The following is a 114,930-nucleotide window of genomic DNA, read 5'->3' as shown; positions in this document are numbered from 1 at the left end:
GTCGGTTCAGGCAGGACTCACAGCCTTGCTGAATTGGCGCGGTTTGCATCCGGCAGAGACATTTGAAGTCCCACCTCACACTTTTTCAAGTCCAAATGAGGTCTTCAAAGTCAACTTTTCTGCGGACTTCGGGACGGTAATCAACGGCCAGCGGTGTGCAGTTCATCTCTGGAACACGAAGAAGCCGCCCCTTTCGGAGCACCTCACCGTCGCCACATTGTCCACTTTCAAGCAGAACTACTCAGAGTTGGATCACCTTGTGGTTTTGTCACTCCTCGACAGCCAAATCATCTGGTCAGCCGATGACGCCAAATATGTATCGGTAGGGCGCGATCTCTCACTTCGGATCGAGAACGCAATCCTGGGTGTCGAGGAAGAACTGCGGGCACCTGCTAGTGAAAAGCGGTTTCCGCCAGTTCCCCCACATCCGCTCGCGTGAGTTCTAACTTTTACCTGGGCTGAAATGGCGGATGGCTGGTATCAGGTTGCAACCAAGGGCAGCCATCGCCAATATAAGCATCGCAACAAGGCCGGCCGCGTCACCGTGGCCGGCAAACCATCTGACGATGTCGCGCCCGGCACCTTGAACAGCATTTTGAAACAGGCCGGTCTGAAGGAGCGATGAGATGCGCTATGCAGTGGTGATCGAAAAGGCTGGAAGCAACTATTCCGCCTATGTCCCCGACCTGCCGGGCTGCATCGCCACCGGCGCCACCGTCGAGGAAGTCGAAATCGAAATCCGCGACGCTATCCGCTTTCACATCGAGGCCTGCGGGAAGACGGGTTGCCCGTCCCCAAGCCGGTCAGCCGTGCAGAGTATGTGGACGCGTGAGCTGCAGAAACGTCCAACGCCTAGGGGTAACCCTTTTGATGGCTGATAAGACAGGTTGGAAACGCCTCTCCGACATGACGGACGAGCAGGCGGAAGCCAATGCGCTGTCCGATCCTGAAAACCCGCCGCTCGATGCGAGGGCGCTGGCGGCAATGAAGCGTATGCCGCGCGTTGCGGTCATCCGCCGGGCGCTGCGGCTGACGCAGCAGGAATTTTCCGCCCGCTATCACATCCCGCTCGGCACGCTGCGCGACTGGGAACAGGGGCGTTCCGAGCCCGACCAGACCAGCCGCGCTTTTCTGCGCGTCATTGCGATGGAGCCGGAGGCGACGGCCAGAGCGCTGGCGGAGCAAAAGGTGGCGTGACCGTTTGTGACGACTGCCCACGGATTGGGCAGTCACCCCGCGCGGCGTGCCCCACCCGCCTTCGCAGCCGTCTTCCCCCCACGCGGCGCCTTCGCCGGCGCCTCCTTCGGCTGCCGTGCTTCCATTTCCAGGCGCGCCTGCCTCAGGCGCTCAGTCTTGGCCTCGCGGCGCGCGGCTTCCGCGTCGATGATCGCGCGGGCGGTGCGGTCGGTGATGTCCGCCTTGGTGGCGGCGTTCGGCCGGGTGGGCCGGAAGAGGGTGTCCTTGGTGATGGCTTGGGTCATGTGGTTCGTCCTTTTCGATGCCTGAAAAGCAAAAAGGCCGGGCGTTGCCCGACCTTTCCTCTCATCTCAAAGACCCGTGCCAGTACATCCGTGGTCACGGATCGAGATGGATACGCTTTACGCGGCGCGCAGGTTGTCCGCGGCATTCTTGCCCGAGCGGCTGTCCCTGACGACGTCGAAGCTCAGCTTCTGGCCTTCCACGATGGTGCCAAGGCCGGCACGCTCGACGGCGGAGACGTGGACGAAGACGTCCGTTCCGCCATCATCCGGCTGGATGAAGCCAAAGCCCTTGGTGGAGTTGAAGAACTTTACGGTTCCGGTGTTCATGACGATTTCCTTTCAATCGGTCACGGCGTTTATTCACCGCGCCTTAAGCACGGCAAACGGTTCAGATCGATTTTGAAGGAAGTTCGTCGAGACGCCGGAAGGCGACAGCAGAGCTTAGCAAGCAAGATCGATAGGACTTAGATAAGCGCTTTCGGTTTTAAAACAAGGCGCTGATTGAAAAATATTCGCCGTGCGGCGCGCTTGCGCCCCGCCGGTCGCTGCTCGTCGGGGAACAGCCCCTCCCCCTCTCCGTCGTGTGCCACGTTTGGCTTGGCGCAGGCGTTCTGGCCAGCTGAGCGCCCCCGAGCTTTCCGTGTCCGGGCGGCGCGCCGCGCCGCTCAGCCGCTGATGTGCCCGCGCGGCATGCCGTACATCAGCCGGTCGAAGCCGTCGTGGCTGACATGCACCAGCGTGCGGTGGTCGCCGCCCTCGAAGTAGACGTCGCCGCTCACCTCCAGCCCCTGGTCGACGACGCAGGGCAGGTGGTAGGGCGCGCCGAAGATCGGCACCGCGCCCTCCTCGCAGTCGGGGAACAGGGCGGCCGCCTCCTCCTCGGAGGCAAGCTCCACTTTCTCGCCGACGATCTCGCGCACCTTCTTCAGGTCGACCCGGCGCGAGGCGGGAAGGACGGCGAGAATGTAGCTGCTGTCCCATTTCAGCACCACGCCCTTGGCGAGCGCGGTGTTCGGCACGTGGCTTACCCGCGCCGTCATCTCGGAATTGCTGGTCTTGTTGTGCTTGGCGATATCGTAGGGAACGTGGTTGTCCTTCAGATATTCCTGCATTGTCATCGCGATACCCATGACCTCATCCTTTCCCGGTCACATCGCCGCGCAAGCACGGCGGAAGCGGCCGACGGGAATCGCAGGCAAAGGCGGCATGTGCCGTCCTTTGCGAGACCAGCGCCACGTCAGTCCGCCTGCTGGTCGGTGGAAGGGAAAGGATACACCCGGCAGACGTCCGCGACAAGGAAAGCGGTGGGGGTGCGAGGCAGCGCTCTCGCACCGGGCGGGGCGGGGCTATCGATGGGGTTCCGAGCCTTGATGGTACCCCCACCCCTAACCCCTCCCCTCAAGGGGGAGGGGGACGACGAGGCCGCACTCGACCAGCCTCCCTCCCCCCTTCGGCAAGCTCAGGATGGAGAGGGATTGAGGGTGGGGGTCCCGGCGAAGCCGGCAAAGACAACCTATATGCAATAGCCCTGCCGGATGGGCGGGGAGAGAGAGGGGCTTACCGCCCCTCCTCCACATGATCGGCCCAGCTCTTCACGTCCGTCTCGCCGTTGAGGAAGGGCTGGACCGTGGCGACGATTTCGGGGCCGAAGAAGATGTCGTAATGCGTGCGGTTGGGGATGATGGCCAGCCGGTTCTGCGACATGTTCTCGCGCATCCAGCCGGCATCCCTCAAGCCGCCGCCCAGAAGCTGGTAGAACGCGACGATGTGCTCGGGGCGGTACATGTCGCTGTCGCCGAAGACCAGCATCACCGGCATTTTCAGCGTCTTCACGTCCTCGGCCCAGTTGTAGGGCTTGCGCATGAGCGCGCCCATATTGTCGAGCAGCTTCGGGAACTCCGAGACGTCGGGCGCCACCGCCGCGTAGGACTGGTACATCGGCGTATCCTTCATCATCTCGGCCATCCCGGCGCCCACCTGAGCCTGCTGCGGCAGCATCTCGGGATAGAAGCCGTCCTGGGCGAAGCCGGCCGAGACCAGCGCCAGCCGGCGCACCATCTCAGGGTGCTGGACGGCAAGGCGGAAGCCGGCGCCGCCGCCGAAGGAATAGCCCAGGACGTCGACCTTTTCGTAGCCGAGCTCCTCGATCACCACGGCCAGGTCGTCGCCGATGTCGATCAGGTCGATCTCGCGGTCGCCGAGCCGGGTGCGGCCGTGGCCGTGCAGGTCGACGGCGATGACCTCGCGGCCGGCGGCGAGCGCCGGCAGAACGGGGCCGAACATGTCGAGCGTTCCAAGCCCGCCATGGAGCAGCAGGAGCGGCTCGCCCTTCCCGTGGACTTCGTAATAGTAGTTGACGCCGTTGGCCTCGACATGGCCGCTCCTGGCGGGCTCCGGCTTGATGGCTTGTCTTTCCATGGTGGTCTTTCCCTCCTCGGCGGGTGCAATGGCGGGCACGGCGGCGAAGGCCGCGGTGGCGATCGTGATGGCGATGAGCGTGTTCCTGATCACTTCGGTCTCCCTCTTCCTCCGGCGTCCGCCGGCTTCAATGCACCGAGGACGAAGGAGGGAGAGGGTTTCCGACATGGGTGGGGGGAAACGGCTATAGGGAGGAGGAGAAAGCGCCCCTTCGCGCCCCCCTCTGTCCTGCCGGACATCTCCCCCGCGAGGGGGGAGATTGGCCGTCGTGGACGGTTTCGCCAATCGCCGATGTTGCAGGAAAAGCGCCGGATCAAGCGGCCGGCCGATCTCCCCCCTTGCGGGGGAGATGTCCGTCAGGACAGAGGGGGCGCGCGACGGAGTGCCAGCGCGATCCCCGACCAAATTCACCTTGCAAGCACCTGCCCTACGGACAGGGATTGCCCGTCTTCTGGTGCAGGGCATCGACTGCCGCCTGCATCTCCTCCGTCCAGGCGACGTCGGCCGAGGCTACCGCCTCCTTGAGCTGCGCCATGGTGGTGGCGCCGATGATGTTGGCGGTCAGGAAGGGCCTGGAAGCGACGAAGGCGTTGGCGAAGGTGGCCGGCGTCAGGCCGAAGGAGCGGGCGAGTTCGTTATAGGCGAGGAAGGTTTTGGCCGCCCCCGGCTTCTCGTAGCGCTGCAGCCGGTCGAAGAGCTCTTTGCGCGAGCCCTTGGGCAGCGCGCCGTGGTCGTATTTGCCGGTCAGGTACCCCTGCGCGAGCGGCGAATAGGCAAGCAGGCTCACGTCCTCGCGCGCGCATGCCTCGGCGAGGTTCACCTCGAAGGTGCGGTTGACGAGGTTGTAGGCGTTCTGCAGCGAGGCGATGCGCGGGCCCACGCCCTTCTCCGCCCCGGCGATGAAGCGCATGAGGCCCCACGAGCTCTCGTTAGACAGGCCGAGATGACGGATCTTGCCGGCTTTTACCAGGTCGTCGAAGACGGCCAGCGTCTCTTCGATCGGCGTCTCGTCGGCATGGCGCTCGGCCGTCCCCGTCACCCGCGTGGGGTTGGAGCCCCAGGGGATCGACCGGTCCGGCCAGTGGATCTGGTAGAGGTCGATGTACTCCGTCTTCAGCCTCTCCAGCGATTTATCGATGGCGTCCATGATGTCGGCGCGCACCAGCTTCGAGGACCGTCCGCCGCGGAACCACGGGTTCGCCGTGCGGCCCACCACCTTGGAGGCCAGCACGATCCTGTCGCGGTTGCCGCGCGCCTTCATCCAGGTGCCGATGATGCGCTCCGTCGCCCCTTGCGTCTCCGCCTTGGGCGGAATGGGGTAGAGCTCGGCCGTGTCGAGGAAGTTCACGCCCTTCTCGAAGGCGTAGTCCATCTGGGCGTGGCCCTCGGCCTCCGTGTTCTGCTCGCCCCAGGTCATGGTGCCGAGACAGATTTTCGAGACGAGGAGATCGGTGCGGCCAAGGCGGCGCTTTTCCATGGGGTTTCTCCGGTGGTTAAAGGCGGGCGGACGCCCGGGGGAGAACGCCATTATAAGCGAGCAAACGTGCCGCGCCAACGCCCGGTGGTCGCCCGACCCATCAATCGAACAGCATGCTGGCACAACAGAAATTGACTTGTTTGCTTGCCGGAAACCGATAAAAGCGGGCGAATTGCGCCCCTTTTTTTGCCGCGGCACGAACGGCGGCAGCCATCCACGGGAAAGTCCGGGTCATGTCTGTGCTGGCTTCCGGCGCGGGAGCGCCGACGGTCAATTCCTGGCCTGCCGAGGCGCGCGCCACGCTGGCGCTCGCCTGGCCGATGGTCATGACCAACCTTGCCCAGACTGCCATGAACGTCACCGACGTCATGATGATGGGACGCTTGTCGCCGGCCGCGCTCGCCGCCGGCACGCTCGGCCATAATCTTTATTTCCTGCCGGTGATCTTCGGCATCGGCCTTTTGGCCGCCACCTCGCCGATGATGGCGAGCGCACTCGGGCGCAAGCAGCGTTCGCTGCGCGAGGTGCGGCGCACGGCGCGCCAGGGCCTGTGGATGGCGATCGCCGTCTCGCTGCCGGTCTGGCTCTTCCTCTGGCAGTGCGAGGCGATCCTGCTTGCCATGGGCCAGGATCCGAACCTTGCCGCGCTGGCAGCAAGCTACATGCGCGCGCTGCAATGGGCGGTGCTTCCCTTCTTCGGCTATATCGTGCTGCGCTCGTTCATCTCGGCGCTCGAGCGGCCGGGCTGGGCGCTCGTGGTGGCCTTCCTCGCCGTCGGCTTCAACGTCCTGGCCAACTGGTGCCTGATGTTCGGCAACCTGGGGTTTCCCGCCCTCGGCATCGTCGGCGCCGGCATCGCCACGACGCTTTCGAGCCTCCTGTTGTTTTGCGGCCTCGTCGCGGTTGTCTCGCTCGACCGCAATTTCCGCCGCTACCGGCTCTTCGGCCGCTTCTGGCGGCCGGACTGGCCGCGCTTCATGGGGCTTTTGAAGCTCGGCCTGCCGATCGCCGCCATCCTCACCTTCGAGGTGTCGATCTTCAACGCCGCGGCCTTCCTGATGGGCCTCATCGACGCCGTGTCGCTGGCCGCCCACGCCATCGCGATACAAATCGCCTCGGTCAGCTTCATGGTGCCGCTGGGGCTCAACCAGGCGGTGACGGTGCGCGTCGGCCGCGCCTTCGGCGCGCGCAATGCACATGCCGTCACCCGCGCCGGCTGGACGGCCTTCGTGATGGGGGTGAGCTTCATGGCGGCGATGGCGCTTCTCATGCTTCTGGCACCGCGGCTGCTGATCGCCGGGTTCCTCGACCTTCAGGCACCGGAGAACCAGCCGGTCATCGCCATGGCGGTCACCTTCTTAGGCCTTGCCGCGCTGTTCCAGATCGCCGACGGGGCGCAGGCGGTGGCGAGCGGCATGCTGCGCGGGCTGCACGATACCACGGTGCCGATGGTCTATGCGGCCGTCGGCTATTGGGGTATCGGCCTGCCGTTCGGCATCGCCCTCGCCTTCCCGTTCGGCTATCAGGGCGTCGGCATCTGGCTGGGGCTGTTCACCGGGCTTGCGGTCGTCTCGGTGCTGCTTCTTTCGCGCTGGCTGGGCCGCGCCAAGCTCATGCCTTTTTACGCCTGAAGCGGCCGCGCTTGGCGTCATCGATCAGCATGTTGGCCACCTGCATGCGGATGATGGCGCGGGCGCGCAGGTGCTCGGGAACGCGGTCGGGATGGTTGCGGAAGGCGAAGTCGCGGCGCAGCCGGTCGAGCTCCTTCGGCTTTGCCCGTTTGCCGAGGTCGAGCTCGCGGGCGATGTCGTCGGGATCGACGGAGGGCTCCGGCTCCACGGCTTTGGCTTCCGGCTTTGCCGGTCCACGATCGGCAAACGTCCGGTAGGCCGCCTCGATCATGTCCTCCGAAAACCTGATCCGGCCGGAATGCAGTTCCTCGGCGACCGAGAGATGGTCCACCGAGACGAGATGGGCGCGGTCCGGCTCGCGGCCGTGCTCGGCCAGAAGCTCGTCCAGCATAGTCGCGAAGTCGCGCGGCGCGCGCGGTGCCATGAGACCTCCATCCCCGCCCGTTGAGGTACCGATCCAAGAATTGAGGCTAAGCCGCTGGTGTTAAAAAAGGTCTTCCGGCCGCACATGTATTTTAGCTTTTGGAAGACCGCTCGCTCCTTTCGCATGCCGGCCGGTTCAAACCCCGGCCGCGCGTGCTATGGTCGAGGAGCCGACGGATGAAACATGACCCGGAGCAGCATCCATGAAGCCACTTCCCCTTGCCGCGGCCATGGCCTCTTTCTGGCTAGTGTCGGGCCCTCCCCCGGCCGCCGCAGCCGATCCCGCCTATCTGGACGACCGGTCGAGCCCGGAAGCGCTGGTCCGCTCGCTCTATAACGCCATCAACCGCAAGGAATATGCGCGCGCCTACGCCTATTTCTCGACGCCGCCGGCCGCGACGCTGGAGGACTACGCCGCCGGCTACGCGGATACCGAGAGCGTGGAGGTGGTGGCCGGCCTTGCGAGCCAAGAAGGCGCCGCCGGCAGCGTCTACTACGCCCTGCCCGTCGCCATCCTGGCGCAGGATGGCAGCGGAGAGGACCAGGTGTTCGCCGGCTGCTACACGATGAGGCTCGCCGACCCGCTGGTGCAGACGACGCCCTTCACGCCGCTTCACATCGAGGAAGCGCATCTTTCGCCCGCCGACGGCCCGCCGCGCGATGCCTTGCCGACCGCTTGCGGCGACGCTCCGCCGCAAGAGGAAGGCAATATCCTGTTCGAACAGGCCAAGAAAATCTTCGCCACGCTCTATGGCGATGAGTGCCGGACGGGTGCCGACGCGCCATCAGCGCCGCAGCACCACGTGATCCCCTACAACTACGCCTACGAGGAAGAGGACACGCCGCCGCACGAGGCGCATATGTTCCGCTTCTTTTGCAACGTCGGCGCCTACAACGAGACCCACGCCTATCTGATGACCGACGGGCGCGGGCAGCTTCTGCCGCTGCGCTTCGCCACGCCGGAGCTCGACATACGATATGAGAACGACGACATGGAGGGGGCCGTGGAGGAGATGCGGATTATCGGCTATACGTCCGACGATCTGCTGGTGAACTCGGAATTCGACCCGGACACGCTGGAGATCACCTCCAGCGCCAAGTGGCGCGGTCTGGGCGACGCCTCCGCCTCGGGCACCTGGCTCTTCCGCTCCGGCGTCTTCACGCTGGTGAAATACGAGGCCGACGCCTCCTATGACGGCGAGGTCAATCCGGAACTGCTGGTCGACTACTACAGCACACCGTAAGGGGCGTAGAGGCTGTCGAGATCAGATTGGTTCGCCTCTTCCGCGCGTCATCCCGGAAGCCGTAGCCCGCAGGGCGGAGGTTGTCCGGGATGACGCGCGGTGGATGACCCGGGTTGAATTCATCCCGCTCTAACCTCAATTCACCCCCCTCTAGCGCCTGACCGACAGCATCCAGTTGAGCGTCTCGCGCCAGTCGGTCATGCGGATGGGCGTGCCGTGGGAGCCGGTCTCGAAACGCACGAAGCGGAGGGGATAGCCGGGTGCCGCGGAGCTGATGGCGCGATAGAAGGTCTCCTGCCTTTCGACGGGGAAAACCGTGTCGCGGCTGCCGTGGGCGATGAAAAGGGGCACGCGGCGGCGGAAGGCTTCCGACCCCATGAAATGGTCGTCCCACATGGAGCCCAAAAGCAGAAGGCCGCCCAGCCGCGGCGCCAGCGCCGGGTCGCGGGCAAGCCGCCAGCACAGCGCCCCTCCCATGGAGCCGCAGGCGAGGAAGACCGGCGCTTCTGGCGAGCGCGCGGCGTAGTGGGAGACGAGCGCGGCCACCTCCGCCGCGCCCTTGTCGCCGAAATCGGACACGTCCGGCGAAAGATAGAGCCCGCCGTTGCGGCCCATCAGGTTCTTTATGCGGTTGAAATTGCCGCCGAAGGTGAAGTCGTTCACCCCCTGGTGCCGGTTGCCGCCCTGGCCGTGCAGATAGACGGTGATGATGCGCGGACGGGCGGGACGGCCAACGGCGAAATGGCGCACGGAGCCGGCCTTCGTATCGGCGGCGAGGTCCTGCTGCAGACGGCGGATGTCGGTGCTGACGTAGCGGCCCTTGACCTGCCGCTCCGGCACGGCGTCGCGCTGGTTGATGTCGCGGAGCTCGCGGTAGTCGATTACGCGGTAGGCGCCGTTGTCGCGGGTCTCGAGGGTTTGGGGGTAAGTGAAGAGCCGGTCCTTGAAGGGGGCGAGTTGGAGGGCCGCGGCGGGGGCGGCGAAGAGGATGGAGATGAGGCAGAGGAGGGTTGGGAGGAGATGGCGGCGCAAGCGGCCCGCACCCTCTTCCGCCCCAGAGCAATCGAATATGGGTTCTGAGTCCTTGATGGCACCCCCACCCCTCACCCCTCCCCTCAAGGGGGAGGGGGATTCTGAGGCGTCGGCGCCCCCCTCCCCCTTGAGGGGAGGGATTGAGGGTGGGGGTTCCGGCGAAGCCGGCAAAAATGACTTATATGCGATAGCCCTGCCTTCTGCCCTGAGCCTTGTCGAAGGGTAGAGGGGGATGCGAAGGGATGCCGTTCGCGATAACGCCACTACCGCCCCTCGAGCACGCCGCCGGCGGCCTGCAGCGCCTCCGGCGTATCCACGTCGAGGCTCGCCGCGGCGCCGAGTTCAACGTCGATCACCTCCAGCGGCGCGCTTTCGATGATGTGGCGTGCGCCGGTGTCGCCTGCCAGCCGCTCGACCTCGGCAAATAGAACACGCGGCAGGATCACGGGATTGCCGCGTTTTCCACCGTGGGTGGCGCGCACGATCGCCCGGCCGCCGGCTGCAACGAAGGCTTCGATCAGGCGGTCGAAATCGGCGGTGGTCACCTCCGGCATGTCCGCCAGCGCCACCAGCGCGCCGGCGGCGGATGGGGGAAGCGCGCGGATGCCGACCTTCAGCGAGCTGGCGAGCCCGGTGGCGAAATCCTCGTTCTTCACCTGCCTGAGGTCGAGGCCGGAAAGCGCCTGCGAGACCGCTTCGGCCTCGTGGCCCAAGACGGCGACCGCGCCGGCCGCCCTGCTCTCCGCCACGCGCTCCGCGGCGCGGCGCACCAGCGTCTTTCCCGCGAAATCGGCAAGGAGCTTGTTCTCCGCGCCCATCCGGCGCGACTGGCCGGCGGCCAGAAGCACTGCCCACACCTTGGCAGGCGCCGGCTTCACGGCCACCTCGCGCGGCTGTGGGCGGGTGGGGATTTCCATGAGAAGCCCGCCAACGCCCATGCTGGCGATCTCCTCCGGGCTCACCTGAAGTCCCGCCACGAGGCGATCGAGCACCCAGTCGAAACCGTTGAGCTTGGGACTGCGGGCGCAGCCCGGCGCGCCGAGAACCGGCTTGCCGTCGAGCGTGCCGACGACGAGCAGGTTGCCGGGATCGACCGGCATGCCGACGCGCGAGACCGTGCCGCCGACGCGGCGGATGGCGGCGGGAATGACGTCGTCCTCGTCGCAGACGGCGGAGGCGCCGAAGACGAGGATCATGTCGTTATCCGGAACTTGCGCGCGGATGGCGGCGGCGACGCGCTCCTCCTCGTGCGGCGGCCGGTCCTCGCCGGTCAGCCGGCTTGCCGAGCGGGCAAGGCGGGCCTCGGTGATGCGGGCGGTCTTGTCGAGCACGCTCGGCTTGACGCCCGGCAGGACGCTCTGCACGAGGCCGACGCGGCGCGGCGCGAAGGGTTTTACGGAAAAGGCCTCGCGCGCCGCGCAAGCCGTCTCGGCCTGCGCCACCAGGTTTTCCGGCACGGCGAAGGGGATGATCTTCACCGTCGCCACCATCTGCCCCGCCTCGACCGTGGCGAAGGGCTCCAGCGTGGCGATGGTTATGGCCGGGTCTATGCCGTTGATGGCGTCGATGACCGCCCTTTCGACCAGAAAGACACCCGCCTCGGACGCATGCAGGTTCACCCGCCCGGTGGCGGGCGGGCGGGCTTCCACGTGGGCGGCATGAAGGGCGGCGGCGATGCGGTGGGCAGCGGCATCCTCGTCGAGGTCGTCCGCATCGAGCACGGCGGCGATCACCTCGCGCACGCCCGCCTCCTGCAGCATGCGGATGTCGTCGGCCGTCAGCCGATGCGCCTTGCGCAGGCGCTTGTCGCCGGCAGCCGTGGCGTGGGCGAGAATGGCGCCCTCCGCCTTTTCGATTGCTACGGGACCGAACCTCACGCCGCCTCGCCTTTCCGCGCTTCGAGCCCGCGCGAGCGCAGGGCCTCGATGATTTCCGCCAGCACCGCGACGGCGATCTCCGGCGGGCTCGCCGCACCGATGGCGAGGCCGATGGGCGCGTGGATGCGCTCGATCGCGGAGGACGGGACACCCGCCGCCGTTAGCCGCTCGACGCGCCTTGCGTGGGTCTTGCGGCTGCCGAGCGCGCCGATATAGAAGCAGCCGGCATCGAGCGCGGCCGTCAACGCCGGATCGTCGATCTTCGGATCGTGGGTGAGTGCGGCGAGCGCGCAATAGGCGTCGAGCGGGCTCCTTGCCAGCGCCTCCTCCGGCCATTCGGCGTCGAGCCGAACGCCGGAAAAGCGTTCCGGCGAAGCGAAGGCCGTGCGCGGGTCGATGATGTGGACGTCGAAGCCGGCCATCCGCGCCATCGGCGCCAGCGCCTGGCTGATGTGGACGGCGCCGACCATGACGAGCCGCGGCGGCGGCAGGTGCACGTTGAGGAAGACCGTGCGGCCGTCGACCTCAACCGTGCCGGACTTGCCGGAGCGGAACGCCTTCTCCACCGCCTCGCCCAGCGGCCCGGCAACGGGATCGCCCTCGACCACCACCCGGTCGCGCCCGTCGTCGAGGTTGGTGAGAAGGAGAGCCGCGCGGCGTTCGCGCCGGCATCGATTGAGCTTTTTCAGGGCATAGGGGTCCATGGCTCAGCCCAGCCGCTCGACATAGACCTTGATGCGGCCGCCGCAGGAGAGGCCGACCTGCCAGGCCGTCTCGTCGGCGACGCCGAACTCCAGCATGCGCGGCTTGCCGTCGGAAAGAACGTCGGCGGCTTCCGCCACCACGGCACCCTCGACGCAGCCGCCGGAGACGGAGCCCTCGAAATGCCCCTCCCCGTCGATGATCAAATGGCTGCCCACGGGCCGCGGGGCCGAACCCCAGGTCTCGACGACGGTGGCGATGGCCACGTCGCGGCCCTCCTTCATCCAGTCCTCGGCGGTCATCAGCGGGTCGAGCGGCTCGCCGCTTTGCGTCTGATCGAGCATCTTTCGCCTCCTGTGAGTGCGGTTGAGAGACCGGGCTGGAAGCAGTGGGAAGGACCGCTCGCCGACATCTCCACACGAAATCCCCGCATATCCTAAACCCATTCCAATATGGTCACGCAGGCAGGCGGTTGCCAAGACCCTCGACCGTCATAGCTCCCATGCGCCCGCGCGGCGGCGGGGCGGAGAGCGCCCGGCACAGGTCCTCCAGCGCTTCCAGCGTATGGACCGGGCGGAACTCGTCGACGTGCGGCAGCATGGCCCTGACGCCGCGCGCCCGGGCCTCGAAGCCCTCGAAGCGCAGGAGCGGATTGAGCCAGATGAGGCGGCGGCAGGATTTGTGCAACCGCTCCATCTCGTGGGAGAGCGTCTCGATATCGTCGCGCTCCAGCCCGTCGGTGATCAGGAGCACCGTCGCCCCCTGCCCGAGCACGCGGCGCGACCACAGACGGTTGAAGGTGAGAAGCGCCTCGCCGATGCGCGTGCCGCCGGACCAGTCGGGCACAGCATTCGCGCATTCGGCCAGCGCCTCGTCGGGGTCGCGGTGACGCAATTGGCGTGTCAGGTTCGTGAGCCTCGTGCCGAAGACGAAGGAGTGCACGCGTCGGCGCTTTTCCGTCAGCGCGTGCAGGAAATGCAGGAAGACGCGCGTGTACTGGCTCATGGAGCCGGAGATGTCGGCAAGGACGACGAGCGGCGGATGCACCCGGCGCGGGCTGCGGAAGCGCGGCAGGATGAGGTCGCCGCCGGTGCGCAAGCCGAAGCGCATCATGGCGCGCGGGTCGATCCGCCCGCCGCGCGGGTCGGGACGGAGGCGGCGGGTGGCGACGAGGTCGTGCGGCATGACGAGTGCGGCCATCGCCTGCCGCGCTGCCGAAAGCTCCTCGGTCGTCATCTGCGCGAAATCCTTGTGGCGCAGCACCTCGTTGGCCGACAGCGAGAGGCGCGCGTCAAGTTCGATCTCCTCGTTGCGCGCGAGCGGGTCGCGGCGCTCGTTGCGGAAGGCTTCGCCGGCACGGGTCTCGCCGGCGCGCGGCTTCTCTTTCTCGGCCCGGTCCGGGGCGACCGGCGAGAACATGGCCAGCATCTTCTCGATCAATTCGCGCGAGCGCCAGAACAGGCGGAAGGCCTCGTCGAAGACGGCGTGGTCCTCGTGCCGCTTCACGAGGACGGCGTGCAGCGTCCAGTAGAAGTCCTCGCGCGTGCCGATGCCGGCCGCCAGCACGGCCTCGATGGCATCGGTGACGGCGCCGGGCCCGACGCGCAGGCCCGCCTTGCGCAGGGCGCGGGCGAAAAAGACGATGTTGTCGGCGAGCCGCCCTTCCGGGTCGGCGCTTTTTCGGCGTTGCTTGCTGCCGGCGGCCATGGCCTCAGTCCGCAGCTTCCAGCTCGGCCTTGACCTCGCTCAGGATCTTCGCGCCCTCGCCCTCCTGCAGCCGGGCGATGTCGTCCTGGTATTTCAGGAGCACGCCCAGCGTATCGGATACGGTCTCGGGGTCGAGCGCGACCTTGTCGAGCTCGGTCAGGGCGCTCACCCAGTCGATGGACTCGGCCACGCCCGGCACCTTGAAAAGGTCGATCTCGCGCAGCTTCTGCACGTAGTGGACCACCTCCTCGGAAAGGCGGCGGTTGGCCTCGGGCACCTTGCGGTGGACGATTTCAAGCTCGCGCTCGGCATCGGGATAGTCCACCCAGTGATAGAGGCAGCGGCGCTTCAGCGCGTCGTGGATCTCGCGCGTGCGGTTTGTGGTGATGATGACGATGGGCGGCTCGTCGGCGCGGATGGTGCCGAGCTCGGGCACGCTTACCTGGTAGTCGGAGAGGATTTCGAGAAGGAAGGCCTCGAAGGCCTCGTCCGTGCGGTCGAGCTCGTCGATGAGGAAGACGGGGGCCGCGCCGATGCCGCCGGAGAGCGCCTCCAGGACGGGGCGGCGGATCAGGTATTTCTCGGAGAAGACGTTGTGCTCCATGATGTCGCGGTCGGCCGTGCCCGTCGCCTCCTCCATGCGGATCTCGATCATCTGGGCGGCGTAGTTCCACTCGTAGACGGCCGAGGACACGTCGAGCCCCTCGTAGCACTGGAGCCGGATGAGGCGGCGGCCGAGGGAGGCGGCCAGCACCTTGGCGATCTCCGTCTTGCCGACGCCCGCCTCGCCCTCCAGGAACAAGGGCCGCTTCATCTTCAGGGCAAGGAAGAGCACGGTGGCGAGCGCCCGGTCGGCCACGTAGTCGGCATCGGCCAGAAGGTCGAGCGTCTCGTCGATCGACTGCGGGAGGGCACGCGGGGTGAGTGCGGACATTGTTTCTCCGGAAGCTTAGAGAACGCGGTAGCCGCGGTCGTGGTAAAGCAGCGGGCGCAGGTTAGCGCCCACGCGCAGGCCTGTCACCTTGCCGAAATAAATACGGTGGGTGGCAAGTTCCTTGGTGTCGATCACCTGGCAGTCGAAAACGGCCATGGCGCCGATTAGCGCCGGCGCCCCCGTCGACAGCGTCTCCCACTCGGCAAGGGCGAAACGCTCGTCGGGCGGCAGGCGGGTGAGACCGGAGAAGGCGTCCGACAGTTCCTGATGATCGACGGCCAGCGTGTTGAGCGCGAAGACGCCGTTCTCCAAGAAGAGATCGTTGTTGACGTTCTCGCGGTTGAGGCAAACGAGCACGATGGGCGGGTTGTCGGAGACGGAACAGGCGGCGATGACGGTGACACCGCGGCGCCCGGCGGGTCCGTCGGTGGTGACGACGTGCACGGCGCCGGCGAAGCGGGCCATCGCGTCACGATAATGCTGCGGTGCTATGTCGTTGGTCTTCAGCACGAAAATTCCCCGTCGCCTCGGTTTACAGATAGGTTGCGGCCAGGCGCATACAAGCGGCCGGCGGGCCGCCTCAATAGCGTGTTGCGCCCGGCCCCGCCACCATTTACCAGTGGCGGAACTTCAGAACCATGCGTGTCAATTGAGGATTTTCGGCCTGTACCCCTTGCGTCCAATCGTGCTTGCCCTTCAACTTTCCGCCCTGGCGGCGGTGGGCCCGGCGCATGCGCAGGAGGTGATCGTCGGCCTTGCGGCGCCACTGAGCGGCAATTTCGCCACGCTGGGCACGCAATGGGCGGAAGGCGCGCGGACGGCGGCCGGGGGCGACGCGGGGGCGCGGCTGGTCGAGGCGGACGATGCCTGCACCGAGGAAGGCGGGGCCGCGGCGGCCCACGCGCTGGTGGAGGCGGGCGCGGCGATCGTCATCGGCTTTCTGTGCACGCCGGCCGTCGAGGCAGCCATGCCGATCCTGAAGGAAGCAGGCGTTCCGGTCGTCACCCCGGTGCGCACGGGCGGCCTGACCGACCAGAAGGCGCGCACGGACTGGCCGGTCTACCGGCTCGGCCCCCGCTCCGACGACGAGCGCGAGGCGGTGGCCGACATCCTGATCCGGCGCTGGCGCAACGAATTCTTCGCCATCGTGGACGACGGGACGATCTACGGGCGGGAGCTTGCGGAGAACCTGAGGGCGGCCGCCGGACTGGCGGAGTTGGAGCCGGTCTTCATGGACACGTTCAGGCCTCAGCTCGACAACCAGATCGGCCTTGTCGGCCGGCTGCGGCGGGCGGGCGCGACCCATGTCTTCGTCGGCGGCGACCGCAGCGACGTCGCCATAATGGCGCGCGATGCCGGGGAACTCGGCTATGAGGTGACCCTGGCGGGTGGAGAGGCGCTCAGAGCCGAGGACGGCCCGGTGCCGCTTGCCGCCGGCGTGCTGATGGTCGGGCTGCCTGAGTGGCATGACGTCGCCGCCCCGCAGATACTTCAGGCGCTGCGGGAGGCGGGCGTGAAGCCGGAGGGCTATGTGCTGCCTGGCTATGCGGCCGTCCAGCTTGCCACGGGTGCCGTGCGCGTCGCGGCCGAGGACGGCAGGCCGGTCGAGGAGATTTTGAACGATTTCGCCTTCGATACGGCGATCGGGATCGTCCGCTTCGACGAAAAAGGCGATCTCGCGCGCAACATCTACCGGCTTTTCCGCTACGACGGCGAGGAATTCGTGGAGGTCGAATAGATGTTCCGGACCGGCGCCAGGAACCTCATCACCGATGTCGCGGGCATCAAGGTCGGCAACAGCCAGGATGCGCGGCTGAAATCCGGCGTGACCGTGGTGCTGTGCGAGGAGCCGGCGACGGCGGGCGTCAAGGTGCTGGGCGGCGCGCCGGGCACGCGCGAGACGGACCTCCTGGCGCCGCAGAACCTCATCGAAAGTGTGGATGCGGTGGTGCTTTCCGGCGGCTCGGCCTTCGGGCTCGATGCCGCCTCCGGCGCGCAGGGCGCGCTGCGCGAGATGGGCAGGGGCTTCGAAGTGGGAGGCTTCCGCGTGCCCATCGTGCCGGCGGCGATCCTGTTCGACCTCGCCAATGGCGGCGACAAGGACTGGGGCCGCTTCCCGCCCTATCGCGAACTCGGCTACGAGGCGACGCAGGCAGCCGCGGCCGACTTCGCGCTCGGCTCGCACGGCGCCGGCACCGGGGCCACCACGGCGGGGCTGAAAGGCGGGCTCGGCTCGGCCTCGTGCATCCTGCCGAACGGCGTCACCATCGGCGCGCTGGTGGCCGTCAATGCCGTCGGCTCCACGACGATCGGCGACACGGCACATTTCTGGGCGGCGCCCTTCGAGATCGGTGCCGAGTTCGGCGGCCTCGGCCTCCCCTCGCCGCTTCCCGGCAACGCGCACGATGTCGCCACCAAGCTCGGCGGAGCAAGGCCCGGCGGCAACACCACCATCGGCGTGATCGCCACCGACGCGAAACTCACCAAGGCCGCCGCGCACCGGCTGGCGATCGCCGCCCACGACGGCTTCGCCCGCGCCATATGGCCGGCGCATACGCCGCTCGACGGCGACCTCGTCTTCGCGCTGGCGACGGGGCGCGGCGGTGTGGAACCGGATGTCGCCGCGAGCATCGAGCTATATGCCGCCGCCGCAGCCACCATGGCCCGCGCCATCGCCCGCGGGGTCTTCGCGGCGGAAAAGGCGGAAGGCGACGTGATGCCGGTGTGGTCGGAGCGGTGAGGCTGCCTTCCTTTGTAAAATCAAGATGGTCGGCGCCCCTTCGCGCCCCCCTCTGTCCTGCCGGACATCTCCCCCACACGGGGGGAGATCGGCTCTTCATCGATGTTTCGCCTCTCCTGCAGCGTTGAAGATTGGCGAACGCGGCGATGACAGCCAATCTCCCCCCGTGTGGGGGAGATGTCCGGCAGGACAGAGGGGGGCGCGAAGGGGCTCGGCGGTGAATCGTAACTGTAAAACTAGGATGGAATCTTTAGTTCGGCTTCGCCGACCTTAGGACTCCTCAAGAGGTAACGGAAAGGCGCCCTCGCCCATGGCGGCGGAAAAGGGTATAAGCCGCAGTGCGAAAACGAGAGGGGCTTCTTCCATGCCGACCTTGCGCCTGTTCGCGGCCCTTGCCGCGCTCCTGCTAGCGTTGCCCGCCGCGCGCGCCGGCGATACGGCGGCGGTGGAGATCCTCGGTTTCAGTGCCGACGGCGGCATCTTCGCCTTCGAGGAATACGGCATCCAGGACGGCTCCGGATTTCCCTATGCCAACCGCTTCTACATCGACACGGCAAGCGACAGCTTCCTGCCCGGCACGCCGGTCCGCGTGCGCATCGACGACGAGGAGGCGGCGCTGGAAACGGCCAGGCAGGAAGCCAAAGATCAAGGCCAGGCGGTGATTTCCGACGCCGAACTCACCCCCGGCTTTACCGCCGGCTGGAACGCGGTGACGGAGCTTTCGGCCGACCCGCACCGCATGATGGTGAACCCGCGCCCCGTCGTGCCGCCGATCGACGAGGCGCTGGAATTCCGCCTGGAGGAACTGCACCTTCCACAGCCCGAAAACTGCGAGGACCTGGGCATGATCATGGGCTTCCGCCTCCTGCGGATCGGCACCGCGCCGGGCGGTGAGACCGCGACCGTGCACGAGGACGAGACCATCCCGTCGAGCCGCCGCTGCCCGCTCGGCTACCGGCTGACGGGCATCCAGACCTATCATCCACAGGGCGGGCCGGCGGTCTTCGCCGTCCTGATCGCCGTCCGCGGCTTCGGCTTCGAGGGACCGGACCACCGCTTCATCGCGATCACGGGACAGCTTTAGGCGTGCAGCACGGTCCTTTCACGCCCGTTTCGGCGGCATATTCCACGAGCCGTTCGAAAGCCGCGCTGCCGCCCATAGGCGCAACAGTGCTCGGCACGGTGCTTTGGAGCCTGATAATGGGCGCAAGCGCTCTCGCCGGGATCGCGCACTGGGCCGATCATTCGCGGGTCGCCATGATCACCCTCACCTTCACCCTTGGTGCCGCGCTCGCCTTCCCGGCCGCCCTCTACCCGGCCTGTCAGGTGGCGCGGCGCTTCGAGACCAGCCGCCGCTTCGCCTGTTTCTTCCTGGCGCTGAGCGTTATGACCGTCGGCCTCACGGCGCTGGTCTTCGCATTCCAATACGTGGTTTCCGTTACCGCCTGGCATGAGGGGGTAGGTCTCCACGACCTTGCCGATTGGCTCCTTTTTACCACGGCGACCGCACTCTACGAGTTTGCCGTGCTCGGCCTGAGGCTCTATTTTCCTTACGGGCTGTTTGCCCTTTTTGCCTTCGGCCTGTGGTTTGCCGCCCGGTTGCGTTGACACCCTCCGCTCGTCTGCTACACCCTGGATGGCTTCCCTTCGAAGAACAGGCAAACGCATGATCCCGCGCTATTCGCGGCCCGATATGGCCGCCATCTGGTCGCCCGAGACGAAATTCCGCATCTGGTTCGAGATCGAGGCGCACGCGGCCGACGCCATGGCCGAACTCGGCATCGTGCCGAAGGAAGCGGCCAGGACCATCTGGGAGAAGGCGGGCAACGCCACCTTCGACATCGAGCGCATCGACGAGATCGAGCGTGAGACGAAGCACGACGTCATCGCCTTCCTGACGCATCTGGCCGAGATCGTCGGGCCGGAGGCGCGCTTCGTGCACCAGGGCATGACCTCGTCGGACGTGCTCGACACCTGCTTCAACGTGCAGCTTGCGCGGGCGAGCGACATCCTGCTTGCCGATCTTAACGCCCTGCTCGCGGCGCTCAAGAAGCGTGCATACGAGCACAAGGACACCGTCACGATCGGCCGCAGCCACGGCATCCATGCCGAGCCCACCACCTTCGGGCTGAAGCTGGCGCAGGCCTATGCCGAGTTCTCCCGCTGCCGCGAGCGGCTGGTGAATGCGCGAGAGGAGATCGCCACCTGCGCCATTTCCGGCGCCATCGGCACCTTCGCCAATATCGATCCCCGCGTGGAGGCCCATGTGGCCGAGAGGATGGGGCTGAAGGTGGAGCCGGTCTCCACCCAGGTGATCCCGCGCGACCGGCATGCGATGTATTTCGCCACGCTGGCCGTCATCGCCTCCTCCATCGAGCGGCTGGCGATCGAGGTGCGGCACCTGCAGCGCACCGAGGTGCTGGAGGCGGAGGAATATTTCTCGCCGGGGCAGAAAGGCTCGTCGGCCATGCCGCACAAGCGCAACCCGGTGCTTTCGGAAAACCTCACCGGGCTTGCCCGCATGGTGCGCGCCTATGCGGCCCCCGCCATGGAGAACGTGGCGCTCTGGCACGAACGCGACATCTCGCATTCGTCGGTGGAGCGCATGATCGGGCCGGATGCGACGGTGACGCTGGATTTCGCGCTGGCGCGGCTGACGGGGATGATGGAGAAGCTGGTCGTCTACCCGGAAGCGATGGAGAGGAACCTCAACCGTTTCCGCGGCCTCGTGCACTCGCAGCGCGTGCTTCTGGCGCTCACCCAGGCCGGCGTCTCCCGCGAGGACGCCTATCGGCTGGTGCAGCGCAACGCCATGAAGGTGTGGGAAGAAGGGGCGGATTTTCTGGAGGAGCTGCTTGGCGACACGGATGTGCGGGCGGCGCTTTCAAAGGACGAGATCCGCGAGAAATTCGACCTCGGGTATCACACCAAGCACGTGGATACGATTTTCAAAAGGGTGTTTGGGGAGGGCTGATTCTTCCGCAAGCTTTCCGGGTAGCTCGGCGCCCTTTCGCGCCCCCCTCTGTCCTGCCGGACATCTCCCCCACGAGGGGGGAGATCAGCTATCACCTCCGCCTTCGCCAATCGACGAGGTTGCAGAGGCGCCGAAGCAGGCGGCCGGCGCAATCTCCCCCCTTGTGGTCAGCTCGAAGGCACCACGCGCACGACCGTCCCCCACGGGTCCTCGAGCGTGCGTTCCTCCTCGGCATCGGCCACCCGCATCGCCACCCATGCAAGGCCCGCGCGCTTGGGATCGCGCCGTTTCGCACCGGGGCTGTGCCAGTTATTGGCGCCGATGTGGTGGTGGTAGCCGCCCGAGGCGAGGAAGACGGCGCCCGGGCGGTAGCGGGCCATGGTGTCGAGGCCCAACGCTTCGTGCCACCAGCGCTCGGCCTCCGCCGGCTCGCCGACGCGCAGGTGCACATGGCCGACGACGGCGCCCTCGGGGGCGCCTTGCCAGGCATCGTCGGCGCCCGGCGTCGCAAGAAGGCTTTTGAAATCGAGCGGCAGGGTCTTCATGGCGACCTGGCTGCCGTCCCACTGCCAGCTTTCGCGTGGGCGGTCGGCATAGATCTCGATGCCGTTTCCTTCCGGGTCGCTCAGATAGATCGCCTCGCTCACCAGATGGTCGGAGGCGCCTTCGAGCGGGGTCTGCCGTTCGATGGCGCGGCGCGCCCAGCGGGCAAGGTCGGCGCGGGCGGGCAAGAGGAAGGCGGTGTGGAAGAGGCCCGCTTCGCGCGGGTCGTCCGGTGCGGCGGCGGCATCCTCCTCGATCGTCAAGAGCGGCCTTTCGCCGGCGCCAAGCACGATCGTTCCATTGCGCCGCGATTGTTCAACGAGGCCTACGGTGTCGCGGTAGAAGGCGGCCAGCTTGTCCGCGTCGCGTGCCTTGAGACCGATTTCCGCGACGCTTACCGGCGTGGTGACGGAGAAGGGAAGGTCTTTCATTTCAAACTCCTGGCGCTGCATGCTGAAACACCGCATCATGCAGCCCGATAGGAGCCGGCCGTCATCGCCGCCGGTTCGTGAGGATAATCGGTGTCGTTCGGCTATTTGATACCGCGCCGCTATATGCACAAGCGCTGAACAGCGAACACCGTGTTCACCGATTTCGACCCAAGCAGTTGCGCCTGTCCGTGAGGCTGGCTACATGCGGCGCCATGAAAGCCAAGGACGCCGACATCCTGATCATCCCCGGATACACCAATTCCGGCCCCGACCACTGGCAGAGCCGCTGGCAGGCGCGGCTGTCGACAGCCCGCCGCGTCGAGCAGGCGGAGTGGAGGAAGCCGGTGTGCGAGGACTGGGTGGCGAGGCTGGCCGAGGCAGTGAACGAGGCGGAGCAGCCGGTGGTTCTGGTCGGCCATTCGCTGGGCGTGGCGACGGCGGTGCAGGCTATCCCCCACTTCCGCAAGCCGGTGGCGGGCGCCTTCTTCGTGGCGCCGCCGGAAGTGACGAACCCGAATATCAGGCCCAGGCACCTGATGACCTTCGGGCCCTACCCGCGCGATCCCCTGCCCTTTCCCGCAATCGTGGTGGCCAGCCGCAACGACCATTTCGGCAGCTTCGAGGCCGCCGAGGATATCGCGGCGGCCTGGGGAGCGCAGCTTCTGGACGCCGGCAATGCGGGGCATATCAACGCCGAAGCGGGTTTCGGCCCCTGGCCCGAAGGCTCGCTCACCTTCGCGCGGTTCCTGTCGCGGCTTTAGTCCCCCCGCTAGGGAAGCTTAGCCGATGCTCTCCCTCGCCGCGGCGATGAGGTTGTCCGCCCCCTTCGCCAGATAGACCCCTTCGTTGCCGAGGGCGAAAAGGCGGTAGCCCATGCCATGGTAGCGTCCGACGAGGGCCGGATCGACCACGTAGATGGCCGCGTGCTTGCCGGCCGCCCGCGTCTTTTCGGCGATCGTTGCGACCGCCTCCATCATGCCCTCGTGGGAGGGATCGACCGTCTTTCCCTCGGTCCAGGCGATGGAGAAATCCGAGGGGCCGAGGAAGATGCCGTCGATGCCGTCGACGGCCAGCATATCGTCGATAAGGGAAAGGGCGGCGCGCGTTTCCACCATGGCAAAGGCGATCGTGCGGCGGTCGGCCCCGGCCAGCCAACTGGCGGCATCCGGCTCGCCGCACCGCTGCATGGCGATGGTCGGCCCCCAGGAGCGCTCGCCGCGCGGCGGGTATTTCATCGCCGCGGCGAAGCGACGCGCGTCCTCGAGCGAGTTCACCATCGGCGCGATGACGGCTTCGGCCCCGAAATCGAGAGCGCGGCTTGCCATATCGAAGCGCCCGACCGGCACGCGGACGATGGCGTGGCGGCCGTGAAAGGCCAGAGGCACGATGCCGCGCAGCACGCTGTCCTCATGATGGCCGCCGTGCTGCATGTCGAGCGTGACGGCGTCGAAGCCGAGGCAGGCGACGGCCTCGACCGTCAGCGCATCGGGGATCGACGACCAGGCCGTAAGGATCCCCTCCCCGGCATCGAGCCGGTCTGCCAGCGTTGCTGAGCGCATGGGAGCGGCCTATGCGTTCTTGACCTGATCGATCGCCTCATTGAGGAGCTCGCTCATGGTGCGGCGGATCTGATGGTCCGACTGCTGCACGCCGGCGGCGTCGAAATCGCGCCGGACCTTTCGGAAGACGTCTTCCTCGCCGGCTTCCTCGACGTCTGCCTTGATCACCTCGATCGCGTAGGCATCGGCCTCGGCGCCGGTCTTGCCCAGCTTCTCCGCCGCCCACAGGCCGAGCAGCTTGTTGCGGCGCGACATGGCCCTGAACTTCATCTCTTCGTCATGGACGAATTTGCGCTCGAACGTCTCTTCGCGGTCTTTCATGCTGCTCATGCTCTATTTATCCTCCGGCATCGCCCGTGCCGCCATGGCGGCTTTCGGCTGCTAGAATAGCAGGTCGGCACGGACAAACCAGAAGCTTGGTGGCGGGTCAATAGAGCCGTTGATGGCGCTAAATGGCGATTGAGATAGCGGCGCGTTTGCGCTAGACCGCATAAAGCCGTTAAGGCGCACCTCTTTTCGAGCCGGCCATGTGACCAACACCCTGAAAAACCGGCAAATAGCCCAGGAAAAGCCATGAACCGTCGCCGCCGCATCTATGAAGGCAAGGCCAAGATTCTCTATGAAGGGCCGGAGCCCGGTACGCTGATCCAGTTCTTCAAGGACGACGCCACCGCCTTCAACAAGAAAAAGCACGAGATCGTCGACGGCAAGGGCGTGCTCAACAACCGCATCTCGGAGTATATCTTCGAGCATCTGAACCGGATCGGCATCCCCACCCACTTCATCCGCCGGCTCAACATGCGCGAGCAGCTGATCAAGGAAGTGGAGATCATTCCGCTCGAGATCGTGGTGCGCAATATCGCCGCAGGGCAGCTCGCCAAGCGGCTCGGCATCGAGGAAGGCACGGTGCTGCCGCGCTCCATCATCGAGTTCTATTACAAGGCCGATGCGCTGGACGACCCGATGGTCTCCGAAGAGCACATCACCGCCTTCGGCTGGGCGAGCCCGCAGGAGATCGACGACATCATGGCGCTGGCCATCCGCGTCAACGATTTCCTGTCCGGTCTTTTCCTCGGCGTCGGCATCCAGCTCGTCGATTTCAAGATCGAATGCGGGCGGCTGTTCGAGGGCGACATGATGCGCATCGTCGTGGCCGACGAGATATCGCCCGACAACTGCCGCCTGTGGGATACCGCCACGCAGGACAAGATGGACAAGGACCGCTTCCGCCGCGACATGGGCGGGCTTGTCGAAGCCTACCAGGAGGTGGCGCGCCGGCTCGGCATCATGAACGAGAACGAGCCCTCAAAGCCGAGCGGGCCGGTGCTCGTGTCCTCCAAGGATGGCGAGACGCGCCACTGAGGGCGCGTCCGGCACGGAGAGAAGCGAAGTGATCAAGGCACGAATCATCGTCACCCTGAAGAACGGCGTGCTCGACCCGCAGGGCAAGGCCATCGAAGGCGCACTCGGGGGCCTCGGCTTCTCCGGTGTCGGCTCGGTGCGGCAGGGGAAAGTGTTCGACGTCGAATTGCAGGACAGCGACCGCGCGAAAGCAGAAGCCGCGCTGAAGGAAATGTGCGAGCGTCTTCTGGCGAACACGGTGATTGAAGACTATAGTATTGCCATTACTTGAAGTTGTGGCAGAGGGGTCGAGGCAATGACGGAGACGGCAAGCACGTTCATGTATGAGCTCCTCAAGAAGATGCAGGAGCGCTTCGACAAAGTGGATTTCACGCTGCACGAGGTGAAGTCGGAGATGAACAGTATGCGTGGCACGATGGTTGCCATGCAGGGCGACATCCACAACATATACGGCGTCCTCGCCCGCCAAGACGACCGGCTCGACCGCATTGAGCGGCGCCTCGACCTTCGCGAAATGGCCGAACCACCACAGAAACCTTACGATCCGAACGCATGAAATCAGCCGTCATCCAGCTTCCCGGCCTCAATCGCGACCGCGATATGATCGCCGCGCTCACCAAGATTTCCGGCAAGGCGCCGGTCACCGTCTGGCAGACCGAGACGGAACTGCCCGATGTCGACCTCATCGTCATTCCCGGCGGTTTCTCCTATGGCGATTACCTGCGTTGCGGGGCGATCGGCGCGCGCATGCCGGTGATGAAGGCGGTGGCGGAGAAGGCGGCGAAGGGCGTGATGGTGATGGGCGTGTGCAACGGCTTCCAGATCCTTCTGGAAGCCGGGTTGCTCCCCGGCGCTCTGATGCGCAACGCGTCGCTGAAATTCGTCTGCCGCGAGGTGAAGCTGGAGGTGGCGAATGCCAACACGGCGTTCACGCGCGGCTATGCGCCGGGTGAAATCATCCGCTGCCCCGTCGCCCATCACGACGGCAACTATTTCGCCGATCCCGGCACGCTCTCCCGCATCGAGGGCGAGGGACAGGTGGTCTTCCGCTACGCCGAGGGCACCAATCCCAACGGCTCCGTCAACGACATCGCCGGCATCATCGGTGAAGGCGGCAACGTGCTGGGCATGATGCCGCATCCTGAAAACCTGATCGAGGCCGCCCATGGCGGTTCCGATGGGCGGGCGCTCTTCGAAGGCCTTTTGGGAAAAGCCGCGTGAGCCGGACGCAAAGGGGCTTGGCTGCCGGCGCGTTGCTGCTCGCCGCCCTTCTGGCCGGCTGCCAGAGCGAGCCGATGGGCGGGCCGCTGGCGCTGCAAATCGAGGCGCATGAGCCGGTTGCGGCGCTCCAGCGGATCAACGAGGCGGGCGTGAGATGCTGGGTCCGCTCGTCGGATGCAGCCTTCCAGGACTTGCATCTCGTGCCCGAGCTCGACACGAGCGTCGGGCGTCCGCGCCTTCTTCTGCTCAGGAGGGGCAAGGCCGAAGGCCTGCCGGTGCTGGTGATCGAAGCCGCGGGCTCGCCCGTCACTCTGACGACCTACGGGCCACTCGCCAGCACGCGCACCGGCGGGCGGGTGAACGCGGACATCAAGCGCTGGTCGAGCGGAACGCCGAGCTGCCGTGGGTAGAACCCGTCGCGTTCAGGCGGGCTTGGCTGAATGCACCAAAAAACGATCAGTCCCAGAAAGGCCTGATCCCTTCCCGGACTGCATCGGCGCGGGAGATGCCGATGTCCTTGAGTTGCTCGTCGGACAGTTCGAGCAGAGCGTGCCGGCTGCGACGCTTTTCCATCATGCTCTCCAGCCGTTCGGCTATCGCCACCAGGAGGCGGGCGAGGCGTTTGGCGGCGAGCCCGAAGGACAAGCCCGAGCGCGAACGATGGCGTATTGTACCAATTGTATCCATCTTTCTACTGCCTTTTTCACACCGCAGCCCCATAATTGGGGAGAAAACGGCCCTTCCATCGCCCTTCCCCGTATTAATTGACTCATTTTCGATGGCAATATAGAGAATTGTCATGATGACAAATTGGCTTCCCAACCTCTCCAGCGGCACCGGGCCGCTCTATCTGCGGCTCGCCGACCAGATCGAAAGCGACATCGAGCGCGGTGTCCTGGCGAAAGGCGCAAAGCTGCCGCCTCAGCGCAACCTCGCCTTCGACTTGCGGGTAACGATCGGCACGGTGAGCCGCGCCTACGCGCTCGCGCGCGAGCGCGGGCTGGTCAGCGGCGAGGTCGGGCGCGGCACCTACATTCTGGACCACGGGCGCGGCATGCCTCAGGCCGGGCCGGCGCTGGCGTCGAGCGGGATGGAGGGGACGCGCGAGATGGAGGCGCCGGCCGGAAAGCTGCATTTCGATGCCACGGCCGCACCGGACGTGGGACAGGGCGAAACCATTGCCGCGTTGTCGGCCAGGATCAACCGCGACCACCCCCACGAGGCAGCAAGCTATACGCGGCGCTTTCCCGACCGCTGGGCGCAAGCCGGCAGCCGCTGGCTCGCCAGGGGTTCGTTCCGGCCGGAGCCGCATTGCATCGTGCCGACGCTGGGGGCGCACGCCGCCGCCGTCGCCATCATCTCGGCGGTCACCGCGCCGGGCGATCACATCGCCTTCGAGCACCTCACCTATTCGCAGGTGGCGCGCAGCGCCAGCCTCGTCGGCCGGCGCATTGCGCTCATCCGGTCCGACGAACAGGGCATCGTTCCGGAGGATTTCGAGCGGGTGTGCGCGCAGCGGCACCCAAAGATGGTGTTTTCGATGTCGGCGGTGCAGAACCCGACGGTCGCGACGATGCCGGAGGCGCGGCGCATCGCCGTTGCCGAGATCGCCCGCAGGTACAATGTGTGGCTGATCGAGGACAATCTCTACGGCGCCCTTACCGACGACCCGTCCCCCTTGCTCGTCGAACTGGCTCCCGAGCGCACCTTCCATGTGGGCGGCCTTTCGAAGTCGGTCGCCGCCGGCGTGCGCGGCGGCTGGGTCGCCTGCCCGCCGAACTACGAGCGCCGCATCCAGGTGGCGCACCGGATGCTGACGGGCGGCCTGCCGTTCATGCTGGCCGAGCTCTCGGCCCAGCTCGTTCTTTCGGGCGAGGCCGACGCGATCCGGGCGCGCTGCGTTAAGGAGAACAATGCGCGGCTTGCGCTGACGCACGATGCGCTTGCCGGCTTCGACCTCAGATCCTGCCCGAACATTCCGTTCGTCTGGCTGGAATTGCCGGAACCGTGGCTGTCCGCCACGTTCAAGAACGCGGCGTCGGAGGAAGGCGTGCTGATCGACGATGCGGACGAGTTCAAGGCGGGGCGGTCGGACCAGGTGTTCCACCATGTCCGCCTCGGCATATCGGCCCCGCGCGGACGCGAGGAAGCGGCCCGTGGCCTTGCCATCGTCCGCCGGCTTCTGGAGCATGGCGGCGCCGGATATGACAGCTACGACTGAGGAGCGGCCGGCTGCCCACGGATTTTTCAGCCTCTCCCGCGGTTTTTTCGTCAAAGAGCGGTGAAACGCGGCGCAAGGTGCGCTATGAGCCGCCTGTAGCCTCCCGCAATCGATAGCCGCAGATGACCATTCCCAACGCGATTCCCATCACCGACGAACTCGTGGCCGCGCACGGGCTGAAGCGTGAAGAATACCAGCGCATCATCGCGCTCATCGGCCGCGAGCCGACCTTCACCGAGCTCGGCATCTTCTCGGCCATGTGGAACGAGCACTGCTCCTACAAGAGCTCGAAGAAGTGGCTGCGCACGCTGCCGACCTCGGGGCCACGGGTCATCCAGGGGCCTGGCGAGAATGCCGGCGTGGTGGACATCGGCGACGGGCAGGTGGTCGTCTTCAAGATGGAGAGCCACAACCACCCCTCCTACATCGAGCCCTACCAGGGCGCGGCGACGGGCGTCGGCGGCATCCTGCGCGACGTCTTCACCATGGGCGCCAGGCCCATCGCCGCCATGAACGCGCTGCGCTTCGGCGCGCCGGACCATCCGAAGACGCGGCATCTGGTGGCCGGCGTGGTGGCCGGCATCGGCGGCTACGGCAATGCCTTCGGCGTGCCGACGGTTGGCGGCGAGGTAAATTTCGACCCGCGCTACAACGGTAACATCCTGGTCAACGCGTTTGCCGCCGGCATCGCCCGCACTGACGCCATCTTCTATTCGAAGGCGGAAGGCGTCGGCTTGCCGGTCGTCTATCTCGGCGCCAAGACGGGGCGCGACGGCGTCGGCGGGGCGACGATGGCCTCGGCCGAGTTCGACGCCGACATAGACGAGAAGCGCCCGACCGTGCAGGTGGGCGATCCGTTCACCGAGAAATGCCTGCTGGAGGCCTGCCTGGAGCTGATGGCGACGGGCGCCGTCATCGCCATTCAGGACATGGGAGCGGCGGGGCTCACCTGTTCGGCCGTCGAGATGGGCGCCAAGGGCGACCTTGGCATCGTGCTCGAGCTCGACAAGGTGCCGGTGCGCGAGGAGCGCATGTCGGCCTACGAGATGATGCTGTCGGAAAGCCAGGAGCGCATGCTCATGGTGCTGCGGCCGGAGAAGGAGCCGGAAGCCGAGGCGATCTTCCGCAAATGGGGGCTCGATTTCGCTATCGTCGGGCATACCACCGACGACAAGCGCTTCCGCATCCTTCACCAGGGTGAGGAGGTGGCGAACCTGCCCATCAAGGAGCTGGGCGACGAGGCGCCGGAATACGACCGGCCCTGGGTGGCGCCCAAGGCGCCCTCTCCCCTCGACCCCGCCGGCGTGCCGCAGGCCGACATCGCCGAGACGCTCCTGGAGCTGATCGGCTCGCCCGATCTTTCCTCCCGGCGCTGGGTGTGGGAGCAGTACGATACGCTGATCCAGGGCAACTCGCTGCAGCTTCCCGGCGGCGATGCCGGCGTGGTGCGCGTCGAGGATCACCCGACGAAGGCACTCGCCTTTTCTTCCGACGTCACGCCGCGCTACTGCGAGGCCGACCCTTATCAAGGCGGCAAGCAAGCGGTGGCCGAATGCTGGCGCAACCTGACGGCGACGGGCGCGGAGCCGCTGGCGGCGACGGACAACCTCAACTTCGGCAATCCGGAGCGGCCGGAGACCATGGGCACCTTCGTGCGCGCCGTCGAGGGCGTGGGCGAAGCTTGCCGGGCACTCGGCTTCCCGATCGTCTCCGGCAACGTCTCGCTCTACAACGAGACGCTGGGTGAAGCGATCCCGCCGACGCCCACCATCGCCGGTGTCGGCCTCATCCCGGATTGGTCGAAGATGGCGCGCATCGCCTTTGCGGGGGAAGGCGAGACGATCCTTCTCGCCGGCGCGCCGGAAGGCTGGGGCACACATCTGGGTCAATCGGTTTACCTGCGCGACATCCATGGCCGCGCCGACGGCCCGCCGCCGCCGGTGGACCTGGCGCACGAGAAGCGCGTCGGCGACTTCGTGCGCGGCCTCATTCGATCTGGCAAGGCCACGTCCGCACATGATTGCTCCGACGGCGGGCTCGCCGTGGCGTTGGCGGAAATGGCGATGGCCTCCGGCATCGGTGCGTGGATCGAAGTGCCTCCGGGCGCCGATCCGGCCGCCTCCTTCTTCGGCGAGGATCAGGGGCGCTATGTGCTGACCGTTGCGGCTTCGCCGCAGGAAATCGACGCGCTTCTGGCCGAGGCGCAAAAGGCCGGGGTTCCGCTCGCCCGCCTCGGCACGACAGGCGGCGGCGAACTGCAGCTCGGCCAGGCGCGCGCGCTGCCCGTGGCGGCAATCAAGAAAGCCCATGAAGGCTGGTTCCCCGCCTTCATGGAAGGAGAGAATTTGCTATAGCAAGGCTCGCCAGCCCGATGTTGTTGCATCGAAGAATTCACAGCCTCCTCGCCCGGCGAACGGTCGACGTCGAGGCCACAGTCATCATCTGGTGGGGAATCGTCCCCTGGGGAGCCACCCTCGGCGACGCGGTTATAGAGGCTGCGGGCAGACCATGACGGGAGCGGATTTCCGCTTTATGAGGCCGATCCAAATGTGGCAGAATTGCTTGCCGTTTTGGGATGGTGAGATTTGGGAGTAACTCCATGGCAATGAACGCCGGCGACATCGAGCGCCTCATCAAGGAAGCCATTCCCGATGCGAAGGTCACCATCCGCGACCTTGCCGGCGATGGCGACCATTACGCCGCCGAGGTGGTGGCCGAGAGTTTTCGTGGCAAAAGCCGCGTGCAGCAGCACCAGATGGTCTATGATGCGTTGAAGGGCAATATGGGCGGCACCCTTCACGCGCTGGCGCTGCAGACGAGCGTGCCTGAATAGGCGGAGCGCTGCATAGGTCCGTCTCGTTCGAATTCCGCAGCGGGTGGGTAGGAAACGTTTAGACCAGTTCTTCGTTTCATGGAATCGATGAACTGGTCTAACTCGTTGTTTTGTCTCAGTTCCGGATGGAAAGCCGGTTTCCACTTTTCCTGGAATTGCTGTAGCCACCGTCGATGCTGACGAGCGGCCCAACGTCGCGGGCCGCTCGTGGAAACAGCATTACGCGGTTTGTAGACGCATGCCTCGAATGCGAAGCCACAGCAGCGCCGCCAGGGTGGTCACCACCATGCCGGCTGAGTAAGCGATCAAGGGCCAAGCGGTGTCGCCGTTCAGCGCGACCACAAAGCAGGTGCCGACAACACCGACAATGAGGCTCTGGATGCAGAAATGCAGGGCGACGGCGGTACCGGCGATATCCCCAAACTCCTGCAACGCGCCGTTGGCCGATACAGAGATCGTGAATACGATTCCCACCGCCATCAGCCACATCGGCAGGATGAACGACCAGAACGATGGCGGCAGGGAGAGTTGGCCCAGCAGCAGCACACAGGCGCCCAGCATCAGAAGTGCCATGCCGCGGACAGCGCTTCCGGCAGTTCCCCACCGCTCCATAAAGAGCCTTGCGAAACGTGCCGTGGCGATCATGACGAAGGCGACGGTCGCGAATGCCGAGCTAAAACCGATCTCGGAGAATCCGGCACCGTCGATCAAGACACGTGGTGCCGTTGAGAAGAACACAAAGAACGTGCCCATAGCCGCCCCAAAGCCCAGTGTGTAAGTCCAGAAGGCAAGGCTCTTCAACACCGGACCGAACGACGCTCTACGCGGCGCTTCTTTGACCGGCCGCGTTTCATGCCATGCGGGCAACGCGCAGACGAGCAACACCACGGCAGGGACGCCCAGAGCGATAAAGATGAAGCGCCATCCGAGGGAACCGGCAATGAGCGCACCGGCAATGGGGCCGAGCGCCGGCACGAAGGCCAGCATCGCGTTCATGAGGCTGTAGATGACGGCGCTTTCCTGCCTTTCCGCGTAAACATCGCGTATGGTCGCAAAGAGCGCCACCAGCATTGCCGACGCGCCTACCGCCTGCACCAGCCGGAGCGTCACGAAAAGATACGCCGAGGATGTGGCTGCCAGGGCAAACGATGCCGCTGCGAAAAGCACTGCGCCGCCGATCAGCACCGGGCGACGGCCAAGCCGATCGGAGAGCGGGCCGAAGACGATCTGCCCGACGCCGAGCATGATCATGTAGAGGGTGAGGGTCAATTGGACCACCGCCGGCGTCGTCTGGAGGATTTCCGGCATTGCAGGAACGACCGGCAGATAGATGTCCATGCCGAGCGAGGCGAGAATGTTGAAGGGGGCCAGAAGCATCAAAGCCACTGGCAGGCTGTAGGTCCACAGCCGTGGATTCTGAGTAGGCATGACGAAGCATCCGCTCAAATGAGTGACATTTGGCGGCGGTCTGCACTGCCATGATTTGAAAGCGGAACCGGGCAGACTGCCGCAACAACAAGGCAAGCGTTGTTGCGGCCTATCGGTCTGACTGCTTCGGTTCCATGGGGTCGAGCCTGAATGATGTGGTCGATAAACGGTAGGGCCGTCCTTTACCAAGTACGACCTGACCTGGCAATCGCCGGCTCTGGACGTGGCGATCGGCGGCATCAACGAACTTCTGCAACAGGCCGAGAAGGGAAATACCGCCAGCGAACTTCATCACTCGCCGTGGTCAAATCCGCCCCCTCCGCATTGCACCGCGCCGGATCGTGCAATAGATAATGGTCAGCACAGCTTACGAATGCCGGCCTTGCCGGCAACGAAAGGACAGGCGATGAGCGGTATCAACGAATTCATCGACAACGAGGTGAAGGCGAACGACGTCGTTGTCTTCATGAAGGGCACGCCCGGCTTTCCCCAGTGCGGCTTTTCGGGCCAGGTCGTGCAGATCCTCGACTATCTCGGCGTCGACTATAAGGGCATCAACGTGCTCACCTCGGATAATCTGCGCCAGGGCATCAAGGAATTCTCCAACTGGCCGACCATTCCGCAGCTCTATGTGAAGGGCGAGTTCGTCGGCGGGTGCGATATCATCCGCGAGATGTTCCAGGCCGGCGAGTTGCAATCGTTCTTCGCCGAAAAGGGCGTGAGCGCGCGCGGCGCCGCTTAGGGAAACGTAAAACCGGCCCTCCCCCGGCATGGCGTGAAAACGCCTTCCGGGGCCGGGTCGGCATTTGAACGTCGTTACGGCGCGTCGGCCGCAGGGCCGACGCGTCTTTTTGCCGTCATCCGATCCCGGCGCCTTGGGCACCGGTATCGAGCATTCTTGTCGAAACGAGCGCGCCTTCCTCCATGCGCGCCGCCGCCGGAGCAGGAACCATGGACGAATCCGCCGCACGGGAAGAGCCGGTCCGATCGCGCGTGACGATCGGCAAGGCCGAGTTCATCGCGCTCGCAGCCGCGCTCATGGCAATGAATGCGATGGCGATCGACATCATGTTGCCGGCACTGCAGCAGATCGGCGGCGCTCTCGGGGTTGCAGACGAAAACAGCCGGCAGTTCGTCATCACCGCCTACGTCGTCGGCTTTGGCGGCGCACAGCTCTTCTACGGGCCGATCTCCGACCGTTTCGGGCGGCGCGGCCCGCTGCTCACGGGGCTCGTCATCTACATGTGCGCCGCCCTTGCCGCCGCCTTTGCGCCGAGCTTCGCCGCACTCCTGGCGCTGCGCGTTCTCCAGGGCATCGGCGCCGCCGCCACGCGCGTCATCGCCGTTTCGGCCATCCGCGACATCTTCGGCGGGCGGCAGATGGCGGAAGTTTTATCCATGGTCATGATGGTCTTCATGGTCATCCCCGTGATGGCGCCCAGCCTCGGCCAACTCATCATGATCTTCGGCAACTGGCCGGAGATATTCCTGCTCATGGCGGGGCTTGCCTTTGTCGTGGCGCTGTGGGCCTGGCTGCGCCTGCCGGAGACCCTGCCTCAGACCATGCGGCGCGCGCTTTCGCTGCGCTCGGTGGTGCAAGGCTTCGGCTACGTCCTCACCGACCGCATCGCGTTCTGCTATATGCTCGCCGCGACGGCGATCTTCGGGGCGCTGTTCGGCTTCATCAACTCCGCGCAGCAGATCTATGTCGACATCTACGGGCTCGGAACCTGGTTTCCACTGCTCTTTGCCGTCGGCGCGGGCTTGATGGCGCTGTCATCCTTCACCAATTCGCGCTTCGTCGGCCGTCTCGGCATGCGGCGGCTGTCGCACGGCGCGCTTGTGACCTTCGTCGCCGTCAACGCGCTGTGGCTGACGCTGTCGCTGATGGGGCCGATATCCTTCCCGCTCTTCTTCGTCCTCTTCTCGGCCTCCATGTTCATGTTCGGCTGGATCGGGCCCAACTTCAACTCCATCGCCATGGAGCCGCTGGGGCACGTTGCGGGCACAGCGGCCGCCGTGCTCGGCTTCGTCACCACGCTAGGCGGCGGGCTCCTGGGCGCCATGATCGGCCAAGCCTTCGACGGCACGCTGACGCCGCTCGCCGGCGGTTATTTCGTCGTCTCCGTCGTTGCCTTGATACTGGTGCTCATCGGCGAGCGCGGCCGGCTGTTCCGAACGGTCAATCCGCCGGTTTAGCGGCATTCAGAGAGGCGAAGTCGAACAGCTTGCGGTCCAAGAGGTGCGAGGGGCGCGCGTTGGCGAGCGCGCGGATGATGGTGTCCTTGCGGCCGGGCATGCGCTTCTCGATGTCGGCAAGCATGCTCTTCATGGCGTCGCGCTGCAGCCCTTCCTGGCTGCCGCACAGATCGCACGGGATGATGGGGAAGCGCATGGCTTGCGCGAATTTTTCGAGATCGGCCTCGGCGCAGAAGCTCAACGGACGCAACACCATGACGTCGCCCTCGTCGTTGAGGAGCTTGGGCGGCATGGCGGCAAGCCGCCCGCCATGGAACAGGTTCATGAAGAACGTCTCGAGGATGTCCTCGCGGTGATGGCCGAGGACCAGGGCCGAGCACCCCTCCTCCCGCGCGATGCGGTAGAGATGGCCGCGGCGCAGGCGCGAGCATAAGGAGCAATAGGTGCGGCTTTCGGGGATCTTGTCCGTCACCACCGAATAGGTGTCCTGGTACTCGATACGGTGGGGAACGCCGAGGCAGGTGAGATAGTCCGGCAGGACGTGCTTCGGGAAATTCGGCTGGCCCTGGTCGAGGTTGCAGGCGAGAAGCTCGACCGGCAGGAGGCCGCGCCATTTGAGGTCGAGCAGCACGGTCAACAGACCGTAGGAATCCTTGCCGCCGGACAGCGCCACCAGCCAGCGCGCGCCGGGGGCGGCCATCGAGAACGCCTCGATCGCCTCGCGCGTCTGGCGCAGGAGGCGCTTCCTCAACTTGTTGAACTCCACCGAGGATGGCGCGTCCGCAAAGAGCGGATGGCTTGCCACGTCGGCCGGCGCTTCCAGGTCGGGCTGTTGATGGACTGTCATCATGCCCCCTGCATAGCCTTAGAGCCGCAAAAGAAAAAGGCCGCACGTGGTGGCGGCCTTTCCCGAAGCGGTGTCGGCCAGTGGTGCGATCCTGACAGATGGTGCCCATCTGTCAGGACAAATCGCCCCACCAGGCCAATAGCTTGTGGGCTGATTTTTCCAAACAGATGGATACCATCTGTTTGGGTCAGGCCACTAGGTCAGCGCGAGTAGAACTCGATGACCAGGTTCGGCTCCATGTGGACGGCGTAGGGCACGTCGGCAAGCGCCGGAATACGGATGTACTTGGCGACCATCTTGTTGTGGTCGGCCTCGACATAATCCGGCACGTCGCGCTCGGCGAGCTGAACCGACTCCAGCACGAGGACGAGCTGCTTCGACTTCTCGCGCACCTCGATCACGTCGCCCGGCTTGCAGCGGTAGGACGGGATGTTGACGCGGCGGCCGTTCACATTGACGTGGCCGTGGTTGACGAACTGGCGCGCGGCGAAGATGGTCGGCACGAACTTGGCGCGGTAGACGACGGCGTCGAGGCGCGATTCCAGAAGGCCGATCAGGTTCTCCGTCGTCTCGCCCTTGCGGCGGTTCGCCTCGTCGTAGATGCGGCGGAACTGCTTTTCGGAGATGTCGCCGTAGTGGCCCTTGAGCTTCTGCTTGGCGCGCAGCTGCTGACCGAAATCGGACAATTTGCCCTTGCGGCGCTGGCCGTGCTCGCCGGGGCCGTATTCGCGGCGGTTGACCGGCGACTTGGGCCGTCCCCAGACGTTCTCGCCAAGACGACGATCGAGTTTGTACTTTGCGGAGTGGCGTTTGCTCATCGCATTCCCTTTTCAAACAACACACCCGGCACCTCATGCACCGAGCGAAGGAAACGCGCCCTCCTCTGGCCTCCGTTTTCGAGGCCTGACAGGAAAACCGCCGCACGCTTGTGGCGATTTCCACGGGACACGTTAAAAAGCGCGGCGGCGAGTGAACGCCATCGCGCTGGCGTGGGAGATAGGGGAGATCGGCAGGAAAGTCAACGGTTTTGGGTAGGTGACGGGATTGGAAAGAGCAAATGTCCGACCCTCGCGCGCGTGATGTTTATCAGGCGGCGCACAGCACACGCGCCGTAACGAGCGTTACGATGTGCCATCCGGCGTCTCGTCCGATCGCACGGGGTGAACGGCAGGAGATCTTCCAACACATGTTGCGGTAACGCGTCGTTTGGGATCGTTGTGACAATTGATTTTTACTTTCATACACCAATAAATACTGTGACATCCACCGAAATCATCGGTGAAACGACTGTATTATATTGAATATAATGAGATATTATGATGAATGATACTTATCATACCACTGACCCTGACATCCAATTGCACGAACCCATCCTGGACCGCCCGCTGCCGCTGACGAAACAGGGGCTGCAGGGAATGGTGGACTATCTCACCAGTGGTTATTCGAAAGACCGCGGAGATCTGTCCACGACCCGCGGGGACGCTGAAGAAAGAAAAGCCACCGGTTATGTCGACGGCTTTCCTCGCGAGGAAAGAGAGTTCACCTATCGCCTGTATGGTTTTTCCGAGGAAAGAGCAAAGCTCGTCGAGACCGCCCTCCAGGCATGGGAGGATGTAGCCGACATCAGGTTCACAAGAATTCCTGACGATGTGGTAAGCGACAGACCTCCCAATATAACCTTCAGGGGCGATGGAGAATCTCGTGAGGATGGTGCGGGGGCAGCTGCCGGTTTTGCCTGGGGGGCTGCCAAGATCCATACCCCCGACAATTCCGCTGACCGCGATCTGGCGCTGCGAACTCTGACGATGACGGACGACGAGCTTATCGCAGCGGGTTTTCCCGAGGAAGCGATACCGGAGGTGCGGATGATGACCGAAGAAAAGATTCTTAAAGTCGCCAAGGCCAGTGACTTGACAACGATTATGCACGAGATCGGCCATGTGTTGGGATTGGGCCACCCTGGAAACTACAACGGGGGAGCGGAAGCAGAACACGGAAAGTTATTTGAGAAAGAATCCTCGCAACTGTCGATCATGTCGTACCATCACAACAGACAAGAGGATTTGTCTCAACTCGTTCCAGTTACACCGCAAATGGCGGATATTCAGGCTATGCAATATCTCTACGGAGCTGCGGAAACCCGGATCGGCAATACCACATACGGGTTTAACATTTCCGAAGACGACTTCCCCAATACCAATGAGATATATGACCTAACCAGGTTCGGCAAGCTAATCAGCTTTACTATATACGATTCAGGCGGTACCGACACGCTCGATGTCTCCGGATTCAACGAAGACCAGACCATCGACCTTCGGAGCGGAGCTTTCTCGAGTGTCGGCGGCAAGAACGACAACATCGGGATCTATATCGATACCGTCATCGAGCACGCCAAAGCAGGTGGCGGCGACGATATCCTTATTGGAAACGAAGCCGATAATTGGCTCTATGGCAATCATGGATCCGACAAGCTCTACGGTCTCGGCGGCAACGATATACTTTTGGGAGACGACCCTTCCATACCCTGGGTCGGCGGCAAAGACATCCTCGAGGGCGGGGATGGCGATGATCTCCTCTTGGGGATGGCCGGGGACGACGAATTGAACGGCGGTAACGGCGCCGACACGCTATATGGCTACACCGGCGACGATGTTTTGACAGGCGGTGCAGGCAAGGACATCTTCCTCTTCGAAATGTATGACAATGTCCTTGCGACGGGCGATGATGCTGCGATGGACATTGGAATAGGCAATGACACTATTACCGACTTTGAACAAGGATTTGACAAGCTTGTCTTCTACGGAAATGCAGTACCGTCCAGCATGGATGATGTTGATATAGACTACGGAAGAATGGATGGAGTGCATATCAACTATCAGGACAACTGTATCCTCCTGGAAGGATTTCATGGAAGGCTCGACAGCAGCAGTTTCGCCTTTCTCAGCGATTCCGCTTTCATTGTCTCCCCGGTCATTCTCATCGGATAAGATGTTGGACACTCAACACCACTGAAGAAGAGGCGGTGCGTCAGCGCCGCCTCTTCTCTACGACGGGAATCATCCCTCCACCGCTAGGCAATCCCGCACCTCGAAGCCAAACCCGGAGACGAGGCGGCGCAGGCTGGCGGGCAGCGCGCCTGAGGTGAAGAAGGCTGTATCCGGCTGCTCTCGCCAGCGCGAATCCGGCAATTCCTGCGCCAACGCCAGCGCCCGGCGGGCGATTGCCTCCGACGTGTCTATCCAGTCGACCGGCCAGGGTGCGGTCTTGCGCATGCGGTTGACGAGGAACGGATAGTGCGTGCAGGCGAGCACGACGATGTCTGTGCGGCGGTCCTCGTGCTCGACGAAACAGGGCTCGATCTCGGCGCGCACCGCTTCCTCATCGACAAAACCCTCGCGCATATATTGCTCCGCCAAACGGGCGAGGTTTTCGCTGCCGACCAGGCGCACATGGCACTTGGCCGCGTACTGGCTGATCAGGTCGCGCGTATATTGCCGCTTCACCGTGCCGGGTGTCGCGAGAACTGAAACGAGACCTGAGCGGGTGCGTTCGGCGGCGGGTTTTATCGCCGGCACCGTGCCGACGAAGGGCTGGCCGGGAAAGGCGGCACGCAGGTGGGCGATGGCGAGGGTGGAGGCCGTGTTGCAGGCGATCACGATGAGGGAGGGCGAAAAACGGGCGATGAGACCGCCGAAGAGGTCGACCAGCCGCGCCTTGAGCGCCTCCTCCTCCCACGCGCCGTAGGGAAAGGCCGCGTCGTCGGCGACGTAGACATAGGCATGCTCCGGCAGAAGCACGCGCGCCTCCTTGACGACCGACAGGCCGCCGATGCCCGAATCGAAGAAGAGGATGGGGCCGCTGTTCGACTGCATCAGCACCGCGGCCCACATGATCGCGATGGAAGCTGCGCCCCTTCGCGCCCCCCTCTGGCCTGCCGGCCATCTCCCCCACGAGGGGGGAGATCGGCTGGCATCGCCCGCTTCGCCAACTCTCCCACTTTGCAGAAGGCGCGGCGAGCGTAGCGACGGCTGATCTCCCCCCTCGTGGGGGAGATGGCCGGCAGGCTAGAGGGGGGCGCGAAAGAACTCAGCATGGAAAAGTCATCTCCCCTCGCCCGAGCCCTTCGGCTTTTTGGGCGTGAACTTCTCCAGTGACGTCAGAACGCCGCGCAGGACCGCCAGTTCTTCCACGGTGAAGCCTGGCCGCGTGAAGAGGGCGCGCAGATTGTCCATCATCTTCGGCTTCTTGTCTTCCGTGCGGAAATAGCCGCGCTCGGAAAGCACGCGGTCGAGATAGGCCATCAGGCTGTTGAGGTGCTCCCTGGTGGCGGGCGTCTGCTGCGGCCCTACGGGCTGGACGGCGGCTTGCGGCGCCGTCTTCATCCACTCGTAGGACATAAGGAGGACGGCCTGCGCGATGTTCAGCGAGGCGAAGGCGGGATTGACGGGGAAGGTGACGATCTCGTCGGCCATGGCCACTTCCTCGTTGGTGAGCCCCCAGCGCTCGCGGCCGAACAGGATGCCGGTCTTCTGGCCATCTTTATGGCGGGCGCGCAGGTCGGCCGCAGCCTCCACCGGCCCGCGCACCGGCTTGAAGTTGTCGCGCGGTCGCGCGGTGGTGGCTTGGACGAAGTTCAAATCGGCAACCGCCTCCGCCGGGTCGTCATAGACCTTGACGGCGTCGATGACGTGATCGGCACGGCTCGCCGCCGCCCTCGCCTTCTCGTTCGGCCAGCCATCGCGCGGATTGACGAGGCGAAGCTCGCCCAAGCCGAAATTGGCCATGGCGCGCGCCACCATGCCGATATTCTCGCCAAGCTGCGGCTCGACCAGAACGATCGCCGGTCCGTCCGCGAGCATCTCGCGCTGTTTGTCGGTGCCTGCCATGACGCTGCTGTTAGCGGCTTCCTCGGCGATGGTAAAGCGCCTCCTCTCCCGCCTTTGCCAAGCGAGCGGCCAATGCTATAGGGGCGCCACTTCCTGCAATCAGGTCTGTCGGCGGCGCGGCCGCCTTTTCTCCGTAAAGAGGTTTGTAAAATGGCGAAAATCAAGGTGGACAATCCCGTCGTCGAACTGGACGGCGACGAGATGACGCGCATCATCTGGCAGTTCATCAAGGACAAGCTGATCCACCCCTATCTCGACATCGACCTGAAATATTTCGACCTCGGCATCGACGCGCGCGACGCCACCGACGACCAGATCACCGTCGACGCTGCCAACGCCATCAAGGAATACGGCGTCGGCGTGAAATGCGCCACCATTACGCCGGACGAGGCGCGCGTCGAGGAATTCGGGCTGAAGCGCATGTACCGCTCGCCCAACGGCACCATCCGCAACATCCTGGGCGGCGTGATCTTCCGCGAGCCCATCATCGCCAAGAACGTGCCGCGCCTGGTGCCCGGTTGGACGCAGCCGATCATCGTCGGCCGTCACGCCTTTGGCGACCAGTACCGCGCCACGGATTTCAAATTCCCCGGCAAGGGCAAGCTGACGATCAAATTCGTCGGCGAGGACGGCCAGACGATCGAGCACGAGGTCTTCGACGCGCCCTCCTCCGGCGTGGCAATGGCCATGTACAATCTCGACGATTCGATCCGCGACTTCGCCCGCGCCTCGCTGAACTACGGCCTGATGCGCGGCTATCCGGTGTACCTCTCCACCAAGAACACGATCCTGAAGGCCTATGATGGCCGCTTCAAGGACCTGTTCCAGGAGGTCTACGAGGCGGAATTCGAGGCTGCCTTCAAGGAAAAGAAGATCTGGTACGAGCATCGTCTGATCGACGACATGGTGGCATCGAGCCTGAAATGGTCGGGCGGCTATGTGTGGGCCTGCAAGAACTATGACGGCGACGTGCAGTCGGACACGGTGGCCCAGGGCTTCGGCTCCCTCGGCCTCATGACCTCGGTGCTGATGACGCCGGACGGCAAGACGGTGGAGGCCGAAGCCGCGCACGGAACAGTCACGCGCCACTACCGCCAGCATCAGCGCGGCGAGGAGACCTCCACCAACTCCATCGCCTCCATCTTCGCCTGGACCCGGGGCCTCGCCCATCGCGCCAAGCTGGACGACAACGCGGCGCTGAAGAAATTCGCCGAGACGCTGGAGCAGGTTTGCGTCGACACGGTGGAATCGGGCTTCATGACCAAGGACCTGGCGCTCCTGATCGGCCCGGACCAGCCGTGGCTGTCGACCACCGGCTTCCTCGACAAGATCGACGAGAACCTGCAGAAGGCGATGGCCTGAGCGGAAACAATGGCCAAGCCACGCCTCCTGGGAGCAGACTACAGCGTCTATGTACGCATCGCGCGGCTTGTCCTGATGGAGAAGGGCGTCGACCACGAGCTTGTGCCGGTCGACGTCTTTTCAAAGGATGGTGTGCCGGCCTGGTATCTCGATCACCAGCCTTTCGGACGCATCCCCGCCTTTGAAGACGGCGATTTCCGCCTTTTCGAGACTGCTGCGATCTCCCGCTATATCGACGAGGCGTTTCCGGGTCCCGCGTTGCAGCCGAGCGACGTCCGGCAGCGGGCGAGGATGAGCCAGATCATCTCCATTCTCGACGCCTATGCCTACCGCACGTTGGTTTGGGACATCTATGTCGAAAGGGTTTCAAAGCGGAGAGAGGGCAAGACGACGGATGCGGCCAAGGTCGCCGCCGCACTCCCCAAGGCGGCAACCTGCCTGAGGGTGCTTTCGCGCCTCAAGTCGGGCGGCGTATGGCTATGCGGCGAACGGCTGACGCTCGCGGACCTCCACGCAGCCCCGATCTTTGCCTATTTCGCGAGGGCCGAGGAGGGGCGCGCGCTTTTGAACGAGCATCCCGACCTCGCGGCCTGGTGGACGAACATCTCGGCCCGGGCAAGCCTCAAGGCGACCGAACCCACGTCCTGACATCTGGAGCGTGCTGAAGCGCCGACGATCGGACAGCCTACCCCGCCATCGCCGCCTTCACGGCTTCGACAGCTGCAGCGGCTTTCGTGCCGTCCGGCCCGCCGGCCTGGGCCATGTCGGGCCGGCCGCCGCCGCCTTTGCCGCCTATTGCCGCGGAGGCGACGCGCACGAGGTCGATGGCGCTGAAGCGGTCGGTGAGATCGTCCGTGACGCCGACGACGACGCTCGCCTTGCCCTCGTCCGACGTGCCGACGAAGACGACGACGCCGGAGCCGAGCGAGCGCTTGCCCTCGTCGGCCAGCGGCTTCAGGTCCTTCGGCGAGATGCCGTCCACCACGCGGCCCATGAAGCCGACGCCGCCGACGTCCTGCCGGTCGCCGGCGCCCTCGCCGGCCGAGCCGCCGCCGAGCGCCAGCTTGCGCCGCGCCTCTGAAAGCTCCCGCTCGAGCTTGCGGCGCTCTTCCACGAGCGTTTCCAGGCGCGGAACGACATCCGACGGTGAAACCTTGAGCACGGAGGCGGCCGCCTTCAGCCGACGCTCCTGCTCGTCCAGATGGCGGCGGGCGGCGGCCCCCGTCAGCGCCTCGATGCGGCGCACGCCGGCGGCGACCGCGCCTTCATCGACGATATGCACGAGGCCGATGTCGCCGGTGGCGGCGACATGGGTGCCGCCGCATAATTCCAGCGAATAAGTCTTGACGGCCTTCTCGCCATCCATGGCGGTTCCCATGGAGACGACGCGAACCTCGTCGCCGTACTTTTCGCCGAACAGCGCCATGGCGCCCTCGGCGATGGCATCGTCCACCGCCATCAGACGCGTGACGACCGGCGCGTTCTGCAGCACGATCCCGTTGGCGATGTCCTCGATGTGCGAAAGCTCCTCGCCGGTGATCGGCTTGGGATGCGAGAAGTCGAAGCGCAGCCGGTCGGGGGCGACCAGCGAGCCCTTCTGCGCGACGTGGGTGCCCAACACCTCGCGCAGCGCCTCGTGCACCAGATGGGTTGCCGAATGGTTGGCGCGGATGCGGGTACGGCGCACGTGGTCGACGCGCAGCGACACCTCCTCGCCGGTCTTGACCGCGCCTTTCGTCACCTTGCCGAAATGCACCAGCAGGCCTTCGCCCTTCTTCTGCGTGTCGTTCACGGCGACGGTGAAGCCTTCGCCCTCGATCACGCCGGTGTCGCCCACCTGGCCGCCGGACTCGCCGTAAAAGGGCGTCTGGTTGGTGACGATGGCAACATCCTCGCCTTCCGCGGCCTCTTCGACAATCGCACCGTCCTTGACGAGCGCGGCGACGACGCCCTCGGCCTCCTCCGTCTCGTAACCGAGGAAGTCGGTGGCGCCGGCCTTGTCCTTGACCGAGAACCAGACGGCCTCCGCCGCCATATCGCCGGAACCGGCCCAATTGGCTCGCGCTTCCGCCTTCTGGCGCTCCATGGCGGCGTTGAAGCCGTCGAGATCGACCGAGATGCCGCGCTGGCGCAGCGCATCCTGGGTGAGGTCGAGCGGGAAACCGTAGGTGTCGTAGAGCTTGAAGGCGGTCTCGCCGTCGAGCCGCGCGCCCTCACCCATGCCCTCGGTGGCATCGGACAAGAGGTTGAGCCCGCGCGCCAGCGTCTTGCGGAAGCGCGTTTCCTCGAGCTTCAATGTCTCGGCGATCAGCGCCTCGCCGCGGGAAAGCTCCGGATAGGCCTGGCCCATCTCGCGCACCAGCGCCGGTACGAGGCGCCACATCAGCGGTTCCTCGGCGCCCAGCAGCTGCGCGTGGCGCATGGCGCGGCGCATGATGCGGCGCAGCACGTAGCCGCGCCCCTCGTTCGACGGCAGCACGCCGTCCGCGATGAGGAAGCTTACGGCGCGCAGATGGTCGGCGATGACCTTGTGACTGGCGTGCTGCCGGCCTTCCGCCGCAACGCCGGTCGCCTCCTCGGAAGCGTGGATAAGCGCCTTGAAGAGGTCGATCTCGTAATTGTCGTGCACGCCCTGCAGCACGGCGGCAACGCGCTCCAGTCCCATGCCCGTATCGATGGACGGGCGCGGCAGGTCGACGCGCTCTTCCGGCGTGACCTGCTCGAACTGCATGAAGACGAGATTCCATATCTCGATGAAGCGATCGCCGTCCTCATCGGGGCTTCCGGGCGGACCGCCGGGGATTTCCTCGCCGTGGTCGTAGAAGATCTCCGAACACGGGCCGCAGGGACCGGTATCGCCCATGGCCCAGAAATTGTCCGAGGTGGGGATGCGGATGATGCGGTCGTCGGCAAGACCGGCGATCTTCTTCCAATGGCCGGCCGCCTCGTCGTCGGTGTGATAGACGGTGACGAGAAGGCGCTTCGGATCGAGGCCGAACTCCTTCGTGATCAGGTTCCAGGCGAGTTCGATGGCGACATCCTTGAAATAATCGCCGAAGGAGAAATTGCCCAGCATCTCGAAGAAGGTGTGGTGACGCGCGGTGTAGCCGACATTGTCGAGGTCGTTGTGCTTGCCGCCGGCGCGCACGCATTTCTGGGCGGTGACGGCACGGCTGTAGGGGCGCGTCTCCAGCCCGGTGAAGACGTTCTTGAACTGCACCATCCCGGCGTTGGTGAACATGAGGGTCGGGTCATTGCGCGGCACGAGCGGGCCCGAGGCCACGATCTCGTGCCCGTTCTTTCCAAAATAGTCGAGAAAAGTCGACCGGATGTCGTTGACGCCACTCATGTATTTGCCTTTGCGAGAAGCCCGCGACGCGCGCGGGAAGAGGATCGCTGCCTTTTAGCGCCCGCGCTTGAAGCTGTCCAGAAATCCCGCCGCCACCTGCGGCAAAGGCGGAGGAACGCCACGTCCACGTTTCCGCCCGAGCGCCTCGCGCTTGGCCGGAAATGAAAGAACCCGGCGCCTGCGCGCCGGGTTCCAAGTGCCGGGCCCCAAGTTGATGAGGCTCTATTCCTGCATCGCCTCGTCATCGGCGCCCTCGTCGTCCATCATGGGGCCCATCCTGTGCATACGCATATGCTTGAAACGCGGGCCGGGTCCGCGATGGCGCATGGCAAAGCGCGGGCCGTCCTGCATGCCGCGCATGTGCATGTCGCGGAAGCCATCGGCGGAACGGCGAAGCTCGTCCTCGCTCAATTCACCGTTGTCGTCGCGGTCCAGAAGAGCGAAGCGCTTGCCCTGATGGTTTTCGATCTCGGCAAGCGTGACGGCTCCGTCGCCGTCGACGTCGAGGACCCGCGCCATGCGCTCGGCCCTGCGCTCGAACTCGCGCTTCGTGATATAGGCCACCATCTCTTCCTGGGAGAGGGTGCCGTCGCTATTCGCGTCGGCTGCCTGCAGGGTCTCCAGGCGCTCACCGCCGAATTCCTCCGCCGTCACCGTCCCATCGTCGTCCTGATCGAGGCGGCTGAACATGGCGCCGCGGATGTTCTCACCGCGCTTGAGGGTGACGGCGGGCTTGTCGGCCTCTGTCTCGCTTTGCGCCAGGGCGGCGGTTCCCGTCATCAGCGAAAAGGCGAGTGCGGGAAGAAGAACCTTGCGAAGCATGCGTCCACTCCTTGGTTTGCCGCTGCAGCGGCTTGGGGAAGCATACTTTCTGCCATACTCAACATTACGGCGTGCTTGCCGGGGCATTACATTTTGGTAAGCCGCCTGCTCGCCTCATCGCACGAAGGAAACGAACTCCTCCAGCGGCGCCCGCTCGCTCCGCAAACGGTTCTCCGGCTTCGAGGTATCCTCATGGCCGAGCGCCATGCCGCATACGACGATCTCCTCCTCGGGGATGTCGAGGATGGGCCGGATGAAGCGGTGGTAGGGCGCAAAGGCGGCTTGCGGGCAGGTGTGCAGGCCCCTCGCCCTCGCGGCGATCATGATCGATTGCAGGAACATGCCGTGGTCGACCCAGGAGCCCTTGTTGAGCCGCCGGTCGATGGTGAAGATCATGCCCACGGGCGCGTCGAAGAAGACGAAGTTGCGGTCGTGCTGGGCGCGCATCTTCTCGACCTCGCGGCGGCCGATGCCGAGCAGGCTGTAGAGGGCGTAGCCGACGGCGCGGCGGCGCGACAGATAGGGTTCGAAGAACTTGTCCGGGTAGTACTTGTACTCGTCCCACTCGACCTTTTCGGCACGGATGCCTGACGACAGGATGGCCTCGGCAAGCCGCGCCTTGGCCTCGCCCGTCGTCACATAGACTTTCCATGGCTGCATGTTGGTGCCCGACGGGGCGCGCGAGGCGACGCTGAGGATGTCGCGGATCGTCTCCTCGTCCACCGGATCGGGCAGGAAGGCGCGCACGGAGCGGCGCGAGGTGATGGCGCCGTCGACGGCCGCCGCATCGCCCAGATCCACTCTCTTCTTCTCGTCCGGTGCAAGCATATCCATCAGCCGCCGCTCTTCATTCCCGGTTCCTGAATGGCGGGCTATAGCGGGCGCGATAGGGGTGCGGCAACCCGCGACGGCACAATCCCGGCAAAACACTACGCTTTCTCCTATACCCCACCGGCAGTCTTATCGGTTATACGCAGGCGAGAACCGTTCACAGGATTCCGACACCATGCCCCTACCCTCCAAGCGCATCGCCGGCATCGTTCCTTCAGGCAAGGATGGCTGGGAAGTCCATTTCGCCGCCATGACGCGCAAGCAGGCGGGCGAGGACATCCTGATGTTGTCGGTCGGCGACCACGATTTCGACACGCCGGACGACACCGTCGCCGCCTGTGTGGAGGCGGTGCGCGCCGGCCATCATCACTACATCCAGCTCCCCGGCCTGCCGCGCCTGCGCGAGGGCCTGGCGCGGCTTTCCAGCGAGTGCACGGGTGTGAAGACCGCGCCGGAGGAGATCATCGTTACCCAGGGCGGCCAGGGCGCCCTGTTCGCCGCCTGCCAGGGCGTGCTCGACCCGGGCAGCCACGCGATCATCGTCTCGCCCTACTACGCCACCTATCCCGGCACCGTGCGCGCGGCCGGCGCGGCGTTCACCGAGGTTGAAACGCGCTCCGAAGACGGCTTCGAGCCGCGTGCGGAGGCCATCGCCGCCGCCATCCGGCCCGAGACCAGGGCGATCCTCGTCAACTCGCCGAACAACCCCACCGGCGCCGTCTACTCCCGCGCCACGATGGAGGCCATCGCCGAACTCTGCCGGAAGCACGACCTGTGGCTCATCTCCGACGAGGTCTACTGGACCATCCGCGCCGGGCGCGAGCATGTATCGCCGCGCGCGCTTGCGGGCATGAGGGAGCGCACGCTGGTGGTCAACTCGCTGTCGAAGAGCCACGGCATGACCGGCTGGCGCGTCGGCTGGCTCACCGCGCCGGCCGATATGGTCCGGCATCTCATCAGCCTCAACCTTGTCTCAAGCTACGGCATGGTCGACTTCGTCTCGCGCGCGGCGATCGCGGCGGTCGAGAACGGCCACGGCGTCAAGGAGATCGCCGCCCGCTACGCCGCCCGCCGCGAGGCCTTTCTGGAAGCCATCCGCGGCCTCAACGGCGTCGCGGTGCGCGGCTCGGAAGGCGGCATGTACGTCATGCTCGACATCTCGCGGGTGAACGCCGACTGCGAGGCCTTCGCCTGGGAATTGTTGGAGGCGGAGAAGGTCGCGGTGATGCCCGGTACCAGCTTCGGCGCGGCGGCCGAAGGCCATATCCGCGTTTCGATGTGCCAGGAGGAGCCCATCTTGCGCGAGGCGGCGGCAAGGCTGCGGAGATTTGCCGGCCAGACCGAAACGCCTGGAGATCGAAACGCAGCCGAGTGAGCGTTCTACCTATCCCCGCGGCAAATGGCGCTACCGCCGTCGCAGCCGCCACCAGCGGTCATCGTCGTCTGTATCGATCACGCAGGTGTAGCCGATCGTACAGGACTGCGCGTCGCGGGTCTGGACGTAAGCGCGCTTGGCGATAAAGCCGATGGCACAGTAGCGCTCGCTGGCGACGAACCGGTCGTAGGTGTAGCGGCCGGTGGTCAGCACCGCCGCGCCGCGCTGCTGTATCAGTGTTCTTGCCTGACCGCAGGTGAGCGCGCGGGCGTCTGGACGCCCCTGCGCTCCGGCCGCGGCCGTCAACCCGAAGATGACGATCAGCCCGAGACCGGCCGCCACCCAATTCGCGCATGCGCCAAACGATTTCATGTCGATGTCCTTCTGCCCTTGCCGAAGCGGCAAAACCTGCCTATCTGGCGTCAAAACGCAAGGTTGGGGGGCGTCAAGTTTCCTGTGCCTCCGCACGCGGCTTCCTTCACAATCGCCCGGCCTTAGCCTAGCATGGCCGTGGCCACTCCCAAGGCTTAGTGATTCCACGTCTTTCTCGCGACAATATGGCCGTAAAACCAGCACTTTTGACATCGTTCGATCATTCGGGTCTGAAACCGGAGAATACCGCGATTTTCCTGGACTTCGACGGCACGCTGGCGGATTTCGCCGAGCATCCGGACGCCGTTTCGGTTCCCTTGCCGACGCGTGAGGTGCTGGGCCGCCTGGAAAAGAGCACGCGTGGCGCGCTCGCCATCGTGACGGGCCGGCCCATCGCCGACATCGACCGCTTCCTCGCGCCGCTCAGCCTGCCGGTCGCCGGCGTGCACGGGCTGGAGCGCCGGACGGCCGGCGGCAAGCGCACCGCAGCAACGATCGACAGCGCCAAATTTACCGCCATGGAGGAGAAGCTGCGTGCCTTCACACTCGCCCATCCGGGCACAATGGTGGAGACCAAGTCGGGCTCGCTGGCCCTGCATTACCGCCGGCGTCCCGAGCTTGCCGAGGCGTGCATGGCGGCGGTGCACGAGGCGGTGGACGGCTTCAAGGGCCTGCACATCCTGCACGGCAAGATGGTCATCGAGGTCAAGAGCGGCAAGGCGACCAAAGCCGACGCGGTGGCCGCCTTCATGGGCGAGACGCCGTTTTGCGGGCGCGTGCCGCTTTTCGCCGGCGACGACGTGACCGACGAGGATGCTTTCCGCGAGATCGCCCGCACCGGCGGCATCTCCATCAAGATCGGCCACGGCTCAACCGCCGCCGCCTTCCGAACCGGCGGCGTCGCCGCCTTTCGCGACTGGCTCGGCCTTCTGGCCGACAGTTTCGACTCCCGCCAATTGACAGCATAGGATTTTTCCCGTGACGACACTCAACCTCGGCGCGATCGGCAATTGCAGCTTCTCCGCGCTCATCGATCCCAAGGGCCGCGTTGTCTGGTGCTGCCTGCCCCGTTTCGACGGCGACCCGGTGTTCAACGCGCTCCTGCGGGGCGAGGAAGACCCGAGCGAAGGCCTGTTCTCGATCGAGCTCGAGGACCTTGTGGAAACCGAGCAGAGCTACGAGCCCAACACGGCGGTGCTGACGACGCGTCTGCACGGCGCCTCCGGCTCGCTTGAGATCGTCGACTGTGCGCCGCGCTTCTTCTGGCGCGACCGCATCTTCCGCCCGCAGACGCTGGTTCGGCGCGTGCGCCCAATCTCCGGCACGCCGCGCATCTCCATCCGCATGCGTCCCTCTTTCGCCTACGGCACGGTGCGCCCGCACAGGACACGCGGCTCGAACCACGTACGCTATGTCGGTCCGGAGATGACGCTGCGGCTTTCGACGGACGCACCCATCGATTATGTGCTGGACGAGACCTTCTTCAACCTGTCCGCGCCTATCGACCTCATCGTCGGCCCCGACGAGACGATGGAAGGCGGGGTCACCCATGTGGCGCGGGATTTCGAGGAGCGCACCGCCAACTATTGGCGCAACTGGGTAAGCAACCTTGCGCTGCCCTACGAGTGGCAGGAGGCGGTGATCCGCGCCGCCATCACGCTGAAACTGTGCACTTACGAGCCCACCGGCGCCATCGTCGCCGCCATGACCACCAGCATCCCCGAGGCCCCCGACAGCGGCCGCACCTGGGACTACCGATTCTGCTGGGTGCGCGACGCCTTCTTCGTGGTGCGCGCGCTCAACAGCCTCGGCACCGTGCAGACGATGGAAAACTATTTCCGCTATCTCATGGACCTGGTGGCCGATGCCGACGGCGGGCATCTGCAGCCGGTCTTCGGCCTCGGGCGGGAGCGGCATCTGACGGAAAGCATCATCGACAATCTCGCCGGTTACCGCGGCATGGGCCCGGTGCGCCGCGGCAACCAGGCCTATGAGCACTACCAGCACGACGTCTACGGCAACGTCATCCTAGGCGCCACGCAGATATTCTTCGATCGGCGCATCCAGATGAAGCCGACCATCACCGACTTCCGCCTGTTGGAAACCGCCGGCGAACAGGCCTACAAGGTGCACAACACGCCCGACGCCGGCATGTGGGAACTTCGCTCCCGCTCGCGCGTTCACACCTCATCGAGCCTGATGTGCTGGGCGGCCTGCGACCGGCTCGCGCACATCGCCGCACGATTGGGTGAGAAGGCGCGTGTCACGCACTGGAGAGAGAGGGCGGACGAGATCAAGGAGCGCATCCTGGCCGAAGCCTGGTCGGAAAAGCGCAAGGCTTTCATGGAGAGCTTCGGCGGCCAGACGCTCGACGCGAGCGTGCTCCTGATGGCCGAGGTCGGCTTCATCGATCCGCAGGATCCGCGCTTCGTCAGCACGGTGGATCAGCTCGAGAAAGTGTTGGCGACGGGTCCTTACATGATGCGCTACGAAGCGGCCGACGACTTCGGGAAGCCTGAGGTCTCCTTCAACATCTGTGCCTTCTGGCGCCTCGACGCGCTGGCGCGCATCGGCCGCCGCGAGCAGGCGCGCGAAATCTTCGAAGCGCTCTTGAAGACGCGCAACCCCCTTGGCATGCTGTCCGAGGATACGCATCCGGTGACTGGAGAGATGTGGGGCAACTACCCGCAGACCTATTCGATGGTCGGCATCATCAACGGCGCCCGGCGCCTGTCCAAACCATGGGAGAGCGTCGTGTGAACAGGCTTGTCGTCGTCTCCAACCGCGTCGCCGACCTCACGCGCACCGCCCAGTCGGGCGGCCTGGCCGTCGGCCTGGCGGATTCTCTGCGCCAGCGCGGCGGCGTGTGGATGGGTTGGGACGGCCAGACGCTGAAATACGAGGACCAGCCCGAGCCGCGCATCCGCAAGATCGGCACCGTCACCCAGGCGACCATCCCGCTCACCGAGCAGGACTATTCGGAATATTATCTGGGCTTTGCCAACAGCGTCTTGTGGCCGCTGTTTCACTACCGGCTCGATCTTGTTGAATACAAAACGGTTTTCCTCGACGGGTACCGGCGGGTCAATGCGAAATTTGCCGACGCGCTGACGTCTATCCTTCAACCGGACGACATCATCTGGATCCACGACTATCACCTCATTCCGCTGGCTGCCGAGCTGCGCCAGCGCGGCTGCACCCAACGCATCGGCTTCTTCCTGCACATCCCCTTCCCGCCGCCGGAGATCGTCGCCGCCGTGCCGCGCCATCGCTGGCTGGTGGAGTGCCTGCTCGAATTCGACGTCATCGGCTTCCAGACCAATACGGATCGCGGCAACCTGCAGCATTATGTCGAGGATCATCTCGGCTGCCGCATGGAGGCCGATGGCCGCATCAAGATCGGCGAGCGCGAGGTGATCGCCGGCTGCTATCCCATCGGCATCGATGTCGATTCCTTCGTCGAGATGGCCGAGAGACCGAACGACGAAGTCAATATCGAGACCCAGCGGCGTGAGATCCTCGGCCGCAAGCAGATCATCGGCGTCGACCGCCTGGACTACACCAAGGGCCTGCCCGACCGCCTGCGCGCGTTCGCCCGCCTCCTGGAACTCTACCCGGAAATGCGCAAGTCGGTGGCGCTCATGCAGATCGCCACGCCGACACGCGAGGAGGTGGAAGCCTATGTGGAGATCCGCACCGAGCTGGAAGCGCTTTCGGGAGCGATCAACGGCCGCTTCGCCGACTTCAACTGGACGCCGGTGCGCTATATCCACGGCATCGTGCCGCGCGACGCGCTTGCCGCCCTCTTCCGCGCCAGCCAGGTGGGTTTCGTGACGCCCCTGCGTGACGGCATGAACCTCGTCGCCAAGGAATATGTCGCCGCCCAGGCAGCGGAGAATCCCGGCGTTCTGGTGCTTTCCAAATTCGCGGGCGCCGCGGAGGAATTGCACGAGGCGCTGATCGTCAATCCCTACGACGTCGATGACATGGCGCGAAACCTGTGCCGCGCCCTCACCATGCCGCTGGAGGAACGCCAGGAACGGCAGAGGGCGCTCATGAAGCGGATCCGCAAGCACGACGCCAAAGACTGGCTGAACGCTTTCATGGCAGCTCTGGAAAAGGGCGAGACGAAGCACGCGGCGTGACGGCGTCAGCCCTTCTTGTCCGCCAGCTTCTTCCGCTTCGTCTCAGCAAGCTCTTCCAACTGATTCTCGCTCATGGATTTTTCCATTTCGCGCGAGGCGCCCTTGAGCTTGGATTTGGGCATTTCGCCACGCTTGGCCGCCAAGGCGGCGCCGGCCGCCTTCTGCTGCGCCTTGGATTTTGCAGGCATCGTCGCCTCCTGTGCTGTTCCTGCATAAAGCGGACGACGCGCACAAAGGTTCCCGGTTGCGCCTGAACGTTACTCTTTCAGCATGTCCCATCCTGCATCGGGCGCAAACCGGGCTCCGTGCCTCTCCTCCAGTTGCCGCAGCGCCGCGACAACCTCCTCAGCCCCGCGCTTGCGCGCATAGTAGAGCGGACCACCGCGGAACGGCGCGAAACCGGTGGCGAAGATCATCGCTCCGTCGACCGTCTCCTCGTCCGCTACGACCCCTTCGCGCAGGCAGCGCACCAGCGTGTTGAGCATGGGCAACACCAGCCGGTCGGCCATCTCGGCATCGGCCCGCGGCGCCTCCTCGCCTTCGGCCACCTTCACCTCCTCGCCCTTCGGCCTGCCCTTCTCGTCATAGGTATAAAGCCCCTTGCCCGCCTTGCGTCCCGTCTCGCCCGCTTCAACCTTCTTTACCAGCCAGCCAGGCACCTCCGGCATCGGGTCGTCCAGGCGTTCCTTCAGCATGCGCGCCACCTCCAGGCAGATGTCGAGCCCTACCCGGTCGGCAAGCGCGATCGGCCCCATCGGCATGCCGAAATCCTTCGCCGCCTCGTCGATCGACTCCTTGGGTACGCCCTCGTCGAACATCGTGAGGGCTTCCACGAGATACGGCGTCAGCGCACGGTTGACGAGGAAACCCGGAGCGCTCTTGACCGGCGCCGGCAGGCGGGAAATGGCGCCGCAGAAGGCGCGCGCCCGCGCCAGGGCCTTTTCGCTTGCCTGGTCATGGGCGACGACCTCGACAAGCTCCATGCGCGTTACCGGATTGAAGAAATGCAGACCGAGGAACCGGTCGGGGAACGGCAGGCCTTCACGCAGCGTCTCGAGCGGGATGCTGGAGGTGTTGGTGGCGAGGATGGCATCCTTCTTCTTGCGCGGTGCGATGGCCTCGAAGACCTTGCGCTTCACCTCCGCCTTCTCCGCTACCGCCTCGATAACCAGATCCGCCCTGGCGATGCCGTCGCCCTCGAAATCCGGCATCAGCCGGTCGAGCGCATCACGCCGGTCGAGGGTGGAGTGAAGCCCCTTGTCGTAGAAGGCGGCGGCACGCCCGACAGCGCCGGCGATGGCCTTGGGATCGAGATCCGTCAGGCTGACGGCGAGCCCGCGCGCCGCGCACCAGGCGGCGATGTCGCCACCCATGGTGCCGGCACCGATGACATGTACCCGTCGAATACCGCTTTCCCCTCTGCCGTGCCGCTTCAGCCCCTCGCGCAGGAAAAAGACGCGCATCAAGTTCTGTGCGGTCTCACTGATGAGAAGCTCCGAGAACGAGCGTATCTCCGCCTTCCGCATGGCGCGGCTGTCGTCGCCGTGCTCTTCCCACAGGCCGATAAGGCGGTAGGGTGCAGGATAGTGCTTCTTCGGCGCCTTCTTCTCAGCCTCCGCACGCATGCGCTTTGCCGCCATGCGGCGTGCCGCGCCGAGGCCGAACATGGTTCCCTTCAGGCCGGGGCGCGAAGGCTTCATTTCGCCCGCCACCGCGGCATGGATGGCATTCCTCACATGCCGCTCTTCCACCACCGCGTCGACCAGCCCGAGAGCCTTCGCCTTCTTCGTGTGCACGGTGCGGCCCGTCAGCATCATGGTCATCGCCTCGACGGGGTCGATCAGCGCCGGCAGGCGGAAGGTGCCGCCGAGGCCCGGATGCAGGCCGAGCAGGATTTCGGGGAAGCCGAAACTGGCACCGGCGACGGCGATGCGGTGCTTGCAGGCGAGCGCCAGCTCCAGTCCGCCGCCCAGGCAATGGCCGTGGACGACGGCGACCGTCGGCATCGGCAAGCCCGCCAGCCGGTCGACGATCTCGTGCGCCCGGCGCATGCGCGCCTCCACTTCGCCCACATCCCTCACACCGCGAAAGTCGCGGATGTCGGCACCGGCGATGAAACCGCCCTCCTTGGCCGAGCGGACGACCAGGCCCCTGGCACCCATGCCCTGCACCTCGGCGAGCACCGTGTCGAGTTCGCTCATCACTGCTTCCGACAGCGTATTGGCGCTCTCCCCGGCCCGGTCGAGCAAGAGCCAGACGATGCCGTCCTCGTCCTTGGCATAGCGCCAATGGGTGAGTGCCTTGTTCCCCTCGCGCGGCCCAAGCTCCATGTTGCGCGGCTCCAGCACCTTCCAGACGCTCTTCGAGACAGCCATCACACCACCTCCAGAAGCATGGCCCCGCCCTGCCCGCCGCCGATGCACTCGGTGGCCATGCCGCGCTTGAGGTCGAGGCGCCGCATGGCGTTGACGAGGTGCAGCACGATGCGGTTTCCGCTCGTGCCGACGGGATGGCCGAGGCTGATCGCGCCGCCGTCGACGTTGAGCCGGTCGCGGGGGATAGCGCCGTAGGGTGCATCGAGGCCCAGTACCTTGCGGCAGTATTCCTCGTCTTCCCAGGCTGCGAGGCAGGCGAGCACCTGCGCGGCGAAGGCCTCGTTGAGTTCCCAAAGGTCGATATCCTCGCGGGCAAGCCCCCGCCGCTTGGTCAGGGCGGTGCAGCACAATGTCGGCCCCAGCCCCATGATCGAGGGGTCGAGGGCCGCCCACTCGCTGTCGACGATGCGCGCCAGCGGCTCAAGCTTGTGCTTCTTCACCGCCTCTTCCGACGCCAGCACCACCCAGCTCGCGCCGTCGGTGATCTGCGAGGAATTGCCGGGTGTCACCTCGCCGTAGGGCTTCTCGAACGCCGGCTTGAGCTTGGCCAGCTTTTCCATCGAGGTGTCGGGACGCACGCCGTCGTCATGGTCATAAAGCGTGCCGTCGCGGGCGACCGAGGCGATGACCTCACCTTTGAGATGGCCCTCCGCCTGTGCCCGCGCCAGCCTCCGATGGCTTTCCAGCGCGTAGGCATCCGCCGCCTCGCGCGCAATGCCGAATATATGGCCGATGACCTCCGCCGTCTGGCCCATGTTAAGGTCGGTGACGGGGTCCGTCAGCCCCCGTTCGAGGCCGATGACCGGCTTTGCCATATCCGGCCGGAAGGCGCCGATGGCCGCCGCCCGCTCCCACGCCGTCTTGGCCATGGCAAAACGGCCGAACCAGGCCGCGGCCTTGCTCGACAGCACCAGCGGCGCATACGACAGCGCCTCCGCACCACCGGCAAGGACGAGGTCGGCCTTGCCCGCCTCGATAAGCCGGAAACCGTTGTCGATGGACAGCATGCCCGAGCCGCAGTTGATCTGCACGCTGAACGCCCGCATGGCCTCGCCCATTCCGAGCCGGAGGGCGGCCACCCGCGCCGGGTTCATCTCGTCGGCGATAACGTTCACGCAGCCGAGGATGACGAAATCGAAGTCCTCGGCCGCGAAAGGCTGGCGCGCGAGCAGCGGCCGGCCGCATTGCACGGCAAGGTCGACCGGCGTGAATGGCCCGGGCTTGCCGCGTGCCCGCAGAAAGGGCGTGCGCGCGCCGTCGATCAGATAGACCGGCCGGCCCCGGTCCTGCGGCGCACTGGAGCGGCCGCGCGTTGCGGGTTTCGCGGTGGATGTGCGGCGCGGGCTTCTGCGCCGTTGGGTTGGTTTCGTCTTGGGTGCCTCAGCCATCGCTTGTCCCTGTTCGCCCGTCTGCCATGCCGGAAGGATAAGAGCCTTTGCGCGGTTTGCCCACCGGGCAACGCCACTGGCGCAACGCCGGGCGACCGCGCATCGTTCCTGTCGCGGATTGTCCGCTGCAGAAGAGCGCGCAGCCGATCTGCAGCGCCGCGATGCCGGACAATAGTTCTCCTCGCGGCAACCTCCGGCTATCACAGTCCTCCCAGGAACCGTAAAAATGTCTTATTGGACCGGTTGGACAAGCCCTGCATACTAGGCTAGGTCATTGCCAGGGCGGGGCTTTTGAGGCCAACCCGTGCGCGCGATCACAGGTCGCACCGGCGCGGCGGACGGATATTCGAGAAGGCGGCTCGTTCCGTGTTAAGCCGCCGGGAGGGATTTTGGGGAACCGCACCGCCGAGGCTCGACGCTTTCTGCGCCCGTGCGCGGCCGCCCTTTGCGCCGTGCTCGTTGCCGCGCCTCATCCGGCGGCAGCGGTGGAGATTTTCGGCCTGCGGCTTTTCGAGCGACAGGATGCCGGCGAAGAAGAAGATGTCATCGGCACGCCGCAACCCTATGAGGTGGAGTTCGTCGTTGCCGGCGACGAGGACGATATCGAAAAGGCGCTGAAGGGCGCCTCGAACCTGTGGACCGACCGGGAGGAGCCGGCGTCGGGTGCGGCCGGCCTTCTCGTCAAGGCGCGCGGCGACTACCGCAGGCTTTTGAACGCGCTCTATGCCCAGGCGCGCTATGGCGGCACCATCTCCATCACCATCGACGGCCGCGAAGTCGACGGTCTTCAGCCCGACGCCGAATTTGCAAGCCCCGCTGCAGTGCGCATCGCCGTCGCTCCCGGCCCCCTCTTCCGTTTCGCGGACGCCAGGATCGTCAACCAGGCGCCGCCGGCCAGCAACAGAAAGGATGTGGTGGCCGACCCCGCGCATGAAGGCTACCGCGCCGGCGAGCCCGCCCCAAGCACCACCATCATCCGCGCCGGACGCCTGGCCGTGGAGGCCTGGCGGCAGCAGGGCTACGCCAAGTCGGAAGTTGTCGAACGCCGCATCGTCGCCGCCCACGACACGGAGACCATCGACGCCACGCTCGTCGTCGAGCCTGGCGCGCATGCCGTCTTCGGCCCGGTCTCGGTCAGCGGCACGGAGCGCATGGACGCCGCCTTCGTCGCCCGCCAGACGGGGATCGCGCCCGGCACCGAGTACGACCCGGACGACCTGGAGAAGGCGAGCGAGCGCCTCACCCGGCTCGAGGTCTTCCGCGCCGCGCGCATCGATGAGGCCGAAGAGATCGGGCCCGACGGAAGCCTGCCCATCCAGGTGATCGTGCAGGAACGCCTGCCGCGCCGCTTCGGCGTCGGCGGCTCCTATTCCACCATCGACGGCTTCGGGCTGGAGGCCTTCTGGCTGCACCGCAACCTGTTCGGCCGCGCCGAGCGCCTGCGCATAGAGGGCAAGGTCGCCGGCATCGGCGAGACCATCGATCCGGCGGAGCTTACCTATCGCGTGGGCGCCACCTTCACCAAGCCCGGCATCTATACGCCCGATACCGATTTCGTCGCGTCCGTCTTCGGCGACCGCGAGGTGCTCGACACCTATACGCGCACCGGCGTTTCCGGCGAGATCGGTTTTGCGCACCGTTTCTCGGACGAATTATCGGCCCGCTTATTCGCCACCGGTGGTTATGCCCAATTCGAGGACGATTTCGGCACCCGCGACTTTGTCACCGCCGGCGTTCTGGGCGGTATCACCTACGACACGCGCGACAACCCGACTGATGCCACGAGAGGCATCTTCGCCGAACTCACCCTGGAGCCCTATTACGAGTTCAACTACGGCAACGCCGCCGCTCGCATCATTGCCGAGGCGCGCGCCTATTACAGCCTCGATTCCGAAAGCCGCTTCGTCGTGGCCGGCCGCGCCAAAGTGGGCGCGCTGCTCGACCCGCCGGTCGCCGAAACGCCGCCGGACAAGCTGTTCTTCGCCGGCGGCGGCGGTTCCGTGCGCGGCTACGCCTACCGCAGCATCGGCGTCGAGATACCGGATGGCGTTGCCGGCGGCCGCTCGCTCATTGAAGGCTCGGCCGAACTGCGCGTGCGCGTGACGCGGAACATCGGCGTCGTCGGCTTCGTCGACGCGGGCTATGTGGGCGCCGAGGCCTTCCCCGATTTCTCCGAAGACCTGCGCATCGGCGTCGGCGCGGGCTTGCGCTATCAGACCGGTTTCGGCCCCATCCGGCTCGACGTCGCCGTACCGCTGGATCGGGGACCGGACGACCCGAGCGCGGCTCTTTATGTTGGAATAGGACAGGCGTTTTGACCCGGCTTCTGCTCGCTCTTCTCCTTTTTTTCGCGGCCCTTCCGGCAGCTGCGCAGGATGCCGCGCAAAGCCCGGACGAGGAGCGCTCGCTCTTCCTCTCCTTCATCGAGAACCGGATTTCCACGCCCAACCGCCGCATCCACATCCGCGGCATCCAAGGCGCCCTTTCCTCTCAAGCTTCCATTGCCGAAATTACCGTCGCCGACCGCGAGGGCGTGTGGCTGCGCATAGAAAACGCTTCCATCGAATGGAGCCGCACTGCCCTCATCCTGCGCCAGCAGCTGGAGATCGGGCGGCTTGCCGCCGATTCCATCGAGGTCATCCGCCGCCCGCTGTCCGCCGAAGGCCTGCCGTCGCCCGAGGCACGCTCCTTTGCCGTTCCGGAGCTGCCGATTGCCATCAATCTCGCGCAGCTCGAAGTTCCCAGTATCTCCTTCGGCAGGGATGTCTTCGGCCTCGAATCCGTCATATCCACCGAAGGCCGGCTGCGACTGGAAGGGGGCTCGCTCGACACGGCGCTCGAGATCGAGCGCCTGGACGGCCCCGGCGGACATCTTTCGCTGACGGCGGCTTATGCCAACGACACGGGCGAGCTCAATCTCGACCTGGCGCTGGTGGAACCGCAGAACGGCGTCGTGGCCAACGTGCTCAACATCGAAGGCCGCCCGCCGCTCTCTCTTACGCTGGCCGGCGCCGGCCCGGTGGAGAATCTCGACCTGTCGCTTTCGCTCGCCGCCGCCGGGCAACCCGCCCTTTCCGGCATGGCTCGGTTCCGCGAACGGCAGGAAGGCATCGGCTTCACGGTCGATGTCGGCGGCCCCATCGTGAGGCTGGTCCCTGCCCGCTTCCGCGCCTTCTTCGGTGACGAGACCACGCTGCAGGCCTCGGGCGTCGCCAGAAGCGGCGGCGGCGTGTCGCTCGAAGCCTTCAGCCTCTCCAGCGCCGCCCTGGAACTCGAAGCCTCCGCCGAGACGGCGAGCGATGGCTTCCTGACCAGGCTTTCGCTCGATGCCGGCATCGCCGACCCGCAGGGCGAGCGGGTTTTGCTGCCGGTAAGCGGCGGCCAGTCCTATGTCCGCTCGGCAAGGCTGACCGCCAGCTACGGCGAGACGGGGGAGGACTGGCAGGCGGTGCTCGACATCGACGACCTGCAGAGCGGCGGCTTCGCCGCCGGGAACACCAATCTCACCATTGGCGGCGAGGCTGCCAACCTTTTCGAACCCGCCGAACGCCGCATCACCTTCGATCTGCAAGGAGCGCTGGAGGGCATCGTCGCAGACCGTGCCGACATCGCCGAAGCCCTCGGCCAGACCATCCGGCTCAGCGCCAACGGCGCCTGGCGCGCTGGCGAGCCGCTTTCGCTTGCCGCCGCCCGGCTTGCCGGGCACAGATTCACCGCCACGCTGTCCGGGGAGGTCTCCGATCTCGCCTTCCGCGGCGACATCGGCCTGGAGGCGGCAAACATCGCCCCCTTCTCCGGCCTTGCCGGACGGGAACTCGGCGGCAGCCTCGATCTTTCGGCAGACGGCGAACTGCGCCCGATCAGCGGCGCCTTCGACCTCACGCTCGACAGCCGGGCAAATGAGCTTCGCATCGGCACCCCCGCCGCCGATGCGCTGCTTGGCGGCTTGACCCGCATCACCGGCCGGCTGGGACGCAGCACGGAGGGCTTCACGGCGGACAACTTCCGCGTCGCCAACGAGCAGATCGAGATGACGGCGGACGGCACCTTCGCCACCGAAGAGGCCGATTTCCGCTTCAACGCCGCCATCGCCGATCTCGCGCTCATCAGCGACCGCGCCGCGGGGCGCTTGACGGCCAACGGCCGTGCCACGGGCAGCGCCGGCGAACTCGCCCTTTCCCTTCGCGCCCAGGTCCCGAACGGCCGGCTCCTCGACAAGCAGCTCACCGAAGCGGTGATCGGCTTTGAAGGAACGCTTGAGGACCAAGCGCTCTCCGGGCGCATCACGGGCGATGCCTTCCTCGACGGCGTGCGCGCGAACCTGCAAACGGAGGTGGCGCTGGCGGACGGAGAGCGCCGCCTGAGCGGCATCGACTTCACGGCCGGCGGTGCGCGGCTGACGGGTGACGTTGCCCAGGGCAACGACGGGCTCTTCACCGGCGAGCTCGACCTTGATGCCGCCGACATCTCGACCGCTGCCGCCCTATTCCTGACGGAGGCGACCGGTGCCGCCGAGGCCGCGCTCTCGCTGGAGCCGAGGGAGGGCGAGCAGCATCTCGCACTCAACGCCACGCTGCGCGACATCGTGGCCGAGCAGCTCCGGCTGCAAAGCGCCGACGTCGAGGCAACCGTCGCCGACCTTTTCGGCGTGCCGGCAGTCGAAGGAACGATCACCGCCGCTGATCTTGCCGTCGCCGGCATCGACGTGGCCAGGCTCAACGCCACCGCGGAAACCAGCGGCGGGGCTACCGCCTTCTCCGCTGATGCAGCGCTCGCCAACGGCACGGACATCGCCGCTCGCGGCGGACTTGCGCCGCAGGAGGGCGGCTACACGGTCTCGCTCGAAGAAGCCTCCCTCATCCAAGGCGATGTATCGGCGCGCCTTCTGCGGCCGGCCTCCCTCAGCGTCCGCGGCGACACTGTCGCCTTCGAGCCCGTGGAGATCGATGTCGCCGGCGGCCGGGTCACGGCCGAAGGCGAGATCGGCCGGGCGCTCGACGTGGCGCTGTCGCTCGACGCCGTGCCGCTTTCCATCGCCAACACCGTCCGCCCCGACCTGGCGCTCGGCGGAACGCTGAACGGGCAAGCCACCATCTCCGGCACGCGCGATGCGCCCGAGGCTACCTTCACGCTCACCGGCCGCAACATCGTCGCGGCAGCCCTTCGCCAAGCCGGCGTCGCCTCGCTCAGCGTCGATGCCACCGGCACGACCCGCAACGAGATCCTGACAGTCGACGCCCAGGTGGTGAGCCCCGGAGGCTTGAGGGCCACGCTTGCCGGCGATGTGCCGCTTGGCGAGGGCGCGCTGGCGCTCGATGCCGAGCTTCAGGCCTTCCCCCTCTCCCTACTCAACGCGCGGATGCCCGACCAGGATCTCGGCGGCACGCTCACCGGCTCGGCACGCGTGACGGGGAGCCTCGCCGACCCGCGGGCCAATTTCAACCTGCGCACCGGCGCCTTCACCGCGCGGGCGCTTGCCGCCTTCGGCGCCGCCCCCCTCAATATCGCCGCCTCCGGCCGCTTCGCCCAAGGCGTGGTGACGCTCGGCGACGTGACGGCCGCCGGCCCGGCCGGCCTTTCCGTCTCCGCCAGCGGCCGCGTCCCGCTCACGGGAAGCGGGCTGGCCGTGGACGCTCGGGGAAACATCCCTCTGACGCTTGCAAACCGCCTCCTGGCCGACCGTGGCGCGCAGCTGAGGGGGACCGCTATCGTCGAAGCGGATGTCGGCGGCAGCCTCGCCAATCCGGCGATCCGGGGGACGGTGTCGATCGCGGATGCTGCCGCCGTCGACCCGATGACCAATCTGCGGCTGAACTCCATCCGCGTCGACGCCGGCATCAACGGCGACACCGTTGCCATCCGCTCCGCTTCGGCGGCGTTTGCCGGCAGCGGCACGGTCTCCCTCTCAGGCACGATCTCGACCAGCGCCGCGGCCAACTTTCCGGCCGATCTCGCCATCCGCCTCGACGAGGCGCGCTACACGGACGGCGAATTGGTGACGGCCACCGCGAGCGGGGCACTGACGCTCAGTGGGCCGCTCACCCGCGATCCCCTGCTTTCCGGCAACGTCACCTTGAGCCGTGTCGAGATTGCCGTTCCGGAGCATTTCGGCGGCGGCGGTGCCGAGATCGACGTTCAACATGCCGATCCGCCGCCGGCGGTACGTCAGACCCTGCACCGGGCGCGCGCCGACGACGGCACGCCCGTGCCCAGCGGCCGGCCAAGCGTGCTGCGCCTGGACGTGACCGTTGACGCGCCGACGCGCATTTTCGTGCGCGGACGCGGGCTCGACGCGGAGCTCGGAGGCTCGGTGCGGCTGACAGGGCCGGTTACTTCCGTACAGCCCATCGGCGGCTTCCAGCTCATCCGCGGGCGGTTGTCCATCCTCGCCCAGCGCATCACCTTCGACGAGGGTACGGTGAGCCTGATAGGCGACCTCGACCCGCAGCTCGACTTCGTCGCCCGCTCGCAGCGCCGCGACATCACGGTCTTCATCACTGTCAGGGGCCGGGTCTCCGACCTTGCGATCCACTTTTCCTCGCAGCCGGAGCTGCCGGAGGACGAGGTGCTGGCGCGCCTCATCTTCAACCGCAGCGTGAACGAGCTGTCGCCCCTGCAGCTTGCCCAGCTTGCTGCCGCGGCGGCCGAGCTTGCCGGCGGCGCCGAGACCTCGCTTCTGGGCTCGCTCAGAGGCGCGACCGGCCTCGACGAACTCGACGTCATCACCGACGAGGAAGGCAATGTGGGCGTGCGCGCCGGCCGCTACATCCAGGAAAACGTCTATCTCGGTGTGGAGACAGGTTCCGGCGGCACCACGCGCGGCACCATCAATCTCGACATCACCGAAGACCTGAAGGCACGCGGCGCGGTCGGCACCGATGGCGATTCGAGCATCGGCATCTTCTACGAGAAGGATTATTGAAATCCCTGCCGCTTATGCGGACGTCAGGTGATTCCACCTGACTGCAAAATGCGTTGGGCAAAAAAATGCCGGCGCATCCGCCGGCACCCGGCACGCAATTGTGGGGTTGGGGGGCGGGGGGAGTGCGTGCCGTCGACCCCCAAACGCGCAAAGCAGGCAAAGGTTCCCGCAAAAAGCAAAAAAAGATAAAAAAAAATTCGTGGCACCGTCGACAGGCGGAAACGGCGGGGAGCCCAAGCGTGGGAACCACCCTGCCTCCCTGCGTGTTCGAGCAACGGGCGGCACCGGAGGCACACGGATGACCGACGAGGCACTGAGGATTTACCGGCTGATACCGGATGCGGCCGAAACAGACCCCAACTGGGATCTGGCGAAACCGGCGGGGGAAGTGATCGTGCGGGCGCGCTCGGCCGCCGACGCACGCATTATCGCCGCGGAGGCGGAAGTCGACTTCCTCGACATCCCGGCCAAGCCAGGCGACGGCGTGTCGACCAGCTTCGCCAGCGCATTCCGCGACGACAGGCTATACCGTGTGGTCGAGGACGACAGCAGCACCTTCCCCCGCGCGGGCCCGCGCGGCATCTTGAAGGGCCCTACCCGGCACGATCCGCTCACCCATACGCCCGACGGAGAGGAAGACTAGTGGTGCGATCCTGACAGATGGCACCCATCTGTCAGGACAAATCGCCCCACCAGATCAATAGCTTGTGGGCTGACTTTTCCAAACGGATGGGGACCATCCGTTTGGGTCAGACCACTAGGAAGCCCTGTCCTTCAATCCCTCCGCCCCTTCCTGAGCGGCGCAATGGGCGCAGCAGAAGATCACATCGCCCTTCTCCACGCCATGGCCGACGACACGGCAGCCGCAATGGGAACACCGCGGCGCCAGTGCGTGGATGGCACACTCGAAACTGTCAAAGATATGCATCTCGCCGCTCATCTCGACCTTGAAGGCCTTGTCGTACTCGTTTCCGCAAACTTCGCAGCGCGCCATGGCAACCTCCTTCGCATGAACCTTGTGGGGGAAACGGCGCGCGGCGTCAGCGGTTCCCGAAGGCCGAGACTATGTGAAAAGAGAAGGAAAATTGGCCCCGAAGAGAAAGATTGGTGGGTGATACAGGGCTCGAACCTGTGACCCGCTGATTAAGAGTCAGCTGCTCTACCAACTGAGCTAATCACCCGACCGCGCCGGCAGCCCCGCCCTCCCTCGAACCGTCCAGACCGAGGAAAGTCGTCGGCAGCCACCTTGCGAATGCCGGGCTCATTAGCGTGTTTGGCGTGGGCTTGCAAGCCCGTTGAACGCCTGTACGTGAACAGACCTCAAGCCCGGCAGGCCAGCCTCGATATGGGGCGCCGGGACGGGGGTTTCAAAGGAAAAGGCTGCCTTCCGCCACTTTCACCGCCGCGCCGCCGATACGCGCCGCCTCGATCGCGCGGCCGGCCACTTCGATCTCCAGTCGGATGCGCGAGGGCCGGCCCATCTCGATGCCCTGCTCGATCCAATGGCGGTGGGTACCATCCACCGGCCCGTCATGGGTGACCACCGCGCCGGCGAAGGCGGCGGCCGCCGAGCCGGTCGCGGGGTCTTCCGGAATGCCGGAGCCAGGTGCGAACATGCGGGCATGGAAAGCGCAATCGTGGTTCACCGTCTCGCGGCAATAGACATAAGGGTCGCCTGAAACGGCGCCCTCGCTCGGCGCAAGCTCCTCCCACAGGCCGGCGTCAAGCCGCGCCCTGCCCGCCGCCTTGAGGTTGGCGACCGGCACGCAGACGTACGGCACCCCGGCCGACCAGGCACTGATGATATGGTTCTCGAAGCCGATCTCGTGATGCGAGAGGCCCAATGCGGCCGCCACCACCTCGGACGGTGTGTCGAAGGCGACAGGCTCGGGAAGCCGCGGCAGGTCGAACTCGGCGAAGGCCGTCCCATTGCCGCTGGAAACCGCACAGCGCACCGGCCCGACATTCTCCTCGAGAACGACGATGGAGGTGCGCTCGCCGTGCCCGATATCGCCCTGCTCCGACAGCGCGATGGCCGTGCCGACGGTGGGATGGCCGGCGAAGGGAAGCTCCTGCCGGGGCGTGAAGATGCGTATGCGCGCCGTGTGGACCGGGTTTTCCGGCGGGCCGACGAAGACCGTCTCCGACAGGTTGAACTCGCCGGCGATCTTCTGCATCCGGGCCTCGTCGAGCCCTTCCGCGTCTAGCACGATGGCCAACGGGTTTCCCGCAAGCCTCTGCTGCGTGAACACATCATAGATCTGGTATCGCCGGGCACTCATCGAAGCCACCTTTTGTCCATGCGCTTTCCTGCCCACCGGGCAAATCAAACCTGCGAAAACGAAGCGCCACTATAAGCTTTTTCGGCCGGCATCAGACAAGATCAAGCGTCATCGCCACCGGACAATGGTCGGAGGCCTTCGGCCGGTCCCAACCCGTACGCGGAAAACGCTCCACCTCCTGGCCCGGGGGAAAGATGGTACGCCAGGGCTGGCCGGCGCGCACGATGTCGGGCACGGCGCCCGCATTCGCCCGCGCCAATGCCGGCGAAAGCATGAGATAATCGAGCTGGCACAGATGCCGCTCCTCCGGTCCGCGCGTGTGGTAAAGGGTCCAACGGTCCATCTCCGGCCGCCGCTCTACGGCGTTTTCGCAGAAGCCGCCCTCCGTCAGCACATTGATGCTGGACTGCACTTCCCGCGCCGGCTCGAAAGTATAGCCATTGAGGACGTCGCCGCCGACAATGACGCGCTCGCGGTAGTCATTGAGATCGCCGCAGATCACCCAGCGCTTTTCGTCCGTCTTTCCGGCACCGAAGCGCTCCTCGATGATGCGGCGCACGGCGGCCGCCTCGGCGATACGGACGGGCATGGAGGCCTCGCGGCCGTCCTTGCCGTTGCGCGGCGGGGTCATGGCCTTGAAATGCACGATGTAGAGCGTCAGAGGCTTCCCGCCGACGCGCACATCCACCTCCAGGCAATCGCGGCGGAAGATGCGCTCATGCGGGGCGAGGCCGAGCGCTTCCAGATCAGGCGTGAAAAGGCCGAAATCCTGGTAAGTGAGATGGGCGTGGCTGGTCGTGCGCTCGAATTCGATGGGTTCGCCATGCGCAGTCTCGCGGCGCATCATCACCGCCAGGTCGATGCCGCGCGTGTCGTTACCGGTGGAGGAGTGCTTGTCCTGGTAGCCCCTGCCGATCATCTTGAACAGATAGCCGTATTCGAAGGCCTTCAGGGCATCCAGGTTATCGACTTCCTGCAGGCACAATATGTCGGCGTGCGCAGCGGCGATGGCGAGCGCGGTAAGCTGGCGCGTATCGTCCGTATGGGCGATGGTACGCGCCCGCTCCAGCGCGCGATATTCCGCCTCGTCCTTGATCTTGAAGAGCGCCAGCGCCCGGTCCTGATTCAATTCATTTCGGAAACCGGAAAAGTCGAACCGGTTCATAAGGTTCTCGACGTTGAACGTGGCGATCCGGACCGACATGAGCAGCACTTTTGCCCGCTGGACGTGGAAAGACAAGGGTCAAAAAACGCAACTTTTGCGTTCATCCAGCGTTCATGGTGATGATGGGATAATGCTTTCACCAAAAATGACCAGGGGGCGTGGGCAGTATCAGGAAGATCGGAGTACCTCATGAGACACATTCTCCCCAGCCTTGTTTTTTCCGGCCTGGTCGCGCTCGGCCTTGCCGTTGCGATGCCGTCGGCCGGCGCCTCGGCCTTTTCGGTGGGTGGAGCGACCGCGAATACGGTGAAGGCCGTCGAGGCAACGGACAACGGCGGGTTGTTCAAGGTCCACGACCGCCGGCACCATCGCGATTGGCGCCGCAGTTACCGCAGCAGCCGCCATTGGCGCCACCGCAGGCCGCGCAGCGGCATCTACTTCGAGTTCGGCACCGGCGGCTTCCGCTACGGGCCGCCGCCCTACTATACGCGTCCGCCGGTCTATGCCCCGCGCTACGTGCGACCGCGCTACGTGCGGCCGCGCACGGCCTACAGATCCACCTCGGCCCACGTGCAGTGGTGCTACAGCCGCTACCGCTCATACCGGGAGTGGGACAATTCCTTCCAGCCGTATAACGGCCCGCGCAGGGCATGCGTCTCGCCCTATATGTACTGACGGCCTATATGTACTGATGGGCGGTATACCCACGAAAAAGCGGCGGCGCTGACCCAGCGCCGCCGCTTTTGATTGCAAGAACCAGGTCGCTCAGTTCTTCTGCTTGTCCACCAGCTTGTTCTTGGCGATCCACGGCATCATGCCGCGCAGCTTCTCGCCCACCTCCTCGATCTGGTGCGAATCGTTCAAACGCCGCGTCGCCTTGAAGCGGGCCGCGCCCGAGTGCCACTCCTGCATCCACTCGGAAGTGAACCTGCCGGACTGGATGTCGGCGAGGATGCGCTTCATCTCCGCTTTGGTCTCGGCGGTGATGATGCGCGGGCCGGAGACATATTCGCCCCATTCGGCAGTGTTGGAGATCGAGTAGTTCATGTTGGCGATGCCGCCCTCGTAGATGAGGTCGACGATCAGCTTCACCTCGTGCAGGCACTCGAAATAGGCCATCTCGGGCGCGTAGCCCGCCTCAACCAGCGTCTCGAAGCCGGCGCGGATGAGTTCGACCAGACCGCCGCACAGCACCACCTGCTCGCCGAAAAGATCGGTCTCGCATTCCTCGCGGAAGGTGGTCTCGATGATGCCGGAGCGCCCGCCGCCGACGCCGCAGGCATAGGAGAGGCCGAGGTCGAGCGCATTGCCGGAGGCGTCCTGATGGACGGCCACCAGGCACGGCACGCCGCCGCCCTTCTGGTACTCGCCACGCACCGTGTGGCCCGGCCCCTTGGGCGCGACCATCAAGACGTCGACGGTCTTCTTCGGCTCGATGAGGCCGAAATGCACGTTGAGGCCGTGGGCGAAGGCGATGGCCGCTCCGTCGCGAATGTTGGGGGCGATCTCGGCGTTGTAGATGCCGGCCTGCAACTCGTCGGGGGTGGCCATCATCATCAGATCGGCCCAGCCGGCGGCTTCCGCCACCGTCATCACCTTGAAGCCGTCGGCCTCCGCCTTCTTGGCGGTCGCCGAACCGGTGCGCAGCGCCACCGCCACATCCTTGGCACCCGAATCCTTGAGGTTCAGCGCATGCGCCCTGCCCTGGCTGCCAAAGCCGATGATGGCGACCTTCTTTGATTTGATGAGATTAAGATCAGCATCGCGATCGTAATAGACCCGCATTTGTCGTTTCCTTCCTTGCGTCTGCTCAAGCGGTGCCGGCCTCATGCCGTTTCCGCCCTCTCCTTCTGCCGCGCCCCATAGAGCGCGAAGAACTGCTCCACCGCCTGCTCGGCAAGAGCGGCGAACTTCTCCGGTCGGCGTGCACCCTCCTCGCCGAGCAGCATGCGCACGTGGAGGTCGCGCACGATCAGCCCGTAGAGCGTGCGATACGCTTCGTCGGCATCGCTATAATGGATGAAGCCACGCTTCCTGCCGGCATCAAGCAGCGCACGCGCGCTCTGGTCGATGCGCCGCCGCCCCTGGGCGACGAGAAGCTGGCCGAGCCGGCTTTTCTCGCGGCTCGCCTGGCCGATGGCCAGCCGGTTGAGCGCCAGCGACACATCGCCGCCCAGCACCTCGAGCAGGTCCTGCGCAAAGCCAACGAGATGCGCACGAAAGCGCTCCCGGTCCATCGGCGCGCCATTATCGGCAAAGCCGCGCACCTTGCTCGCCTGATAGGCGATCATGGCGGCCATGAGCCCGTCGCGGTCGCCGAACCATTTGTAGAGGCTTTCCTTCGAGCAGCTCGCCGCCCGCGCGACGCCGGCGGTCGTCAGCGCCCGCTCGCCGCCCGCAACGAGCAACTCCAGCGCACGCTCCAGAACGGCGCGCTGGCGCGGCGTCAGGCGGTCTTGCTCGGCTTCGGTCAATGAGTGCGCCTCTGTCAGTACCGTACGGTACGGTTCTGTCACAGGCAGAGCTTCTTTTCAAGTGCACCGGCCAGAATCACATGACCAAGAATCGGCATGACCGCGCAACATCGACCGCGAGCACCTCCCGCCCCGGCGACAGCGCGAGGTTGCGGGGATTGTCCTCTATAAGCCGCGGTAAACTATATCAGAATACCATTATTGCGGCAGTGACAGAAATAGCCCAACCTGCACAAAGGTAATAATCGGCGTCGGACATCCGTGCTCGTGAATCACGCTCGGTAAGGATACGGGTGATGACCAATATCTCTCGACTTTTAAAATAATTCTCCGACAGGATTTCATCCTCGTTTGCGCATAGTTCTGCCATCAGGGGTCGGCGCGGAGTAGATTTTGGGAGATATGCTGCAGAAAGTTTGTACAGTGGATGGTTTTCATTGATTTTTGAAAAAATCAGAATTTCCTGAAATACTGTCCGTGTGAACTATGTCTCCCTATACGTACTGGATTATCCGGTGCTTTAGGGGTTTATGCTGAAGCATTGATGCGCGTGTGCCGGCTCCGTGCGGAAGACCGGTGAAATGCTTGAGCGGCGCAAATCGAGGGACACCCCGTCACCGGGTGACTGCACATTCGAGGGGCCATCCATGCTTGAACCGACTTCGTCCTACAGCGCAGCGCCACGTGCCATGGGCTGTTCTGCCGGCGCTGCGAGGCTTGCCACTGCCTGCGCGATCGTACCGGGTCGGCGAGCAGCAGGGAAAAGCAGGCCGGCCAAAAGCCCGAACCCGCGGTGCCTCCCTTGGAAACCTGCCTAATCTCTCAGCGGTAAGCGTGTCGGCCGCAGCGTCGATATCTGGAAATGCGGCCAGTTTGAGCGTTTGCGCGCTCTTCTGAAACAGGGGGGCTCCAAAGCATGAATACAGGCATCTTCGATACCGGACGAATGGCCCATGCAGCAGATGTCCTCGGCGCAACACTTCTGCCGACCGCCGATGCTTGACGAGCTTGACGGTCCATCTCCTCGCCGCCCAGCAACGGATCAACCCATGGGAGGACGCCGGATACTGGACATCATTCCAGAAAACGCCGGTCCGCGGCTGGTTACCGCCAAGGGCGCGGTCGCCCACGCCGTCCGTCCACCGGGCTCGCAAACGCTCCTCACCAGGAATCACGTGGCCACGGTGGTGCTGGCGTGCTCGCCCGGGACAACGACGAGGTTCGGGGGCGGCGAACAGCACAGATACGACGCGTACACCGGTACGCTGATAGTCATCCCCGCCGACGTGGAGGTCGAAATGGGCTGGTCGGCGGCCAGGGAGGAACTGCTCGTCGCCTGGAAGCCGGAAAGCCTGCACGAGCTCGCGATAAAGGCGCTGGATATGGGAAGCGCCGAGCTTCGGCCGTCGAAGGGAAAGGTGGACCCACAGGCCCTGCATATGGCGGAGCTGTTGAAAGCGGAGCTGGCGCGGGGCGAGCCGCCGAACGAGGCCTACGTCGAATCCCTCATCCTCCTCTTCGGCATTCACGTTCTTCGCAGCTATTCCAGCGTCAATATGCGACAGGTGCCGCCGAAGGGCGGGCTGTCCGACTACGCTGCCCGAAGGGTGCATGAATATCTGGACGAGCACTTCACCCGCAAGCTATCGGTCATCGAGCTTGCCGCCGTGTGCGAATTGTCGCCCGGCCATTTCATCCACGCTTTCTCCAAAACCTTCGGCCAGCCGCCGCACCAGTACCTGGTCAACCGGCGCCTGGCCTTTGCCGAGAAGCTGCTCCTCGAAACGGAGATGACCATCGCCGAGGTGGCCTATCTGAGCGGCTTTTCCAGCCAGAGCCACCTGACCTCCGCCATGCGGAGCCACAAGCGAATCACCCCGGCAAAGATGCGAAAGCAACGGTAGTTTTTTCAAGCTTTATAAGAATCTTTCTCAGCAGAATATTGCACTCGTTTACTATTTCTACGAGAGAAATAACGAGTTCCGCGAGAGATTTGTGTCAAATCTGCAACATTGCATATGTATGTATAACTATTTTCTGCGTTTTATGAAAAAATCCGAATTCCCTGAAATACCGGCTTAAAAAACTATGTCCTCCTGACAGTATCAGAATTGTCCGGGTCGGGCAGATTCTGCCAAAGCATTGATGCTGTGCGTTGGGTTCTGAGGGGAATCCACCGCAATGCTTGGGTAGCGCTGAATTTAACTGCGCGAAGGAGAACCGGCCTGCACCTGGACTGTTCGCATACGAGGGGTCGTCCATGCACAAGCTGGTCTTGTTCTTCGCCGCAGCACGCCGTGCTGCCGCCTATCGCCATCGCTTGGCAGGCTCCGATGGGGTGGCAACACGGTGGTCCGGATCCCTACTCCGACATGCTCCCCATCTCATGCGGAATACCCTCGCCGGTCTTTTCATTCTAGCGTTTTGGCTTTCTCTCGGCACCACGCAAGAGGCGCGTGCCCAGGCGACCCCCACCGTCGCCTGCACGACGGACGGGGCGATTTTCAACACGGCATACGATGCTTCGACGGGGGGGATGCTCACAACAGGCACGGACGCCAACTGGGAGGTCGCCCTGACGACCACGGACGTGACAGGCCCGCCGCCAGGAGGTCTGACGTATGCCGACGCCGTTGTCGTGGACGATCCGCCTGCCGTCTACACGACCTCGCCCTTTGGCAACGCCAACTGGGTCTCCCATAACTCGACTGCCATAAACCCCACTAACGATAACTACGACGCCTTCTATCGCTACGAGTTCAACCTCGATCCCGCCGTCGACCCGTCGACGCTGGACCTGCAGATGACTTTCTTTTCCGATAACTCCGTCATCGAAATCTGGGTGAACGGGGTAGCCCAGAACATCAGTTCGAACTATGGCTCCGATCCCTATTTCTATGCCGGATTCACAGGCGCCAATGGGGCCGACGGCTCCATGAATGGCGCTTGGCAGACGGGCCTCAATACCATCATCGTCCACATAAAGTCCGGGCCCGGCGCGACGGCGTTCATGGCGCAGATCCAGTCGACCGCGCTCTGTCAGCCGACGCTGACGCTGCAGAAGACCGTCATAAATGACGAAGGCGGTACCGCCACGGCGAGCGACTTCACCCTGAGCGCAGATGGTCCGGTGACCATCGAAGGCGCGATGGGTGATCCTGCGGTCACCGATGCTTCGGTCCCGGCGGGCACGTACACGCTCAGCGAATCCAGCGATGTCCTCGGCTATGCCTCTTCCGAATACAGCTGTTCGGTCGATGGAGGAGCGGCGGTGGACGGCAATTCACTGACGCTGGCCAACGGCGAAAGCGCCGTCTGCACGATCACCAACGATGATTCGCCGTCCTTCGGCTCCTGTACGCCGACCATGTACCTGGCGCAGAACATTCCGACGCAGCTGTTCGTGTTCGACTCCTCGTCGAACCCCTTCATCGTCAATCCGGTGGGGCCGGCCTCGTCGAACCAGTACAACGGCATCGCCATGAACCCTGTGGACAACTACATCTACGGGCTCGAGCTGAACACGACACCGCCACGGTTGGCGCGCGTCGGCAGCGACGGCGGCGTGCAGGTGCTCGGCCCGATCGCGGGCTTTCCCAACGGCAGCGTTACCGGTGAGTTCGGTCCGGACGGAACGTTCTATTCGGCGACCGCCGGGAGGCTTTATACCGTCGATGTCACGACGCGGACGGCGACTTCCGTCCCGCTGAGCGGGGCCGCGACCCACGGTCCGGACCTCGCCTGGCACAACGGGCTGCTCTACAGCGTCACCGGCACTGGCCTGCTCGTTACCATCGACCCGACGACGGGCTTCGTCGACACGATCGGCAACACCGGCGTGACCCAGAATGTCTTCGGCGGCATGTTCGGGGCCTCCAACGGCGTCTTCGGCAGCAACAACGTTGGCGGCTTCTACCGGTTCGACGTGGCGACGGGTCAAGGGACGCTGATCTCCGATCTGCAGGGCTCCGGCCAGAACGACGGCGCCAAATGCGCCACCACGGCGCTCAGCTTCCCGGCCGATGTCGAGATCGCCAAAGACGACGGCAGCGAGAACTACACGGCGGGTGAGGACGTCGTCTACACGATCGTCGTCTCCAACAACGGCCCGTTCGGCGTGGCGGGCACACGGGTGAGCGACCCGCTTCCCGACGGCATCACCGACGCCACCTGGACCTGCGGCAGCCCGGTGAATGGCGCTGTATGCAGCGAAGCGAGCGGCACGGGCGCCATCGCCGACGTGCCGGTGAACCTGCCGGCGGACAGCTCCGTCACCTTCACGCTGACCATGACCGTGCCGTTGGACTTTGAGGGTGACCTCGTCAACACGGCGACCGTCACCAACCCGCCCGACGTGCCGGACCCGGATCCGGGCAACGACACGAGCACGGACACGAACACCGTGCCGCTGGTCACAAAGAGCAAGCAGCTGGTGGACGAGAGCGGGGCGCTCGACGGCGCTGCCGAGCCGGGCGAGACCCTCACCTACGAGATCACGCTCACCAACGCCACCGACACCGCACGCGCCAATTACGGGCTGATCGACGACTACGACGACAACCTGACGGTGGTGGATGCCGACGGCGGCAATGACGACGGCGATCTGATCACCTGGACGGGTCTCACCGTCCCGGCGCACGACGGGACGAATCCGGGCGAGCTGGCGCTGACGGTTCACCTGCAGGTCGACGATCCGATCTCCGACGGCGTGACCAGTGTCAGCAATGTCGTCTACGAGCCCGGCGAGATCGTGGACTGCAGGGTCACGCCCGACCAATGCGTCGAGGTTCCGGCTGCCGGGCGGATCGCACGACTGAAGGAATTGGTCGACGAGGACGGCGAGACGGACGGCGTTGCCGAGCCGGGCGAGACCCTCACCTACCAGATCACGCTCAGCAACTACGGCGGCGCGAGGGACAGCTACGCCATCCAGGACCTGCTCGACGACAGCACCGTCTTCGCGTCGGCCGACAATGGCGGCGCCCACACGGGCGGCAATCCCGGCGGCGGCGTCGTGGACTGGACGGGGCTTTCCGTGCCTGCCCATGACGGCTCCGCCCCCGGCATGCTGGTGCTGACGGTGGCGGCCACCGTGGTCGATCCCCTGCCCGAAGGGACCACGGAGATCGCCAACATAATCAAGGAGCCGGGCGATCCGGATCCCGAATGCCCCTCGGACGATTGCGCGGTGGTGCCGTCGCAGGTGACGGGACTCGAGCTGATCAAGACCGGGGCTTACGAGGATACAGACGAGAACGGCTTTGCCAACCCTGGCGACACGATCCGCTACCGCTTCACGGTGACGAACACGGGCAACGTGCCGCTTGCCGACGTGGTGCCGGAGGATGCCGGCCCCACCTTCGACGGCCAGGCGGGCGGCGGTGACCTGTCGGCTTTCGATCCGCCTTCGGCGACGCTGGAGCCGGACGAAGAGATGGTTTTCGAGGCCACCTATGTCCTGACGCAGGCCGACATCGACAACGGCGCCGGCGTGGAAGACGGCGTCGAGAACGAGGCGACGGCGATCGGCTACGCCAACGGCGATGAGGTCACCGGCACGCCGGTGGAATCGGAGGGCAGCGGGACGCTCCTGGACCTGCCCTTTGCGGAGAGCGACATCTCGGTGGCCAAGATCGCCAATCTGCGCCAAATCCGGCGCGGCGAGCAAGCGCCGTTCACCATCCGGGTGTCGAACCATGCCGGCTCGCGAACGGACGGGATCACGGTCACCGACACCATCCCGTCGGGCTTCCGCTACGTGGAGGGCTCGGCGACGCTAAACGGCGAGACCGTGGAGCCGGCGGTTTCCGGCCGCGCCGTGCGCTTCGAGAACCTGTCTCTGGAGGGCAACGGCGAGATCGAGATCCGGCTGCGGATGCTGGCCCTGAGCTCGGCGGGCCCTGGCGAGCATGTGAACCGGGCCAGGGTGACGGATGCGACGGGCACGGCGTTGGCGCCGGAGGCGCGGGCGGTTGTGGAGATCCTGGCCGAGCCGGTGTTCGACTGCGGCGACATCGTCGGCAAGGTGTTCGACGACGTCAACCGCAACGGCTACCAGGACGGCGGCGAGCCGGGGCTGCCGGGGGTGCGGGTGGCGACGGTCAGGGGCTGGCTGATCACCACCGACGCGTATGGCCGCTTCCACGTCGCCTGCGCCGACCTTCCCGATCAACGCATCGGCACGAACTTCATCATGAAGCTCGACCCGCGCACGCTGCCGACGGGCTACCGGCTGACGACGGAGAACCCGCGCGTGGTGCGGCTGACGGCGGGCAAGCTGACGAAGCTCAATTTCGGCGCCGCGATCGGCCGCGTGGTGCGGCTCGACCTTTCGGAGGGGGCCTTCGTGCCGGGCCGGGCGGAGCTTTCCGAGCGCTGGACGGCGGGGGTCGACGAGTTGATCGCCGTGCTGGCGGCCGAGCAGTCGGTGCTGCGGCTTTCCTACATCGACGCCGGCACCGAGGCGGAGCTTGCCAGGGAGCGCGTGCGGCACATGAAGGCGCTGATCGCCGAGCGATGGCGCCGGCGGCAGCGGGCCTATCCGTTGAATATCGAGACACGCGTGGAGGCGGGGCAATGAGAACCTTTGCGACAGCCATGATCCTCGCCAGAGCAATTCCAGGAAAAGTGGAAACCGGTTTTCCGTCCGGAATTGCGACAAAACAAGGAGTTAGACCAATTCATCGATTCTACGAAACGATGAACTGGTCGAGGAAGGCCCGAAGAGACGAGCGGCGGCGGCTTCTTGCGGCAGGCACGGCGCTGGCCGGCATCCTTTTGGCGGCCGGGCCGGCGATCGCCCAGGACGCGGCGAAGGACAATGGGGCGGCCGGCAAGGTGCTCGCCGACAGCACGGTGAGCCGCCTGCCGGTGGGCGGGAACACGGAGGCCGAGACGGCCGCCGACCGGCCGTCCATCCCCTTCATGATCAGCGTCGACGGCGAGACCGTGGACAAGAGCGGCGAGGCGCTGGCGCCGGGCGAGGCCCATTCTGCCGAAGGGGGGCCTGTCGCAGGCGCGGCCCGGCCGGTGGACCGGCAGCGGCAGACGGATCTTTCGCTGTCGGCGGTCGACATCCAGGTGAAGTTCGACGGGCTGGAGGCGGAGCCGCTGCTCAACGTGTCGACCACGCCGGTCGCCCGCACCTATCGCGCCGGCGAGGCGGTGACGTTCCTGGCCACCGCCAACTACCCGGCCTTCATCGAGCGCGCCGAGATCCGCATCTTCGAGGACGGCGCGCGCGATCCCCAGCCCCTGGCGGTCATCCCCGTCGCCGTCAACGGCACGGCCGACTGGGTCATGCCGCAGGCCGAAGAGGCCGACTTCGCCTATGTGCTGCGCGTCTACGACGCCAAGGGCCGCTATGACGAGACCGTGCCGCTGACGCTGGCCCGCACCGGCCGCGACCTGCCGCGGCACACGGCCGCGGCGGCGGCGGCGCCGGGCTGGGGCGAGGACCGCACGGCCTTGCGCAACATCCCGGTCCATGGCGGCGCGGTGACGGTCCATGGCCGCCACGTGCCGCCCGGCTATGCCGTCGAGGTGCTGGGCGAGACGGTTCCCGTCGATCCCGACCAGGCCTTCCTCGTGCAGCGCATCCTGCCGGCGGGCGACCACGCGGTCGATGTCGCCGTCAAGGGGGCGTCGAAGAGCGGCGGCCTCGCCTTTACCCGTGACATCACCATCCCCGACAACGACTGGTTCTATGTGGCGCTGGCCGACCTCACCATCGGCAAGCGCATGGGCGACGACAACATCGAGGTTGCGCGCCCGGGCGAATACGACGAGGTCTATTCCAGGGGCCGGCTGGCCTTCTATCTGAAGGGCAAGATCAAGGGCAAGTATCTCCTGACGGCGGCCGCCGACACCGGCGAGGACGACCTCGAGGATCTGTGGCGCGACCTCGACAGCCAGGACCCGCGGCGCCTCCTGCGCCGCCTCGATCCGGACGACTACTATCCCGTCTACGGCGACGATTCGACGTTTGTCGAGGACGCCCCCACCAACGGCAAGTTCTACGTGCGGCTGGAGCGCGGCGACAGCCACGTCATGTGGGGCAACTACAAGACGGCCATCACCGGCACCGAGTTCCTGCGCTCCGAGCGGGCGCTTTACGGCGCCAACGCCGTCTACCGCTCGGAAGCCGCGACATCCTTCGGCGCGCGCCGCACCGAGGCGACGGTCTATGCCGCCCAGCCCGACACGCTGCCGGCGCGCGAGGCGTTCCTGGGCACTGGCGGCTCGGCCTATTTCCTCAAGCGCCAGGACATCGTCGAAGGCTCCGAGACGGTGACCGTGGAGACCCGCGACGCGGTGACCGGCCGCATCCTTGCCCGCCAGACCCTCGCCTATGGCGAGGACTACTCCTTCGACTACATGCAAGGGGTGATCATCCTGCGCCGGCCGCTGACCTCGATGACCGGCACCGCCGGCCCGGTGCGCGACGGGGCGCTGGGCGGCAACAAGCTCTATCTGGCCGTGCAGTACGAGTTCGAGCCGCTGGCCAGCGACGTCGACGGCTATGTCTATGGCGGGCGCGCCCAGCACTGGCTGGGCGACAAAATCCGCGTCGGCGTCACCGGCATGGACGAAAGCACCGGCCTGGCCGACCAGAGGGCCTTTGGCGCCGACATCGCGCTGCGCCATTCCGAGCGCACCTACCTGTCGGCCGAGTTCGCCCGCTCCGAGGGGCCCGGCTTCAGCCTGTCGGAATCGAGCGACGGCGGGCTGACCTGGGACGGCCGCGCCCTGGAGGATGCGCCCGACGCCGAGGCCTCGGCCTGGCGCGTCGAGGGCCAGGTGGCGCTCGACGAGCTCGGCGCTAGCGTCAAGGGCACGGTGGGCGGCTATTACGAGAAGAAGGAGGCGGGCTTTTCCAGCCTCTTCGACCGCGCCACCGTCGACCGCCGCATCTGGGGCGCCCATGCCGACGTCGACCTCACCGAGGCCGTCGCCTTGCAGCTCGCCTATGACGACCTGGAGGACGGCGACGGCCAGGTCAAGCGCGACGGCACCGGCAGCGTCAGCTGGCAGTTCGACCAGCACTGGAAGCTGTCCTTCGGCGTCACCTATTCCGAGATCATGTCGCCGCGGGCCATTGACGCCGGCAAGTCCGGCTATGACGGCAGCCGCCTCGACGCCGGCATGCGCGTCGACTACCGGCTCGACGACGACCGGCTGGTCTACGCCTTCGCCCAAGGGACAGTCGACCGCACCCGCGACATCGACCGCAACGACCGCGCCGGCGTCGGCGCCGAGTGGCGGCTCACCGACCGGGTCGGCATGACCGGCGAGGTCTCCTATGGCACCCACGGGCTGGGGGCGCTGGCCGGCCTCACCTACGACCCGACCGCCGACGAGCACTATTACATCGGCTACCGGCTCGACCCGGACCGCGCCTTCGACCTCGACAATAACCGCGATCTCTTCGGCACCGACCGCGGCGCCATCGTCATCGGCATGCGCCGGCGCATGGCGGACCTGGCGTCCGCCTATTCGGAAAGCTCCTACGACATGTACGGCAAGCGCCGCTCGCTCACCCAGACCTACGGCGTCGTCTACACCCCCGACGCCCAGTGGACCGTCGACGGCGGCCTGGAGATCGGCCGCGTGCGCGACGACACGGTCGACGAGACGGGCACCGAGCGCGAGGACTTCGACCGCTACGCCCCCTCGCTCAGCCTCGCCTACAAGGACGAGGAGCGCGGCATCAACGCGCGCCTGCGCGGCGAGGTGCGCATCGAGCGCTCCGACGACGACACGCGCGACCAGAACACCTATCTCTTCGCCGCCGGCCTTGGCTGGAAGACCAGCCCCGACTGGCGCCTCATCGCCAACATCGATGCCGTCCTGTCGGATTCGAAATCCACGGAGACCTCGTTCGCCGACACCGACTATGTCGAGGCCTCCATCGGCTATGCCTTCCGCCCGGTCGACAACGACCGCCTCAACGCGCTGTTCAAATACACCTGGCTCTACGACCTGCCGGGCAACAACCAGGTCATCTCGGGCGCCACCGGCGACGCCTACGCGCCCGCCCAGCGCAGCCACATCCTCTCCGTCGACGCCATCTACGACCTCACCCCGTGGCTGTCGATCGGCGGCAAATACGGCTTCCGCACCGGTGAGGTGAAGTACCGCACCAGCGACGGCGACGGCGCCGCCTTCGTGGACGAATGGCAAAAATCCTCCGCCCATCTCGGCATCCTGCGCGCCGACCTGCATCTCGTCCGGAAATGGGACCTCCTCCTCGAGGGCCGCGTCCTCCACATGCCCGAGGCCGACACCACCGACTACGGCGCCCTCGCCGCCCTCTACCGCCATGTCGGCGACAACTTCAAGGTCGGCCTCGGCTACAACTTCGGACGATTCTCCGACGACCTCAGAGACCTCACCCTCGACGACCAGGGAATCTTCCTCAACGTCGTCGGAAAATTCTGACCGCAAAACTCACCCCCGCCGCTCCGAAAGGGGCGGCGGGGAGCTTTTTGTGTTGGGGTGGTACAGCGGAAGCGAAGACAGCGGCCTTAGATCACGATGACGCTTCGTTGAATCGTCATCTCGATCTATTCCTTTGTTTCAGCATGATCTTTTCCGAAAACCGGTATCCACTTTTCGGGATCATGCTCTAATGTTGACTGCTGGCGGCGCGTCGATGTTTCGGCATGGCAACTGCGTTTCAAGCCTGAACCGCTCCAATAAGCAGAACGGTCAAAGCCAACGGCCGTTGGTTCCGCCGCCGATCACCGCCGCACCAGCCGCTGCACCCGGTTGCGCAGAATGCGCATGGCGTTGCGCGTCTCGCGATGGAAGTGGATCTGTCCCGCCGCCTGATGGGCGAGCTTTTCGCTGCCGGGCGTCAACCCCACGACGAACGTGCCGATGGCGCGGCGCTCCGACCATAGGCGGCTCATCACCGGGTGGTCCGGCATCGCGCAGGAATCGGTGGCGGCGATGTTGGGGTCTTCGAGGTGGTTCCTGGTGACCTCGATCATCAGGAGCGTGCCCGGCGAAAACGCCGCATAGTCCTCGTCGAAGGCGGTTTTCCAGGTGTAGGCGAGGCCGGATTCGACGAAGACGACGACACAGGCGATGGGTTGCCCGTCGAGCGTCAGCGTGTGTATGCGGCAGAGGTCGCGCTCGGCCAACTTATCCACCGCCTCGCGCGCGAAGGCGGCGCGGTAGCGGTCGATCACCATGGCCGTGCGTGTGCGGCCCTTCCAGCCGGAGGCCTCCAGCGTCAGGAAGGTTTCGATGCCTTGGCGGATTTCCTCGGGTTGCCGGGCGACGTGGTGTTCGAGCTGTCCCTGTTCGGCCAGCCGCCGCTTCAGGCGGCGGAACTCGCGGTGGTGGTGCGCACTGAGGCTCTGCCGCAGGTAGGCTTCGCCGTCGAGATCGCTGTCGAGGAATGGACGCTCGGCCTCGCTGGCCGTCACCAGCGGCAGGTTGCAGGCCTCGGCGACCGTGCGAAGCGTTGCCGCGAAGGGGCCGTCGAGGCGCGTTTCGGGCAGCACGAAGACCTTCGGCAGCTTGAGATGCGGCCGCGCCAGCATGGCGAAGAAATCCTCGAGCACGCCTGCCGGGTCGTCACAGTCGATCAACGGTGTGCCGAGTGGGCCGAAGGGGTTCGACCAGGTGCGCATCACCGTCGCGCCGATGGGGATGGCCGGCCGCTCGATGGAGAAGGGCACCAGCAGGCGCAGACGGCTTTTCTCCTCGTCGCCGTCGCGGATGACGGCGAGCCGTACCTCGCGGTCCTCCAGCCGCGGCATCGCCGGCGCCAGGAAACGCGGGTTGAAGAAGACGTTCGGTTCTATAGCGCGGGCGGCGAGATGGTCGAGCTCCTCGACCAGGTCGAAGCCCGCCGAGGCGGAGTAGACGGCGAGCTTGCGGGTGGGGCGGGTGGAGGAGAAGAGCTCCATGTCGGCGCTCTCGGCTGCCTTCCCCAGCCCGGCGAACTCGCCGATCATGGCGCCCGAGGCGGAGCCGCCGACTTCCTCGATGAGCGGTGTAGCAGCCATTACAAGGCCTCCTTCTTCGGCATCGCAGGCAGGATGGCCATCACGATGCCCAGCTTGCGCCAGACTGTGAACGACAGCACCGTGGCCTCGAAGAGCATGGCGACGGCGGTGGCGATCGCCGCCCCCCAAAGGCCGAGGGCAGGGATCAGCACGATATTGAGCCCGATATTGATCGCCAGCGTCACCGCGTAGACGGCGGCACAGGCGTTCTGATGGCCGCTCATCGTCAGCAGGCTTTCGGCCGGTCCCACCGCCGAGCGGGCGACGAGGGCGCCCACCAGCAGGAAGAGAAGCGGGTAGCCGGCGTCGAAGCCGGGGCCGAACAGCATGAGGATCGGCTTGCCGAGGACGAGCACGACCAGCCCCATGGCGAGCGAGGGCCAGAAGGTCCAGGAGACAGTCTCGCGGGCGAAGTGGGCAAGCGCCGCCGTCTCGCCGCCGTGGATATAGGCGGCGTAGCGCTGGGCGACGCCCGCCTTGACGGCGAAATAGACGAAATGGACGAGGGAGAGCGTCTTCATTGCCGCGTAGTAGACCGCGACATCGGTGGGCGGCATGAAGCGGCCGATCATCAGGACGTCGGCGTTCGTGAGCAGGAAGAAGAAGCCCTCCACCAGGAAGATGGGCAGAGACACGGCCGCCCACTGGCGCGGCAGGAAGCGTGGCTTTGCGGGCGGCACACTCCGGTCGGCGCGCCTGGCGACGACGGTTAGCTGGACGATCGTGGTGATGTAGGTGGCGAGGATGGCGGCGATCACCGCGCTCGTGGCATCCGGCACGTATCCGGCCATGTGCGCACCCCAGAGGAACAGGAGGATGAGCAGCGGGCGGATGAAATAGGCCGGCGCCACGGCCCAAAGAGCCCAGGAATGAGCCCTCGCCAATCCCTCGAGCTGATCGCCCAGCGCGATCATCGGCAGGCAGACAAGGCCCAGATAGAAGGGCACGACATAGTAGCTCTCGATGGATGGCTCGAGGAGCCAGATGCCCAGCGCCCCAAGGGCCGCGCAGGCGCTGGAAAAGACGAGCACGAACAGGCGGCTGCCGAAAAGGATGCCGCGCAGCTCCGCCAGTTGCCCCTTGGTCCGGTATTCGGGGACGAAGCGGATGATGGAGGTGTGAAGGCCGAGGCAGGAGACGCTGCCGAGGATGATCATCGTCACCCAGACGAGGACGAAGATGCCGTATTCGAAGCCCCCCATGTAGCGGGCGAGTAGCACCTGACTCAGGAAGGCGATGGCGGCGTTGACGATGCGCGCGGCAAAGACGATCAGCGACATGCGTCCAGCCTGGCCGCGCGCGTCGGCCGAGTGCATCAGCGTATCGAAGCGCGCCGCCCACGGCAGGGCGCGCGCGGCCAGCCGCTCCGGCAGGAGACGTTCGGCCGTCGTTGCCGCTGAAAAGCGCACGCTCAACTCTCCGCTTCTCCGTCTTTCAGCCTGTTCCTTAGGGCAAAAGTCTTTAAGAGCAGGTTGCGAAAGGTTGCGGAGGGAAACCATGATAGAGGAGAGCGAACGCCGGCGCATGCTGCGCGCGCATTCCATAGGGCCGAAAATGGTCGCCTATCTCGAGGAGATCGGCATCGAGCGTCTGTCGGACCTCGCCGGCGCCGACCCGGAGACGATCGCCATGCGCATCGACATCGCGCTGGGCCGCAAGCACATGAACCGCATGGGCGTGGAGGCGATCGGGAACTTGATCGCGCTGGCGGAGCGGGAGGCGGGGGGGGCGGGGTAGCGCCGAGCTTCCTGCGAGGAAGTTGGCTATGGGTGGAAAGCGGCTGATTTGAGCCTTGCACCGAGCCGAACGTCGGGCTTACGGTAGGCATGGAGACTCAATCCCCTTCCAGAGTTAGTATCCGGCCCATGGCTGAACCTGATATCCGCCCTGCGAAGCCTGACGATCTTCCCGGCATCCTGGCCCTTTATCGCCAACTTAATCCTGGTGATCCTATTCTCGATCTCGACGCTGCCGAGGCAGCTTGGTCAGTCCTACTTTCTTCCGGCCTGACAACCCCGTTCGTTGCAGAGATAGAGGGACTGCTGGTGTCGTCCTGCACACTCGCGATCGTTCCCAACCTATCACGGGGAGCCCGCCCTTACGGGGTGATTGAGAACGTAGTGACGCATACTGACCATCGCCGAACTGGGTTGGGTCGCGCCGTCCTTCAAGCTGCGCTCCACAAAGCGTGGGAAGCCAACTGTTACAAAGTCCTGCTAGCTACTGGATCTCAGAGGGAGTCCACTCTGCGCTTTTATGAAGGTGCAGGGTTCCAGCGGGGCGGGAAAACTTACTTCGAGATTCGCCGATCGTAGGACCGCTTCGGATCGCAAGCTGCCCTCGCGCCGGCAGTCCGTCTTACAGGGACCAGACGGTGAAACTTCCGCGCGGCGGGAAGCGCCGCCCTACGCAAACGCCCCGTGGCAGTGCTTGTACTTCTTGCCGGAGCCGCAGGGGCAGGGCTCGTTGCGGCCGACCTTGCCCCAGCTGGCGGGGTCGTTGGGGTCGCGCTCCTCGGCCGGGACAACGCGGGTTTCCACGCGCGGCAGGGTCATCGTGTCGCCCTCGAACTCGTCCTCGCCGGTTGTCGAATCGACATGGTGGGCCTCCATTGCCGGCGTCTGCGGCGGCGGGGCGTCGGCGGCCTCGCGCACCAGCTCCACGCGCATGAGCTGCGCCGTAACGGCCTGGCGCAGATTGCCGAGCATGGCTTGGAAGAGCTCGAAGGCCTCGGTCTTGTACTCGTTGAGAGGGTCGCGCTGGGCATAGCCGCGGAACCCGACCACCGAGCGCAGATGATCGAGGTTGACCAGATGCTCGCGCCACAGATGGTCGAGCGTCTGCAAGAGGATCGACTTCTCCACATAGGTCATGATGTCGGGGCCGAAGCGCTCGGCGCGGTCGGCCGCCGCCTTGTCGGCGGCTTCGGTGATGCGGGCGCGGATGTCGTCCTCGGCGATCCCCTCCTCCTGCACCCACTCCTCGATGGGCAGGTCGAGGTTGAGGCTCGTCGCCACGCCTTCCTTTAGGCCCTTGGCGTCCCACTGCTCGGCATAGGCCTTTTCCGGGATATGGCGGACGACCAAGTCGTCGATGACGTCCTCGCGCATCTCGGCAACGGTCTCGCCGAGGTTCTCGCCGTCCATCAGCTCGATGCGTTGCTCGAAGACCACCTTGCGCTGGTCGTTCATCACGTCGTCGAACTTGAGCAAGTTCTTGCGGATGTCGAAGTTGCGCGCCTCGACCTTCTTCTGCGCTTTCTCCAGAGCCTTGTTGATCCAGGGGTGGACGATCGCCTCGTCCTCCTTCAGACCCAGCTTCTGCAGCATGCCGTCCATACGGTCGGAGCCGAAGATGCGCATCAGGTCGTCCTGGAGCGACAGGTAGAATTTCGAGCGGCCGGGGTCGCCCTGGCGGCCGGAGCGGCCGCGCAGCTGGTTGTCGATGCGGCGGCTCTCGTGGCGCTCGGTGGCCAGAACATAGAGCCCGCCGGCGGCGATCGCCTTATCCTTGAGCTTCTGCACGTCCTCGCGAATGGCCTTTTCCTTGGCCTCGCGCGCCGCGCCCGGCTCCATGTCGCCCAGCTCTTCGGCAATGCGCATGTCCGGGTTGCCGCCGAGCTGGATGTCGGTGCCGCGGCCGGCCATGTTGGTGGCGATGGTGATGGCGCCGGGTTTGCCGGCCTGGGCGACGATGAAGGCCTCGCGCTCGTGGTGGCGGGCGTTCAGGACCTCGATATCCTTGATGCCCTCCTTGCGCAGGCGCTCGGCCAGGAACTCGGACTTCTCGATGGAGGTGGTGCCGACGAGGATGGGCTGGCCCTTCTCCCGCGCGTCCTTGATCTCCTTGACGATGGCCCGGAACTTCTCCTCCACCGTACGGTAGACCTCGTCGTCCTCGTCGAGACGCTGGATCGGCAGGTTGGTGGGGATTTCAGCGACGTCGAGGCCGTAGATGTTGCCGAACTCCTCCGCTTCCGTCGCCGCCGTGCCGGTCATGCCGGCGAGCTTGTCGTACATGCGGAAGTAGTTCTGGAAGGTGATGGAGGCGAGCGTCTGGTTCTCCGGCTGGATCTTGACGTGCTCCTTGGCCTCCAGCGCCTGGTGCAGGCCTTCCGAATAGCGCCGTCCAGGCATCATGCGGCCGGTGAACTCGTCGATGATGATAAGCTCGTCGTCGCGGACGATGTAGTCCTTGTCGCGCTGGAAGAGCTTGTGCGCCTTCAACGCGTTGTTGAGGTGGTGGACGATGGCGACGTTCTCCACGTCGTAGAGGGATTCCCCCTTGAAGAGGTCCGCCTCGCGCAGCATCGTCTCCACCTTCTCGGTGCCTTCCTCGGTGAAGGTGGCGGTGCGCTGCTTTTCGTCGACCTCGTAATCGCCTTCGTCCAGCTTCAGGATGAAGGTGTCGATGGTGTTGTAGAGTTCGGAGCGGTCGTCCAGCGGGCCTGAGATGATGAGCGGCGTGCGCGCCTCGTCGACGAGGATGGAGTCCACCTCGTCGACGATGGCGAAGTTGTGGCCGCGCTGCACCATCTGCGCGCGCTCGTACTTCATGTTGTCGCGCAGATAGTCGAAGCCGAGCTCGTTGTTGGTGGCGTAGGTGACGTCGCTGGCGTAGGCGGCGCGGCGCTCGTCGTCGCTCATGCCGTGCACGATGACGCCGGTGGCCAATCCCAGGAAGTTGTACAGCTTGCCCATCCACTCCGCATCGCGGCGGGCGAGATAGTCGTTGACGGTGACGACGTGGACGCCCTTGCCGGTCAGCGCGTTGAGATAGACGGGCAGGGTGGCGACCAGCGTCTTGCCTTCGCCGGTCTTCATCTCGGCGATCGAGCCCTCGTGGAGCACCATGCCGCCGATGAGCTGAACGTCGAAGGGACGCAGGCCCAGCGCCCGGTGCGCAGCCTCGCGCACGACGGCGAAGGCGGGCACCAGGAGATCCTCCAGTTCAGCGCCGTCCGCCAGTTGCTTGCGGAATTCCTCGGTCTTGCCGCGCAACGCCTCGTCGGACAGCGCCCGCATCTCCTCTTCCAAAGCGCCGATCGCTTCGGCGCGGGGCTGCATACCCCTGATGCGGCGCTCATTCGCTGAGCCGAAAATCTTGCGGGCAATGCCGCCGAGACTGACCATCATTGGTCCTTTCAATTCTCGATATGCCGACAATCGATGCCGGCTCACTCCGCCAGTTTCAAGCCAGAGCCGAAGGCAGCAGGAAAACGCGTCCGGTAATGGGTTCTGGACGCCAGGTCGAAGGAGAGATAAGAGGGGCCACCTGCGATGTCAACTTTGCGCGAAACCTGCGTCAGACCGCAAAATTCCGCCATATTTCTGGATGGTTTGGGTGCACTGCCCCATCTGTCCGGTAAACACCCCTAAGACCTACGACTGGAGAGTTTCTCAATGCATCATTCCTTCCGCCGTTTTCTCCTAGCGCGCGCCGGTGCGGTGGCTTTGATCGCCGTCATAGGCTGCGCGCCCTCCATGGCGCAGGAAGGCGAGGTGGTTGCCACGCTCAACGGCGAGCCCATCACCGAAACCGATCTGGCACTGGCGGAACAGGAGCTCGACTCGCAATTCAGCCAATTGCCCGAAGATCAGCGCCGCGCCGCCGCTCTTTCGGCCGTCATCGACGTGCGGCTGTTCGCTTCGGAGGCGGAGAAGCAGGAGATCGACCAGAGCGAGGATTTCCAGCGCCGTATCGCTTTCCTGCGCGAGCGGGCTCTCCACAGCGCCTTCATCGACCAGAACGTCGTCGAGCCCATCACCGACGACGAGGTGCGTGCCCGCTACGACGAGGAGGTGGCGAAGCTGACGCCGCCGGAGGAGGTGAGCGCCCGCCACATCCTGGTCGAGAGCGAGGAAGAGGCGAAGGCCGTGATCAAGCAGCTCGACGGGGGCGGCGACTTCGCGGCGATCGCCGAAGAGAAGTCCAAGGACGGCTCGGCGAACAACGGAGGCGACCTCGGCTATTTCACGAAGGGTCGCATGGTGCCGGAGTTCGAGACGGCGGCCTTCGCGCTGGAGCCGGGCAGCTATACGAAAGAGCCGGTCAAGACCCAATTCGGCTGGCACGTCATCAAGGTGGAAGACAAGCGCACCCAGGAGCCGCCGGCGCTTGAGCAGGTGCAGAGCCAGATCCGCTCGCTCGTCATCCGGGACAAGTACATCGACGCGGTGTCCTCCCTGCGCAACGCGGCGGACGTCGACATCCCGAACGAGGAGCTGAAGACCTCCGTCGACAAGCTCTTCCGCCAGCAGACGGGCCAGCAGGAGGAAGGCGGCGCGGCGGCCGAATAGGCCTGTTTCCTCAATCCACAGAACTGAGATGCCGGCGCCCTTTCGCATCCCCCTCTGTCCTGCCGGGCATCTCCTCCCACATGGGGGAGATTGGCCGTCACGAATGATTTCGCTAATCGCCGACGTTACAGAACCGGCGCCGTAGCAAGCGGCAGGCGCAATCTCCCCACTCGCGGGGGAGATGTCCGGCAGGACAGAGGGGGGCGTGAAGGGGCGCCGGTGTCTCCAGAAGCGGTTTCAGCTTGCGTCGGCCGGCTCTATAGGGCAGACGAGGCGCGAATAGGTCCATGTCTGCCTCCGGAAAATGCTCATGTCCGCAGCCGTCTCGCCGCTGGCGCCGAAACGTTATCCCGAGATGCCGGTCGTCGAGGGCGTGCGCATCGCCACCGCCGAGGCCGGCATCAAGTACAAGGGCCGGAAGGACCTGATGGTCATGGTGTTCGACGAGGGCACCGAGGTCGCCGGCGTCTTCACACGCTCCAGATGCCCGTCCGCACCGATCGAATTCTGCCGCAGCAACCTGCCCGGCGGCCGGGCGCGCATCCTGGTCGTCAATTCGGGCAACGCCAATGCCTTCACCGGCCGCAAGGGCCGCGACGCCACGGCGATGACGGCCGAGGCGGCGGCGAAGGCGGTGGGGGCGGACGAGGGTGAAGTGTTCCTTGCCTCCACCGGCGTGATCGGCGAGCCGCTCGCAGCGGGCGGCTTCGCGCATCTGCTCGGCGATCTCGTGGGGCGCGCGGCGCCCGACGGCTGGGCGGCGGCGGCGGGCGCCATCATGACCACCGATACCTATCCGAAGTTCGTGACGGCGACGGTGCGGCTGGGCGCGGCCGACGTGGTCATCAACGGGATTGCCAAGGGAGCGGGCATGATCGCGCCGGACATGGCGACCATGCTTTCCTTCCTCGCCACCGACGCGCCGATCGCCGCGCCCGTGCTGCAGGAGTTGCTGTCCAGGGGGACGGAGAAGACGTTCAACGCGGTGACGGTCGACAGCGATACCTCGACCAGCGACACGCTGATGCTGTTCGCCACGGCGAAGGCGGCGGCGCGTGGGGCGCCGTGGATCACCGATGCGAAGGATCCGGCTCTCGCGCCCTTCCGCCGGGCGCTGGGGCAGGTCCTGAAGCAGCTTGCGCTTCAGGTCGTGCGCGACGGGGAGGGCGCGCGCAAGCAGGTGGAGGTGACGGTGACGGGCGCGAAATCGGCGCGCTCGGCCAAACGCATCGCCCTTTCAATCGCCAATTCGCCGCTGGTCAAGACGGCGATCGCCGGCGAGGACGCCAATTGGGGCCGCGTGGTGATGGCCGTCGGCAAGGCCGGTGAGCCGGCGGAGCGGGATTTGCTGGCCATCTGGTTCGGCGACATCCGCGTGGCGCACGAGGGCGAGCGCGACCCGGATTATTCCGAGGAGCAGGCATCGGCCTACATGAAGCGCGACGAGATCGCCATCCGCGTCGATCTGGGCCTTGGCCGCGGCAAGGCGACGGTGTGGACGTGCGACCTCACCAAGGAGTATGTCGCCATCAACGGTGACTACAGGAGTTGACGAGCGCGGTGGGGCAGCGGGCGACCGAAGAACTGGCGACCATCCGCCGTTTCGAGGGCGCGGGTTTCCGCGCCTGGCCGGCAACGTCGGTTCACTACGATCGGACGTGGGCCGTGCGGCTGACGGCCAGCCATCCGGCGCGGCGGCTCAACTCGATCAATCCGCTCGATCCGGGGGACGACCACGATCTCGATGAGCGCATCGAGCAGGCGGCGCGCCGCTTCGAGGCCTACGGCCGGCCGCTCACCTTCCGCATCTCGCCGCTTTCCGCGCCGGCTATTTCAAGGCATCTGGACGCGCGGGAGTGGATCGCCGCCGGGCAATCGCTGGTCATGCGCCTGCCGCTCGACGAGAAGACCGTCGGCGAGGCAATGCACCAGATCCCGCTCAAGGACCTGAGCCGCTTTGTCTCCGCCGCCTTCCAGGTGCACGGCTACGAGGCGGAGCTTAGACCGGGCTTCACCGAGGTGGTCAGTTCCATCAAGCCTGAAGCCGGCCTGTTCATCCTCGAGCAGGATGACGCGCCGGTGGCAGCCTCCATCTGCGTGCATGACGGCGTGCTTGCCGGGCTCTTCGAGGTGGCCACGGTGGAGGCTGAGCGCGGCAAGGGGTTCGGCCGGCGCATGCTTCTTTCGGCCCTCAAGTGGGCGCATCTGCGCGGCGCGGCGGAAGCCTGGCTGCAGGTGGAGGCGGACAACCCGGCGGCACTCGGGCTCTACCGTTCGCTCGGCTTCACCGAAGTCTACCGCTATCACTACCGGCAGCCGGCCAGCGGGGCGTGAGACGATGGCGGCGGCGGTGAAACCGATCCTTCTCGTAGCGGCCTGCGCGCTTGTCGACGCCGACGGCCGCGTGCTCATTGCCCAACGACCGGAAGGCAAGGCGATGGCCGGCCTTTGGGAGTTTCCCGGCGGCAAGGTGGAAGCGGGCGAGACACCGGAGGAGACGGTGGTGCGCGAGCTCCACGAGGAACTCGGCATCGAGACGAAGATCGCCTGCCTGGCACCGCTCACCTTCGCCAGCCATGCATATGCGGACTTCCACCTGCTCATGCCGCTTTACGTGTGCCGGCGCTTCTGGGGGGTACCGGAGCCGCGCGAGGTGCAGGCCCTCAAGTGGGTGCGCCCGCAGCGCCTGCGCGACTTTCCCATGCCGCCAGCCGACGAGCCGCTCATCCCCTTCCTGATCGACCTCTTATAGGGGCAGGGGCTGGTGAAGACATGTGCCGCCATCTCCATTCGCTGATTTCGCTATTTGCTCCTCCTTTGCGAAAGCAAAAGAGCCGCACGGAGCGTTAATCGTTCCTTTAGCGAAAAATGAGAACTTTCCTTATCGGCGGCAGTGGCCGCCCGTTGCAAAGGCCGGCAATGCCGGGGGGATTATGGGTTCCATGAGCGAGGGGCCACAGGGTGGCCGCGACAACTGGGTGCGCGTGAGCAATGTCGGGATGGGCATGCTGCGGGTTGTGCTGCTTTTCGGCTCGGTTGCAATAGCGCTGGCGCTCATCCTCACCCCCCTTCTGGAGCGGCAGACGCGCGATTCCGCGCTCTTCAGCCCCACCGTCGACCGCATGACGACGGGGACCGTGGACAACAGGGGCAGCGCCTATACGGTGCGCCGCAGCGTGCTGCAGCACTCGCCGCAGGCCGTCTGCATCATCCGCGCCGACGGCACGAGACGCGGCGCGTGCTGAGAACCTCCCTTGGGGTTAAGGATTCTTAACGTCTCCATGCAAGTGTCGGCGCAAGTCAAGGGCGAGGCCGGCAATGCTCAAAAAGTTCCTGGCAAGCGAAGACGGAACGACCGCGGTCGAATACGCGCTGATCGCCGGGATCCTGGTGCTGGCGATTGTTACCGGCGTCGCCGAGCTCGGCCGTTATGTGGGCGCGACCTACGACAACGTCGCCGACGAGGTGACGGCCGCCAACAACTGAGCGGCACCGCCGTTATCCGTCCTTCCCGCCCGACAGCACGCTTTTCAGTGACACCTTGGCGCTGCCGGGCTTGAGCGGCTTCTGCTGCGAGGCGTGCGGAGCCCAGCCCGACAGCCAGACGATGTTGAAGGTGGCGCGGATGCGCCCGTCGGGATCGGAAAAGCGCTCCTGGTAGATTTCCGCCGCGCGCAGGAAGAGCCGCCGCGTCGCCGGCCTCCGGCTGCGCTCCGTCAGCGCGTTGGTCGCACCCATGGCGCGCAGGTCGCGCATCAGGTCGAACATGGTGGCGTAGCGCACCGTCACCGTCTCCAGGTCGGCGACGGGCAGTGCAAAGCCGGCGCGTTGCAGAAGAGCGCCGGCGTCCCGCACGTCGGCGAAGGGGCTGACGCGCGGTGCGGCTCCGCCGCTCACCTCCGTTTCCGCCTGCAACAGGCTCTGCCGCAACTCGCCCAAGGTACCCGCCCCCGCCATGGCGGCGAGGAAGAGGCCGTCGGGCTTGAGCGCGCGGCGGATCTGCAGGAGCAGGCCGGGGATATCGTTCACCTCGTGCAGCGTCATGAGCGAGACGGCGAGATCGAGGCTTTCGGCTTCCAGCGGAACCGTCTCCGGCGCCGCGACAACGCCCTCCCCATCGCCCGAGAGCAGGCGCTCATCGGTCTCCACACGCAGGACATCGCCAGCCTTCCCGCTTGCCCTCATCGCCTCGGCCGCGTCCGAGGTAAGGCAGAAGATGGCGGCCGCGCGCGAGAAATGCCGCTCCACGGTCGCCAGCCGCTCCCCCAGATCCTCCGCCGCGCGCCGCATGAGGAACAGCGCACCCTCATCGCCGCCTTCCAGCGCGCGGCGCTTGCGGGCAAGCAGGAGTTCCGTGTCGAAAACCGTGTCCATCTTCGTCCGTGTTCGTTCCAGCGTGCGCAATGGCACAAAACTGCTATGGTGGCAAAGGTGGGTGGAATTTGCTGGCAGGCAAGCATGGGGCTCTTTCGGCAGGCAGGCGAGATGGCGCGGGTGTGGCCGGCACGCCTTCTGTTTCCGCCGGTGTGCCTGGGCTGCCGCAATCTGGTCGCCGCGCCCGGCACGCTGTGCGCGGCATGCTGGCCGGGGATGCGGTTTCTGGAAAGGCCCTGGTGCCAGGTGATGGGCACGCCCTTCGGCTACGACATGGGCGAAGGCTTTCTTTCCGCGGAGGCCATCGCCGATCCGCCGCCTTTCGCCCGCGCCCGCGCGGCGGTCGCCTATGACGGCGTGGCGCGGCGCCTGGTGCAGGGGCTGAAATTCTCGGACCGCACGGACCTCGCGCCCTGGATGGCGCGGTGGATGCTGCGCGCCGCCAGCGAACTGGTCGAGGCCGGCGCGGTGGTGGTGCCTGTGCCGCTTCACCGGCGGCGCTTCTTCATGCGCCGCTTCAACCAATCGGCCGAGCTTGCCCGCGCCTTCGCCCGGCTTGCCGGGCTCGACTATCTCCCCTCCGCGCTTCTGCGCCGCCGCATCACGCGGCAGCAGGTTGGCCTCGGCGCGCGCGAGCGCGAGGCCAATGTGCGCGGGGCCTTCGCCGTGCCGCCGGAGGGTGCCTCGGCGCTCAAAGGGCGGCGGGTGATCCTTGTTGACGACGTCTACACCACCGGAGCCACCGTCTCGGCGGCGACACGGGCCTTGAAGCGTGCGGGGGTGCGCCACGTCGACGTGCTGACCTTCGCGCGGGTCCTCCCGGGAGACTTTGCGTCGGTCGAGGCGGGGTCATATATAGGCGTCGAAGGATGACGGACGATATTATGGCGAATGTGACCATCTATACCCGCATGGGCTGCGGCTATTGCGTCGCTGCGAAGCGGCTTTTCGACAGGAAGGGCGTCGGCTATACCGAGCGGGACGCCAGCTTCTCCCTGGAATTGCGCCAGGAGATGATGCGCCGCGCCCATGGGCGCACCACCTTCCCGCAGATTTTCATCGGCGACATTCATGTCGGCGGGTCGGACGAACTCCACGCGCTCGAGTATGACGGGAAGCTCGATCCCCTGCTCGAGGCGCAGGGCGTGGCGAGGGCCAGCGCATGAACACGGTGCGCGTCGCGGCATTGCAAATGCGCTCGGGCATGGAGGTCGAGGGCAACGTGGCGGCCTTCGAGGCGCTGGTGCGCGAGGCCGCCGGCAAGGGTGCCGTCTACGTGCAGAGCCCGGAGATGACCGGCATCCTCGTGCGCGACCGCCAGACGCTGTTCGAGCGCATCCGGCCGGCCGAGGAAAATCCGCTGGTGCGGCGCGCGCGCGCGCTTGCCCGCGAACTGTCGCTCTTCCTCCATGTCGGCTCGACAGCGATCCCGCTTGACGGCGGCAAGGTGGCCAACCGTGCCTTCCTGTTCGGTCCGGACGGCGCGCTGATCGCCACCTACGACAAGATCCACATGTTCGACGTCGATCTCGATAAAGGCGAGAGCTGGCGCGAATCGGCGACCTACGCGCCCGGCGGCGAGACGATGGTGGCCGCACTCCCCTTCGCGCGGCTCGGCCTTTCCGTCTGCTACGATTTGCGCTTCCCGCAGCTCTTCCGCGCCCAGGCGCTCGCCGGCGCCGAGGTGCTGACGGTGCCTGCCGCCTTCACCCGCCAGACGGGCGAGGCGCACTGGCATGTGCTCACCCGCGCCCGCGCCATCGAGAACGGGGCTTGGCTGATCGCCGCCGCGCAAGGCGGACGGCACGAGGACGGCCGCGAGACCTACGGCCATTCGCTGATCGTCGATCCGTGGGGCCGCGTCGTCGCCGAGGCCGGCCATGACGAGCCGGCGGTGATCATCGCCGATATCGCGCCGGGCGCGGTGGCCGAGGCGCGGGCGAAGATCCCCAACCTGAAGAACGCGCGGGACTTCGCCGTGTCCGAAGCCGCCTACGGGCAGGAAAGAGCCGCCTCATGATCCGGTTCGAGCTCATATGCGAGAAGGAGCACGCGTTCGACGCGTGGTTCCGCAACGGCGAGGATTTCGAGGCGCAGAAGAGCCGCAAGCTCGTCTCCTGCCCCCATTGCGGCTCTCACGAGGTGGAAAAAGCGCTGATGGCGCCCGCCGTCTCGAAGGGAGCGAAGAAATCGCAGATGGCGCTCGGCATGAGCGAAGAGCAGAAGAAGGCGCTGGCCCAACTCAAGGCACTCTCGGAGAAGGTTCGCGAGAACGCCGACTATGTGGGCGGCAAGTTCGCCGAGGAGGCGCGCAAGATCCACTTCGGCGAGGTGGAGGCGCGGGGGATCTACGGCGAGGCGACACCGGAGGAGGCGAAGGGGCTCGCCGAGGACGGGGTGGAGTTCATGCCGCTACCGGTGTTTCCGGAGGACCGGAATTAGGGCGGGGTGAGTTTAAGCCCGGTAATCCTGTGGGCGTCATCCCGGAAGCCGAAGCGAAGCGGAGGCTGTCCGGGACCCATTCCGGAACTTTGATGTCACGGAATGGATCCCGGCCCTCGCTCCGCTCGGCCGGGATGACGCGCCTAGGATTGACCCCACTCAAATTCATCTCGCTCTATCACTGTGAACCGCTTCCTCAGCCCCGCCGGCGCGGCGTTGCGCCAGGCCATCCGCAGCGCGCTTTCGAGCGTCGCCCGATCGGCCTCTGAAAGCTGCACCTGCGTCCACCCCTTCTGCCCCCAGCCGCCCTTGACGGGCGCAAAGACACCCGGCTCGCTTGCCACCACCATCTGCTGTTCCTCGGGCGTCAGCTTCACCACCGCTGTCTCCTCGGAAGGCAGGGTGGCGAAGATGCGGTCCTTCACGCGGAAGTCGGCTTTGCCGAAATGGGATTTCTCCTCCGCCTCCGGAAGACCGAGCGCCAGGTTGCGCAGGTCTGCGGCGTTCATGGCTTCCCCTCCGTTGCGACGTCGAGGAAGATAGCATGAATGGCGGTGAATTCAGCTCAGGTCTTCGGCTTTCGGCTTCTCGGCAAGCACCATGTAGTTCACATCCATGTCGCGCGAGCGCTGCCAGCGGTCGGCGAGGGGGTTGTAGATGACGCCCGTGCGGTCCCTCATGACGAGACCGGCGGCGGTGAGCGCGCGCTCCATCTCCTCCGGGCGTACCAGCCTGCCGTATTGATGCGTGCCGCGCGGCAGCCAGCGCAGCACGTATTCCGCACCGATGATGGCGAGACCCAGCGCCTTCAGGGTGCGGTTGATGGTGGCGACGAACATGATGCCGCCGGGCTTGAGCATTTCGGCGCATTTGCCGATGAAGAACTCGACGTCGGCCACGTGCTCGACCACCTCCATATTGAGGATGACGTCGAATTTTTCGCCCTGATCGGCCAGCGCTTCGGCGGTCTCGGCGCGATAGTCCACGCTCACGCCGCTTTCCGCAGCATGCAGCCTGGCGATCTCGATGTTTGTATGGGAAGCGTCGGCGCCGATGACCTCGGCGCCGAGGCGGGCCATGGGCTCGCACAGAAGGCCGCCGCCGCAGCCGATGTCGAGAAAGCGCAGCTTTTCAAAGGGATGGGCGGCACGCGGGTCACGGCCGAAATGGGCGGCCACGTGGTCGCGGATATAGGCGAGCCGCACCGGATTGAACTTGTGCAGCGGGCGGAACTTGCCGTTCGGATTCCACCACTCCGCGGCAAGCGCTGAAAAGCGCTCGACTTCGCCGGCATCGATGGTCGTTCGTCGGGCCTCTGGCATGGGCGCGGTCTCCTCTCGCGAAGCCATCAAGTCGGGCGGTGGGCGCGCGATGTCAACCCTGTGCGCCCGCGCCCGGTGAAATTGATCTCATCGAGGGCCGCCAACGTCGGCTCGCCACCCCCGCGCCATCATCGCGGCTCGCTTGCGGAAGTCATCGCCATTGGATATTGAGGGCGCGCCGTTTTGGCGGCAAGAAACATGTCATTTTTTCAGGGGGCGTTGCCCGCCCACTCCGCAGCGACGAAGGCACCTTTCGCACATGGCGCGCATCGTGATGAAATTCGGCGGGACGTCCGTCGCCGACATCGCCCGCATCCACAATGTGGCGCGCCACGTCAAACGCGAGGTGGACGCGGGCCACGAGGTGGCCGTCGTCGTCTCGGCCATGGCCGGCAAGACGAACGAGCTGGTGGGCTGGGCGCGGGAGATGCCCAGGGCGGCCGGGGACAACTCGCCCTTTTTCGACGCGCGTGAATACGACACCATCGTCGCCTCCGGCGAGCAGGTGACGAGCGGGCTGCTTGCCATCGCGCTGCAGTCGATCGGGGTGGATGCACGCTCCTGGCAGGGCTGGCAGATCCCCATCCGCACGTCGAACGCGCATGGCGCGGCGCGCATTCTCGAGATAGACGGCAGCGAGATCGTGCGCCGCATGGGTACGGGGCAGGTGGCGGTGGTCACGGGCTTCCAGGGCCTGGCGCCGGACAACCGCGTCGCCACCCTGGGGCGCGGCGGGTCCGACACCAGCGCCGTGGCGGTGGCGGCGGCGCTGAAGGCCGACCGCTGTGATATCTATACCGATGTCGACGGCGTCTATACGACCGACCCGCGCATCGAGCCCAAGGCACGGCGGCTTTCCAGGATATCGTTCGAGGAGATGCTCGAACTGGCCTCGCAGGGCGCCAAGGTGCTCCAGGTCCGCTCGGTGGAATTGGCCATGGTGCACGGGGTCAGAACCTTCGTAAGATCGTCATTCGAGGATCCGGATGCACCGGGCATGGGCGATTTCGACAACCCGCCCGGAACGCTCATTTGCGACGAGGATGAAATCGTGGAACAGCAAGTCGTTACCGGCATCGCCTACGCCAAGGACGAGGCGCAGATCTCGCTGCGCCGGGTGGCCGACCGGCCAGGCATCTCCGCCGGCATCTTCGGGCCCTTGGCCGAGGCCAACATCAATGTCGACATGATCGTGCAGAACGTGTCCGAGGACGGCTCGAAGACGGATATGACCTTCACCGTGCCCACCGGCGACCTGGAAAAGGCGGTGAGCGTGCTGGAAAACGTAAAGGACAGTGTCGGCTTCGACGCCATCCAGTCGGAAGCCGGCCTCGTCAAGGTGTCGGTCATCGGCATCGGCATGCGCAGCCATGCGGGCGTCGCAGCCACCGCCTTCAAGGCCTTGGCGGAGAAGGGCATCAATATCCGCGCGATCACCACATCGGAGATAAAAATCTCCATCCTGATCGATGGCGCCTATGCCGAATTGGCGGTACGGACTTTGCATTCCGTCTACGGTCTCGATAAGCAATAAAGACATTTGTCTTGAACCATGTCCCGGGTGCTGCCAAACCGGCGGTGCCGGGCGGGGTTTTGGAGCGAGGTGTGATGCGAGAGACTGCCGCAGGCCCGCGCGTATTGCTGAGACGCCTCCGCGAGATGATGGCGGAGGCGATGGAGCCGCAGGAGCGGCTCGACCGAATCGTGCGCGAAATCGCCCAGAACATGGTGGCGGAGGTTTGTTCGCTCTATATCCTGCGCGCCGATTCCATCCTCGAGCTCTACGCCACGGAAGGCCTGAACCCGAACGCGGTGCACCTGGCGCAGTTGCGCCTCGGCCAGGGTCTTGTCGGCTCCATCGCCGCCAGCGCGCGGCCGCTCAACCTTTCCGACGCGCAGAAGCACCCTGCCTTCGCCTATCTGCCGGAGACGGGGGAGGAGGCCTACCATTCCTTCCTCGGCGTGCCGGTGCTGCGCGCCGGCCGCACGCTCGGCGTGCTCGTCGTTCAGAACCGCACCCAGCGCCACTACCGCGAGGACGAGGAGGAGGCGTTGGAGACCGTGGCCATGGTCATCGCCGAGATGATCGCCACCGGCGACCTCGCGCGGCTGACGCGGCCGGGCATCGAACTTGATCTCAGCCGCTCGGTGAGCCTGAAGGGCCTGCCCTTCAACGACGGCGTGGGGCTCGGCCACGTGGTGCTGCACGAGCCGCGCATCGTCGTCACCAACCTTTTCAACGAGGACAGCGACCGGGAGATGGAGCGGCTGGAGGCCGCGCTCTCCTCGCTCAGGCTCTCCATCGACGACATGCTGTCGCGGCGCGACGTCGCCTTCGAGGGCGAGCACCGGGCCGTGCTCGAGGCCTACCGCATGTTCGCCAACGACCGCGGCTGGGTGCGCAGGCTGGAAGAGGCCGTGCGCAACGGCCTGACGGCGGAAGCGGCGGTGGAGAAGGTGCAGAGCGACATGCGCGCGCGCATGCTGCATATGACCGATCCTTACCTGCGCGAGCGCATGAGCGATTTCGACGATCTCGCCAACCGGCTCCTGCGCCAGCTCATGGGACGCGGTCCGGACGCGCTGGCCGAGGCCATGCCGAAGGACGCGATCCTCGTCGCCCGCTCGATGGGCGCGGCCGAGTTGCTCGACTATCCGCGCGAACGCCTGCGCGGGCTGGTGCTGGAGGACGGGGCGCCGACCAGCCACATCGTCATCGTCGCGCGCGCCATCGGCGTGCCGACGGTGGGGCAGGTGAAGGGCGCGGTCTCCATGTCGGAGAACGGCGACGCCGTCATCGTCGACGGCGAGGACGGGCAGGTGCACCTGCGCCCGCAAGCCGATATCGAGACGGCCTATGCGGAGAAAGTGCGCTTCCGGGCGCGGCGGCAGAAGCTCTACCGCGAGCTGCGCGACAAGCCTTCGCAGACCAAGGACGGGGTGCCGGTCGAGCTCTTGATGAATGCCGGGCTTGCCGTGGACCTGCCGCAGCTCGCCCAGTCGGGCGCGGCCGGCATCGGGCTCTTCCGTACAGAGCTGCAGTTCATGGTGGCGTCCACTTTCCCGCGCGTGGAGGCGCAGGAGGGGCTTTACCGCGAGGTGCTGGACGCTGCGGCCGGCAAGCCCGTCACCTTCCGCACCATCGACATCGGCGGCGACAAGGTCCTGCCGTATTTCAAGGGGGCGCAGCACGAGGAGAACCCGGCGCTCGGCTGGCGCGCCATCCGGCTCACGCTCGACCGGCCCGCGCTTCTGCGCACACAGATTCGCGCGCTCCTGAAGGCGGCGGGCGGGCGTGAACTGAAGGTGATGCTGCCCATGGTGACGGAGGTGGACGAAATCCGCCAGGCCCGCGCCATCATCGACCGCGAGGTGCGGCATCTGTCGCGCTTCGCTCACCACCTGCCGACGAGCCTCAAGCTCGGCGCGATGATCGAGGTGCCGGCACTCGTGTGGCAGCTCGAGGAGCTGATGCAGGCGGTGGATTTCGTCTCGGTTGGCTCGAACGATCTGTTCCAGTTCGTCACCGCCACCGACCGTGGCAACACGCGTATCGCCGAGCGCTTCGACCCGCTTGGCGTGCCTTTCCTGCGGCTGTTGCGGCAGATTGCCCAGGCGGGACAGGCCGCGCATACGCCGGTGACGCTGTGCGGGGAACTGGCGGGGCGGCCGATCTCGGCCATGGCGCTCCTGGGTATAGGCTACCGCTCGATCTCCATGGCGCCGGCGTCCATCGGTCCGGTCAAAGCGATGCTGTGCGAGTTGCCGCTCGAGGCGCTGATGGAGCGGATGGAAGACGCTCTTGCCAATCACGGTGCGAAGACCGATATCCGGGCCGAATTGACCGCGTTCGCCCGCGAACACGATATTCCTCTTTGAGTGCAAGACCCAAGCGATGACCGAACTGCCGCGCGACCGTATGGACCAGGTGCTGAAGCGTTTCGAGCTTCTCGAAACGCAGATGGCGGCAGGGCCGTCGCCGGAAGCCTATGTAAAGCTCGCCTCCGAATATGCCGAGCTGCAGGAGGTTGCAGCCGCCATCCGCGCCCTGAAGAACGCGGAAGCCGAACTCGATGATCTCGAAGCGATGATCGCCGACAAGGCGACCGAACCGGAGATGCGCGAACTGGCCGAGGCCGACCGCGAGGAGGTGGCGGAGAAGGTCGAAGAACTGCGGCAGAAGCTGCAGGTTCTCCTGATGCCCAAGGACGAGGCGGACGAGAAGAACGCCATCCTGGAAATCCGCGCCGGCACGGGCGGCGACGAAGCGGCGCTTTTTGCCGGCGATCTCTTCCGCATGTACGAGCGCTACGCCGCCGAGCGCGGCTGGCGGGTGGAAGTGGTTTCGGCCAGCGAAGGCGAGGCCGGCGGCTACAAGGAGATCATCGCCACGGTCTCCGGGCGCGGGGTGTTTTCGCGATTGAAGTTCGAATCGGGCGTGCACCGGGTGCAGCGTGTGCCGGCGACGGAGGCGCAGGGGCGCATCCATACGTCGGCCGCCACGGTAGCCGTGCTGCCGGAGGCGGAGGAGGTGGACGTGGAGGTTCGGCCGGAGGACATCCGCATCGATACGATGCGTGCCTCGGGTGCCGGCGGCCAGCACGTCAACACGACCGATTCTGCCGTGCGTATCACCCATATCCCCAGCGGCATCGTGGTGGTGCAGGCGGAGAAGTCGCAGCATCAGAACCGTGCCCGCGCCATGCAGATCCTGCGTGCACGGCTGTTCGACGCCGAGCGCATGAAGGCAGCCGACGAACGTTCGGAGGCGCGGCGGCTGCAGGTGGGCACCGGCGACCGGTCCGAGCGCATCCGTACCTACAACTTCCCGCAGGGTCGGCTCACCGACCACCGCATCAACTTGACGCTCTACAAGCTCGACAGGGTGATGGAGGGCGAGCTGGACGAGGTGGTCGACGCGCTGATCGCCGACCATCATTCGAAGCTGCTTGCCGATGCGGGGGCGGATGGCTGAGCGCCAGGAGATTGCGCTCGAAGCGACGCTCGACACGTTATCGAAGGCTGTCCGGCGGCGGCTTGCCGAATGCGGGATCGAGGCCGCCGATTTCGAAGCCCGCCTTCTGGTGGAGCATTTCACCGGCACGACACGAAGCGATGCGATCATCAATCCCCACCGGCCGGTCACGCGGCAGGCGGCAGGCGAGATCGACGCGGCGCTGGTGCGCCGCTGTGCGGGCGAACCGGTGTACCGCATTCTGGGTTTTCGCGAGTTCTACGGGCTGACGCTCAAGCTTTCCCGGGAGACGCTGGAGCCGCGGCCGGATACGGAGACGCTGGTGGAACTGGCACTTCCGGAGGCGCGGCGGATCGCTGCGGCGCGCGGACGCTGCCGCATCCTCGACCTCGGCACGGGAACCGGGGCGATCGCGCTGGCGCTTCTGAGCGCGGTGCCCGAGGCGGAGGCGGTGGGCGTCGATATTTCCGAAGAAGCCCTTGCAACGGCGTGCGCCAATGCCGATATAAATGGGCAAGGGGCGCGCTTCGCCGCGCTGAGGTCTAACTGGTTGACGGATGTCGACGGCATGTTCGACCTGATCGTCTCCAACCCGCCCTATATACCGACGGACGATCTGGAGACGCTTTCGCGCGAGGTGCGCGAACACGATCCGCGAGCCGCGCTGGACGGCGGGGCGGACGGACTTGATTTCTACAGATCGATTGCCGCCGGCGCGCATCGCCACCTCAACAGCGAAGGCGCCGTCGCGGTGGAGACGGGATACAACCAGAAATCCGCCGTGGAGGCCATTTTCGCCGAGGAAGGGTATCGCACCGTCAGGACGGCGCGCGATCTGGGCGGACGCGACAGGGCCATGTTGTTCATGCCCATGCGCTCTTGATGAGGGTTTAGAAAAAAGACTTGGCAAGGTGTGGGAATGTCGTTAGGTTCCGCCGTGCCGGATGAGACGAAGCAGGCAGTGCCGTTTTCGATTCGGTTCCCGCGGACAGACTGCCTTTTTGCGTTATCGACGCATGTGCTTCGTGCGGGGATCATCGGGCAAGTGAACACGAAGCGGACCAGGATGGCCCTCGCGCCTATTGAGGTGCGGCACATCGCCAAGGGAAATTGTGAGACGGACGGCCTTGGTGCCCGTTTTCTCCGCAATCAACACACGAATCGATAGTTGTCTCAAACGAAGAGAATGGAATGAGGCCACAACAGCAGAACAGGCGTATGCGCGGACGCGGCAACAATAACAACCGCAAGGGGCCGAACCCGCTCACCCGCAGCTACGAGAGCAATGGTCCGGATGTGAAGATCCGCGGCACGGCGCAGCAGGTTGCCGATAAATACACGACCTTGGCGCGCGATGCGCAGAGCTCCGGCGATCGGGTGATGGCCGAGAACTACCTGCAGCATGCCGAGCATTACAACCGGCTCATCGCCGCTGCCCAGGCACAGTTGCAGCCGCAGCAGAACATGCGCGACAATCGTGACGATGACGACGATCGTGAGGATCGCGACGAGCAGGAGACTGGCCGCTCCGAGGCGCAGCCGCGTCAGCGCCAGCGTGTCGAGGACGGCTACGGCCCGCAGCCGGTGATAGACGGTATCCCCGCCGAGGTGGCGCTGGACCGGCAGAATGCCGGCACCAGCAATGCCGCCACCAACGGGGCGAAATCCAACGGCCATGCCGATGCGAGCGGAGAGGATGCCACGCCCAGGGAGGCCGAAGCGGCCGGCGAAGAGGGTGCGGAAGCGCCGAAGCCGGCAAAGCGTCCGCGCCGGCCTCGCAAGAAGGCGTCGGACACTCCGGCAGCCGAAGCATCCGACGCAGACGAGACCCAGCCCACCGAAGAGGCCGCCGCGCAGGGGTAGAGCAATTCCAGGAAAAGTGGAAACCGGTTTTCCGTCCGGAATTGCGACAAAACAAGGAGTTAGACCAAATCATCGATTCCATGAAACGATGAATTGGTCTAAGCGCGGGGCGACTAATTTACGACGTTTGAAGCGGCGGGCATTGCCCGCCGCTTTGCGTTCGTGCATTCATCTTGTGCGGTCGGCCGATTGCTCCCATATCTCGAACAGTTGGGCCTGCCGAGAATACGGCGTTGATTTCGATCATCGCCGGAGGGGGTCCGTCACATTAGCCTGCTTGACGCCGCAAAGCGGGTCGGCGGGGAGATGGAGACGCGAATGGACATTGAGAAATATTCCGAGCGGGTGCGTGGCTTCATACAGTCGGCCCAGACGCTCGCTCTTTCGAAGAATCACCAGCAGTTCACGCCCGAGCATATCCTGAAGGTGCTTGTCGACGACGAGGAAGGCCTTGCCGCCTCGCTCATCGAGCGCGCCGGCGGGCGGGTGCGCGACGTCAAGCTTGCCGTGGAGGGGGCGCTCGAGGCGATGCCGAAGGTCGAGGGTGGCAGCGGCCAGCTTTACCTGGCGCAACCGCTCGCCAAGGTGTTCGCCACGGCGGAGGAAGTGGCCAAGAAGGCTGGCGACAGCTTTGTCACCGTCGAGCGGCTTTTGACGGCGCTCGCCATCGAGAAATCCGCCAAGACCGCGGATATCCTCGCCAAGGCAGGCGTCACGCCGACGGCGCTCAATAAGGTCATCAACGAGATCCGCAAGGGGCGCACCGCCGATTCGGCTAGTGCGGAGCAGGGCTATGACGCGCTGAAGAAATACGCGCGCGACCTTACGGCCGAGGCGCGGGCCGGCAAGCTGGACCCGGTGATCGGCCGCGACGACGAAATCCGCCGCACCATCCAGGTGCTCTCCAGGCGCACCAAAAACAACCCGGTGCTGATCGGCGAGCCGGGTGTCGGCAAGACGGCCATCGCCGAGGGCCTGGCGCTCAGGATCGTCGATGGCGATGTGCCCGAATCGCTGAAGGACAAGCAGCTCATGGCGCTCGACATGGGCGCCTTGATCGCCGGTGCGAAATATCGCGGCGAGTTCGAGGAGCGGCTGAAGGCGGTTCTTTCGGAGATCCAGGCGGCCTCGGGCGGCATCATCCTGTTCATCGACGAGATGCACACGCTGGTCGGCGCCGGCAAGGCCGATGGCGCCATGGACGCCTCGAACCTGCTCAAGCCGGCGCTGGCGCGCGGCGAGCTCCATTGCGTGGGCGCCACGACCCTCGATGAATACCGCAAGCATGTGGAGAAGGACGCCGCCCTTGCCCGCCGGTTCCAGCCCGTCTTCGTGGACGAGCCGACGGTGGAGGATACCGTCTCCATCCTGCGCGGGCTGAAGGAGAAATACGAGCAGCACCACAAGGTGCGGATCTCCGACTCGGCACTTGTTGCCGCGGCCAATCTTTCCAACCGCTACATCACCGATCGCTTCCTGCCCGACAAGGCCATCGACCTTGTGGACGAGGCGGCCTCCCGATTGAGGATGCAGGTCGATTCGAAGCCCGAGGAGCTGGACGAGGTCGACCGGCGCATCATGCAGCTCAAGATCGAGCGCGAGGCGCTCCGGGTGGAGAAGGACGAAGCTTCCAAGGACCGGCTGCAGAAGCTGGAGAAGGAGCTTGCCGGGCTCGAGGAAGAGTCGGCCCGGCTGACGAGCACATGGGCGTCGGAGAAGGATAAGCTCGGTCTTGCCGCCGACCTCAAGCGGCAACTCGACGAGGCCCGCAACGAGCTCGCCATCGCCCAGCGCAAGGGCGAGTTCCAGCGCGCGGGCGAACTGGCCTATGGCCGTATCCCGGAGCTAGAGAAGAAGCTCGTCGAGGCGGAGGCGCAGGACGGTTCCGGCTCGATGGTCGAGGAGACGGTGACGCCGGACCACGTGGCGCACATCGTCTCGCGCTGGACCGGTATTCCTGTCGACAAGATGCTCCAGGGCGAGCGCGAGAAGCTCTTGCGCATGGAGGACGAGCTTGCCAAGCGGGTCGTCGGCCAGGGCGAGGCGGTGCAGGCCGTCTCCAAGGCCGTGCGTCGCGCGCGTGCCGGCCTGCAGGATCCGAACAGGCCGATCGGCTCTTTCATGTTCCTCGGCCCCACGGGCGTCGGCAAGACGGAGCTGACCAAGGCGCTGGCCAACTTCCTGTTCGACGACGAGCATGCGATGGTGCGCGTCGACATGTCGGAGTTCATGGAGAAGCATTCCGTGGCCCGGCTCATCGGCGCGCCTCCCGGCTATGTCGGCTACGAGGAAGGCGGCGTGCTGACCGAAGCGGTGCGGCGCCGGCCGTATCAGGTGATCCTGTTCGACGAGATCGAGAAGGCGCATCCGGACGTCTTCAATGTGCTCTTGCAGGTGCTCGACGACGGGCGGCTGACCGATGGACAGGGCCGTACAGTCGACTTCCGGAATACGCTCATCATTATGACGTCGAACCTGGGCGCGGAATTCCTCGTCAATCTCGCCGAGGGCGAGGACGTGGACAAGGTCCGCGACGAGGTGATGGGTGTCGTGCAGGCGTCCTTCCGGCCCGAGTTCCTCAACCGGGTGGACGAGGTGATCCTGTTCCACCGTCTGCGCCGGCAGGATATGGGCGAGATCGTGCAAATCCAGCTCAAGCGGCTGGAGCGGCTTCTGGCCGACCGCAAGATCACGCTGGACCTGGACCAGGCGGCTGTCGACTGGCTGGCCGGCAAAGGCTACGATCCGGCCTATGGCGCGCGGCCCCTGAAGCGGGTGATGCAGAAGGAGCTGCAGGACCCGCTTGCCGAGAAGATCCTGATGGGGGAGATTTTCGACGGCTCGACCGTCAAGGTCACCGCGGGGTCCGACCGCCTGATCTTCCGGTCGAAGAAGGGCGCTGCCGCGGAGGGAGAGACGGAAGCGGCGGCGTAACTGCGTGCCCTCACCCTCGTGGTTCGACAAGCTCACCATGAGGGTGAGGGCAAGGCGGCGCCGGTGCAAGCCGCTGGCGTTGATGGGGGAGCGCAAACACGAGCCCTCATCCTGAGCCTGTCGAAGGGCGAGGGCGGGTTGCAAGGCGCGAATCGAAAGCGTGTTTGATAAGCCGCGATAGGGGAAGGGGACGCAATGACGCTCGACGACTACAACCGCTTCTGCGCCTCCGCCCCGCGCCCTATCTCGCCTCCCGCGGCATGAAATGGATCCAGCGCCAGACGGCGGAGACAATGGATGACGCCGCGCTGAAGGAGTATCTCGGCGAGAGCCACCGGCTGGTGGCGGCAGGGCTGCCGAAGAAGATGCAAAGGGAGCTTGGGCTGGCTAAACCCTGACGGTCTGCCAAAGGGCAGGGCGCCCCGACAAGGCGGGTGCAAATCCCGCCACCACCGTTATAATGGGTCATTCCGGGCGGTCCAACGTGGCCGGCGCTCAATGGCCGATCCCGTCAGGCGCCCGGACGAGCCAGTGCAGGCCGGGAAGGGGACGCTGCCGCCTGTGCGGCGTGGGAAGGGGCTGCCGAGCTGTGACGAGCTCGTCGTTTCCATGCCGAACGCAGGAAGGCGCGCCCATGTCGGAACTTCTCCAACCCTCCATCAGCCATCACACACGCCGATACGCCAAGGCCGTATTGAACCCGCTGCTTGGCCTGTTTCGTCCGGGAAACGTCGCCATGTTTCATGTCGGGCGCGTCGGTAGCACCGTGCTTGTCGGTATGCTGCAGCAGCACCGACGCATCTATTGGGCTGGCGAGGTGTTCCAGAAGGAACATAACCGCTACATGAAAGCCGCCGGGTCCGGCGCCTATTCTCTCCCGAAGGATCCGTTGAAGGACCTGCGGACGGAAATGCGCGAGGCGCGCAATCGGATGTTCGGCTTCGAGACGAAGTTCCTCGACGAGCATCATCTCAGGGTGATCGGCGTTGATCTGGAGCGCTATGTGGACACGCTGTCCGAGCTCGGCTTCGACCGTTACGTCGTACTCAAGAGGAAGAACATCCTGCGCCGGCTGATTTCCGGCGTCGTCCTGCGCGATACCGGGCAGTTTCACATTCGCGCGGACCAGAAGCGGCAGAAGAGACGCTTCCATCTCGACCTGCACAGGATTCCGCTCGGCGCCAGATATCTCGACCTGGTCGATGCGATCCGCATGATCGAAGAGGGGCACGAGCATCTCGACCGGCTCCTCGCAGGCAAGCAGGTCTGCGCACTCAACTACGAGGACCACATTAGCGACGACCCGTTCGTCGCCTACCGCAAGGTGGTGGCGTTCATGGGGCTGGAGCCCGGCGAGCCGAAGATCCTTCTCCGCAAGACCAACCCCGATCCGCTTGAAGACATGATCGAGAACTATGACGAACTGCAGGCAATGATCGGGAAGACGCCTTACCGGTGGATGCTCGAGAGCGCATGAGGGGATCACTGTTTGCGATGAAAGCGGTCCGCCGACGGTGCAGGCTACCCTCACGCGGCCTTTCCTGTTCGGCTATCGACAGCCGCGGCCAATATCTCCTCCATCTGGTCGATCTGGCGCGCGCGATCGAGCTGAGGGCGTTCGGCGTAACGCGCTGCGGCCCGGGAGAGGGATTCATAGAGGGTCGAATCCTCCCAAAGGGAACGCAGGGCCGCGGCCCATTCCGACGGTTCCGCCTGCGGCGGCAGGAGGATGCCGCCCGGCCCGACGGCCTCACCTAGCCCGCCGACCTCCGTGGCGAGAACGGGGATGCCGCTGTAATGCGCTTCAGAGGCAATGCGTCCCCAGGTCTCCTCCCATCGGCTCGGCACCAGAACGACGCGGGCTCGGCCGTAGTGCTCGCGCATGTCGTCCGTCCGCGAATGCAGCGTGATGTTGCCAAGTCCCGCCATGCTTTGCATGAGTGCCGCTCGCTGGTCCTCAGACAGCGTCCAGCTTTCGACGAAATCGAAGGGGATATCGGGGCACGCCCGCGCCAGTGCGAGGGCGAGATCGACCCCCTTCGCCGGATGGGGGTTCACGAACAGGACCCGTTCGCGGCGCGAAGGGACCTGGTAGCGTTCGGGCTGGAAAAGCGGGTTTATGACCGTCGAGGAAATTCCGTAGGCGTCCCGGTAGCGGTCAGCGGTGAACTGCGAGTTGGCAAGGAAAATGGCGTCGCCAAAATCCTCGATCGGCTCCCCATGATCCTCGAACTCGACATTGTGAAGATAGATGACCGTCGGCAGGCCCATGTCGCGGAAGGCCCGGGCAACGCGCAGGACCTTGCCGGATTGCGCCACGACGACATCGGGCGCCGCCGAACGTGCCACGTCCGCCGCCCCTTCCCAGGCGAACCAGGAACGGTAGACGGGATAGCCCTGGCTGTGGTCGCAGACGGCCTTGCGCCGCGACAGCTTCATCATCACCCGACCGCGCGCGCCGATCCAGCCGTCGCGCGTCAGCCCGGCCAGGACGCTGGTTTCGTGGCCGCGCGCAAGAAGCTCCCGCGCCATTTCGTGGGTGTTCGACTGGCTGCCGCCGGCGATCTGCGGGAGATAAGGGTGCGCGCTCGCGAAAACGATCTTCAACGTCATACTGTTCGCTCACCGGGTTAGGGTTGCGGAATGGCTGCCTGGGTTTTGAACGTGCGATAGTGGGCTGGCACGCGAAGGCAGGTCTTTGGAAAGTGCAGCCAGAACGAGGGCAGTTCCCGGGAGATCCTTAGAGCTGCATCAAGGGTGTTAAGCGGCCTGTAGCGCAGGTTTCTGAGGCACAGGAACACCAGGTGATCGCGCGTTTCCTGGGCTTCCTGCTCGCTCAGCCTCCTTTGCGTCGAATCCAGATCGAATATGGTCAGCAGCTTGTCCCTGAAGACGAGCCCGTCGATCAGGCGGTTGGGCGCGTGGACCGAGTCCCACGCAAGAGCCTCCCGGTAAACCGACACACCCCGTCCGCGCGATCCCATGACAGCCGTGGAATAGCTGACCCTCTTGGACTGCTTTGCGAGCGTGATCCAGAAAAGCTGATCCTCGCCCGTGCGGCGCAGCCTGGCATCGAAGCGCACATCGCAGTGGGGCGGAAACCTGTATACGACATTGGACGTGTGCGGGATGCAGTGAACCAGAAACTCGTTGAACGCCTGGTGCCCTGATATGGATCGCGACTCGGGTTCCGCGCCGACGCGGACATCGTGGTTCTTCGTCATGTATTCGAAATAGGAGAACGACGTGACGCCGTCGTGCATGCTATTGGCGAAATAAAAGTCCGCTCCACCGGCAAGCGCAGCGACCGCGTGACGGAGATGGCCGGGAGACCACACATCGTCGGAATCGAGAAAGGCCACATAGTCCGTCTCCGCCGGATCCAGATGGTCGAGCGCCGTATTCCGCGCCGCCCCCGGTCCGCCGTTTCCCCGGTTCAGCACGACGATGCTGTACGGGGCGGGCGGATCGAGATCGTCAAGCTCCCTTTGCGCGGGAAGCGGCGACTCGTCGTCGACGATGACGATATTCACATCGATGCCGTCCGGCAGGTCCTGTGCGATCACCGAATCGACCGAACGCCGCAAAATACCCGGTTCCCGTTGGAAATACGGGATGACGACGGCGATCCTGGTGTTCATGGCCTGTGCTCCATGACGGAAGCGCGTGATCGGAGAAATTCCTCAACGGCCTGGTGTGCACGCTCGCATGCCTCGTTGATGCGATCGTCGCGGCTCAGTTGTGGCTCGCATCGGCTCAGCTTTCTTAAGTGCCGTGCGGCAAGGAGGATCAAAGCCTTGTTCGCCGGCTTGGCAAGCGCACTTTGGCCGATTTGCTTCGCACGGCCTCCATAGTACCGCTGGCCCTTCGTCGCGCTGACATAGGCTTCAAGCAGGCTCGATGGCTGGAGGGGATGCGGACTCAAGTCCAATTCGAGGGAGTCTGCCCAATCGGACCATTTGGCGGCATTCGCAGCGTGTATCGGGCGGACCGCAAGCCAAGGCGTCCTCAAGGCATCGGCGACGATGGCGCCATGCATGGCCTCGGTGATCAACATGCGCGCACCGCGAATCTTGCCGATGATCTCTTCCACATCGTCGCGGGGATCGATCAGGCGAATGCCCGCCTGCGCGCAGGCTTCCGGCCAATGGCCTCGCGTAAAACTGTGAAAGTGCGGCATGAAGGCGACGCCGAGGTCTCCACCTGCCGGCGGCAAGTCGAGTTTGCGGAGAAGGATAGCGCTGTCGCAGATGCCTTTGGACCGCGGCAGGTCAAGCCGCGCCGCCGTTCGCGGGCCGCGCACGAATATCACATCCCACGTGCCGTCATGGACATCGGGCGCCGGTGCATACCCCCCATATCCCGACCCGAGAACGTATTTGCGCGGTTCCCTCGGATAATCCTCCCAGAGTATCGAACCGATGCCGAGGAACAATTCGCTGTCATCCTCGTCGAGGAAGCCCTGTGGCAAAAGCCGCGGCCACATATAGGTGTTCAGCTCGTCGCCGAAGTTGGGCACGTGCCCCTTGAAGTAGGTAAGCTTCATGCCGACACCGCTCTGCGCTTCAGCACGACATCGCGCATCTGGAATATCCGGCGGCTGTCGAGAGCGGCGAGCACCGCGCAATAGATTATCGCGCCGAACAGGACTTCGCCGGCAAGACGCAGATATGCCGTATCCTCAGCCACGTATTGCCGCAGGGCGAGCACGCCGACCAGCATCGCCAGGCAGGCGAGCGCGGGGGAGAGGAAGGGTCGCAGATAGGTCCAGGGGCCGATCTTCAGTATTTTCAGCACCATCCACACGGCAGCCGGCCACATGAGGAAGTTCTGCACGGCAAGGGCGAAGACCAGGGCGGAAACGCCGAACCGGTAGAAGGCCACGATCACCAGAGCGGTCACGGCCTGCTTGGCCGCCATATAGTAGAACCACCAGTTCGGATTCCCCTGGCTGTTGATGAGCGATGCCTGGAGGACACCGATACAGCTCAGCAATCCGATGACGCAGAAGCTGCGGACGGCGGGCACCGCTTCGATCCAGTGCGCGCCGAAGAGCACCGCGATGAGGTCGCTGGCGACGACGGCCAGCCCGACGAACACGGGAAACGAAAGCGCGGCCGAAGCGAAGGTCGCAAAAAGGTATGCCTCCTTCAGCTTTTCGTGCTCGCTCTGCAGGGACGCGAGCAGCGAATAGGAAACGGCGTTCAGCGCCCCGGCGACAAAATCGTTCAAGAGCTGGAATATCCGCCGCGCAAAGCTGAATATGCCGAGTGCCGTGGTGCCCAGAAGCATGCCGATCAGGATCTGATCCAGCCTCATCATGCGGAGGATCCTGTGGCCCGATGCGAACATGCCGTAGTGGGCAAGCTCGCGCAGGGCACGCCATTCGAAGCGCAGGCCGGGCCGCCAGTCGACCGACAGGAGCGTGCCCACGCATATGGCAACCGACGAGGCGAGCTGCGACAGCGCCAGCGCCCAAAGCCCGTATCCCAAGGCCAGCAGGCCAAGACAGACGGCCCCTGAAACAAGCGAGGCGATCGTCGTGCGCATGGCCATCTTGCTGAACGCCATGGCACGCGAAAGAAGCGCGTTCGGCACGACGACGGCAAGGTCGAAGACGACGCGCAGGCCTATGACCGGCAGGAGCGCCGCCAGGCCGGCCTCGCCCATGAAGCCGGCGAGCGCCGGGGCGGCCAGCACGAGCACTGCATAGATGGCCAGTGCGACGAGGATGCAGAGCCAGAATACCGAGTCGAGATGCCGGCGCCCCAAATCCTGGCGCTGAACGAGGGCCTGGCCGAAGCCCGCCGGGGCAACGGCGCTGGCCAGCATGGCGATGCTTGCCGCCAGCGCGACCAGACCGAATTCCGCGGGTGTGAGGAAGCGCGAGGTGACGGTAAACACACCCGCAGCGACCGCCGCTGGCGCAAAACCGCTCAGGGCCGACCAGAAGACGCCGTGAAGGGCTGCACGTGCACGACCGCTGCGCAGATGGCCGTAGACGACCTCTTCTTCCTGCTCGAGGCGCTTTTCGTTACGATCCAGCAAGCTCTGTTCCTTCAGCGGCTCGCTGCCCACGCCGGCAGCCGATTGTTCCCGGGCCGCCGCGATATGGGGCGCGGTCATGCTGGGGCCATCTGTCCATTACTTCAGATCGCACGCTACCGACCCGTCAAACTGGCAAGGTTCGCCAAGTTCGGTGAAAGCCACGCGGTTAACCTCCAGTGTAACCCTTTGTCCGGGATCTTCGAAGGTGCCCATGCGCAAAACATTCGCGCCAAACATCCGCCAACTCCGTTCCGGCCAGCCAGCGCTCGTCTCAAACGGACGCAAGTCTCGACGCCATAATGCTGCAACGCAACATACGATGGCACCGAACGGATGGTCAAGCAACCGCAAAAATTAATCCTGGATCAATCGTGAAGCTGATTGGAATTTACTGATAATTGTGTCACATCGACTTCCCAACTTGAGCAACTTTTGTGTAACACATGTATAAACCGTGAGGAATTTCCCCAATCCACTGGGAAGTCGTTCACGATTCGTGAACGACGGAGCTGCCCGCGGAGCCGAGTGCACGGGCTGCTAGAGCAATTTCCCGTCCGGAATTGCAAAAAACAAAGAGTTAGACCGATTCCATGAAACGATGAATTGGTCTAGCGGCCAAGCCCGCACCCCATCGCGCGCCCCCAGATAAGCCCGCGCCCCTTCGACAAAGCTCAGGACAGAGGGGGGCGCGAAGGAGCGCCGGCATTTCAAGGAAACCCACCACCCGCGCGTCATTCCCGCCGCGACGACATGTGCGTACTACGTGCCCATCCCCACCCCCATCCCACCCCACCCGCGCGCGTCATCCCGGAAGTCGGAGCGAAGCGGAGACTGTCCGGGACCCATTCCGTGACTCGTCCACCTTCCGGCCCGCTTCGCCGGAGCTTCAGCGAGGCGAGAATGGGTCCCGGACAAGCCTTCGGCTTTCCGGGATGACGCGCGCGGGCGCGGGTGGGATGACGCGCGCGGGTGGGATGACGCGCGTTGGAAGGGCGGCGGGCGCCCTTCACCTCAGCCGGCGGTGCCTCGCCTGCGCGGGGATAAAATATGGCGACAAAAATTCTTTCTTCCCCGACAACCCATTGTTTTCCTTCGCTTCGGAATAATTTCTCCAACTTTTTTCGCAGGAAAATACTCCCCCCTGCCCAGCCTGCCCTTAAAATCCTTGCCATCGCTCTCGCGGGAACCGGGTCCGGACCGGGGATCAGGGAGGGCGGCGGAGACCTCTCCCTTCGGGCTCGGTACCCGGAGGCCTGAGGGCCCGCGACAGGCCGGCGGTGCCGGGAGCGCTGGGGGACAGCGTTGCCGGCATTGCGGAGAAGCCGCCAGGGCTTTTGTTCGGCCCGGCTGATACCACCCCCAATTGGGTGCGGCCGGGAAGGAGAAAGGCCCGAGTGACCGGCCGACCGTCGGGACAGACTCCGGCGGGGCGCGTTGGACGCGCCTTATTTGAGGCGCCCCCAAAGCGCCTCCTGCGGTGCCGAAGACGCGCCCCGCTTCCCAACTTACTCAATGGCCAGACGCGAAAGCGGGCGTGGCGGCGATGACGCGCGCGCCTACCCCCATCCTGAGATGGCCTAATCGCTCTTGTCCAGGGCAGTGGTTGCCCCCGACACTTCGGTTGGTACGTGGTCGATATGGGATCGCCACAAAACGAAGGAGAGAGCAACCGTGGCGCATTATACCGGATTGGACTTTTCGGAGGAAGCCACGTCGATGTGTGTGATCGGCGGGCGTGGACCGGTGATTGAGGAGGCATCGACGATGGTTATTTCAGTTCATGGCCGAGATAGTCCAGGGTTGGCCATTTTCATGTCTCGTTCATGTATTAGGCGGCACGCTAAGCTGGCGATGAGTGCGATTCGTATAAGCGCCGGCAGCCGTAAAGTGTCGGTGGGGAGCGGGACGTGTTGAAGAGATATTCCTTGGCCTTGCTGCTCGGTCCTTTGACGGCCGTGCCTGCCCTGCAGGCGGAAGAAGCGCCGCGTTTGCCGGAGGGCATACAGCTTGCCCAGGCTTACGAGTTCGACGTCTATATCGACCAGTATGGGCGTGAGGTCGTGGTCGATCCGCGTACGGGCCGTGTGGTCGAAATCCGTGCGCCTCTCCTCGGGCGGGCACCGCCCCCACCGCCGCCCCCGCAGTATCAGCGCCGCGAGATGCGCTCCCGCGAACTCGGCCGGCGCGAATATGATTTCACCGATCCAAGGGATGTCGAGCGGTTCCATCGCGACCGCGAGGCGGCGATCAGCGAAGGGGTTGATCCTTACGATCCTTATGGCGACCGCAGCTATCGCAGGCCGCGCTATGACGAGCCTTATATCGATCCGCGCTACGGCGAATATGAGGAAGCGCCGTCGGTGGAGGAGGGCTACGGTGCAGGTCCGCTGGTGGAGCGTGAAGCCCCGAGTGTGTGGCGCGCGCCTCTCGATTCGCCGTCCGGTCGGAGCGGGGCGCTGGCGGCGGTGCCGCCGGGCGCGGAGCCGAGTGATGGACGCGAGCAGCTGCGCTCCAGACGGGACGAGGGGCTCGAGATCACCGTGCCGGGCGCGCGCGACGTCAGCGAGGAGGTGGCGAAGTACCAGGTTCTCCTCGACCGCGCCAGTGCTTCGCCGGGGGTTATCGACGGGCGCATGGGCGATAACGTCAACAAGGCCATCAGCGCCTATCACGAGATCACCGGCCAGCGGCTGAGGACGTATGACAAGGAGTGGATCGCGGCGGAACTGGAGAAGACCGGCGGGCCGGCTTTCGTCGAATACACGATTACCGCGGAGGATGCGGCCGGGCCCTACATCGCCTCCGTGCCGGAGGACTACGGCGAGAAGGCCACCCTCGAACGGTTGAGCTATACACGCGTCGCCGAGATGCTGGCCGAGCGCTTCCACATGGACGAGAAGTATCTCATCGCGCTCAATCCGGGTGCCAACTTCAATCGTCCCGGCACGGTCATCAAGGTGGTCAATCCCGGCAAGCCGGCGACGTACGACGTTGCACGGATCGTCGCCGATAAGGACCGCAAGCAGGTTCGGGCCTACGATACACGAGGCCAGCTCGTCGCCGCCTATCCCGCCACCATCGGCTCGACCGATACGCCGTCTCCCACGGGTTCCCACGAAGTGGAGCGCGTCGCTTTCGATCCCGAATACACCTACAATCCGAAGAAAAACTTCAAGCAGGGCAACAACGAGCGCGTGCTGACCATCCCGCCAGGGCCGAACGGTCCGGTAGGCTCTATCTGGATCGCGCTGTCGAAACCGACCTACGGCATCCACGGCACGCCCGAGCCTTCGAAGATCGGCAAGACCTTCAGCCATGGCTGTGTGCGTCTGACCAACTGGGATGCTCAGGAACTCGCCAAGCGGGTGAAGCCGGGCGTGAGGGTGGAATTCGCGGAGTAGGGCGCGGGGCAGTCCGCGAGCCTTCAGTCGGCCACTCTGGCGAGGACGGGAAGCGGCTTGGTGAAGGAGTCCTGCAGGAGATCGTCGATGCGCTCGCGCTCGCGCTCGAAAGCGGCGAGGGCTTCGCCTTCGAGGGTGTGGCTGTCGGGCAGGCGCACGCGCATCGGGTCGACCTTGCGGTCGTTGACCATCAGTTCGTAGTGCAGGTGGTTGCCCTTCG

Annotated in this window: 101 protein-coding genes, 1 tRNA gene and 2 pseudogenes (2 of these 104 only partly in view); 57 read left to right on the top strand and 47 right to left on the bottom strand. The window is 65.3% G+C overall.

Annotation, left to right across the window (positions count from 1 at the left end):
- The 4 genes and pseudogenes from GM910_RS05990 to GM910_RS05975 form a co-directional block, all read left to right on the top strand.
- Positions 1-439: the 3' portion of a hypothetical protein gene (locus GM910_RS05990; RefSeq protein WP_159586597.1), read on the top strand. 215 nt of this gene lie to the left of the window's left edge; the window shows 439 of its 654 coding nt (coding positions 216-654); the start codon falls outside the window, past its left edge; it ends in the stop codon at positions 437-439.
- Between the two features lie 24 nt (positions 440-463).
- A complete protein-coding gene (locus GM910_RS05985) occupies positions 464-625 on the top strand; it encodes a type II toxin-antitoxin system HicA family toxin (RefSeq protein WP_159586596.1) in 162 nt (53 codons plus the stop codon).
- Between the two features lies 1 nt (position 626).
- A pseudogene (locus GM910_RS05980) lies at positions 627-832 on the top strand (type II toxin-antitoxin system HicB family antitoxin).
- A 38-nt stretch (positions 833-870) separates the two neighbouring features.
- Complete coding sequence (locus GM910_RS05975) at positions 871-1,197, top strand: helix-turn-helix domain-containing protein (protein WP_201285412.1); 327 nt, start codon at positions 871-873, stop codon at positions 1,195-1,197.
- A 32-nt stretch (positions 1,198-1,229) separates the two neighbouring features.
- Here the strand turns inward: GM910_RS05975 and GM910_RS05970 are convergent, their stop codons facing one another.
- From GM910_RS05970 to GM910_RS27575, 6 genes are all read right to left on the bottom strand, one after another.
- Entirely contained in the window at positions 1,230-1,481 is a 252-nt protein-coding gene (locus tag GM910_RS05970) for a hypothetical protein (RefSeq protein WP_159586595.1), read from the bottom strand.
- 117 nt (positions 1,482-1,598) lie between these two features.
- On the bottom strand, positions 1,599-1,808 hold the full coding sequence (locus GM910_RS05965; protein WP_159586594.1) for a cold-shock protein: 210 nt from the start codon (positions 1,806-1,808) through the stop codon (positions 1,599-1,601).
- Positions 1,809-2,146: 338 nt separating this feature from the next.
- A complete protein-coding gene (locus GM910_RS05960) occupies positions 2,147-2,611 on the bottom strand; it encodes an aminoacyl-tRNA deacylase (protein WP_159586593.1) in 465 nt (154 codons plus the stop codon).
- Between the two features lie 427 nt (positions 2,612-3,038).
- Positions 3,039-3,992: an alpha/beta fold hydrolase gene (locus tag GM910_RS05955; protein WP_246225865.1), complete on the bottom strand. Its 954-nt coding sequence runs from the start codon at positions 3,990-3,992 to the stop codon at positions 3,039-3,041.
- A gap of 334 nt (positions 3,993-4,326) precedes the next feature.
- The gene (locus GM910_RS05950) at positions 4,327-5,376 is read right to left on the bottom strand and encodes an aldo/keto reductase (RefSeq protein ID WP_159586591.1); all 1,050 of its coding nucleotides are present in this window, start codon (positions 5,374-5,376) and stop codon (positions 4,327-4,329) included.
- Between the two features lie 100 nt (positions 5,377-5,476).
- A complete protein-coding gene (locus tag GM910_RS27575) occupies positions 5,477-5,611 on the bottom strand; it encodes a hypothetical protein (protein WP_281354866.1) in 135 nt (44 codons plus the stop codon).
- Between GM910_RS27575 and GM910_RS05945 the strand changes: the two genes are divergently transcribed.
- Positions 5,610-7,007, top strand: a complete 1,398-nt coding sequence (locus GM910_RS05945; RefSeq protein WP_159586590.1) for an MATE family efflux transporter — start codon at positions 5,610-5,612, stop codon at positions 7,005-7,007. The two genes, GM910_RS27575 and GM910_RS05945, sit on opposite strands and share 2 nt — an antisense overlap.
- Here the strand turns inward: GM910_RS05945 and GM910_RS05940 are convergent.
- Positions 6,988-7,431 carry a hypothetical protein gene (locus tag GM910_RS05940; RefSeq protein ID WP_159586589.1) on the bottom strand — a complete coding sequence of 148 codons (444 nt, stop codon included), beginning with the start codon at positions 7,429-7,431 and terminating at the stop codon, positions 6,988-6,990. The genes GM910_RS05945 and GM910_RS05940 overlap by 20 nt on opposite strands.
- Positions 7,432-7,633: 202 nt before the next feature.
- Between GM910_RS05940 and GM910_RS05935 the strand changes: the two genes are divergently transcribed.
- The gene (locus GM910_RS05935) at positions 7,634-8,674 is read left to right on the top strand and encodes a DUF1176 domain-containing protein (protein WP_246225864.1); all 1,041 of its coding nucleotides are present in this window, start codon (positions 7,634-7,636) and stop codon (positions 8,672-8,674) included.
- A gap of 150 nt (positions 8,675-8,824) precedes the next feature.
- Here GM910_RS05935 and GM910_RS05930 read toward each other — a convergent pair whose 3' ends face one another.
- The 7 genes from GM910_RS05930 to GM910_RS05900 all read right to left on the bottom strand — a co-directional run bounded on the left by GM910_RS05930 (position 8,825) and on the right by GM910_RS05900 (position 15,436).
- Positions 8,825-9,706 (bottom strand): alpha/beta hydrolase, encoded by an 882-nt coding sequence (locus GM910_RS05930; RefSeq protein ID WP_159586588.1) that lies wholly within the window; start codon positions 9,704-9,706, stop codon positions 8,825-8,827.
- Positions 9,707-9,969: 263 nt separating this feature from the next.
- Positions 9,970-11,583, bottom strand: coding sequence for an NTP transferase domain-containing protein (locus GM910_RS05925; protein ID WP_159586587.1), 1,614 nt, complete (start codon positions 11,581-11,583; stop codon positions 9,970-9,972).
- Positions 11,580-12,287 carry an XdhC family protein gene (locus GM910_RS05920; protein WP_159586586.1) on the bottom strand — a complete coding sequence of 236 codons (708 nt, stop codon included), beginning with the start codon at positions 12,285-12,287 and terminating at the stop codon, positions 11,580-11,582. Before GM910_RS05920 ends, GM910_RS05925 begins: the two co-directional genes overlap by 4 nt.
- A gap of 3 nt (positions 12,288-12,290) precedes the next feature.
- On the bottom strand, positions 12,291-12,629 hold the full coding sequence (locus GM910_RS05915) for an XdhC family protein (protein WP_159586585.1): 339 nt from the start codon (positions 12,627-12,629) through the stop codon (positions 12,291-12,293).
- A gap of 112 nt (positions 12,630-12,741) precedes the next feature.
- Positions 12,742-13,992, bottom strand: a complete 1,251-nt coding sequence (locus tag GM910_RS05910) for a vWA domain-containing protein (RefSeq protein WP_159586584.1) — start codon at positions 13,990-13,992, stop codon at positions 12,742-12,744.
- A 4-nt stretch (positions 13,993-13,996) separates the two neighbouring features.
- Positions 13,997-14,926 carry an AAA family ATPase gene (locus GM910_RS05905; RefSeq protein ID WP_159586583.1) on the bottom strand — a complete coding sequence of 310 codons (930 nt, stop codon included), beginning with the start codon at positions 14,924-14,926 and terminating at the stop codon, positions 13,997-13,999.
- A 15-nt stretch (positions 14,927-14,941) separates the two neighbouring features.
- Positions 14,942-15,436, bottom strand: a complete 495-nt coding sequence (locus tag GM910_RS05900; protein ID WP_159586582.1) for a flavin reductase — start codon at positions 15,434-15,436, stop codon at positions 14,942-14,944.
- 175 nt (positions 15,437-15,611) lie between these two features.
- On the opposite strand from GM910_RS05900, the gene GM910_RS05895 reads away from it, so the two are divergent.
- The 5 genes from GM910_RS05895 to purB all read left to right on the top strand — a co-directional run bounded on the left by GM910_RS05895 (position 15,612) and on the right by purB (position 20,640).
- Positions 15,612-16,664 (top strand): branched-chain amino acid ABC transporter substrate-binding protein, encoded by a 1,053-nt coding sequence (locus GM910_RS05895; RefSeq protein ID WP_246225863.1) that lies wholly within the window; start codon positions 15,612-15,614, stop codon positions 16,662-16,664.
- Entirely contained in the window at positions 16,665-17,666 is a 1,002-nt protein-coding gene (locus GM910_RS05890; protein ID WP_159586580.1) for a P1 family peptidase, read from the top strand.
- A gap of 364 nt (positions 17,667-18,030) precedes the next feature.
- Positions 18,031-18,750 carry a DUF2259 domain-containing protein gene (locus tag GM910_RS05885; protein ID WP_159586579.1) on the top strand — a complete coding sequence of 240 codons (720 nt, stop codon included), beginning with the start codon at positions 18,031-18,033 and terminating at the stop codon, positions 18,748-18,750.
- 116 nt (positions 18,751-18,866) lie between these two features.
- The gene (locus tag GM910_RS05880) at positions 18,867-19,274 is read left to right on the top strand and encodes a hypothetical protein (RefSeq protein WP_159586578.1); all 408 of its coding nucleotides are present in this window, start codon (positions 18,867-18,869) and stop codon (positions 19,272-19,274) included.
- 58 nt (positions 19,275-19,332) lie between these two features.
- Positions 19,333-20,640 carry an adenylosuccinate lyase gene (gene purB, locus GM910_RS05875; protein ID WP_159586577.1) on the top strand — a complete coding sequence of 436 codons (1,308 nt, stop codon included), beginning with the start codon at positions 19,333-19,335 and terminating at the stop codon, positions 20,638-20,640.
- A gap of 167 nt (positions 20,641-20,807) precedes the next feature.
- On the opposite strand, the gene GM910_RS05870 is transcribed toward purB, so the two are convergent.
- Positions 20,808-21,614, bottom strand: coding sequence for a VOC family protein (locus GM910_RS05870; RefSeq protein ID WP_159586576.1), 807 nt, complete (start codon positions 21,612-21,614; stop codon positions 20,808-20,810).
- Between the two features lie 212 nt (positions 21,615-21,826).
- Between GM910_RS05870 and GM910_RS05865 the strand changes: the two genes are divergently transcribed.
- Positions 21,827-22,375: an RBBP9/YdeN family alpha/beta hydrolase gene (locus GM910_RS05865; protein WP_159586575.1), complete on the top strand. Its 549-nt coding sequence runs from the start codon at positions 21,827-21,829 to the stop codon at positions 22,373-22,375.
- A gap of 18 nt (positions 22,376-22,393) precedes the next feature.
- On the opposite strand, the gene GM910_RS05860 is transcribed toward GM910_RS05865, so the two are convergent.
- The gene (locus tag GM910_RS05860; protein WP_159586574.1) at positions 22,394-23,173 is read right to left on the bottom strand and encodes an HpcH/HpaI aldolase family protein; all 780 of its coding nucleotides are present in this window, start codon (positions 23,171-23,173) and stop codon (positions 22,394-22,396) included.
- A 9-nt stretch (positions 23,174-23,182) separates the two neighbouring features.
- On the bottom strand, positions 23,183-23,503 hold the full coding sequence (locus GM910_RS05855) for a DUF1476 domain-containing protein (RefSeq protein WP_159586573.1): 321 nt from the start codon (positions 23,501-23,503) through the stop codon (positions 23,183-23,185).
- A 243-nt stretch (positions 23,504-23,746) separates the two neighbouring features.
- On the opposite strand from GM910_RS05855, the gene purC reads away from it, so the two are divergent.
- Genes purC through GM910_RS05830 form a run of 5 tightly spaced genes read left to right on the top strand, consistent with a single transcriptional unit; the run spans position 23,747 to position 26,166 of the window.
- The gene (purC, locus tag GM910_RS05850; protein ID WP_159586572.1) at positions 23,747-24,535 is read left to right on the top strand and encodes a phosphoribosylaminoimidazolesuccinocarboxamide synthase; all 789 of its coding nucleotides are present in this window, start codon (positions 23,747-23,749) and stop codon (positions 24,533-24,535) included.
- Positions 24,536-24,563: 28 nt separating this feature from the next.
- On the top strand, positions 24,564-24,806 hold the full coding sequence (gene purS / locus GM910_RS05845) for a phosphoribosylformylglycinamidine synthase subunit PurS (RefSeq protein WP_159586571.1): 243 nt from the start codon (positions 24,564-24,566) through the stop codon (positions 24,804-24,806).
- Between the two features lie 24 nt (positions 24,807-24,830).
- Entirely contained in the window at positions 24,831-25,091 is a 261-nt protein-coding gene (locus GM910_RS05840; RefSeq protein WP_159586570.1) for a hypothetical protein, read from the top strand.
- The gene (gene purQ, locus GM910_RS05835) at positions 25,088-25,756 is read left to right on the top strand and encodes a phosphoribosylformylglycinamidine synthase subunit PurQ (protein WP_159586569.1); all 669 of its coding nucleotides are present in this window, start codon (positions 25,088-25,090) and stop codon (positions 25,754-25,756) included. Before GM910_RS05840 ends, purQ begins: the two co-directional genes overlap by 4 nt.
- Complete coding sequence (locus GM910_RS05830) at positions 25,753-26,166, top strand: hypothetical protein (protein WP_159586568.1); 414 nt, start codon at positions 25,753-25,755, stop codon at positions 26,164-26,166. The genes purQ and GM910_RS05830 overlap by 4 nt, the downstream gene beginning before the upstream one ends.
- Before the next feature lie 46 nt (positions 26,167-26,212).
- Here GM910_RS05830 and GM910_RS05825 read toward each other — a convergent pair whose 3' ends face one another.
- The gene (locus GM910_RS05825) at positions 26,213-26,557 is read right to left on the bottom strand and encodes a DUF1127 domain-containing protein (protein WP_246225862.1); all 345 of its coding nucleotides are present in this window, start codon (positions 26,555-26,557) and stop codon (positions 26,213-26,215) included.
- Between the two features lies 1 nt (position 26,558).
- On the opposite strand from GM910_RS05825, the gene GM910_RS05820 reads away from it, so the two are divergent.
- The 3 genes from GM910_RS05820 (at position 26,559) to GM910_RS05810 (ending at position 30,810) form a co-directional block, all read left to right on the top strand.
- Positions 26,559-27,977 carry an aminotransferase-like domain-containing protein gene (locus tag GM910_RS05820; protein WP_159586639.1) on the top strand — a complete coding sequence of 473 codons (1,419 nt, stop codon included), beginning with the start codon at positions 26,559-26,561 and terminating at the stop codon, positions 27,975-27,977.
- Positions 27,978-28,099: 122 nt separating this feature from the next.
- Positions 28,100-30,331: a phosphoribosylformylglycinamidine synthase subunit PurL gene (purL, locus tag GM910_RS05815; protein WP_159586567.1), complete on the top strand. Its 2,232-nt coding sequence runs from the start codon at positions 28,100-28,102 to the stop codon at positions 30,329-30,331.
- Between the two features lie 245 nt (positions 30,332-30,576).
- Complete coding sequence (locus GM910_RS05810; RefSeq protein WP_159586566.1) at positions 30,577-30,810, top strand: BolA family protein; 234 nt, start codon at positions 30,577-30,579, stop codon at positions 30,808-30,810.
- A gap of 219 nt (positions 30,811-31,029) precedes the next feature.
- Here GM910_RS05810 and cml read toward each other — a convergent pair whose 3' ends face one another.
- Positions 31,030-32,238, bottom strand: coding sequence for a CmlA/FloR family chloramphenicol efflux MFS transporter (gene cml, locus GM910_RS05805; RefSeq protein WP_159586565.1), 1,209 nt, complete (start codon positions 32,236-32,238; stop codon positions 31,030-31,032).
- Between the two features lie 406 nt (positions 32,239-32,644).
- On the opposite strand from cml, the gene grxD reads away from it, so the two are divergent.
- Positions 32,645-32,980 carry a Grx4 family monothiol glutaredoxin gene (gene grxD, locus GM910_RS05800; protein ID WP_159586564.1) on the top strand — a complete coding sequence of 112 codons (336 nt, stop codon included), beginning with the start codon at positions 32,645-32,647 and terminating at the stop codon, positions 32,978-32,980.
- A 209-nt stretch (positions 32,981-33,189) separates the two neighbouring features.
- Entirely contained in the window at positions 33,190-34,437 is a 1,248-nt protein-coding gene (locus GM910_RS05795; RefSeq protein ID WP_246225861.1) for a multidrug effflux MFS transporter, read from the top strand.
- On the opposite strand, the gene ttcA is transcribed toward GM910_RS05795, so the two are convergent.
- Both ttcA and rpsD read right to left on the bottom strand, forming a co-directional pair.
- Positions 34,421-35,284 (bottom strand): tRNA 2-thiocytidine(32) synthetase TtcA, encoded by an 864-nt coding sequence (gene ttcA / locus GM910_RS05790; protein WP_159586562.1) that lies wholly within the window; start codon positions 35,282-35,284, stop codon positions 34,421-34,423. The two genes, GM910_RS05795 and ttcA, sit on opposite strands and share 17 nt — an antisense overlap.
- A 200-nt stretch (positions 35,285-35,484) precedes the next feature.
- On the bottom strand, positions 35,485-36,102 hold the full coding sequence (rpsD, locus tag GM910_RS05785; protein WP_159586561.1) for a 30S ribosomal protein S4: 618 nt from the start codon (positions 36,100-36,102) through the stop codon (positions 35,485-35,487).
- A gap of 501 nt (positions 36,103-36,603) precedes the next feature.
- On the opposite strand from rpsD, the gene GM910_RS05780 reads away from it, so the two are divergent.
- Positions 36,604-38,271: a M10 family metallopeptidase C-terminal domain-containing protein gene (locus GM910_RS05780; RefSeq protein ID WP_159586560.1), complete on the top strand. Its 1,668-nt coding sequence runs from the start codon at positions 36,604-36,606 to the stop codon at positions 38,269-38,271.
- 69 nt (positions 38,272-38,340) lie between these two features.
- Here GM910_RS05780 and murI read toward each other — a convergent pair whose 3' ends face one another.
- Positions 38,341-39,156, bottom strand: coding sequence for a glutamate racemase (gene murI / locus GM910_RS05775; RefSeq protein ID WP_159586559.1), 816 nt, complete (start codon positions 39,154-39,156; stop codon positions 38,341-38,343).
- A 228-nt stretch (positions 39,157-39,384) separates the two neighbouring features.
- Positions 39,385-40,170 (bottom strand): RNA methyltransferase, encoded by a 786-nt coding sequence (locus GM910_RS05770; RefSeq protein WP_159586558.1) that lies wholly within the window; start codon positions 40,168-40,170, stop codon positions 39,385-39,387.
- Positions 40,171-40,320: 150 nt separating this feature from the next.
- Between GM910_RS05770 and GM910_RS05765 the strand changes: the two genes are divergently transcribed.
- Complete coding sequence (locus GM910_RS05765; protein ID WP_159586557.1) at positions 40,321-41,532, top strand: NADP-dependent isocitrate dehydrogenase; 1,212 nt, start codon at positions 40,321-40,323, stop codon at positions 41,530-41,532.
- 9 nt (positions 41,533-41,541) lie between these two features.
- Complete coding sequence (locus tag GM910_RS05760) at positions 41,542-42,180, top strand: glutathione S-transferase family protein (protein ID WP_159586556.1); 639 nt, start codon at positions 41,542-41,544, stop codon at positions 42,178-42,180.
- A 37-nt stretch (positions 42,181-42,217) separates the two neighbouring features.
- Here GM910_RS05760 and alaS read toward each other — a convergent pair whose 3' ends face one another.
- From alaS to GM910_RS05745, 3 genes are all read right to left on the bottom strand, one after another.
- Entirely contained in the window at positions 42,218-44,881 is a 2,664-nt protein-coding gene (gene alaS, locus GM910_RS05755) for an alanine--tRNA ligase (protein WP_159586555.1), read from the bottom strand.
- A 222-nt stretch (positions 44,882-45,103) separates the two neighbouring features.
- Positions 45,104-45,703 (bottom strand): EF-hand domain-containing protein, encoded by a 600-nt coding sequence (locus GM910_RS05750; protein ID WP_159586554.1) that lies wholly within the window; start codon positions 45,701-45,703, stop codon positions 45,104-45,106.
- Between the two features lie 114 nt (positions 45,704-45,817).
- A complete protein-coding gene (locus GM910_RS05745) occupies positions 45,818-46,531 on the bottom strand; it encodes a nitroreductase (RefSeq protein WP_159586638.1) in 714 nt (237 codons plus the stop codon).
- Positions 46,532-46,709: 178 nt separating this feature from the next.
- On the opposite strand from GM910_RS05745, the gene GM910_RS05740 reads away from it, so the two are divergent.
- Positions 46,710-47,909 carry a pyridoxal phosphate-dependent aminotransferase gene (locus GM910_RS05740; RefSeq protein ID WP_159586553.1) on the top strand — a complete coding sequence of 400 codons (1,200 nt, stop codon included), beginning with the start codon at positions 46,710-46,712 and terminating at the stop codon, positions 47,907-47,909.
- Between the two features lie 30 nt (positions 47,910-47,939).
- On the opposite strand, the gene GM910_RS05735 is transcribed toward GM910_RS05740, so the two are convergent.
- Positions 47,940-48,281, bottom strand: a complete 342-nt coding sequence (locus tag GM910_RS05735; RefSeq protein WP_246225860.1) for a hypothetical protein — start codon at positions 48,279-48,281, stop codon at positions 47,940-47,942.
- Between the two features lie 185 nt (positions 48,282-48,466).
- Between GM910_RS05735 and otsB the strand changes: the two genes are divergently transcribed.
- From otsB to otsA, 3 genes are read left to right on the top strand one after another with little or no spacing between them, the layout of a single operon-like run.
- On the top strand, positions 48,467-49,249 hold the full coding sequence (gene otsB / locus GM910_RS05730) for a trehalose-phosphatase (protein ID WP_159586552.1): 783 nt from the start codon (positions 48,467-48,469) through the stop codon (positions 49,247-49,249).
- A 10-nt stretch (positions 49,250-49,259) separates the two neighbouring features.
- A complete protein-coding gene (locus GM910_RS05725; RefSeq protein ID WP_159586551.1) occupies positions 49,260-51,041 on the top strand; it encodes a glycoside hydrolase family 15 protein in 1,782 nt (593 codons plus the stop codon).
- Positions 51,038-52,426 carry an alpha,alpha-trehalose-phosphate synthase (UDP-forming) gene (gene otsA, locus GM910_RS05720; protein WP_159586550.1) on the top strand — a complete coding sequence of 463 codons (1,389 nt, stop codon included), beginning with the start codon at positions 51,038-51,040 and terminating at the stop codon, positions 52,424-52,426. Before GM910_RS05725 ends, otsA begins: the two co-directional genes overlap by 4 nt.
- 5 nt (positions 52,427-52,431) lie before the next feature.
- On the opposite strand, the gene GM910_RS05715 is transcribed toward otsA, so the two are convergent.
- The 3 genes from GM910_RS05715 to GM910_RS05705 form a co-directional block, all read right to left on the bottom strand.
- The gene (locus GM910_RS05715) at positions 52,432-52,614 is read right to left on the bottom strand and encodes a DUF3008 family protein (RefSeq protein WP_159586549.1); all 183 of its coding nucleotides are present in this window, start codon (positions 52,612-52,614) and stop codon (positions 52,432-52,434) included.
- A 69-nt stretch (positions 52,615-52,683) separates the two neighbouring features.
- Positions 52,684-54,801 carry a 3-hydroxyacyl-CoA dehydrogenase NAD-binding domain-containing protein gene (locus tag GM910_RS05710; RefSeq protein WP_159586548.1) on the bottom strand — a complete coding sequence of 706 codons (2,118 nt, stop codon included), beginning with the start codon at positions 54,799-54,801 and terminating at the stop codon, positions 52,684-52,686.
- Positions 54,801-56,189, bottom strand: a complete 1,389-nt coding sequence (locus GM910_RS05705) for an acetyl-CoA C-acetyltransferase (RefSeq protein ID WP_159586547.1) — start codon at positions 56,187-56,189, stop codon at positions 54,801-54,803. The genes GM910_RS05710 and GM910_RS05705 overlap by 1 nt, the downstream gene beginning before the upstream one ends.
- A 389-nt stretch (positions 56,190-56,578) precedes the next feature.
- On the opposite strand from GM910_RS05705, the gene GM910_RS05700 reads away from it, so the two are divergent.
- From GM910_RS05700 to GM910_RS05690, 3 genes are all read left to right on the top strand, one after another.
- Entirely contained in the window at positions 56,579-58,507 is a 1,929-nt protein-coding gene (locus GM910_RS05700; protein WP_159586546.1) for an autotransporter assembly complex protein TamA, read from the top strand.
- A complete protein-coding gene (locus GM910_RS05695) occupies positions 58,504-63,111 on the top strand; it encodes a translocation/assembly module TamB domain-containing protein (RefSeq protein ID WP_159586545.1) in 4,608 nt (1,535 codons plus the stop codon). The genes GM910_RS05700 and GM910_RS05695 overlap by 4 nt, the downstream gene beginning before the upstream one ends.
- 298 nt (positions 63,112-63,409) lie before the next feature.
- The gene (locus GM910_RS05690; RefSeq protein ID WP_159586544.1) at positions 63,410-63,754 is read left to right on the top strand and encodes a hypothetical protein; all 345 of its coding nucleotides are present in this window, start codon (positions 63,410-63,412) and stop codon (positions 63,752-63,754) included.
- Between the two features lie 114 nt (positions 63,755-63,868).
- Here GM910_RS05690 and GM910_RS05685 read toward each other — a convergent pair whose 3' ends face one another.
- The 4 genes from GM910_RS05685 to GM910_RS05670 all read right to left on the bottom strand — a co-directional run bounded on the left by GM910_RS05685 (position 63,869) and on the right by GM910_RS05670 (position 66,597).
- Positions 63,869-64,105 (bottom strand): hypothetical protein, encoded by a 237-nt coding sequence (locus tag GM910_RS05685; RefSeq protein ID WP_159586543.1) that lies wholly within the window; start codon positions 64,103-64,105, stop codon positions 63,869-63,871.
- Between the two features lie 111 nt (positions 64,106-64,216).
- Positions 64,217-64,292: transfer RNA gene (locus GM910_RS05680), tRNA-Lys, on the bottom strand.
- Positions 64,293-64,478: 186 nt separating this feature from the next.
- Positions 64,479-65,393, bottom strand: coding sequence for a PhzF family phenazine biosynthesis protein (locus GM910_RS05675; protein ID WP_159586542.1), 915 nt, complete (start codon positions 65,391-65,393; stop codon positions 64,479-64,481).
- Positions 65,394-65,484: 91 nt separating this feature from the next.
- Positions 65,485-66,597 (bottom strand): endonuclease/exonuclease/phosphatase family protein, encoded by a 1,113-nt coding sequence (locus GM910_RS05670; RefSeq protein WP_159586541.1) that lies wholly within the window; start codon positions 66,595-66,597, stop codon positions 65,485-65,487.
- 150 nt (positions 66,598-66,747) lie between these two features.
- Between GM910_RS05670 and GM910_RS05665 the strand changes: the two genes are divergently transcribed.
- On the top strand, positions 66,748-67,233 hold the full coding sequence (locus GM910_RS05665; RefSeq protein ID WP_159586540.1) for a BA14K family protein: 486 nt from the start codon (positions 66,748-66,750) through the stop codon (positions 67,231-67,233).
- A gap of 90 nt (positions 67,234-67,323) precedes the next feature.
- On the opposite strand, the gene ilvC is transcribed toward GM910_RS05665, so the two are convergent.
- Entirely contained in the window at positions 67,324-68,343 is a 1,020-nt protein-coding gene (gene ilvC / locus GM910_RS05660) for a ketol-acid reductoisomerase (protein WP_159586539.1), read from the bottom strand.
- A gap of 41 nt (positions 68,344-68,384) precedes the next feature.
- A complete protein-coding gene (locus tag GM910_RS05655) occupies positions 68,385-69,032 on the bottom strand; it encodes a TetR/AcrR family transcriptional regulator (protein WP_159586538.1) in 648 nt (215 codons plus the stop codon).
- A 953-nt stretch (positions 69,033-69,985) separates the two neighbouring features.
- On the opposite strand from GM910_RS05655, the gene GM910_RS05650 reads away from it, so the two are divergent.
- The 3 genes from GM910_RS05650 (at position 69,986) to GM910_RS05640 (ending at position 79,472) form a co-directional block, all read left to right on the top strand.
- Positions 69,986-70,936: a helix-turn-helix domain-containing protein gene (locus tag GM910_RS05650; protein WP_246225859.1), complete on the top strand. Its 951-nt coding sequence runs from the start codon at positions 69,986-69,988 to the stop codon at positions 70,934-70,936.
- Positions 70,937-71,568: 632 nt separating this feature from the next.
- Positions 71,569-75,612: a DUF6923 family protein gene (locus GM910_RS05645; RefSeq protein ID WP_159586537.1), complete on the top strand. Its 4,044-nt coding sequence runs from the start codon at positions 71,569-71,571 to the stop codon at positions 75,610-75,612.
- Positions 75,613-75,731: 119 nt separating this feature from the next.
- Positions 75,732-79,472 (top strand): TonB-dependent receptor, encoded by a 3,741-nt coding sequence (locus GM910_RS05640; RefSeq protein ID WP_159586536.1) that lies wholly within the window; start codon positions 75,732-75,734, stop codon positions 79,470-79,472.
- Between the two features lie 302 nt (positions 79,473-79,774).
- Here the strand turns inward: GM910_RS05640 and GM910_RS05635 are convergent, their stop codons facing one another.
- A complete protein-coding gene (locus GM910_RS05635) occupies positions 79,775-81,052 on the bottom strand; it encodes a GNAT family N-acetyltransferase (RefSeq protein WP_159586535.1) in 1,278 nt (425 codons plus the stop codon).
- On the bottom strand, positions 81,052-82,461 hold the full coding sequence (locus GM910_RS05630; RefSeq protein WP_159586534.1) for a lipopolysaccharide biosynthesis protein: 1,410 nt from the start codon (positions 82,459-82,461) through the stop codon (positions 81,052-81,054). The genes GM910_RS05635 and GM910_RS05630 overlap by 1 nt, the downstream gene beginning before the upstream one ends.
- Before the next feature lie 88 nt (positions 82,462-82,549).
- On the opposite strand from GM910_RS05630, the gene GM910_RS05625 reads away from it, so the two are divergent.
- Entirely contained in the window at positions 82,550-82,789 is a 240-nt protein-coding gene (locus GM910_RS05625) for a helix-hairpin-helix domain-containing protein (RefSeq protein WP_159586533.1), read from the top strand.
- An 89-nt stretch (positions 82,790-82,878) separates the two neighbouring features.
- A complete protein-coding gene (locus tag GM910_RS05620) occupies positions 82,879-83,367 on the top strand; it encodes a GNAT family N-acetyltransferase (protein WP_343032965.1) in 489 nt (162 codons plus the stop codon).
- Positions 83,368-83,457: 90 nt separating this feature from the next.
- Here GM910_RS05620 and secA read toward each other — a convergent pair whose 3' ends face one another.
- Positions 83,458-86,184, bottom strand: a complete 2,727-nt coding sequence (gene secA, locus GM910_RS05615; protein WP_159586635.1) for a preprotein translocase subunit SecA — start codon at positions 86,182-86,184, stop codon at positions 83,458-83,460.
- 270 nt (positions 86,185-86,454) lie between these two features.
- Between secA and GM910_RS05610 the strand changes: the two genes are divergently transcribed.
- The 6 genes from GM910_RS05610 to GM910_RS05585 all read left to right on the top strand — a co-directional run bounded on the left by GM910_RS05610 (position 86,455) and on the right by GM910_RS05585 (position 90,837).
- Entirely contained in the window at positions 86,455-87,351 is an 897-nt protein-coding gene (locus tag GM910_RS05610; RefSeq protein WP_159586531.1) for a peptidylprolyl isomerase, read from the top strand.
- Between the two features lie 310 nt (positions 87,352-87,661).
- Complete coding sequence (argJ, locus tag GM910_RS05605; RefSeq protein ID WP_159586530.1) at positions 87,662-88,903, top strand: bifunctional glutamate N-acetyltransferase/amino-acid acetyltransferase ArgJ; 1,242 nt, start codon at positions 87,662-87,664, stop codon at positions 88,901-88,903.
- An 8-nt stretch (positions 88,904-88,911) separates the two neighbouring features.
- Positions 88,912-89,685, top strand: coding sequence for a GNAT family N-acetyltransferase (locus tag GM910_RS05600; protein ID WP_159586529.1), 774 nt, complete (start codon positions 88,912-88,914; stop codon positions 89,683-89,685).
- 4 nt (positions 89,686-89,689) lie between these two features.
- Positions 89,690-90,103, top strand: coding sequence for a (deoxy)nucleoside triphosphate pyrophosphohydrolase (locus tag GM910_RS05595; RefSeq protein ID WP_159586528.1), 414 nt, complete (start codon positions 89,690-89,692; stop codon positions 90,101-90,103).
- Positions 90,104-90,293: 190 nt separating this feature from the next.
- A complete protein-coding gene (locus GM910_RS05590) occupies positions 90,294-90,596 on the top strand; it encodes a hypothetical protein (RefSeq protein WP_159586527.1) in 303 nt (100 codons plus the stop codon).
- 73 nt (positions 90,597-90,669) lie between these two features.
- A complete protein-coding gene (locus GM910_RS05585; protein WP_159586526.1) occupies positions 90,670-90,837 on the top strand; it encodes a Flp family type IVb pilin in 168 nt (55 codons plus the stop codon).
- A gap of 12 nt (positions 90,838-90,849) precedes the next feature.
- On the opposite strand, the gene GM910_RS05580 is transcribed toward GM910_RS05585, so the two are convergent.
- Positions 90,850-91,725: a methyltransferase domain-containing protein gene (locus GM910_RS05580; RefSeq protein WP_159586525.1), complete on the bottom strand. Its 876-nt coding sequence runs from the start codon at positions 91,723-91,725 to the stop codon at positions 90,850-90,852.
- Positions 91,726-91,809: 84 nt separating this feature from the next.
- Here GM910_RS05580 and GM910_RS05575 point away from each other — a divergent pair, with 84 nt between their 5' ends.
- Genes GM910_RS05575 through GM910_RS05560 form a run of 4 tightly spaced genes read left to right on the top strand, consistent with a single transcriptional unit; the run spans position 91,810 to position 94,167 of the window.
- Positions 91,810-92,598, top strand: coding sequence for a ComF family protein (locus tag GM910_RS05575; RefSeq protein WP_246225858.1), 789 nt, complete (start codon positions 91,810-91,812; stop codon positions 92,596-92,598).
- A gap of 11 nt (positions 92,599-92,609) precedes the next feature.
- Positions 92,610-92,891: a glutaredoxin 3 gene (gene grxC / locus GM910_RS05570; RefSeq protein ID WP_159586634.1), complete on the top strand. Its 282-nt coding sequence runs from the start codon at positions 92,610-92,612 to the stop codon at positions 92,889-92,891.
- Positions 92,888-93,745 (top strand): carbon-nitrogen hydrolase family protein, encoded by an 858-nt coding sequence (locus GM910_RS05565; RefSeq protein WP_159586523.1) that lies wholly within the window; start codon positions 92,888-92,890, stop codon positions 93,743-93,745. The genes grxC and GM910_RS05565 overlap by 4 nt, the downstream gene beginning before the upstream one ends.
- On the top strand, positions 93,742-94,167 hold the full coding sequence (locus tag GM910_RS05560; protein WP_159586522.1) for a DUF1178 family protein: 426 nt from the start codon (positions 93,742-93,744) through the stop codon (positions 94,165-94,167). The genes GM910_RS05565 and GM910_RS05560 overlap by 4 nt, the downstream gene beginning before the upstream one ends.
- A gap of 143 nt (positions 94,168-94,310) precedes the next feature.
- Here the strand turns inward: GM910_RS05560 and GM910_RS05555 are convergent, their stop codons facing one another.
- Positions 94,311-94,676 (bottom strand): MmcQ/YjbR family DNA-binding protein, encoded by a 366-nt coding sequence (locus GM910_RS05555; RefSeq protein WP_159586521.1) that lies wholly within the window; start codon positions 94,674-94,676, stop codon positions 94,311-94,313.
- Positions 94,677-94,727: 51 nt separating this feature from the next.
- Entirely contained in the window at positions 94,728-95,489 is a 762-nt protein-coding gene (ubiG, locus tag GM910_RS05550; protein ID WP_159586520.1) for a bifunctional 2-polyprenyl-6-hydroxyphenol methylase/3-demethylubiquinol 3-O-methyltransferase UbiG, read from the bottom strand.
- 259 nt (positions 95,490-95,748) lie between these two features.
- Here ubiG and GM910_RS05545 point away from each other — a divergent pair, with 259 nt between their 5' ends.
- The 8 genes and pseudogenes from GM910_RS05545 to GM910_RS05510 all read left to right on the top strand — a co-directional run bounded on the left by GM910_RS05545 (position 95,749) and on the right by GM910_RS05510 (position 106,738).
- Positions 95,749-97,023, top strand: coding sequence for an aspartate kinase (locus tag GM910_RS05545; protein WP_159586519.1), 1,275 nt, complete (start codon positions 95,749-95,751; stop codon positions 97,021-97,023).
- A 74-nt stretch (positions 97,024-97,097) separates the two neighbouring features.
- Entirely contained in the window at positions 97,098-99,368 is a 2,271-nt protein-coding gene (gene ptsP, locus GM910_RS05540; RefSeq protein ID WP_159586518.1) for a phosphoenolpyruvate--protein phosphotransferase, read from the top strand.
- Positions 99,369-99,384: 16 nt separating this feature from the next.
- Positions 99,385-100,464, top strand: a complete 1,080-nt coding sequence (prfA, locus tag GM910_RS05535; RefSeq protein ID WP_159586517.1) for a peptide chain release factor 1 — start codon at positions 99,385-99,387, stop codon at positions 100,462-100,464.
- Positions 100,457-101,347, top strand: coding sequence for a peptide chain release factor N(5)-glutamine methyltransferase (gene prmC, locus GM910_RS05530; protein ID WP_159586516.1), 891 nt, complete (start codon positions 100,457-100,459; stop codon positions 101,345-101,347). The genes prfA and prmC overlap by 8 nt, the downstream gene beginning before the upstream one ends.
- Before the next feature lie 308 nt (positions 101,348-101,655).
- Entirely contained in the window at positions 101,656-102,327 is a 672-nt protein-coding gene (locus GM910_RS05525) for a DUF4167 domain-containing protein (protein ID WP_159586515.1), read from the top strand.
- 318 nt (positions 102,328-102,645) lie between these two features.
- A complete protein-coding gene (clpB, locus tag GM910_RS05520) occupies positions 102,646-105,261 on the top strand; it encodes an ATP-dependent chaperone ClpB (protein ID WP_159586514.1) in 2,616 nt (871 codons plus the stop codon).
- Positions 105,262-105,488: 227 nt separating this feature from the next.
- Positions 105,489-105,659 (top strand): annotated as a pseudogene (locus GM910_RS05515) (MmcQ/YjbR family DNA-binding protein); the annotation flags it as partial.
- 236 nt (positions 105,660-105,895) lie between these two features.
- Entirely contained in the window at positions 105,896-106,738 is an 843-nt protein-coding gene (locus tag GM910_RS05510) for a hypothetical protein (protein ID WP_159586513.1), read from the top strand.
- Positions 106,739-106,788: 50 nt separating this feature from the next.
- Here GM910_RS05510 and GM910_RS05505 read toward each other — a convergent pair whose 3' ends face one another.
- The 4 genes from GM910_RS05505 to GM910_RS05490 all read right to left on the bottom strand — a co-directional run bounded on the left by GM910_RS05505 (position 106,789) and on the right by GM910_RS05490 (position 111,387).
- A complete protein-coding gene (locus tag GM910_RS05505; protein WP_159586512.1) occupies positions 106,789-107,874 on the bottom strand; it encodes a glycosyltransferase in 1,086 nt (361 codons plus the stop codon).
- Positions 107,875-107,891: 17 nt separating this feature from the next.
- Positions 107,892-108,902 (bottom strand): glycosyltransferase family 2 protein, encoded by a 1,011-nt coding sequence (locus tag GM910_RS05500; protein ID WP_159586511.1) that lies wholly within the window; start codon positions 108,900-108,902, stop codon positions 107,892-107,894.
- On the bottom strand, positions 108,899-109,696 hold the full coding sequence (locus GM910_RS05495; protein ID WP_246225857.1) for a polysaccharide pyruvyl transferase family protein: 798 nt from the start codon (positions 109,694-109,696) through the stop codon (positions 108,899-108,901). Before GM910_RS05495 ends, GM910_RS05500 begins: the two co-directional genes overlap by 4 nt.
- 107 nt (positions 109,697-109,803) lie before the next feature.
- The gene (locus GM910_RS05490; RefSeq protein WP_159586509.1) at positions 109,804-111,387 is read right to left on the bottom strand and encodes a lipopolysaccharide biosynthesis protein; all 1,584 of its coding nucleotides are present in this window, start codon (positions 111,385-111,387) and stop codon (positions 109,804-109,806) included.
- A 1,832-nt stretch (positions 111,388-113,219) separates the two neighbouring features.
- Between GM910_RS05490 and GM910_RS05485 the strand changes: the two genes are divergently transcribed.
- Positions 113,220-114,710 carry a L,D-transpeptidase gene (locus GM910_RS05485; RefSeq protein WP_425482654.1) on the top strand — a complete coding sequence of 497 codons (1,491 nt, stop codon included), beginning with the start codon at positions 113,220-113,222 and terminating at the stop codon, positions 114,708-114,710.
- 23 nt (positions 114,711-114,733) lie between these two features.
- On the opposite strand, the gene GM910_RS05480 is transcribed toward GM910_RS05485, so the two are convergent.
- Positions 114,734-114,930, bottom strand: the 3' end of a protein-coding gene (locus GM910_RS05480; RefSeq protein WP_159586633.1) for a M23 family metallopeptidase. 1,807 nt of this gene lie beyond the right edge of the window; only the last 197 of its 2,004 coding nucleotides appear in the window; the start codon falls outside the window, past its right edge; it ends in the stop codon at positions 114,734-114,736.

The organism is Chelativorans xinjiangensis (assembly GCF_009812055.1).
In the GTDB taxonomy this organism is placed as follows: domain Bacteria; phylum Pseudomonadota; class Alphaproteobacteria; order Rhizobiales; family Rhizobiaceae; genus Chelativorans; species Chelativorans xinjiangense.
This window is presented reverse-complemented; position numbering and strand designations above follow the sequence as displayed.

Bases quoted from the DNA above. Each gene is read 5' to 3' on its own strand.
- GM910_RS05555 (WP_159586521.1), bottom strand. From the start codon at position 94,676: ATGAACGCCGCAGACCTGCGCAACCTGGCGCTCGGTCTTCCGGAGGCG.
- secA (WP_159586635.1), bottom strand. From the start codon at position 86,184: ATGGTCAGTCTCGGCGGCATTGCCCGCAAGATTTTCGGCTCAGCGAAT.
- murI (WP_159586559.1), bottom strand. From the start codon at position 39,156: ATGCAGTCGAACAGCGGCCCCATCCTCTTCTTCGATTCGGGCATCGGC.
- GM910_RS05885 (WP_159586579.1), top strand. From the start codon at position 18,031: ATGCCGACCTTGCGCCTGTTCGCGGCCCTTGCCGCGCTCCTGCTAGCG.
- GM910_RS05665 (WP_159586540.1), top strand. From the start codon at position 66,748: ATGAGACACATTCTCCCCAGCCTTGTTTTTTCCGGCCTGGTCGCGCTC.
- argJ (WP_159586530.1), top strand. From the start codon at position 87,662: ATGTCCGCAGCCGTCTCGCCGCTGGCGCCGAAACGTTATCCCGAGATG.
- GM910_RS05865 (WP_159586575.1), top strand. From the start codon at position 21,827: ATGAAAGCCAAGGACGCCGACATCCTGATCATCCCCGGATACACCAAT.
- GM910_RS05545 (WP_159586519.1), top strand. From the start codon at position 95,749: ATGGCGCGCATCGTGATGAAATTCGGCGGGACGTCCGTCGCCGACATC.
- GM910_RS05740 (WP_159586553.1), top strand. From the start codon at position 46,710: ATGCCCCTACCCTCCAAGCGCATCGCCGGCATCGTTCCTTCAGGCAAG.
- GM910_RS05565 (WP_159586523.1), top strand. From the start codon at position 92,888: ATGAACACGGTGCGCGTCGCGGCATTGCAAATGCGCTCGGGCATGGAG.
- otsB (WP_159586552.1), top strand. From the start codon at position 48,467: ATGGCCGTAAAACCAGCACTTTTGACATCGTTCGATCATTCGGGTCTG.
- ilvC (WP_159586539.1), bottom strand. From the start codon at position 68,343: ATGCGGGTCTATTACGATCGCGATGCTGATCTTAATCTCATCAAATCA.
- GM910_RS05970 (WP_159586595.1), bottom strand. From the start codon at position 1,481: ATGACCCAAGCCATCACCAAGGACACCCTCTTCCGGCCCACCCGGCCG.
- GM910_RS05635 (WP_159586535.1), bottom strand. From the start codon at position 81,052: ATGGCTGCTACACCGCTCATCGAGGAAGTCGGCGGCTCCGCCTCGGGC.
- GM910_RS05765 (WP_159586557.1), top strand. From the start codon at position 40,321: ATGGCGAAAATCAAGGTGGACAATCCCGTCGTCGAACTGGACGGCGAC.
- GM910_RS05575 (WP_246225858.1), top strand. From the start codon at position 91,810: ATGGGGCTCTTTCGGCAGGCAGGCGAGATGGCGCGGGTGTGGCCGGCA.
- GM910_RS27575 (WP_281354866.1), bottom strand. From the start codon at position 5,611: ATGACCCGGACTTTCCCGTGGATGGCTGCCGCCGTTCGTGCCGCGGCA.
- GM910_RS05945 (WP_159586590.1), top strand. From the start codon at position 5,610: ATGTCTGTGCTGGCTTCCGGCGCGGGAGCGCCGACGGTCAATTCCTGG.
- GM910_RS05935 (WP_246225864.1), top strand. From the start codon at position 7,634: ATGAAGCCACTTCCCCTTGCCGCGGCCATGGCCTCTTTCTGGCTAGTG.
- GM910_RS05810 (WP_159586566.1), top strand. From the start codon at position 30,577: ATGGCAATGAACGCCGGCGACATCGAGCGCCTCATCAAGGAAGCCATT.
- purC (WP_159586572.1), top strand. From the start codon at position 23,747: ATGAACCGTCGCCGCCGCATCTATGAAGGCAAGGCCAAGATTCTCTAT.
- GM910_RS05780 (WP_159586560.1), top strand. From the start codon at position 36,604: ATGAATGATACTTATCATACCACTGACCCTGACATCCAATTGCACGAA.
- GM910_RS05870 (WP_159586576.1), bottom strand. From the start codon at position 21,614: ATGAAAGACCTTCCCTTCTCCGTCACCACGCCGGTAAGCGTCGCGGAA.
- GM910_RS05560 (WP_159586522.1), top strand. From the start codon at position 93,742: ATGATCCGGTTCGAGCTCATATGCGAGAAGGAGCACGCGTTCGACGCG.
- GM910_RS05580 (WP_159586525.1), bottom strand. From the start codon at position 91,725: ATGGACACGGTTTTCGACACGGAACTCCTGCTTGCCCGCAAGCGCCGC.
- ttcA (WP_159586562.1), bottom strand. From the start codon at position 35,284: ATGACAGTCCATCAACAGCCCGACCTGGAAGCGCCGGCCGACGTGGCA.
- purB (WP_159586577.1), top strand. From the start codon at position 19,333: ATGATCCCGCGCTATTCGCGGCCCGATATGGCCGCCATCTGGTCGCCC.
- prfA (WP_159586517.1), top strand. From the start codon at position 99,385: ATGACCGAACTGCCGCGCGACCGTATGGACCAGGTGCTGAAGCGTTTC.
- GM910_RS05855 (WP_159586573.1), bottom strand. From the start codon at position 23,503: ATGAGCAGCATGAAAGACCGCGAAGAGACGTTCGAGCGCAAATTCGTC.
- clpB (WP_159586514.1), top strand. From the start codon at position 102,646: ATGGACATTGAGAAATATTCCGAGCGGGTGCGTGGCTTCATACAGTCG.
- GM910_RS05820 (WP_159586639.1), top strand. From the start codon at position 26,559: ATGACAAATTGGCTTCCCAACCTCTCCAGCGGCACCGGGCCGCTCTAT.
- purQ (WP_159586569.1), top strand. From the start codon at position 25,088: ATGAAATCAGCCGTCATCCAGCTTCCCGGCCTCAATCGCGACCGCGAT.
- GM910_RS05690 (WP_159586544.1), top strand. From the start codon at position 63,410: ATGACCGACGAGGCACTGAGGATTTACCGGCTGATACCGGATGCGGCC.
- GM910_RS05645 (WP_159586537.1), top strand. From the start codon at position 71,569: ATGCTCACAACAGGCACGGACGCCAACTGGGAGGTCGCCCTGACGACC.
- alaS (WP_159586555.1), bottom strand. From the start codon at position 44,881: ATGAGTGGCGTCAACGACATCCGGTCGACTTTTCTCGACTATTTTGGA.
- GM910_RS05675 (WP_159586542.1), bottom strand. From the start codon at position 65,393: ATGAGTGCCCGGCGATACCAGATCTATGATGTGTTCACGCAGCAGAGG.
- GM910_RS05770 (WP_159586558.1), bottom strand. From the start codon at position 40,170: ATGGCAGGCACCGACAAACAGCGCGAGATGCTCGCGGACGGACCGGCG.
- GM910_RS05505 (WP_159586512.1), bottom strand. From the start codon at position 107,874: ATGACGTTGAAGATCGTTTTCGCGAGCGCGCACCCTTATCTCCCGCAG.
- GM910_RS05620 (WP_343032965.1), top strand. From the start codon at position 82,879: ATGGAGACTCAATCCCCTTCCAGAGTTAGTATCCGGCCCATGGCTGAA.
- GM910_RS05525 (WP_159586515.1), top strand. From the start codon at position 101,656: ATGAGGCCACAACAGCAGAACAGGCGTATGCGCGGACGCGGCAACAAT.
- GM910_RS05840 (WP_159586570.1), top strand. From the start codon at position 24,831: ATGACGGAGACGGCAAGCACGTTCATGTATGAGCTCCTCAAGAAGATG.
- GM910_RS05915 (WP_159586585.1), bottom strand. From the start codon at position 12,629: ATGCTCGATCAGACGCAAAGCGGCGAGCCGCTCGACCCGCTGATGACC.
- GM910_RS05860 (WP_159586574.1), bottom strand. From the start codon at position 23,173: ATGCGCTCAGCAACGCTGGCAGACCGGCTCGATGCCGGGGAGGGGATC.
- GM910_RS05735 (WP_246225860.1), bottom strand. From the start codon at position 48,281: ATGAAATCGTTTGGCGCATGCGCGAATTGGGTGGCGGCCGGTCTCGGG.
- GM910_RS05590 (WP_159586527.1), top strand. From the start codon at position 90,294: ATGAGCGAGGGGCCACAGGGTGGCCGCGACAACTGGGTGCGCGTGAGC.
- GM910_RS05960 (WP_159586593.1), bottom strand. From the start codon at position 2,611: ATGGGTATCGCGATGACAATGCAGGAATATCTGAAGGACAACCACGTT.
- GM910_RS05940 (WP_159586589.1), bottom strand. From the start codon at position 7,431: ATGGCACCGCGCGCGCCGCGCGACTTCGCGACTATGCTGGACGAGCTT.
- GM910_RS05490 (WP_159586509.1), bottom strand. From the start codon at position 111,387: ATGACCGCGCCCCATATCGCGGCGGCCCGGGAACAATCGGCTGCCGGC.
- GM910_RS05975 (WP_201285412.1), top strand. From the start codon at position 871: ATGGCTGATAAGACAGGTTGGAAACGCCTCTCCGACATGACGGACGAG.
- GM910_RS05500 (WP_159586511.1), bottom strand. From the start codon at position 108,902: ATGAACACCAGGATCGCCGTCGTCATCCCGTATTTCCAACGGGAACCG.
- GM910_RS05825 (WP_246225862.1), bottom strand. From the start codon at position 26,557: ATGACAATTCTCTATATTGCCATCGAAAATGAGTCAATTAATACGGGG.
- purL (WP_159586567.1), top strand. From the start codon at position 28,100: ATGACCATTCCCAACGCGATTCCCATCACCGACGAACTCGTGGCCGCG.
- GM910_RS05920 (WP_159586586.1), bottom strand. From the start codon at position 12,287: ATGGACCCCTATGCCCTGAAAAAGCTCAATCGATGCCGGCGCGAACGC.
- GM910_RS05880 (WP_159586578.1), top strand. From the start codon at position 18,867: ATGGGCGCAAGCGCTCTCGCCGGGATCGCGCACTGGGCCGATCATTCG.
- grxC (WP_159586634.1), top strand. From the start codon at position 92,610: ATGGCGAATGTGACCATCTATACCCGCATGGGCTGCGGCTATTGCGTC.
- GM910_RS05905 (WP_159586583.1), bottom strand. From the start codon at position 14,926: ATGTCCGCACTCACCCCGCGTGCCCTCCCGCAGTCGATCGACGAGACG.
- GM910_RS05670 (WP_159586541.1), bottom strand. From the start codon at position 66,597: ATGTCGGTCCGGATCGCCACGTTCAACGTCGAGAACCTTATGAACCGG.
- GM910_RS05685 (WP_159586543.1), bottom strand. From the start codon at position 64,105: ATGGCGCGCTGCGAAGTTTGCGGAAACGAGTACGACAAGGCCTTCAAG.
- GM910_RS05610 (WP_159586531.1), top strand. From the start codon at position 86,455: ATGCATCATTCCTTCCGCCGTTTTCTCCTAGCGCGCGCCGGTGCGGTG.
- ubiG (WP_159586520.1), bottom strand. From the start codon at position 95,489: ATGCCAGAGGCCCGACGAACGACCATCGATGCCGGCGAAGTCGAGCGC.
- GM910_RS05705 (WP_159586547.1), bottom strand. From the start codon at position 56,189: ATGGCTGAGGCACCCAAGACGAAACCAACCCAACGGCGCAGAAGCCCG.
- GM910_RS05510 (WP_159586513.1), top strand. From the start codon at position 105,896: ATGTCGGAACTTCTCCAACCCTCCATCAGCCATCACACACGCCGATAC.
- GM910_RS05640 (WP_159586536.1), top strand. From the start codon at position 75,732: ATGAACTGGTCGAGGAAGGCCCGAAGAGACGAGCGGCGGCGGCTTCTT.
- GM910_RS05715 (WP_159586549.1), bottom strand. From the start codon at position 52,614: ATGCCTGCAAAATCCAAGGCGCAGCAGAAGGCGGCCGGCGCCGCCTTG.
- GM910_RS05910 (WP_159586584.1), bottom strand. From the start codon at position 13,992: ATGGCCGCCGGCAGCAAGCAACGCCGAAAAAGCGCCGACCCGGAAGGG.
- GM910_RS05750 (WP_159586554.1), bottom strand. From the start codon at position 45,703: ATGCTTCGCAAGGTTCTTCTTCCCGCACTCGCCTTTTCGCTGATGACG.
- rpsD (WP_159586561.1), bottom strand. From the start codon at position 36,102: ATGAGCAAACGCCACTCCGCAAAGTACAAACTCGATCGTCGTCTTGGC.
- GM910_RS05710 (WP_159586548.1), bottom strand. From the start codon at position 54,801: ATGGCTGTCTCGAAGAGCGTCTGGAAGGTGCTGGAGCCGCGCAACATG.
- GM910_RS05965 (WP_159586594.1), bottom strand. From the start codon at position 1,808: ATGAACACCGGAACCGTAAAGTTCTTCAACTCCACCAAGGGCTTTGGC.
- GM910_RS05595 (WP_159586528.1), top strand. From the start codon at position 89,690: ATGGCGGCGGCGGTGAAACCGATCCTTCTCGTAGCGGCCTGCGCGCTT.
- GM910_RS05585 (WP_159586526.1), top strand. From the start codon at position 90,670: ATGCTCAAAAAGTTCCTGGCAAGCGAAGACGGAACGACCGCGGTCGAA.
- GM910_RS05985 (WP_159586596.1), top strand. From the start codon at position 464: ATGGCGGATGGCTGGTATCAGGTTGCAACCAAGGGCAGCCATCGCCAA.
- grxD (WP_159586564.1), top strand. From the start codon at position 32,645: ATGAGCGGTATCAACGAATTCATCGACAACGAGGTGAAGGCGAACGAC.
- GM910_RS05760 (WP_159586556.1), top strand. From the start codon at position 41,542: ATGGCCAAGCCACGCCTCCTGGGAGCAGACTACAGCGTCTATGTACGC.
- GM910_RS05625 (WP_159586533.1), top strand. From the start codon at position 82,550: ATGATAGAGGAGAGCGAACGCCGGCGCATGCTGCGCGCGCATTCCATA.
- GM910_RS05795 (WP_246225861.1), top strand. From the start codon at position 33,190: ATGGACGAATCCGCCGCACGGGAAGAGCCGGTCCGATCGCGCGTGACG.
- ptsP (WP_159586518.1), top strand. From the start codon at position 97,098: ATGCGAGAGACTGCCGCAGGCCCGCGCGTATTGCTGAGACGCCTCCGC.
- GM910_RS05745 (WP_159586638.1), bottom strand. From the start codon at position 46,531: ATGCTTGCACCGGACGAGAAGAAGAGAGTGGATCTGGGCGATGCGGCG.
- GM910_RS05950 (WP_159586591.1), bottom strand. From the start codon at position 5,376: ATGGAAAAGCGCCGCCTTGGCCGCACCGATCTCCTCGTCTCGAAAATC.
- GM910_RS05890 (WP_159586580.1), top strand. From the start codon at position 16,665: ATGTTCCGGACCGGCGCCAGGAACCTCATCACCGATGTCGCGGGCATC.
- cml (WP_159586565.1), bottom strand. From the start codon at position 32,238: ATGCCTACTCAGAATCCACGGCTGTGGACCTACAGCCTGCCAGTGGCT.
- GM910_RS05650 (WP_246225859.1), top strand. From the start codon at position 69,986: ATGCAGCAGATGTCCTCGGCGCAACACTTCTGCCGACCGCCGATGCTT.
- prmC (WP_159586516.1), top strand. From the start codon at position 100,457: ATGGCTGAGCGCCAGGAGATTGCGCTCGAAGCGACGCTCGACACGTTA.